We start from the raw sequence: 114,501 nt of genomic DNA, 5'->3' as shown, positions 1-114,501 counted from the left end.
CCAGAACCACATCGACCGCGACAACCTGGTCAACGACACCCGCAGCGACCGCAGCCTGGGCGGTGGCAACTGGCGCGCCGGCCTGGTGTTTGCCGTTACGGACGAACTGTCGCTGTACGGTCAGTACTCCACCAGTGAGGACGGCGTCAGCGACCTGATTACCTTGAGCCCGACCCAGCAGAACTTCGACCTGACTGAAGCCAAGCAGACCGAGTTCGGCCTCAAGCAACTGTTCTGGGACGGCCGTGGCGAATGGACCCTCGCGGCCTACCATATCGTCAAGAAAAAGCTGCTGGTCGATAACCCAGTCACCCACCTCAAGGAACAGGCCGGACAGCAGACCTCGGAGGGTCTGGAAGCCACCCTGGAACTGGCCCTGGCCAACCAGTGGCAGGTCTCGGCCAATGCCTCGGTGGTACGCGCCAAGTATGACGACTTCGACCAGACCGTGGGCGGCCAGACGGTTTCACGCGCCGGCAACCGCCCGAGCAACGTACCACGGCGCACTGCCAACCTGTGGGTGAACAAAGGGTTGGGCCATGGCGTGGATGCCGGCATGGGCCTGCGTTATGTCGATGAGCGTTATGCCGACACCGCCAACTCCCAGACCGTACCAGGCTTTACCGTGGTCGATGCCAACCTGGGGTGGCAGGTGCTGCCGGATGTGCGCCTTGGGTTGCAGCTGAACAACCTGCTCGACCGGCGTTATGCGGCCGTCGCGCACAGCAGCGAGCAGTGGATCATGGGTGAGCCTCGGTCGTACTTTGCGACCCTGGACTACAGCTTCTGAGTTGATCGGGACTGCTGCGCAGCCCATCGCCACCTCGTTCCTCGGCAGCGGCCACAGATTGCCGACCAGGCTCCTGTGGCCGCGCAGCGCTCGTACAAACACCGCACTACAGTGACGGCAGGCTGTACCGCTCGGCGAAGTACTGGCGAAAAAACTCCACCGCTACCCGCACCTTGGCCGAACTGGCCAAGGGCGAGGTGTACACCGCCCAGATATCCGCTGGCTGGTGATACTCCCCCAGCACCTGCACCAGCCGCCCATCGGCCAGGCTGTCATGCACATCCCACCATGAGCGCAGCAAGATTCCCCGCCCGTCCAGGCACCATTGGTGCGCCACTTCGCCATGGTTGCTCGACAGGCTGCCAGTCACCCGTACGCTTTCCTCGCCATTGGGCCCTTCCAGCTGCCAGATGCCGAAGGGATGATCGCGCTCCTTGATCACCAGGCAATCGTGGCTGGCAAGCTCGGCCAGCACCTTTGGCGTGCCCCGCCGCGCCAGGTAGGCGGGGGAAGCACACAGCACGCGTCGATTCTTCGCCAGTGGCTTGGCGATCAGGTTCGGCGCAATCACGTTGCCGACACGAATATCCAGGTCAACGCCCTCCTCGATCAGGTCCACCAGGCGATCATGCACATCCAGGCGGATATCCAGGCGCGGGTAGCGCTCGGCCAGCTCCGACAGGGCCGGCGCCACGAAGCGACGACCCAGGCCCAGGCTGCTGGCGATACGCAACTGGCCCGCCGGCTCGCGGTGCTGGGCGCTGATGTCGTCGCCCATGCGTTGCACCGCGTCGAAGATCTGCTGCGCCCATTGGTACACCCGCTCGCCCTCCTCGCTCACCGTCACCCGTCGGGTGGTGCGGTGCAGCAGGCGCACGTCAAGGTCCTGTTCGAGTACGCGGATGCGCTTGCTGATGAATGCCGGCGACATGCCCAGCGCTTCGGCCACTGCCGCGAAGCTGGCGCGCTTGGCCACCTGGATAAAGATATTGAGGTCGTCGAGGCTAGGAAGATTATTCACGTTTCGTACACTAAGAATCCATGAAAGGCGAGATTATCTCTGATTAAAGCCCTTATAGCATGGCTCGCATCTGTTCCCTAGACAACGAGTGCGCCCCCATGAGCAAGACGTTCAGAATCGCAGCCATCCCAGGCGACGGTATCGGCAACGAAGTTCTTCCCGAAGGTATCCGCGTGGTCGAGGCCGCTGCCCGCAAGCACGGCCTGGACATCAGCTTCGAATTCTTCGAGTGGGCCAGCTGCGACTACTACCTGGCCCACGGCAAGATGATGCCAGACGACTGGTTTGAACAATTGAAGGACTTCGACGCCCTGTACTTCGGCGCCGTCGGCTGGCCCGACAAGGTTCCGGACCACATCTCGCTGTGGGGCTCGCTGCTCAAGTTCCGTCGCGACTTCGACCAGTACGTGAACATCCGCCCGGTGCGCCTGTTCCCGGGTGTACCGTGCCCACTGGCCGGCCGTGAGCCAGGCGACATCGATTTCGTGGTGATCCGCGAAAACACCGAAGGCGAATACTCGTCCCTGGGCGGGCGGATGTTCGAGAACACCGAGAACGAGTTCGTGCTGCAAGAGTCGGTGTTCACCCGCCGCGGCGTGGACCGCATCCTCAAGTACGCTTTCGACGTGGCCCAGACCCGCGAGCGCAAGCACGTCACCTCGGCAACCAAGTCCAACGGCATGGCCGTGAGCATGCCCTACTGGGACGAGCGCACCGCCGCCATGGCTGCCAATTATCCGGATATCAGCTGGGACAAACAGCACATTGATATCCTCTGCGCCCGCTTCGTGCTGCAGCCGGACCGCTTCGACGTGGTGGTAGCCTCCAACCTGTTCGGCGACATCCTCTCCGACCTTGGCCCGGCCTGCGCCGGCACCATCGGTATCGCGCCATCGGCCAACCTCAACCCCGAGCGCAAGTTCCCGTCGCTGTTCGAGCCGGTCCACGGTTCGGCCCCGGACATCTACGGCAAGAACATCGCCAACCCGATCGCGATGATCTGGTCCGGTGCGCTGATGCTCGACTTCCTCGGCAACGACGGCAGCGACCCGCGCTACCGCGCCGCCCACGACGACATCCTCAAGGCCATCGAGCAGGTCATCGCCGCCGGTGACACCACCCGCGACATGGGCGGCCAGAAATCCACCCAGCAGGTGGGTCAGGCGATCACCGATCTGGTCCAGGCGTGATGTCCGCCGGGGCCGATTATCAGAATTGTCTGACAAAACGCCCCGGCCCCTCTTGCGAGCGGCGTGGATTGAATGCAAAATCTGTTAACCAAAAGATTCACGTTAACTTTTAGTTAACGGCCAAGGAAGGAGCGAGACCGCAACACCCCGGTTGCCTGCCGGGTATATAAGTACGCCAACGTCCAGGAGACGATGATGTCGCACAAGAATAAAAAGATTGATGTGTTCCTGATCACCGTGAGCCTGATAGCCGTGCTGCTCACCGTGATTGGCCTTGCAGCCTTCCCGGGCCAGGCCGAAAGCGCGGCAAACCAGTTGTTCGAGCTGTCTACCCGCACCTTCGGTACCAGCGTCCAGGTACTGGTGTTCGGTAGCTCCCTGGCCGTGCTGTACCTGGCCTTCAGCAAATACGGCAACATCCGCCTGGGCAGTGGCAAGCCCGAATACGCCACCGCCACCTGGATGTTCATGTTCATCTGCGCCGGCATGGGGTCCTCGACCCTCTACTGGGGTGTGATGGAGTGGGCCTACTACTACCAGACCCCAGGCCTGAACATCGCCGCAGCCACCCCCAAGGCGCTCGAGTACAGCATCAGCTACTCGTTCTTCCATTGGGGCATCAGTGCGTGGTCGATCTATGCCCTCGCCTCGCTGGCCATGGCCTACCACTTCCACGTGCGCAAGAAGAGCGGCCTGAACCTGGCTTCGATCGTCGAAGCAGTGACCGGCTTCAAGGCCACCGGCCCTGTGGGTCGCAGCGTCGACCTGATCTTCCTGCTGACCATGATGGGCGCCTTGACCGTATCCCTGGCCCTCACCGCCTCGACCCTGACCCGCGGCCTGCATGACCTGGCCGGCACCCCGGACACCTTCACCGTGCAGTTGATGGTGATCGGCGGCGTGGCGGTGATGTTCTCGCTCAGTTCCTACATCGGTATCGACGGTGGCCTGCAGCGCCTGAGCAAGATGGTCTGCATCGGTGCGCTGGTGTTTGCGCTGGTGGTACTGCTGGTCGGTCCGACCCAGTTCACCATCAACAACACCGCCAACTCCATTGGCCTGATGATCCAGAACTACGTTCACATGAGCCTGTTCACCGACCCTGCCGGTGACGGCGCCTTCACCCGCAACTGGACGGTGTTCTACTGGCTGTGGTGGGTGTCCTACGCACCCGGCGTGGCCATGTTCGTGACCCGCGTGTCGCGTGGCCGGCAGATCAAGGAAGTGGTCCTGGCCCTGCTGATGGGCGGCAGCTTCGGTTGCTGGTTCTTCTTCGGCGCGTTGGAAAGCTACAGCATGCACCAGTTCATCACCGGTGCCGTGGATGTGCCGAAAATGCTCAGCGAGCAAGGCGGCGAATCGGCGGTGACCCACCTGCTGCTGGCATTGCCGTGGGGCCAGGTGTTCCTGGGCGTGTACCTGTTCATCATGGCGATCTTCTGCGCCTCGCACATGGACGCCGCGGCCTATGCGGTGGCGGCCACCAGCACCCGCAACCTGCGTGAAGGCGACGACCCGACGCCCACCCATCGCCTGTTCTGGTGCGTGGTGCTGACCCTGGTGCCGCTGGCCATGCTGTTTGCCAAGGCTTCGCTGTCGACCATGAAAACTGCCGTGGTACTGACCGCGATCCCGTTCATGGTGATCCTGCTGGTGAAGATCTACGGCTTCTTCAAATGGATGTTCGAAGACTACGGCCAGATGCCGGCCTTCCGCATCGAAGAAGAAGCGGCGCGCATGGCTGGTGAGGAACCTGCCGAGAAAGCGCCACGCAGTGCCGCTGCCGTTCACTAGAAAACTGGGAGAGGGCTTGCCCCGCGATGCGATGGGTCAGTGATGACCCGATCGCGGGGCACGTCGAGACGTCGCACCGCCGCTCCTAACAGGTAGAAAGGCAGGCAAATTTTTTTGCCTTGCTTGTTAACTGATAGATACGCGTTAACTGATAACTAAAAAACCGAGCTTGTGAGACCCCAACCATGAATGACTTCAAACGCCTGCCCGCCGATTTCTGCGCCAACGCCGAAGAGGCGTTCACCATCCCGGCCAACTTCTACACCCAGGCCTCGGTATTCGAGCACGAGAAAGAAGCCATCTTCGCCCGTAGCTGGATCTGTGTCGGCCATCGCAGCGAAGTCGCCGAGAACAATGCCTACATCACCCGTGAAGTGATCGGCGAAAGCATCATCGTGGTCCGTGGCCGCGACAGCGTGCTGCGCGCCTTCTACAACGTCTGCCCGCACCGTGGCCACCAGTTGCTCAGCGGCAGCGGCAAGGCCAAGAACGTCATCACCTGCCCGTACCACGCCTGGACCTTCAAGCTCGACGGCGAGCTGGCCCACGCGCGCAACTGCGACAACGTGGTGAACTTCGACAAAGAGAATTCGACCCTGGTGCAACTGCGCGTCGAAGAATACGCAGGCTTCATCTTCATCAATATGGACATGGACGCCGGCACCGTCGAAGACCAGTTGCCAGGCCTGCAAGCGCGCATGCGTGAAGCCTGCGGCGTGATCGACGACCTGCACCTGGCCGCGCGCTTCGTCAGCGACACCCCGGCCAACTGGAAGTCGATCGTCGACAACTACCTGGAGTGCTACCACTGCGCCCCGGCCCACCCAGGCTTCTCCGACTCGGTGGACGTCGGCCAGTACAGCCACAGCATGCACGGCAACTGGACCCTGCAGTACGGCCTGGCCAAACCGTCGGAGCAATCGTTCAAGTTCGACGAGTCGGTGAAGGACCCCTCGTTCGCCGGCTTCTGGGCCTGGCCGTGCACCATGTTCAACGTGCCGCCAGGAGCGAACTTCATGACCGTGATCTACGAGTTCCCGGTCGATGCCGAAACCACGCTGCAGCACTACGACGTCTACTTCCTCAACAAGGACATCACCGAAGAACAGCAGAAGCTGATCGACTGGTACCGCGAAGTGTTCCGCCCTGAAGACCTGCGCCTGGTAGAGAGCGTGCAAAAAGGCCTGAAGTCCCGCGGGTATCGCGGCCAGGGCCGGATCATGGCCGACCGCGAACGCAGCGGCATGAGCGAGCACGGCATCGCCCACTTCCACAACCTGATCGCCGTTGCCCACCTCGACGACTGACAACCGGCGCGGCAGGCCTCGGAGCCTGCCGCGCGCTTCGGAGTACCTTGCGTGAATCTCAACGACAACAAGCTGTTCCGCCAGCAGGCCTACATTGCCGGGCACTGGTGCGACGCCGATGACGGTCGCAGCCTGGCGGTGACCGACCCTGCCAACGGCAACCTGCTGGGCAACGTGCCGCTGATGAGCGGCGCCGAAGCGGTGCGCGCCATCGAGGCCGCCGAAGCCGCCCTGGCCGACTGGCGCGGGCGCACTGCCAAGGACCGCGCGCAGATCCTGCGCCGCTGGTTCGAACTGCTGCTCGAACACGAGCAGGACCTGGCCCGCCTGATGACCTTCGAACAAGGCAAGCCGCTGCACGAGGCCCTGGGCGAAATCCGCTACGCCGCCTCTTTCGTCGAGTGGTTCGCCGAAGAAGGCAAACGCGTGTATGGCGACGTGATCCCTAGCCCTTCCAGCGACAAGCGACTGCTGGTAATCAAGCAAGGCATCGGCGTATGCACCGCCATCACCCCGTGGAACTTCCCGGCGGCGATGATCACCCGCAAGGTCGCCCCGGCCCTGGCCGCGGGCTGCACCATGGTGGTCAAGCCGGCCAACGAAACCCCGTTCTGCGCCCTGGCCCTGGCCGAGCTGGCTGAACGTGCTGGCGTACCTGCGGGCGTGTTCAGCGTGGTCACCGGCGATGCTCCGGCCATTGGCGCGCAGTTCACCGGCCACCCTTCGGTGCGCAAACTGAGCTTTACCGGCTCCACCCCGGTGGGTCGCCTGCTGATGGGCCAGTGTGCCGAAACCATCAAGAAGGTCAGCCTGGAGTTGGGCGGTAATGCGCCGTTCATTGTGTTCGGTGATGCCGACATCGACGCCGCCGTCGAAGGCGCGCTGATCGCCAAATATCGCAATGCCGGGCAAACCTGCGTGTGCGTCAACCGCTTCTATATCCATGACAGCGTCTATGCACAGTTCAGCGAACGCTTCATCGAGCGCGTACGCCAGCTGGGCGTCGGCCACGGCAGCGTCGAAGGCACGCAGATCGGCCCGCTGATCAGCGACAAGGCGGTGGCAAAAGTACGCAGCCTGATCGACGACGCAGTCGGCAAAGGTGCCGAGCTGGTGCTCGGCGGCCAGGCCCACGCCCTGGGCGGCAACTTCTTCGAGCCCACCGTGCTGGCCAATGTCGGCCCCGGCATGGAGCTGCTGGAGGAAGAGATCTTCGGCCCGGTGGCAGCCCTGGTGCGTTTCAGCACCGACGAGGAAGTCGTTACCCTGGCCAATGCTACCCAGTACGGCCTGGCAGCCTACTTCTACAGCCGCGACATCGCCCGGGTATTCAAGGTGGCCGAACAGCTGGAGTACGGCATGGTCGGCGTCAACACCGGCCTGATCTCCAACGAGGTCGCGCCGTTCGGTGGCATCAAGCAATCGGGCCTGGGCCGTGAAGGCTCCAAGTACGGCATCGAAGATTATCTGGAAATCAAATACCTGTGCCTCGCCATCTGAGCGCACCGGTTCCGGGACGCGGCAGGGCCTGCCGCGTGCCCCTGCAGTCGAGGTGAATCATGGCCAACAAATATGAAATGTTCAGCGTGCGGGTCACCGACGTACAGCAGGCAACCCCGCTGATCAAGCGCTTCACCCTGGCCCGCGAAGACGGCGCAGCGATGCCCGCCTTTACCGGTGGCAGCCACGTCATTGTGCAGATGCAGGGTGCCGACGGCAGCCAGTACAGCAACGCCTACTCGCTGATGAGCGACCCGCGCGACACCCGCAGCTACCAGATCGGCGTGCGCCTGGAAGAGCAGTCCAAGGGCGGCTCGGCGTTCATGCACCAGCACGTGGAAGTCGGCACGCAATTGACCATCTCGACGCCCAACAACCTGTTCGCCCTGGACGCCAGCGCCGGTCGCCACGTCATGATCGCCGGTGGCATTGGCATCACCCCGTTCATGGCCCAGCTGCACGAGCTCGAAGGCGGCAGCACCGACTACGAGTTGCACTACGCCTTCCGCGCCCCCGAGCACGGTGCGTTCCAGGACCAGCTGGAAAGCGGCCCCCATGCAGGCAATACCCGTTTCTACATCGACAGCCTCGAGCGCAAGCTGGACCTCACTGCCCTGTGCGCCGGCCTGGCCGACGATGCTCACTTGTATGTATGCGGCCCCAAGCCGCTGATCGATGCGGTGATCGCCACGGCCGCCAAGGCCGGCATCGCCGAGCAACGCGTACACTGGGAACAGTTCGCCGCCGCCCCGGTCACCGGCGGCGCCTTCACCCTGGTGCTGGCCCGTTCCGGCACCGAACTGCAGGTTGAAGAAGGCATGAGCATTCTCCAGGCCATCGAAAAGTCCAAGGCTGCCAAGGTCGAGTGCCTGTGCCGTGAAGGCGTGTGCGGCACCTGCGAGACGGCGATCCTGGAAGGTGAAGCCGAGCACTATGACCAGTACCTGAGCGATGAAGAAAAAGCGGCGCAGCAGAGCATGATGCTCTGTGTTTCCCGTGCTCGTTCGGCGCGTTTGGTGCTGGATCTTTGATCGTTATCGCGGGGCAAGTCGAGACGTCGCACCGCCGCTCCTACAACAGGATCGGGCTTGCCCCGCGATAGCTTGACCGTCAACCCAAAGTTTACAGCTTAGGTATACTGGCAGGCTCTTGGCCCCGATCAGGACACCCTGCCCCATGATGGAAAACAGTTTCGCCTTCCGCCTCAAGGAACTGCTCGAGTATCACAAGCTGACCCTGCAAGCCGTGGGAACAGCCTTGGGAATCTCCCGCACGGCAGTACACAAATGGACCCGTGGCGGCGAAATCGACTACGACAACCTGCGCAAGCTGGCCGAGTTCCTCAAGGTCAACTGGATCTGGTTGCGCTACGGCGAAGAAGCGCTGCAGAACGTCCAGCAGCATCAGGTGGTCGAGCTGCCAATGACCGACCTGCGCCGGCGCTACACCGCCGAGATCATGGAGAGCGAAACCCGCATGAAGCTGGCCCAGGAAGGCGCGCGGATCGTCACCTGGGAGTGGAACCTGATCAGCGACGAGGTCACCTACTCGCCCAACGTCGAACAGGTGTACGGCTGGCCGGTCACCCGCAACGAAGACTTCTGGGCGCACCTGCCCGAAGAAGACATCACCCACATGCAACAGCTGTACGCCCAGGCCGTGGCCGAAGGTACCGGCTGCGAATGTGATTTTCGCATTACCCGTCCCGACGGCGAGCAGCGCTGGATTTCTTCCCGCGCGACCGTGGTGCGTGACAGCGCCGGCCGCTCGGTGAAGATGGTCGGCATCAGCATGGACAACACCGAGCGCATGGTCGCCGAAGCCAAGCTGCGCAACAGCGAAGAGCGATTTCGGGCCATCTTCGAGCTGGCCTGGGGCGCCCTGGCCTACATCGACCCCGATGGCACCTGGCTGCGGGTCAACAACAGCCTGTGCGAGTTGCTCGGCTACCGAGCCGAAGAACTGTACGGCCTGACCTTCCAGTTACTGACCCACCCCGACGACCTGGACGCCAACCTGCAACTGCTGCAGCGTCTGCTGGCCGGTGAGATCAACCGCTATGAGGTACAAAAACGCGTTCGCCACAAGGATGGCCGCTACATCTGGGTCCGCGCCCGCACGTCGTTGCAGCGCCGCCCCGATGGCGAACCGGATCACCTGATCAGCGTGTTTGAAGACATCAGTGCCGAACGCCGCGAACACGAGCGCCTCGAAGCACACATCGCCAGCCTCGAAGCACGCCTGGCCCAACAGAACGCTTGACCCGCACGGAGGACAGCGGATGCTTCCGGGAACCTCGTACACCTCAGCCCGGGCGTTGCACACGGCCAGGCTGCGCGGCAAGGTCGGGCTGTACTTCGTCGCCGCGCTGTCGGTGCTGGCGGGCATGACCGACGCCATCGGCTTCATGGCCACCGGCGATTTTGTCTCGTTCATGAGCGGCAACACCACGCGCCTGGCGGTCTCGCTGGGTGAAGGTGAGTGGGGCATGGTGCTGCGCATTGGCGCGCTGTTGCTGGCCTTCGTGCTGGGCAACGCCCTGGGCGTGGTGATTGCCCGCTTGAGTGGCCGCCGGCCCTGGCCGCTGCTGTCGATGATCGCCATCCTGCTGGCGGTGGCCGGGCTGCTGCCGCTGGCCTGGCCATTGCCGGCGCTGGTCACGGCAGTGACGGCCATGGGCATGATCAATGCGGTGGTCGAGGAAGTGAACGGCCTGCCGATCGGCCTGACCTACGTTACCGGCGCGCTGTCGCGTTTCGGCCGTGGCCTGGGCCGGGCGTTGTTGGGCGAGCGCCGGCAAGGCTGGCGGGTGCAACTGATTCCCTGGACCGGAATGTTCGTTGGCGCCATCGCCGGTGTATTGCTGGAGCAGGCCTTCGACCTTGCCGCCCTGCTGTTCAGCGCAGGGCTTGCTGCCGCGCTGGGATTGGTCTCGTTGAAGATTCCCCGGCGCTGGCAACTGCGCTACATGCCGCGTTGAGCCTTACAGGCAAGTTGCCAGGGCCGCCATCCGGCGCAGGGCGACGCTGTCGTTTTTCTGGGCGTAGTAGCTGACAGCACTGGTTGCACCCTGGGACTGAATATCGGCGAACGATTCGGCCTCACGGGTGTAGACGGTGAAACCGCCCTGCTTGTTGGGCTCCAGGTAGCCGCTGGCGTCGACGCCGAACACCGCCTCGTCCTGCCAGCCGAACTGGATGCACTGGGCCACGCGGTCGGCGGGCTTGGCTGAGCTGAAGCTCTTGGTCGGCGCCTTGGCCCGCGCCGCCTCCATGGTCGAAGACGCACACCCGGCCAACAACGCTGCAGCAACCACCGCGATAACTACCCGCATGAAACACCCCTGTCGTAAAAAAACGCCGACTGTACCACTGTGGGAGCAGGCTTGCCCCGCGATGCGATGTGTCTGTGAGATAGCTATCGCGGGGCAAGTCGAGACGTTGGACTGCCGTTCCCACAGGCGCCTGCAACAAATCAACAAACCGAAACGCAGTTTCTGCCAGACTTTGCAGCTTCACGTATCAGGAAGATTGCATGAACGACGAACTGCTCTGGGTGCTGGGGTTGCTGTTTACCTGCGTGGCCCTGTTCATCGCCAACCGCCCGCGCATGGACGTGGTTGCCCTGCTGGTGATCGTGGCGCTGCCCCTGACCGGCATTCTCAGCGTTCAAGAAGCCCTGGCAGGCTTCAGCGACCCCAACGTGGTGTTGATCGCGGCGTTGTTTGTCATTGGCGAAGGCCTGGTGCGCACCGGCATTGCCTACCGCATTGGCGAGTGGATGGCCGACCGGGCCGGCAACAGCGAGGTGCGCCTGCTGGTGCTGTTGATGGTCTGTGTGGCCGGCCTGGGGTCGGTGATGAGTTCCACCGGGGTGGTGGCGATTTTCATTCCGGTGGTGTTGAGTATTGCCGCGCGCATGAAGGTCTCGCCCAGCCGCCTGATGATGCCGCTCAGTTTCGCCGGTTTGATCAGCGGCATGCTCAGCCTGGTGGCCACACCGCCCAACGTGGTGGTACACAGCGAACTGGTGCGCCACGGTGAGCCGGGCTTCAGCTTTTTCAGCTTCACCCCGTTCGGCCTGGTGATACTCGTGCTGGGCGTGGGCTATATGCTCCTGACCCGCCACTGGCTCAGCGGCGAAGTACGCAAGGACGGCAGCCCGCAAACGCGCCGTACCCTGCTTGACCTGGTCATCGACTACAAGTTGGCCGGCCGTGAACGGCGCCTGCGCGTGCGCCCCGGCTCACCGCTGATCGGCCACAGCCTGAGCGAACTGAAGCTGCGCACCGTGCATGGCGCCAACGTGGTCGGTATCGAGCGCCAGCACAAGTTCACCACCCGAGTGATCAGCCCCGACTCCAGCACCACCGTGCATGAAGGTGATGTGCTGCTGCTCGACCTGTTCGCCCCGCGCGACGACCTGCGCAGCCTGTGCCAGACCATGAAGCTCGAACCCCTGCACTTCAAGGCTGCCTACTTCATCGACCAGTCCCATGCCGTGGGTATGGCCGAGGTGGCAGTGGTGCCCGGCTCGCAGTTGATCGGTCAAAGTGTGCTGGATCTTAACTTCCGCAGCCGCTGGGACCTGAACGTGGTTGGTTTGCGCCGCGGCCAGACGGCCATCGAAGAACAACTGGTGGAAGAAAAACTCAAACTTGGCGACACCCTGCTGGTGATTGGCCCGTGGAAGGCGGTGCGCCAACTGCAAGCCCAGCCCAAGGACTTCCTGGTATTGAGCCTGCCCGCAGAAGTCGACAACGTGGCCCCGGCCCTGAACCAGGCACCCTATGCCTTGATCAGCCTGGGGGTGATGGTCGGCCTGATGATCAGCGGCGTGGTGCCCAATGTCATCGCCGCGCTGATCGGTTGCCTGCTGATGGGCGCCGGGCGTTGCATCGACATGAACAGCGCCTACAAAGCCATTCACTGGCAGAGCCTGGTGCTGATTGTCGGCATGCTGCCCTTTGCCCTGGCCCTGCAGAAAACCGGCGGTATCACCCTGGCGGTGAACGGACTGGTGCAGGTACTTGGCGAGGCCGGGCCCTACATGATCCTGGCCTGCCTGTTCGCCATCACCGCAATCATCGGTCTGTTCATCTCCAACACTGCCACCGCGGTGCTGATGGCGCCGGTGGCGATCAGTACCGCCGAGCAATTGGGCGCCTCGCCCTACCCCTTTGCGATGATCGTTGCCCTGGCGGCCTCGGCGGCGTTCATGACACCCGTCTCATCACCGGTGAATACCCTGGTACTGGGCCCCGGCCAGTACCGCTTTGCCGACTTCGTCAAGGTCGGGGTGCCCTTTACCGTGCTGGTGATGGTAGTCAGCGTATTCATGGTGCCATGGGTGTTTCCGCTGTGAGGGCAGCGATTTTCTGCTGTTTGAGCATTTCGGCAGCCTGGCGCCAGTCCTGCGCCCAGCCATCGAGCACCACCTTGAGGTTATCGGCGGTCATCACCTGATCGTCGTTCTCAAGCGGCAGGCCGGTGCCCTTGCGGACCACTTCGGCTACCACCGCGCGGGTCCCGCCATCAAGAAACGCGGCTTCGGTGGCGATCTCGCTGTCCAGGTCGCGGATGCCCACGGCGCTGCTCACCCCGGCGGCCACCAATGTCACCGGCAGGTATTCATAGAAATGCAGCGATTGGGTGTGGGCGCCAACCGAGGTAATCGCCGGGCGAATGATCAAGGTGTTGGGGCCCGGTTGCTCGACCAGCGTCAACACCTTGCCCAGCTCTCGCTTGAGTGCTGCATCGTAGTAGGTCGTTACTGCCGCCAGGGTCGAGGCCGGAATCCGCTCGCTGGGCTTGGGGGGCGGGTAGAACCGGCTGGGGGCGATGTAGACCTGGTTGTAGCGCTCGATATGCAAGTTGGGGCTGACCCAGCGCAACACCGAATCCCCGGAGGCCGTCTTGAGCTCGCGCAACTGATCATAGTTGCGCAAGAAGCCGGAATACTCCTTGGGCGATACCTTGTTCTGGCTGCAACCCACCATCAACAGCGACAGGCACAGTGCTGGCGCGATCATTTGTTTACGCATGGCGTGGACTCCCACTGTGTTTTTTTCCAGGCCGCGACGCGGTGCCCGAGCGCTCGACGTTCAATTGCCCGCTGGCCATGATCCAGTGCACCAGCTCCGCCAGCGGGACCTTGTAGCTGTACTCCATCCACTGACTGCTGGCGGGGCTGAAACGCTCGAAGTAATGGCTGAGGATCACGTGGGTCCCTTCACTGCACAGTTCCAGGCGCGAATCCTGGTAATTGAGCAGCGCATTGCGCCACAAATCCTGGGTGCGCAGGTCAAGGGTCAGAGACTGGCTGCAGTCGAGGCCGTCGATCGGGTGTTGTGCCGACATGAAAAATTCCCTTGTTATGGACGGCGCAAAGGATCTCTCAGGGCTTTTGCTGGCAAATGTCCGCTTTGTATCGCCATTGCAGCTTTGTTGCGCGATTGAAATAAATGACCGGCAGCGCAGAATGGTTTTAGATACGCACTTTTCAGGCCCCTCTGGACCCAAACGTGAGCAGACTGCTGATCGTCGATGACGATGTGGAAATTTGTGCCCTGCTGAAGAAGTTCTTTGTGATGCACGGCTACGAAGTCGACCTTGCCGCCAATGGCACGGCGATGTGGACGGCCATCGAACAGCAGCGCCCGGATACCATCATCCTCGACCTGATGCTGCCGGGTGAAAGCGGCCTGAACCTGTGCCAGAAACTACGCGCCAACACCGGCATCCCGATCATCATGCTCACCGCCATGGACGAGTTGAGTGACCGTATCGTCGGCCTTGAACTGGGTGCCGACGATTACGTGGGCAAACCCTTCGATGCCCGCGAACTGCTGGCGCGCCTGCGCGCGGTTCAGCGCCGCACCGGTGAGCAGTTACGCGCACAGAGCGAAGAAACCCGGCCACTGATCCGCTTCGACGACTGGCAACTGGATGTGACCCGCCGCGAGTTGCGTACGCCGCAAGGGGTGATGGTGCCGCTCTCGGCAGGCGAGTTCGACCTGCTGTTGGTATTTCTCGAACACCCGCAGCGCATCCTCAGCCGCGAGCAGTTGATCGATCTGGCACGGGGCCAGGGCCATGAAGCGTACGACCGCAGCATCGACGTGCAGGTGAGCCGCCTGCGCCGCAAGATCGAACCCGACAGCAAGCGTCCGGCACTGATCCGAACGGTGCGCAATGGCGGCTACTTGTTCGACGCCAAGGTCAGCCGCTCGTGATCCGCCTGGACCTGCGCCGCGACAGCATCAGCCGGCGCATTGCCCTGACCATCATTGCCGCCATGCTGACCTCGGTGGCATTGAATATCCTCTTTGTGCAACTGGCTGGCGTATGGGCGCGCCCGCCCTTGAGCCAGATCGGCCTGATCGAGCAAATGGCGGTGGTTACCCGGGTACTCGAGGCAGCCCCGCCGGGTCAGCGTGAGCACTTGGCCCAAGCCGCCAGCAATCCGATGCTGCATGTGCGCTGGAGCCCCCAACGTGAATCCCTGAACCTGCCCGACAGCGGTGAAACGCTGGCCCTTGAAGACTCACCGGAGCTGCAGCAACTGCTGGCCACCCGGCCGCGCCAACTGGCGGTCTACAAGCCCGACGACTGGCCCGAAGGCGACCCGGATGCACACTACAAACTGGTCCTGCAACTGGGTGACAACAGTTGGCTGGCCTTCACCCCGCCCTACCGTAGCTGGGGCCTGAGCCTGGGGATGCGCTTCACCATCATTGGCATCCTGGCGCTGATAGCCGCCTTGCTGGTGGCCTGGATCGGCACCCGCCAGCTGGCCGGCCCGCTGCAGCGCTTTGCCCGCGCCGCGCGGCGCTTTGGCAGCGACCTGCGGGCGCCGCCGATCCGCCTGGAAGGCCCCCATGAGCTGCGCCAGACAATCACCGCATTCAACACCATGCAGGCGCAGATCCAGCACTTTATTGCCGAACGCACGCAGATGTTGGCAGCAATCTCCCATGACCTGCGCGCACCGCTGACGCGCATGCGCCTGCGCGGCGAGTTCATTGAAGATGCCGAGCAACAGCGCAAGCTGTTTCGCGATGTCGATGAGATGCAGAGCATGATCAACGCCGCGTTGAACTTCTTTCGCGACGAGACCCGCCTGGAAACCGCCACCCCGTTTGATCTGGCCGAATTGCTGCAAACCCTGGTGGACGATTACGGCGACCAGCACATTGATATCCCTTTCGAGGGCCCGAAAAACCTCGTTTACCTCGGGCGCCCGCTGGCCCTGAAACGCGCAGTAACAAACTTGATAGAAAACGCCGTCAAATATGCCACCCCGCCCACCATCCGTTTGAGCAGCACCGCCCACAGCCTGTTCATCGACGTCAGCGACCAGGGCCCGGGCATCCCTGGCGCGGCGCTGGAAGAGGTGTTCGTGCCCTTCTTTCGCCTGGAAAGCTCACGCAACCGCGACACCGGTGGCGTCGGCCTGGGGCTGCCGGCGGCACGCACGGTAATCCGCGAACAAGGCGGCGAGCTGACCCTGGGCAACCAGCCGGGTGGCGGCTTGCGGGCGCGTATCGAGCTGCCACGCGACCAGTGATCAACCGCCGTCGGTGTCGATGTCGGCGTCACGGTTGGGCTTTTTCTCCGGCTCTGACTTGAAGTCCGGGCTGTAGTCGTTGTCCCGTGCGGTGCGGTCATGCCGGGGGTTGTTCGGCGCCTTGACCGGCTCGGTGGAGTCGCCCTGGGCGTCGGAAGTCTTTTGCTTGCTCATGAAAGCCTCCTTCATGGCGCTTGCCGTTGTGCAAGTCCTAAAGCTGTGAGGCCAGCGAGCACTGAGGGTTCCTGCTGGACAAGCAATGCGCGGCTTAACGCTGACTTAACGGTGGCGCGTTACGGTACAGGCTCTTCCCTTCAGAACGTTGTTTGGCTCACTTTGCGTGAGCCTTTTTTTTTGCCTGTGGGCGGTCTGAAACAAAAGTTTGAAATTCAGGTCTGATCCATTAACTTCCCTCCGCTGTGCGGATAAAGGATCCACAGTGCTGAAACACTTCGCCCGCTTTGCCGTAATCGCCACCGTGCTGTCCACGGCCGGTTGCTACTACCACGATTACGACCGCGACGATCACCGTTATGACCGCGACCACCGCTACTCCCGCGACTGGGACGATGACCGTGACCGTGACCACCGCAAGTACGACAAACGCTACCGCGACGACGACCGCTCCCGCTACTACGACAATGACCGCCGCCGCGGCCGTGACGATGATGACGACGACGATGACGATTGATCGCCAGCTGCCTGTTCACCTGACTGACAACCGTATTGCCTGAGGATTACATCATGCGTGTTTCACTTTCTGTTCTGACGTTGGGCCTTGTGCTCTCCCAAGGTGTCCTGGCTGCCGGTGACGGCACCGCTGCCATGGGTGGCGGCTTGGGTGGCGCGCTGGGTAACGTGGTTGGCCAACAGATCGGTGGCAGCACCGGCGCGGCCATTGGTGCCGGTGTTGGCGGCGCGGCCGGCAGTGCGGTGGGAGCCCGCAAGGGCAACCGCACAGAAGCGGCCATTGGCGGTGGCCTGGGATCGGCCGGTGGCTCGGTGATCGGCAACCAGGTGGGCGGCAAGACCGGCTCGACCATCGGTGCCGGCCTGGGTGGCGCCGCAGGTGGCGCCCTGGGCAACAACATCGCCGACGATGACCGCCATGACTCCGGCGGCGGTCACAAGCACAAGCATAAACACAAGCATAAGCATCGCTGATTCACATCGATCACAGCCTCGTTCCTTGGCAGCGGCTACAGATCACCCCATGTAGCCGCTGGCGACAGCCTGCGATCGGCCGTTGGCTTGTCAGCCCAACAGCGCCCGCGGCCAGCCCAGAATCTGCTTGGGGCGCGGTGGCGCATAGGTACGCACCTTCGAGGTACTGAGCTTCAAACGCACCAGCGACTCGGCCAACGCCACCGCCGCCGTCACCCCGTCAACTACCGGCACCCCGGTACGCGCCTGGATACGCTCATCCAGCCCGACCATTCCACCGCAGCCCAGGCAAATCACTTCGGCCTTGTCGACCCGCACCGCCTCCTCCGCCTCCCGCACCACCGACTCGATGGCCCGCTCCGGGTCTTCCTCCAGCTCCAGCACCGCAAGACCACTGGCCCGCACCGACGCACAGCGGCTGTCCAGTCCGGCAAGCTTGAGGCGGTCCTCGATCAGCGGCACGGTGCGATCCAGGGTGGTGACCACCGAGTAGCGATGGCCCAGCAGCATCGCCACACTGGCGGCTGCCTCGGTGATATCCACCACCGGCACGTTGAGCAGCTCCTGCAAGCCTTCGCGACCGTGCTCGCCGTACCCGGCCTGGATCACGGCGTCGTAGGGCTGGTCGTAGCTGAGCACCCGTTCCATGACGGCAATGGCCGCCAGGTAGCTTTCAAAGTTGCCTTCCACCGACTCTGCACCAAAGCGGGGCGTCAGCCCGACGATCTCGGTGCCCGGCGACGCCACGCTGCGTGCCTGCCGAGCAATGGCGTCGGTAATGGACGCGGTGGTGTTGACGTTGACTACCAGTATTCTCATGACTCGTTTCCTTGTGCGTGACGCTCAGTGGTGGGCGCTGTCGACGGCAAAATGCTCACCAGAACAGTCCACGTAATGTTTATTGCGATCGGAGATCAGGTAGTACACGCCACCGGCGATGGCCGCGCCGAACAGCCAGGAGAACGGCGTCAGGTCGCTGAAGGCCGGTACCAGGGCCAGCATCACCGCGGCGATGGCCGAGGGCACCAGGGCAGCGATGGCCTTGTAGTTGACCCCGCGGGTGTAGTGGTAGGTGCCGCTGGCGCATTCGCTGTACAGGTCCGGGACATGGACCTGGGCTTTGCGGATCAGCCAGTAGTCGACCATGATGATCCCGTACAGTGGGCCCAGCAGCGCGCCCAGCCCCGAGAGGAAGTAGACGATCACCAGCGGGCTGTTGTAGAGGTTCCAGGGCAGGATCAGTACCGCCAGGGTGGCGCTGATCATGCCGGCACGGCGAAAGTTCAGGCGGCTCGGTGCAAGGCTTGAGAGCACGAAGGCCGGGGCGACGAAGTTGGCCATGATGTTCACCGCCACGGTGACGATCAGGAACGCCAGGCAGCCCAGGACCAGGAAGGTTTTGTCGGGAATCGCGGCAATGATCTGGGTCGGGCTGTCGATCACTGTGCCATCGATGCTGAACTGCGCCCCGGACAGCACGAAGCTGATCACCGCGAACACCAGGATGTTCACCGGCAGGCCCCAGAAGTTGCCGACGCGGATGGTCTTGCGGCACGGCGAGGAACGGGCGAAGTCGCAGAAGTTGAGGATCAGCGTGCCGTAGATGGCCAGCCACAGCGCGCCGCCGGCAAACACCTGGGTCCACATCTTGACGCCGGTCAGCGGTTCACCCACCGACCAGGCCAGGTTGCCGTCGACCCGCAGGTACATCCACACCGCCAGCACCAGCACCGTAGAGAGAATCACAGGGCCGGCAAAGGACTCGTACTTGCGCACCATCTCCATGCCGAAGGTCAGGATCACCAGTTGCACGAACCAGATGGCGACGAAGCTGGCCCAGCCCAGGCTGGACAGCCCGAGAATGGCGTTATGGTCGTAACTGGCCAAGGCTGGCCAGATGGCCACCAGCAGCACCCGCAACACCACCGAGGCGAGGTACGTCTGGATACCGAACCAGGCAATGGCAATCACCGCACGGACGATAGCCGGCAACTGTGCGCCGTAAATGCCAAAGCTCATGCGGCTGATCACCGGGAACGGCACCCCGGTTTTCTGGCCCATGTAGCCGGACAGGTTCATGAAGAAGTACACCAGCGCCGCCCCCACTGCCAGGGCCGCCAGCATCTGCCAGCCCGACAGGCCGAGGGCGAACAGGCCCATGGCAAATGAATAGTTGGCGATGTTGTGCACATCGTTGGTCCACAGGGCGAAGATGCTATACCCGCCCCAGCGCCGGCCTGCGGCTTTGGTGGGAGCAAGGTCAGCGTTGTGCAGCTTCGGACTCAGGGCACTGTGCCCGGAGGCAGGTGCAGAGGCGGCAGCGTCGGACGGCAGGTACGCACTGTCCAGATGTTTGGAAGTATCCAATTGCATGTTCCCCGGGCTCCTGCTGCAGCACAGGAGTGCTACAGCACATTATTGTTGGATTTGCAGAGTTGGGACCGCTGTCGGGCGCCTTGGCGCCATGCATACAAATATTGCATACAATTTTTGTATTACGATTTTTGCGGAACAATATGTATGCCAAAAGGGGTTGAAATGGAATTCGCCGCCTACCGCTCTGAGCACATAAACAATTGATTTTTATTATTTAAAAACTTTCATAAGAGGCTGCCGAGAAGCCATTTACCTGATCGAACGGTCAAATGACCAGGTGACAAAAATGTGAATTGTCGTAACGACAACCCGTAACATGTATCCACAAGACTGCTACGCCGATACACAATCTTGAGATCGCGGGCAAGCCCACTCCTACACCCGGTGGGAGGGGCGGTGCGACGCCTCGACTTGCCCCGCGATGGCGCACAATTTCACGCTGCAACTTTTTGTCTAGGCACATTTACGGCATGCTGGGGCGGTCAAGGAATATCGGAGCTGGTAATGACGGAAAAACACCCCGCATCGACCGTAGAGCGTGTCTACCTGGGGGTCCACGAGGCGATCCGCAAGCGCACCCTGCGCCCCGGCATGAAACTGGGCGAGTCGTCGCTTGCGGAGCTTTTCAAGGTCAGCCGCACTTCGGTGCGCGCGGCGCTCAAGCAACTCGAAGGCGACGGCCTGGTCTCCACCGAACTGAACAAGGGCGCATGGGTGTCACTGCCCAGCGACGATGACATTCGTTCGGTGTTCGAAACCCGGCGCCTGATTGAGATCGGCATCGTCACCGAGCTGTGCCGGCGCGCCGACAAGAGCGTGCTGCACCCCCTGCGCCTGCATGTAGCCGCAGAGGAAGCCGCCGCCGATGCAGGCGACCATGCCCGCTACGTCAACCTGTTGGGTGAGTTCCACCTGCGCCTGGCCGAGGTGCTGGACAACCCGGTGTTGCTGGACTGGTTCCGCAAGCTGATCGAACGCGGCTCGCTGTACGCCTCGACACTGGACGACGAACGCCACGAAGCCTGCCGTGGCAACGAGCACCTGCGCCTGATCGAGTTCCTCGAAGCGGGCGACCAGTCGGCGGCCATCGAGCTGGTGTGTACGCACCTGCGGGGCATCGAAGAAGCCATACTCAAGGCCACCCAAACCTTGAAGGCCGACTACCACCCGCTCAAGCACCTGCTGGGTGGCTGAAACCCGCCATTCACGACCCAACTGATATCGATCCCGATATTTAATTGGTAAATGCATCAGGGCTTTTTATAGGGTGGGAGGGCCCCCATAGAGGTCCTGAAATGTTTGATCGTGTTTTCATCAATGCCGTCGCCGCCGACGGCAGCCCCCTCTCCCTGGCCGTCACCGATGGCCGTATCGCTCGCCTCGACGCAAACCCTGGCCCCCTTGAAGGTGTAGAGCGCATCGACCTTGGCGGACACCTGGTGCTGCCCGGCTTTGTCGACGGCCATATCCACCTGGATAAAAGCTTTGTCGGCGACCGCTGGCACCCGCACCAACCCGTTGGCAGCCTGCGTGAACGTCTGGCCGTGGAAAAGCGCGAACTGGCCCTGGCGCCGCCGATTGTCGAACGCGCCGATGCCCTGATCCGCCAGGCGGTGTCGTTCGGCACCGTGGCGATGCGCTGCCATGTGGATGTCGATGCCTCCACAGGCCTGAGCAATCTGCATGCGGTGATGCACGCTCGGGAACAGTGGCGCGGCATCGTCGACATCGAGCTGGTGGCCTTCCCCCAGGCCGGGGTGATGTCGTGCCCGGGTACCGCCGACGTGCTTGAAGCGGCCATCACCGACGGCGCCGAAGTCATTGGCGGTATCGACCCCACCACGCTGGACGGTGACGCCGAGGGTCAATTGGACGTGGTGTTCGGGATTGCCGAACGCCGTGGCGTGAAGGTCGATATCCACCTGCATGAGCCTGGCCTGCAGGGCATCGAGCAATTGCAGCGCATCGCCGCACGCACCTGCGCAGTCGGCTTGCAGGGGCGCGTGAGCGTCAGCCATGCCTACGCCCTGGGTCAGGTGGAGCTGGACGTCGTGCAGCGCACGGCGGCAACGCTGGCCCAGGCCGGCATCTCGATCATGACCAACGCCCCGGGCGACCACCCCTTCCCGCCTGTACTGCAACTGCGTAATGCCGGGGTGAACGTGTTCACCGGCAACGACAACATCCAGGACGCCTGGTGGCCCTACGGCAACGCCGACATGCTCCAGCGCGCGATGCTCATCGGCTATCGCTCCGGCTTCTACAGCGACGAAGACCTGAATGTGGCACTGGCGATGGCCACTACCGCCAGCGCCACGGTCATGGACAAGCGCGACTACGGGCTGAAGGTCGGCAACGAGGCGACCTTCGTCATTATCAAGGCACCGAATGCAGCTGCAGCGGTTGCCGCCGCCCCCTCCGAGCGACGCCTGGTGCGCCGTGGTCAACTGTGCCCGGCGCCGGTCGGACTGCAGTTCGAGGTGCAACCGGCGCAGGCAATGGGTTCAGGTACCTGACTTCAGCCGACTGAATGCTCGGGTCAGCGCCCGGTTGAACGCCTTGCTGTTGTCGTTCTTGCTGTACAGCCGCGCCCGTACTTCGGCAGGCGGATAAGTGGCGGGCGCACTGCGGATCGCCGGGTCCACCAAGGCATCGGCGGCCGTAATGGCATTGGCGTACTGGATGTTGTCGGTGATCGGGGCGATCACCTCCGGGCGCATCAAGTAGTCCATCAAGGCCAGGGCCGCTTCAGGGTGCGGCGCGTCCTTGGGGATCACCAGCGCATCGAGCCAGATCAGTGTGCCTTCACGGGGAATGCTGAAGTTCAAGGTGACGGCCTTGCTGGCCTGTTGCGCCTGCTGCTGGGCAATGGCGACGTTGCCGTTCCAGGACATCGCCAAGCAGGTTTCGCCGTTGGCCAGGTCATTGATGTTGCGGTCGTTGTCAAAGTAGCGGATGTACGGGCGCACCTTCTGCAACAGGGCCTCGGCCTGCTGCAGGTCTTCAATGCGCTGCCGGTTGATGTCCAGGCCCAGGTAGCGCATGGCGGCAGCGAACACCTCGTTGGGGTCGTTGAGCAGACTTACCCCGCAACTGGCAAACTTCGACACCACCTCGGGCTCGAACAGCATCGCCCAGCTGTCGGTGGGTGCCGATGGCAGCCTGGCCTCCACGGCCTGCTGCTGGTAGCCCACGCCCGTGGTGCCCCAGGCGTAGGTGCCGGCATAACGGTTGCCGGGGTCGAACACCGCCATGTGCTGGCGGAACTCCTCGCCGACTCCGGCCAGGTGCGGCAACCGGGTCTTGTCCAGCGGCTGCAAAGCGCCGCTGCTGATCGCCCGCGACAAGTGCTGGCCGGCCGTCAGCACCAGGTCGTAGCCACTGCGGCCGGTGAGCAACTTGGTCTCTACGGTTTCCAGCGAATCGAAGTGATCGGCCACCACGCGGATGCCGGTGCTTTTTTCAAAGTTGGCCAGGGTGTCCGGGGCCAGGTACTCGCCCCAGATATACAGGTTGACCGTCGCTTGCCGGTTGTCGGCGGCCTGCGCCTGCGCACTGCATGCCAGCGCGAGGGCCAGACCACAGGCGCGCAGGTTCATGAGGCTTTTGCTCCTGAATATTGAGGCATGGTGATGCAGGCGACATTGCCACCGCCCAGGAGAATCTCGCGGGAATTTTCAATGCCGATGATGCGGTGGCCGGGGAACAGTTCAGCCAGTGTGGCCTGGGCGATGGTGTCGTTGCGATCGCCAAACAACGGCAGGACGATGGCCGAATTGCCGGCATAGTAGTTGATGTACGAGGCGCAGATTTTCGTACCGGCCTGGCGCAGGTGAGTGCCGTCGACCTGATCAAGCCCGGCCGCTTCCTCGGCCGTCCACTCCAGCACATCGGGCTGTGGCAGCTTGTGTACCTTGAGGGTGCGACCGCGGCTGTCGCGGGTGCTGCGCAGGATGTCGTAGGCCTCCTGGTAGATTTCCCACTGCGGGTCGTCGCGGTTGTCGGTCCATTGCAGCACCACTTCGCCGGGGCGCACGAAGCAGGCCAGGTCGTCGATGTGGCCATCGGTCTCGTCGAACTTGCAACCGCGTGGTAGCCAGATCACCTGCTCGGCGCCCAGGTAGTCCTGCAGGCGGCGGGTCACTTCCTCCTTGCCCAGGTGCGCGTTGCGGTTGCGGTTGAGCAGGCATTGTTCGGTGGTCAGCACGCTGCCCTGGCCGTCGCTCTGGATACCGCCCATCTCGGCGATCAGGGGCGCGCGGTAGCGGTCGAGGTGTTCGATTTCGAGGATCTTCTGGGCGATCTGGTCATCCTTGTCCCAGGGGTAGTACAAGCCGCCGTCGAGCCCGCCGTAGGCGTTGAACTCAAAATCGACACCGCGCACTTCGCCACTGGCATCGTTGACCACGAAGCAGGCGCCGCTGTCACGGAACCAGGTGTCGTTGCAAGTCATCTCCACCACCCGCACCTGAGGCGGCAGCAATCGCCGGGCGTTGGCGTACTGGGCCGCCGAGGCACACACGGTGACCGGCTCGCTGGAGGCAATGGCCGTGACGATCTCGACCCAGACCTTTTGCGCAGGCTTGGCGCCGTTGCGCCATACATCCGGACGTTCCGGCCAGCCGAGCCAGCAGCCGGCCTTGTGCTCGAATTCGCCGGGCAAGCGGAAACCATCGGCCTTGGGGGTAGTGGTGAGGGAACGAGCCATGAGCGACCTCTGTGTCGGGTGGGAGTAGCTGCACGCTACGCCGGCGCCGCCCGGGCTTCCAACGATGAAAACTTGCGGATTGATGAATTGAATTCAGGGGTCGGCTATTTGAGTGGTGAACCATTCGATGAAGTCGGCCACCGCCCCGCGCTCCAGGCGCAGGCGTTCGCACACCAGCGCATATTGGCCCTGGGCCGTGACACTGGCAGTGAACGGGCGCACCAGGCGGCCGCTGACCAGTTCGGCCTGGCAAGTCAGGTTATCGCCCATGGCCATGCCCTGCCCCAGCGCCGCGGCCTCCTGTGCCAGTGCTGCGTGGGGGAAATACAGCTGGCGTCCGGGTTGGGCGTCTTCGGCATGGGTGGCGAGCCAGGTAGTCCAGGTCTTGCCGTCCTGATCGTCATGCAGCAGGCAGTGACGCACCAGGTCGCGCGGACGCTTCAGCCCGCCGAGGTTGAAAAGCCCCGGGCTGCACACCGGGAAAAACTGCAGCAACGGCAAGGGTCGGACGAAGTGAGTGCTGGCATCCAGCGCACTGGTGCCATACGTAATGGCGATATCGATATTGGCAGCGGGAGCGCCGGCATCAATGGGCTGCTCGTGCAGGTGCAGGGTGATGTGCGGGTAGCGGTTGCTGAAATCGGCCAGCCGCGCCACCAGCCACTTTTGCGCAAGCTCGGTGGTGACCGCCAGGCGCAGCACGGCCTGGGACGCTGGGTCACGTAGTTCGTCGCACGCCTTGCCGATCAACTCGAACGCCTGCTGCACCTGCTGCAACAGTCGCCCCGCCTCGGCACTCAAGCGCACCTGACGGCCCTGGCGCACGAACAGCTCGACGCCCAGTTGTTCTTCAAGCTGGCGAATCTGATGGCTCACGGCACTGTCGGTGACACACAGCTCGGCGGCGGCACGCCCGAAATGACCGTGGCGGGCAGCACACTCGAACGTTCGCAGGGCAGTCAGTGATGGCAATCGACGCATGGGCAGGCTCCGGGATCGGCAGGCAGCATAGCGCAAGCCAATGGTCTAAAGCAGGCGCCCCAATGCTGGCAAAGTACTACCTGCTCCGCTAGCATGCCGCTGAATTGCCCGCCGGGGCCGCATGGAGAGCGTTACACGTGCTGTTGAGCATCCCGACCCTGATGCTGGTTGCCACTTTCATCTTTGCCTTGATGGGTGTACTGACCTTGCATGCCTGGCGCCACGGTGCACGCGAATGCACCCTGGGCTACCTGGGCCTGATGCTGTTGCTCGCAGCCCTTGGCGCGATCCTGCTGAGCCTGCGCGGCATGGGGCTGGATTTCATCGCCCTGGTGCTGGGCAACATCGTCCTGTTGCTGAGCGCCGCCTTCAACTGGACGGCCATGCGCGTGTTTGGCGGGCGCCCCGCGCATGTACCCGGAATCGTGGCCGGAGCGTTGCTCTGGATAGCCTGGAGCACTACCCCAGGCTTCTTTGACGAACTGACCCAACGGGTAATGCTGTATTCGCTGATGGTGGGCGGCTACAGCGCTCTGACGGTGTTCGAGTTGTGGCGCAACCGCAAGCGTATGGAAGTCTCCTACCTGCCCGCCTTGCTGCTGACGTTGATGCACACCAGTTTCTATGGCGTGCGAGCATTCTATGACCCGGGCATTTCCCTGGAGCATGCCATTTCTGGTGCTGGCACCACGGCAACTTTTTTCGCCTTCATGCTGTTCGAGTCCATGCTGTATGCCATCGGCATTGCCTATGTGACGCTGGCGATGGTGCGTGAGCGCACCGAGCTCAAGCTCAAGGCGGCGGCCTTCTCCGACCCGCTGACCGGTATCGGCAACCGTCGTGCGTTTCTGGCCCACGGCGCGCAATTGTTGGCCGATTGCACTCGCCGAGGTGAGCCGGTGGCGCTGCTTTTGTGCGATCTGGATCATTTCAAGCGGCTCAACGACAACTATGGGCACCAGACGGGCGACCAGGCGTTGATTGCCTTCAGCCGGGTGACCAGCCAGTGCATTCGTCGAGGTGATGTGTTCGGCCGTATTGGTGGCGAGGAGTTTGCCTGTTTGCTGGCCAACACCGATGAATCGGAAGCGTTGCGGGTGGCGCAGCGTATCTGCAGCCACTTTCATGCATTGCCGTTGCTGGAGCCAGGGTTGTTGAGTGTGAGTATCGGTATTGTCGGCAGTAGCGGCGGCCATGACCTGGCGCGGTTGCTGTCGATGGCCGACAGTGCGTTGTACCGGGCCAAGGATGAGGGGCGTAATCGGGTGGAGTTGTATGGTGAGGGTGGGCTTATGCCGCAGTGAGCTTGCCAAATGGGTGTCGTCAGAACTACTGCTCGCAGGGCAAGCCCGCGACTACCGGTTCGGCGCAGGCCCAAGAGCGGGCTTGCCCGGCGGTCGAAGGTTCAGCGGTACCGGCCTCATCGCGGGGCATCCCCACCCCTGCCGTTGGTATCCCGCGTCAGCCAGTCCAGCAACCACAAGCCGGCAGGCCCCGGCGGGGTCAATCGCGACCACGCCGCGTCCACGGCAATAGGTCGCGGCCAACCAGCCAGGGGCAATTCCACCAACTGCCCATGTCCATACTGCTGCACCAGCCCATGAGGCAGTTCGGCCCAGCCAAAACCCTCCTCGGTCATCTCCAGCAGCAACAGGTAATCCGGCGCCGACCACACCCGCCCCTGGGGCTTGTTCTCGCTGTCGGCCCAGGTGTTGAGGTACAGCTGGCGGTGGCTGGCAAGGTTGGCCTGGGTCAGGTTCTCAAGCCTCGCCAGCGGATGCTCGCGCGCAACGAAAATTCCCATCTGGGCATGCCCCGGCAAACGCCGCACGGCAATGTCCGGCGGATACTTCGATTGCGCCGCCAGCAACCCCACATGTGCCCGGCCGCTTTGCAGCAAGCTCAACACATCCCCCGCCTCGGCGATCATGCATTCGAGTTCGATGTCTTGATAACGCTGCTCGAACTGGCGCATCACGTGGTTGTCCGGGCTCAGTTGATACATGTCGGACAGCACGAGCGTCAGCCGCGGCTCGACGTTGTCGGCCAGGCGGATGCTCAGCTCGTCCAGCCGCTCGCTGGCGGCGAGGATTTCCTGCACATGCCCCAACACCTTGCGCCCTGCCTCGGTCAGCACCGGGTGGCGGGCCTGGCGATCAAACAGGCTGACGCCAAGATCGGCCTCAAGGTTGGCAATGGCGGCGCTGACGGTGGATTGGCTCTTGCGCAATTTGCGCGCTGCCGCCGAAAAGGACCCCAGGGCAACCGCTTCGACGAAGGCCTGCAACGCTTCAGGTGAGTAACGCATGGCTGTATCGCTTTTATCGATGGAATCCATTTTTAACATACGCAAAAAAGCGATGACAATCACCCCATCGAAATCAACCGTTCAGGTGCTGTCATGATTGCCTCCCATAAATCCTTTGCCGAGCGAATTGTTCATGCCGTGGGCTTCGAGGCCATTGCCGTGCTGATCTGTGCGCCTATCGGCAGCTGGTTGCTGAACCGCTCGATGCTGGAGGTCGGTACGCTGGCGGTAGTGCTCTCGACCGTGGCGATGCTCTGGAACATGCTTTACAACGCAGTGTTCGACCGTTTCTGGCCTGCTGACCGGGTGACCCGTACCGTCAAGGTCCGGGCCCTGCATGCCAGCGGTTTCGAGGTCGGCTTCGTGGTGATCGGCGTGCCGATTGCGGCGCTGATGCTCAATCTGTCGCTGTTGCAGGCGTTCACGCTGGAGATCGGCTTTTTCGTCTTCATGCTGCCCTACACCATGGCCTACAACTGGGCCTACGACCTGCTGCGCCAACGCCTGGTCAAAACCCGGACCGGAGTCCTGCAGGCGCAGTGAGCGGTTTGGCCGGTGGGCGCCTTTTGGTTTAGCCTGTTTAGCACACAGCTAAATGATGGCAGCCGGCGCCCATGAATATTCACGACATCCGCAAGACCAACCTGCTCCGGCTGATCGGCGTCCAGCGCAAGGCGACCTGCGCCGGACGTTGGGGCATCAGCCCGGCGCACTTGAGCCAGATTCTCTCGCAAAAAACCGAAAAGAACCTCGGTGACGAGGTGGCACGACGCATCGAGGCCGCCGAGGGCCTGGCGCCTGGCTGGATGGATGTGCTGCAGGACCAGGTGCCCACGCAGCCAGCCATCCCGATGCCACCTTCGCCAGGCTTTATCACCATCTCCCACCTCGACATTTGCGGCTCCATGGGCAGCGGTAATACACCACCCAGCCACATCGAGGTGATCCGCGACCTCACCGTGCACCAGGACTGGCTGCGCAGCCAGGGCATCAGCTATTCAAGCCTGGCCAACCTGGCAATCATCAGCGGCGAAGGCGACAGCATGGCTGGCACCTTCAACGACGGTGATGCACTGCTGGTGGACCGTGGCATCGATGAGGTGCGCACCGATGCCGTTTACGTCTTCAGCCTCGAAGGCGACTTGTTCGTCAAGCGCCTGCAGCGCCTGACGGGCGGCGGTTTGCGGATGATTTCCGATAACCCCCTGTACCCACCGCTGATGATCGAAGGCGCCGCCCTGGAGAAGCTGCATATCCAGGCACGGGTGCTGCTGGTGTGGAACGCGCGTCGCTTGTAAAACCCGATAGGGGTTGGATACGTGAAATTTATCTGGTAGTTTTTCATGAAAATATACCAATAAAAATTCACGAGACCCGCCATGTTCAAGCAATCCGCCCAGCATGTCGCCAGCTACTACGCCCGCACCTTCCCCACTGCCATCCCGCTGCGCGCCACCCTGCACGAGTCCCTCGACACCGAGGTGCTGGTGATCGGCGCCGGTTTCAGCGGCCTGCACACGGCGCTGCGCCTGGCCCTGGCCGGCAAGCGGGTGACGGTACTGGAAGCCAGCCGGGTAGCCTGGGCGGCATCGGGGCGTAATGGCGGGCAGGCATTGCTGGGCTGGTCGTGCGACATGCCGCCACTGGAAAAAGCCCTGGGCCATGAGCGTGCCCGCCGCCTGTGGGACAGCATGTGCTGGGCCGCCGGTGAAATGCGCGCCCTGCCCCAGCGCCACGGCTTTGATATCGACTACCGTCCCGGCAGCCTGTGGACCGCCGTACTGCCACGCCGGGTCGGGATGCTGCGTGAAGCCCAGCGCGAGGCCGTAGACAAGTGGGGTTACGACAAGCTACGCCTGATCGAGCGCGGCGAGTTACCCGACTGGATCGACAGCCCCCGCTACCAGGCCGCGCTGTATGACCCTGAGGGCGCCCATCTCAACCCGCTGAAACTGGCCCAGGGCCTGGCTGCTGCCATCGAGGCCGCCGGCGGGCGCCTGTACGAACAGACCCGGGTACTGGACTACCGCGAAACCGCAAAAGGCTATGTGGCCCGCACCGAACACGGCGAGGTGCGCAGCGACGTGCTGGTGCTGGCTTGCAACGCCTACATCGACGGCCTGGACCGGCAACTGTCGCGCCGCCTGCTACCGGTGGGCTCATACCAGGTGGCCACTGCACCCCTTGATCCGCAACTGGCCCACTCGTTGCTGCCGCGCAACAGCTGTGTGATCGACAACCAGTTCGTACCCGACTACTTTCGCCTGACCCCCGACCACCGACTGCTGTTTGGCGGCGGCTGCACCTACCTGGGCGGCATTCCACGAGATGTGGCCGCCGCTACCCGCCCGGTGCTGGAGCGCGCCTTCCCGCAACTGCGTGGCGTGGCCATCGAACACGCCTGGGGCGGGCACATCGACTGCAGCCTGCGGCGTACCCCGGATATCGGCCACAGTGGCCAACGCTACTGGTTGCAGGGCTTTTCCGGGCATGGCGTACTGCCGACCCTGGCCGGCGCCCGCGCCGTCAGCGATGCCATTCTCGGCGACACCGACTTGCTGGCGTTGTACCAGGCCATCGACAACGGCCGCTTCCCCGGCGGCGACGTGCTCGCCGCCCCGCTGGAAGCGGCAGCCAAGGCCTGGTACCGCCTGCGCGACAACCTTTGAGAGGACAGCACCATGGACATGCAGGATGAAATCGAAGGCCTGGCGATCCTGATCCGTGACCTGCGCAAGCACCGCAACCTGACCCTGGGCGAGCTGGCCCAGCGTATCGACCGCTCGGTGGGCTTTCTGTCCCAGGTCGAACGCGGCCTGTCGCGCCCCACCGTGGCCGACCTGACTGCCATCAGCGAAACCCTGGATGTGCCCACCACCTACTTCTACAACCTGAGCAAACCTCGGGAGCTGGACTGGGTCACCCGCCCCGGTGAGCGCCGCACCTTGTACTACGCCGGCGGCATTACCGACGTGCTGGTCTCGCCCAAGCTCACTGGCGGCTTCTCCATGCTCGAAAGCCACCTGGCGCCGGGTGCCAGCAGCGGTGAGGGCCACCTGGACGACAGCTCCGAGCAAGGCGGCTTCGTCCTCGAAGGGCAATTGAGCCTGTGGCTCGACGACAGCGAGGCACCCGTGACCCTGAACCCCAACGACAGCTTCCAGCTACCGCCACACAGCCAGTTCCGCTACGCCAACCTGACCGACCAACCGACCCGGGTACTCTGGGTATTTCGTTGAACAACGCTGCAGGATCGCAATCGATGACAACAACAAAAAGCTTTCCCGATCTGCTCACTGAAGTCCGTGAATTTCGCGCCCGATTCCCCGAGGTGCGCTATGTCGACCTGATCAGCCTGGACATTCCCGGGCATTTTTATGGCAAGCGCTACCCCATCGACATGCTCGAGAAAGTCGCCGCCGGCAGCCCCCTGAAACTGCCACAGAACTGCGTGCTGCTGGGCGTTCAGGGCGGGCTGTTCCCGATTGGCGACTACTGTTTCAACGACGGCGACCCCGATGCGCCGCGCCGCCTGATCCCTGGCACCCTCAAGCCGGTGCGCTGGGAAAACCAGCCCCTGGGGCAGATGCTGATCAGTTCCGATGGCACCCCCGCGCCCATCGAGTTCGAGCCCCGGGAAGTACTCGCCCGGGTGCTGCAGCGCCTTGAGCAGCGCGGCATTCGCCCAGTGGTAGCGTTCGAGCTCGAGTTCTACCTGTTCGACCGCAGCCTCAAGGACGGCCTGCCGCAGTTCCCTCGCGACCCGTTCAGCGATGACGCCGACGATCAACCGAACATGCATATCGAGCGCCTGTCGCGCTATTCCGACGTACTGCGCGAGATGGTCGAGGCAGCCAATGAGCAAGGCGTGGACGCCAACGTGATTACCGCAGAGCTTGGCCCTGGCCAGTTCGAGATCAACTTCGGTCATTGCGACGACGGTCTTCGTGCCGCCGACTGGGCGGCCCTGTTCTGCCGCAGCACCCGTGGCGTGGCGCTCAAGCACGGCATGCGTGCAAGCTTCATGAGCAAACCTTACCTGCAGGCTCCGGGCAGCGGCATGCACGTGCATGTCAGCCTGTACGACCGGGATGGCAACAACCTGCTGGCCGCCAATGACCAACAACCCTTGCGCCATGCCGTGGCGGGCTGCCTGGAACTGCTGCCGCACTGCATGCCGATCTTCGCCGCCAACCACAACGCCATGCGCCGCTACGGTGCCATGGTCAACGCTGCCAGCCGCGCCAGCTGGGGTTACGAAGACCGTGATGCGTGCATCCGCATTCCCGAGTCCGACCCGCGCAACCTGCGTATCGAGCATCGCCTGGCCGGCGCCGACGCCAATCCGTACCTGGTCCTGGCAGCCATCCTGTGTGGCATGGAGCACGGGCTGGACGCCGGCCGTGAGCCGATTGCCCCGCTCAATGAAGACCGCGCCAGTGGCATCGACTTCCCCAAGGACATGCTCACCGCCGTCAGCGCCATGCGCCAGCATCCGGCGGTCAATGAAGGCTTGGGCAGCGAGTTCGTGATGGTGTATTGCGAGAACAAGCGCCAGGACCACCTGGCCTTTTTGCATGACATCAGTGCGCGGGAGTATCGGTGGTTTCTTTGAAGACCCTGCCGCTTTCGTAGCCGCTGCCGCCAGGCCGCGATCGACCGCAAAGCGGTCCTAGACGGTAGATGGCGACTGCTACGCAGTCGATCGCAGCCTGGCGGCAGCGGCTACGTGGTGGTACGGATACCTATCACGGCTAAATTAATTTAGCTTTATGCATTGACGCATATTTAGCTTGAAGCTAGTTTTATGCCTGAGCGCGACGCATTCTGTCGCGCATTCAGGAGTAAAAACCATGTCCGTAAACATCAACACCCTCACCATCACCCTCCCCGTTCCCAAATCCGTCACCGATCCCGTCGCCCTGGAGCTCACCGGCGTCCAGGCCCTGGAACGCTACCCGGCAGTACTCGCCACCCTCGCCGACGGTTCGGTACGCTTCACTGCGCCCACCAAAGGCGCCTCCAGCAAAAGCACTCACCGTACCCGCTGCGAATGGAAAGAACCGCTCTACTGGCCCCTCGACAGTGCCGACCTGCACCGCAACCATCAGGTCATGACCCTGACCCGGGTCAACCACGCACAAAAGGTGGTGATCTCGCAGTTGCACGTCAAAAACGACGACAGCCCCGCGCTCAAGGTGTTCTGGAACAAGGGCAATATCAGCTACGGCTTTCGCCAAAGCTTCAACCAGGCGGCGCCCGCCAGCATCACGCTATTGAACAACGTGCCTTTGGGGGCAGCTTTTACGGTGACGCTGGAACTGACCGGAAAAGGTGCCCTGACCCTCACGGCCCGGTGCAATGGGCTGAGCGCCAGCACCGGCGTGCTGCAAATGGACAGCAGCTGGAATGCGCGCACCTTCAACTTCCATGGCGGGGTCTACAACCAGGTCGACTACACCAGCTCGACCGCCTCCGACGACGCCTCGGTGTGCATCCTCAGCACCCTGCAACTACGCCACGTCTAAGGCCCGCCGCGTTCACGCGCTGACGTTGAAGCACAGGCACACGCGGGTGCCTTCCTGTTCGCGGCTGTCGAGCTGAACCTCTCCGCCGAACCGCTCCATGATCTGCCGGACCATGATCAGGCCGATGCCCAGCCCGCCTTGCTTGGTGGTATAGAACGACTTGAAGGCCGCCATTTCCTGCTGTCGTGTCATGCCTTTGCCGGTGTCGTTGATGAACAGATAAACCGTGTGCCCGTCGGCAGACAGGGAGGTCGCCATGTGCAAGCGGCCGCCTTCGGGCATCGCCTCGATGGCATTGGCGATAATGCTGTTCAGCACCTGCGCCAGCAGCAACGGGTGGCTGACTACCAGGGGCACGGGCACAAGATCAAAGCTCGGCTGGATTCTCGACCGCTCGATTTGCTGTTCAAAACCCTTCAATGTGCCTCGCACCGCATCGATCAGCTCGACCTGCTCTGATTCGCCGCGCAGCGGTCGCAGACACAGCAACAGGTCCCGTACCCAGATCGACATGCGGTCGACCTGGCTGACGATGTCGTCGATGTACTTGCCCGCCGGCTGCCCTGGCAGACCCTGGGCAAGTTCGGCACTGGTGCGGATGCTCGCCAGTGGGTTGCGCATACTGTGTGCCACGGCGGTCGACATCTCGACCAGCCCGCCGTAGGTCTTGTTGGCCACCAGTTGGTCTTGCTGCGAGGCCAACAGTTTGGAAGCGCGCCAGACAATCCAGAACAACCCTACGTAAATGGCCAGGCCGCCAAGCGCGGTGGCCATCCAGATCAGACGAAAGCCGCGGTTGACCCGCTCGATCAGGTCCACCGGCTCTTTATAGATCTCGACCATGGCCAACACATTGCCTTGCTCATCGTGGAGCGGAATGTAGTTTTCGATGAAGAACGCCCGGGGTGGTTGCATGAACTGCTGGTCAAGCCGTTGCTGCTGGACCTCGTTGTATTTGGCCGACACCTGGCCCCGGGTCGTGAATGCCGCCTCAAGGGCCGGATCATCAATGATCTTGCGCCCTATCAACGCAGGATTGGTCGACCACACCACCACCCGCCGGGGCGAGTAAATGGTGGCCAGCAGCGAATCGGGAAGGTGGGCAAGGTGATCGAGGAACTCCGAGCGCGCCCGTGCCCGGTTACTCAGGGTTTGCTCGTTCAACATGGCATACATCGGCGACACCAGGATGGCGCCCATCTGCATGCCGGTCAGATCGTGATGGCGAATTTCGCCGACGGCCACCGCCTGGATAAACTGGGCCGACAGCAACGCATCGCGCTCCAGGCTTTCGTTCATCAAGAAGCGCGTCGACAGTGAGCCCAGGCCAATAGCCACGGCGCCAATGATGATAAAACTGATCACCGAGAACCAGCGCAGCAGGTTGAACTGCCCCAGGGCTGTAGTGGGCGTGAATGCTCGAAACGGCAGGTGCTTGAACCAGGATGACGCTGCATTCATGGAATCGGCTCGCCAACTGTAACGGCAATGATCGTGCGTTGTGGCTGACGTTGGCCAAGCCCGTACCCACCTTTTTCCTACACTCTAGCTGGACATCATTTGGCCTGCATCGAACCCGGAAAAGAAACCGCGCGCGCTCTATTTTGCCCCTGTCGCCATTGCCGAAGGTATGCTGTCGAGCGCACACTTTTGCCCTTCGCATTGCCCACCAGGAGGTTCGTCACATGAGCAAGGCACCCTATGCTCCCCCCAAGGTCTGGCGACACGAGGCGCCCAATGGCGGCGAATTCGCCAACATCAACCGCCCCGTCGCAGGCCCCACCCACGACAAGGCCCTGCCGATGGGCAAGCATCCGTTGCAGCTGTATTCGATGGCGACCCCCAATGGCGTGAAGGTCACCATCCTGCTCGAAGAGCTGCTGGCACTGGGGCACACCGCGGCCGACTACGATGCCTGGCTGATTCGTATCGGCGAGGGCGACCAGTTTTCCAGCGGCTTTGTTGCCGTCAACCCGAACTCGAAGATCCCCGCCCTGCTGGACCGCAGTGAAAACCCGCCCATCCGCGTATTTGAGTCCGGCTCGATCCTGCTTTACCTGGCAGAGAAGTTCGGCAGCTTCCTGCCCAAGGACCTGGCCGGGCGCACCGAAACCCTGAACTGGCTGTTCTGGCAAATGGGCGCCGCTCCTTATCTGGGCGGTGGTTTCGGGCATTTCTATGCCTACGCCCCGGAAAAATTCGAATACCCGATCAACCGCTTCACCATGGAAGCCAAGCGCCAGTTGGACGTGCTCGACCGCCGCCTGGCCGAAAGCCCCTACCTTGCCGGCGACAGCTACACCATTGCCGATATTGCCGTGTGGGCCTGGTATGGCCAACTGGCGCTGGGCAACGTGTACTCGGCAGCCGAGTTCTTGAGCGTGCATGAATACACCCATGTCCAACGCTGGGCACAGGAGATCGCCAAACGACCTGCGGTTGTCCGTGGCTTGCGCGTCAACCGAACCTGGGGAGACGAAGCCAGCCAGGTGCCAGAGCGGCATCACGCAGCAGACCTGGACTAGCCCCTTGGCATCGGAGAACACCACTCGGCAGCAGGTCGTCAGGCTCATTCGCCATGGCGAAAGCGCGGCCAACATCGGAGCGGCCACTGACGACCCTGCGCTCATTCCCTTGACCGAACAGGGCGTGGAGCAAGCCCGGCGCGTTGCCCAGACATTCCTGAAGGCCCCCGGGCTGATCGTGACGTCGCCCTTCATCAGGGCGCATTGCACGGCGCAAGCCACCGCGGGCCTGTTTCCCGAGACGGCAGTCCAGGTGTGGCCGATTCACGAGTTCACCTACCTGGAGCCCAGCCGCTGCGCAAACACCACGGCCCAGGAGCGCCGTGCCTGGGTGCAAGCGTATTGGCGCACAGCCGACCCCGTCTACCGCGATGGCCCCGGCGCAGAAACGTTCAGGGAGTTCACCCAGCGTGCCCGGGATTTTCTTGATGCACTGGGAAGCTGCCCCCGCGACGTCGCCGTGTTTTCCCATGGACAGTTCATCAATGCCGTTGCCTGGTTGCTTGAGGGCAAGGCTGAATCTGTTGCGCAGGGGTGCATGCTCGACTATCGGGCGTATGAATTGTCGAACCCTGTGGCCAATTGCTCGGGTTACCAGATCCACAGGACAACAAACGGCAGCGACTGGCAGCTTGGAAGGCAACGCGAGCGTTTGGCTGCCTGCTAGGCTATCCCTTACTTCAGGAGGACCAGGCCATGTCTACCAACAACCTCATCCCTTCGATTATCTTCAAGCTCAACGAGAATCAGCTCGCCATCGCCGAAGCGGTCGAGGAACTCTCCAACCGGATCGAACAGCTACACGGCCCTGCCGATGGCTCGATCAAAATACGCAACGCCTTGGCCAAGCTGGACGACAACCTGGAGTTCATCACCCGTGGCGTTGCAAAATTGATGAATGATTGAGGCCTGGAAAGCCTGGAGGACTGCCCATGGTTTCAGACAAACGCACCCTATCGCTGCTCTCCCGACTTGCAGATGCCCAACTGGCCCTGGCCACCAGCATGAGGGGCGTATCCCCGAGCACTGAAGGCTATCCGGGGCCTGCACTGCTGCATATCGCCGAAGCCATGGAGAACATCGAAGCCGCGCTGGTCGAGATCAAAGCGTCGACCGACGCGATGCATTCGCCTGCGGTGAAAAGCAACCTACACTGAACGTGCTGGGCTTTTCCCCTTTTTCCGCCCGGCATCAGCCCGCTTCGGCGGGCTTTTTGTTGTGCTGCTTGTTGGCATGCAGTGAACCGCCACACCCGCCCGCCGCATCAGTTTATTCAGTTCCGATCTAAACATCAGAAAATGTAGAATTTTTCTACCTTTCGTTCCATGCCACTTTACACGGCAAGAAAATGGACCATAGGAAACCTCTATTGTTCGTTGCCGGGTGGTACACGCACTCCATTCGGCGCCGGACGTACCGAGACCCGGATGTCTCTCGCCTGGGAAGGCCGCGTTAGCCCCGGTGTCTTGAGTGATGTGTCATCACCCTTGAACAGTAGGAGATAACAATAATGATCAACACTCTGAAATTCGCAGCGCTGGCAACGGGGATCATGGCTGCCAGTCATGGCCTGGCGGCCGACCTCACCATTGTCTCCTTCGGGGGCGCCAACAAAGAGGCTCAGGTCAAGGCCTTCTACAAACCCTGGCAGCAGGCCAGCGGCAGCACGATCATTTCTGGGGAATACAACGGTGAAATGGCCAAGGTCAAAGCCATGGTCGATACGCGCAGCGTCTCGTGGGACGCAGTGGAGGTTGAATCCGCCGAGCTTGCCCGTGGCTGTGACGAAGGCATGTTCGAGACACTCGACCCCGCCCAGATCGGCCTCGACACCGAACACTTCGTCCCCGGCGCTATCCAGCCCTGCGGCATCGGCTTCCTGGTGTACTCGACCGTACTGGCCTACAACGCCAGCAAATTGAAAGAAACACCTACCGGCTGGAAAGACTTTTGGGACGTCGAACGATTCCCGGGCAAGCGCGGCTTGCGCAAGCTGGCCAAGTCGACCCTGGAATTCGCCCTGATCGCCGATGGTGTTGCACCGGCAGAGGTCTACACATTGCTGGCGACCGAGGCCGGGCAAGACCGCGCCTTCGCCAAACTGGACCAGATCAAGCCGCACATCCAGTGGTGGGAGGCGGGTGCGCAGCCTCCGCAGTACCTTGCTGCCGGCGACGTGGTCATGAGTTCGGTCTACAACGGTCGCCTCTCGGCCGAGCAGCGCAAAACCTATGACCTGAAGATCGTCTGGTCGGGCGGGCTCTACGAGTTCGACTCATGGGCGATACCGCGCGGCGCCTCCAGCCAGGAAAAAACCCGCGAGTTCATCGCCTTCTCGCTGGAACCGACGCAACAGAAAAGCTTCGCCGAGGCCATCGACTACGGCGCTGCCAACCTGCAGGCCATGGAGCTGCTCGACAAGGCGCGTATCGCCGAACTGCCCACCGCACCCGAGAACCTTGCCCAGCAGATTCCAGTCGATGCGCTGTTCTGGGCGGACCACGGTGAGCACCTGGAGCAACGCTTCAATGCCTGGGCTTCACGCTGATGCGCTGAACGGTGATTCATGATCGAAATCCAGCCCGCCTCTGCGCGGGCTCTTTTATGCCCATCAGCATTCGAACTTGTAATACTCGCCGCCTCTGATCCCCACCATTCTTGGAACCCGGATCTCCACCCTGAACAGGTTGCGGACCAGCTCGTTCAAGTCGCCTTCCGACCGGAAGCCCAGCAGGATCATCCTGTCTTTTTCTGCAAGTAGCCTGGCGACAGAAATCACCGACAGTGCCAGCGCGGGCAATGACTTGCGCCCATAAAAACAGATCGATCGCCGGGTATAGGCCCGCCCCTTTATCAATGTCTTCGCCTCTTCACTAATCCCCGGCAGCCTGCACGGCGGAACATTCATTATAAGTTGATCAAACAGCACCATGGAGGCCGATGAAAAAACGGGGTGTTGAAACGCAACCTTATAGACAGTGCTACCGAATCGGCTGCCCTTGCCATTGACGACACTTTTCTTGGGCGATACACCGCATTCCAAAGAGAAAAAGACATTATCATCATTGGCCAGACCCACAATATCGCTGTGGCACGTATGCTCTACCGCCAGGGCCACATTACCCTCAATCAACTTACGCCTTGAATACAAGACCAAGTCGCCTTGAGCATTGACGACTGCTGGACTGTTGGTGGAGTGACACGCATAGAAACTTGACCGCATGAAGGCATCAAAAAAAAGCGATTCTTCGCAGTCCAGCGGGCCAAGGGCCTTTAAAAGCGAGCCGTAGTTATTATTTGCCAAATCACTGAAGTCGCTTAGCCCATTTCCAAACCTGACCCCTGGAATCAATACGGCGAGAAAATCCAGCGCCGAGTGATTAGTGATGAAATTCTGATACCACAGGGCACCTTCCTTAATCATTGCATTGTTGATTTTTTTTGCCCTGTTACGCCTGAATTTCTCCTTGAGCCACTCACCCGCCCAGCGTTCTTTATCAGATAACACCTTCATCCATCCCTGTGCGCATGAAGGCCAAATCTTTATATCTCCATCCTCGGCTGTCTATCCGCACCTTGTAACAATGCAGAATATAGGACGATTCCTAATACATGTTGCAACGTCCGTCCCAGGCAGCGTTGCCGGAGTTCAAGGCAGGGGAAAGCCTACTCACTCCCAGACCGCTCATGAATTTCCCGGATCGTTTTCACATTGCTTGGTACCATTGAGCATACTTATGTGAAGCTTTGATGATTGGAAGGATTTTTGTGAACGTCATCCGCCACCTGCTACGGCATCCTTATGCGCGCCTTGTGGCCCTGACCGGGCTGGTGCTGGTCATCCCCGTGTGCCTGCGCGTGGCACTGGGTTGGTCCAGCTCGCTCGGATTTGTCTCAGACCTGGGGATTGCCAGCCTGCTCATCGTGCTCCTGCAGGGTCGTCCCTGGTGGCAATCGCTGCCGGTGTTGCTGGCATGGGGGTTGATGACGCTGGGTACGGTCGAACTGGTCAGCGCCGTGGGCCGGCTTCCAACGGTTTCGGACCTCCACTACCTCATCGACCCTCAGTTCCTCGAAAACTCCAGCGGCGGTGGTTTCGCTCAACCCTGGTTCGCTGCGACCCTCCTGCTCGGGCTGGTGATCTGGCTGACGACACATTGGCTTGGGCGCTCCACCCCCTCGCCGCGCTTGCCGCGCCGCGCGTGGGCAGCGCCACTACTCCTGCTGCTTGGCCATTGGGGCGCCCAGCATCTGCACCCCACTGATGCAGACCAGTGGTATGTGTACAACCTGCCTCATCAGTTGCTGGCCGCCAGCGTTGGCGACGTGCAAATACGCGCGGCAGAATGGCTGGAGGGCGACGTTGTCGACGTCGTGCCGAACATGGCGGGCCTCACCCAGCTGGATCTGGATGGCCACAAACTGCTCGCGGCACCGGGAACCGCTCGCAACGTGCTGATCATCGCGCTGGAAGGCATTCCCGGCGCCTACATCGGGGTCAATCGCCAGGCCTTGCACAGCAGTTACGAAGAAAACCTCATGCCCAATCTCAGTCGCTGGGCAGAACGCGGCATGAACACCCCTGACTATGTGCTGCACAGCCACCAGACCATTCGCGGCTTGTATGCAATGCTCTGCGGCGATTACGACAAGCTCGACAATGGCACCCCCAAAGGGGTCGAGATGCTGACCCAGAATGAGCGCAACCAGGCGTGCCTGCCCGCCCAGCTGCGCCAGAACGGCTTTGCCACACACTATCTGCAGGGCGCCGGCCTGCGCTTCATGGCCAAAGACAAGATCATGCCGCACATCGGCTTCGACACGACCCTGGGGCTTGAATGGTTCACCAACAGCAACTACCTGGAGTTCCCGTGGGGCAAGGATGACAAGGCGTTCTTCGAAGGTGCCCTGGACTACGTCGGCCAGCTGAAAAAGCAAAAGCAGCCCTGGATGCTGACCCTGCTGACCGTCGGCACCCACCAGCCCTATTCGGCGCCTGATGACTACCTGCAACGCTACGACACCCCCAAGCAGGCCGCCGTTGCCTATCTGGACGATGCCCTGGGCGCGTTTCTCTCCGGCCTGGAAAACCAGGGCGTGCTGCAAGACACCCTGGTGGTCATTACCTCGGACGAATCCCACGGCATCGAGGGTGTTCGGTTGGCTTCTTCATGGGGTTTCAACCTGATGCTCGCACCCGAGCAGCATCAACTGCCCCATGTGAAAACCGGGGTGTACGGCCATGTCGACCTGAGCACGTCGATTCTCGACTATTTCGCCCTGCCGGTCCCCACCGCCTTGAGCGGTCGCTCCCTGTTCCGCGACTATGTGACAGGCCGCGAGATCATGTCGTATACCAATGGCAAGCTGCGCTACCACGATGGCCAGGGCACCTTTGCCGAATGCGACTTCCAGCAGCGCTGCCAGCAGTACGCAAGCGACGGGTTTGTCGCCGAACGCAAGACCCTGATTGGCCAGTACGGTGGCTCGCGCGCCCGGCAAGTCACGGCGCGAGCCACCGCCCTGGATCGTTCGCTTCTGCGCACGCCGCTGAACCAGCACTACCAGTTCGGCAGCCCCGCCATCATCCCGCTCCAGGCGCAAATCAAGGATGACTGGGCCGACAACCTGATCGGCGCCCAGTACCTGGAAATGCCCAAGGGTTCACAGACGCGAGTACGCCTGACCGTGCGCTCGGTAGACCCGCAACAGAACGCCTACATCCTGCTCAAGGCCAAGGAGCTGGAACAGGATGTGCCGCTGGGCCTGCCCGCAGAAATGCTGGTAACCGCCGACAAACCGCTGGAGATGGATTTCAGTTTCGACAACCCGCAATCGCGCAAGGCGTTCTCTTTCCATCTGCTCGGCTATGGGCTGGGCGCCGTCGAGGTCAGTGATTTCAGCGTGATCACCGAATCGACCGGACAACCCGAGAACGTGGACGAGCTCTCCGAGGAACGCAGTGTCCACTCCAGTTGATTGGCCTCACATGAGGCAATAGAAATCGCTGAGCTCTGAGACAATCTCGCGCTTGGCGTTGTACAAGCGGGCCTCGGGGGTGAAGGCAATCGAGCGCCCCTCGAGGACATAGCGTTGGCCTGCCTGGAAATGCTGGTAATTGAGGGTCAGGTAACAAACGCGCACCGAGGGCCCGCCCATCATGCCCATGCCCCCGCCCCCGGCCACCTCGAAGTCGAACCGAACGATCAACTCATGACTGCCAGGGCTGACTTGGAAAAAGCGCCCGTCACGCAGGCGCTGCTTGTCCAGGCGCTCGGCCAGCAGCAACCTGTCGTTGGGAAAAGGTGTAGAGAAGTCGACCCAGGCCATCTGTGGGTCAGCCACTGGCATCGGGGCCTGGCAGCCGGCAACGACACTGACGGCGAGTAACAGCATCATCCTGCTCATGACAAATACCCCAAGGGGTTATTGATTCAGGATAGCGCCGACCGGGTCTGTTGGCGGCGCCAGCTATCGAGGTCGGGCATAGAAACCCGGCGCAGTGAGCACAACGGAAAACTCGTAGGTCAAGCCTTTGCGTCTCATCGTTGACGTGTAGACATTACACAGAAGCCTGCCGTTGCCCTCCGGCGGGATCAACGAAATGGGCCGGGTCTTGTAGGGGCTCAGGTCAAGCGGGGCACCCGCCAGTTCACCTGTCTTTATCGCTGTAATGACAGCGTTCTTGGTAACGGCACTCACTCTCTCTTTGACGAGCACCTGCGATACCTGGAACTTCAACGACGAAAGCGACTTCGAAATGAGCAAGACACACTGATCGTCAATCTCGGCATTCAGGTTTTTTCCTGCATCCTCGGCGCTCCACAAAAAAAACGCATTGCGACGACTCGACATCGGGTTGGCTCGATAGGTGTAGGGCGCTGCCAGCGAGACAGGGGCATCGGCGGCGTAGGCATAGGCGATCGACTTATGGAAAGCATCGGTGAGGGTAGGATGATTTCTAGCCATGTAGTCCCGCACATAGGCCTCTGTGTACCAGCGATGGGCAGCCAACACCCTCAGTTTGTCAGTGCTTGCAGTGGCGGGCTGGAGCATGGCCGAACAAACACCGACGACTGCCAGCGCCCTGAACATCACCTGAGTTCCTTTCAACCTGTTCCCCTTCCGGGCTAATAGCACAATGCCCCCATCCTACTGCAAACGACCTGCGGCTGCTGGATCAATACGCAGCGCCTAAGCCCAGCCTTCAAGGCGCATGGTTGCGCGCACGAGGCGCTGCTCCTCCAGTTCGATTTCCTTGAGGTTGTCGCGAATGCCGTTGATGTGTTCGCGCGCGGCGCGCTGGGCTTGCTCTGGGAGACGCTCGATGACCGCGTGGTACAGACGGGCATGCTGGCGGTCGATCTGGCGTTTTTGTACCGGCCGGTGGTAGAGGTTGTTGACCGAGGCAAACACAGTGCTGAGCATCAGGTCGGTCAATGACTGCAGGGTGTGCAGCAACACCGGGTTGTGCGAGGCCTCGCAGATCGCCAGGTGGAAGGCGTGATCGAGACGGGCATGTTCGTGCGGTTCGACTGCTTCTGCCTGGCTGTGGGCGGCGAGCATTTCTTCATAGCGCCGGGTCAGCAGGACGAAATCCGCGTCTGTGCCGCGCAAGGCAGCCAGGCGTGCCGATTCGGCTTCCAGCAGTACGCGCACTTCCAACAGGTCAAAGAGGGTGCGCGGCTGTGAGTTGAACAGGTGCATCAGCGGACTGGAATCACGCGGCCCGTTCAGCGTGGCCACCCGCGAATCGCGGCCCTGGGCCGTCTCGATGATGCCGCGCCCGCGCAGCACCTTCAGCCCCTCGCGCAGGGCCGAGCGGGAGATCCCCAGTTTTTCGCACAGGCGACGCTCCGAAGGCAGCGCCTGGCCGACCTTGAGTACGCCATCGACGATCAATCGCTCGATCCGCTCGGCCACTACATCACTGACCTGGCGACGATTACCAACTGTTTCTTCATGCATGCGGGGCGCCTCGGTCAACTGGTAGTACCAGTTTCAATAGGTCGTTCTTGTGCCTCGCACTATAGCTGCAGCACCCGCTATTTATAAGCCTCCAGGCAGAAACTGCCCGCGCCCCCGCTGGAACAAACTGGTCATACCAGTAGATGAGGCGATAGACGGCACGCGTGCAAGGCTCTACACATAGCCCCATAACAAGCGGATCGGCTCGCTACCGGTACTGCACACAAGAACGACTTCAAGCGAGAACCTGCCATGAGTATTTTGTACGACGAGCGCGTCGATGGGGCGCTGCCCAAGGTCGACAAGCCTGCCCTTCTGGCTGAACTGCGTGCTCAGCTTCCGGACATGGAAGTGCTGCACACCCAGGAAGATCTCAAACCCTACGAATGCGACGGGCTCTCTGCCTACACCACCACACCGATGCTGGTGGTGTTGCCTGAGCGCATCGAGCAGGTCGAGCGCCTGCTCCAACTCTGTTATCAGCGCAATGTACCCGTGGTGGCGCGCGGGGCCGGGACGGGCTTGTCAGGTGGCGCGCTGCCGGTGGTCCAGGGCGTTCTCCTGGTGATGGCTCGATTCAAGCACATCCTTGAGGTCAACCCTGAGGGGCGTTTTGCCCGCGTCCAACCGGGCGTTCGCAACGTGGCGATCTCTCAGGCAGCTGCGCCTTACGACCTGTATTACGCACCGGACCCCTCCTCGCAAATCGCCTGTTCGATCGGCGGCAACGTCGCCGAGAACGCCGGCGGCGTGCACTGCCTGAAATACGGCCTGACCGTACACAACCTGCTCAAGGTGGACATTCTCACCGTTGAAGGTGAACGCATGACCCTGGGCAGCGATGCCCTGGATTCGCCCGGCTTCGACCTGCTCGCCTTGTTCACCGGCTCCGAAGGCATGCTGGGGATCATCACCGAAGTCACGGTCAAGCTCCTGCCCAAGCCGCAGGTGGCCAAGGTGTTGCTGGCCAGCTTCGACTCCGTGGAAAAAGCCGGGCGTGCGGTCGGAGAAATCATTGCCGCCGGCATCATTCCTGGTGGCCTGGAAATGATGGACAACCTGGCAATTCGCGCCGCCGAAGACTTTATCCACGCCGGTTACCCGGTGGATGCCGAAGCCATCCTGTTGTGCGAGCTCGACGGTGTGGAAGCCGATGTGCACGACGAGTGCGAGCGTGTCAGTGCGGTGTTGGCCCAGGCCGGAGCCACCGAGGTGCGCATGGCCCGCGATGAGGTCGAGCGCGTCAAGTTCTGGGCCGGACGCAAAAACGCCTTCCCGGCTGTCGGGCGTATTTCGCCAGACTACTACTGCATGGACGGCACCATCCCGCGTCGCGAGCTGCCCGGCGTCCTCAGGGGCATCAGTGAACTGTCCGAGGCCTTCGGCTTGCGGGTGGCCAACGTATTCCACGCCGGTGACGGCAACATGCACCCGCTGATTCTGTTCGATGCCAACCAGCCCGGTGAACTGGAGCGTGCCGAGGCCCTGGGCGGCAAGATCCTCGAACTCTGCGTCAAGGTCGGCGGCAGCATCACCGGCGAGCACGGCGTGGGTCGCGAGAAGATCAACCAAATGTGTGCCCAGTTCAACAGCGACGAGCTGAGCCTGTTCCACGCAGTGAAAGCGGCTTTCGATCCCAAGGGCCTGCTCAACCCCGGCAAGAACATCCCCACCCTGCACCGCTGCGCCGAATTCGGTGCCATGCATGTCCATCACGGCAAGTTGCCTTTTCCCGAGCTGGAGCGTTTCTAATGGTTATGCAGCATGACGGCGACGCCAGCGCGGCGCTGCTGGAACACGTCAATCACGCCCTCAACAGCTCGACTGCCTTGCGCATCCAGGGTGGCAACAGCAAGGCGTTTCTCGGCCGTAACGTTGAAGGCGAAGTGCTCGATACCCGTGCCCACCGTGGCATCGTCAGCTACGACCCGACCGAACTGGTGATCACAGCCCGAGCGGGCACGCCGCTGGCGGAGCTGGAAGCTGCGCTGGACGCAGCCGGGCAGATGCTCACGTGCGAGCCTGCGCGCCATGGCGACGCCGCGACCGTCGGCGGAATGCTCGCTACAGGCCTGTCAGGCCCGCGGCGGCCGTGGTCCGGCGCGGTTCGCGACCTGGTCCTGGGTACCCGCTTGATCACCGGCACCGGCAAGCACCTGCGTTTTGGTGGCGAGGTAATGAAAAATGTTGCCGGCTATGACCTGTCGCGTTTGCTGGCCGGCAGCTTTGGCTGCCTGGGGGTGATTACCGAAGTGTCGCTCAAAGTGTTGCCCAAGCCGCGCCAGTGCCTCAGCCTTCGCCTGGAAATGGACGCTGCCCTGGCGCTGCGCAAGCTCGCCGAGTGGGGCCAGCAGCCCATTCCGCTGAGCGCCGCCAGTCATGATGGTGGTGCGTTGCACCTGCGCCTGGAAGGTGGCGAAGGCTCGGTAATGGCTGCCCGCGAACGTCTTGGCGGCGAACTGATCAAGCCCGCGTACTGGGACGACCTGCGTGAGCAGCGCCTGGTTTTTTTCGCGACCCCGGGACCGCTGTGGCGCCTGTCGGTACCGACCAGCACCGACGTGCTGGCACTGCCCGGCGACCAACTGATCGACTGGGGCGGCGCGCAGCGCTGGCTGAAGTCCGATGCCGATGCCGCGCTGATCCGCCAGCTCGCCACCGAGGTCGGCGGTCATGCCACCTGCTTCACCGCCGGGCACTGCGACAGCCCGTTCCATCCGCTCTCCCCGCCATTGCTGCGCTACCACCAGCAGCTGAAGGCCCAGCTCGACCCCCAGGGCATCTTCAACCCTGGCCGCCTGTATTCCGAGGTGTAACGTGCAGACCCATTTGAGTGAACAGGCCAAGCAACTGCCGCGTGCCGAAGAAGCCGAACGAATCCTGCGCAGCTGTGTGCATTGCGGTTTCTGCAACGCCACCTGCCCGACCTACCAATTGATTGGCGACGAACTCGACGGTCCACGCGGGCGCATCTACCTGATCAAGCAAGTGCTGGAAGGCAACGAGGTCACCGCCAAGACCCAACTGCACCTGGACCGTTGCCTGAGCTGCCGCAACTGTGAGTCCACCTGCCCGTCGGGCGTGCAATACCACAATTTGCTGGATATCGGCCGCGCCGTCGTCGACGCCGCCGTGCCCCGCCCGCTGGCGCAACGGGCACTGCGTGAAAGCCTGCGTGCCGTGGTACCGCATGCTGGCCTGTTCAAAGGGCTGACCCAGGTCGGCCAGGTGTTCCGGCCACTGCTCCCCGCCAGCCTCAAAGCCAAATTGCCGCGCACGGCGGGTGTCGCCAAGCCTCGCCCCGCCCCCCGGCATGCACGCCGTGTGCTGATGCTAGAGGGCTGTGTGCAGCCTGGCCTGGCACCCAATACCAACGCTGCCACGGCGCGGGTGCTCGATCGCCTGGGTATCAGCGTCACGCCGATCCATGAGGCCGGTTGCTGCGGTGCCGTGGACTACCACCTCAATGCCCAGGAGCAAGGCTTGCAGCGCGCCAGGCAGAACATCGATGCCTGGTGGCCCGCCATCGAACTGGGCGCCGAAGCCATTGTGCAAACCGCCAGCGGTTGCGGCGCCTTCGTCAAAGATTATGGCCACCTGCTGGCGCATGACCCGGCCTATGCCGAGAAGGCCAAGCGCGTCAGCACCCTGGCCAAGGACCTGGTCGAGGTGCTCAGCGTCGAACCCCTGGAGCAGCTCGGCGTACGCACCGACAAGCGCCTGGCGTTCCATTGCCCCTGCACCCTGCAGCACGCGCAGAAGCTCGGCGGCGCGGTAGAAAGTGTGCTCGTTCGCCTGGGTTTTGCGCTGACGACGGTACCCGACAGCCACCTGTGTTGTGGCTCGGCCGGTACCTATTCGCTGACCCAGCCGGCGCTGTCCAGGCAACTGCGCGACAACAAGCTCAATGCCCTGGAAAGCGGCAAGCCACAGGTGATCGTCACCGCCAACATCGGCTGCCAGACCCACCTCGACGGCGCCGGCCGTACCCCCGTGCGGCACTGGATCGAACTCGTCGAAGAAGCCCTGCATTAATCGGAGAACACCATGCTTAGCAAAGCCGTACTGAGCCAGACCGAAGTGAGCAAGATTCTCGCCGCCGCCCGCAGCGAGGCCGAGAAAAACCAGTGGGCGGTGACCATCAGCGTGGTCGACGACGGCGGCCATCCGCTGGCCCTGGAACGCCTTGACGGTTGCGCGCCTATCTCTGCCTACATTGCCAGCGAGAAGGCACGCAGCGCCGCCATCGGGCGTCGCGAAACCAAAGGTTATGAAGACATGGTCAATGGCGGGCGCAGCGCGTTTCTGTCTGCCCCGCTGCTGACCTCCCTGGAAGGCGGTGTGCCGGTGATTGTCGATGGCCAGGCCATCGGCGCGGTGGGCGTTTCCGGGGTCAAGGCCGATCAAGACGCACAAGTGGCCAAGGCTGGCGTCGCCGCCCTTAACTGTTTTCTGGAGAGTGGAAAATGACTGACCGCGTGAACTGCCACCGCCTGCAAGTGGCGTCCAATCTGCAACGTTTCGTCGACGAGGAAGTGCTGCCGGGCAGCGGCATCCAGCGCGAGGCGTTCTGGGCCGGCTTCGACACCCTGGTGCATGACCTGGCACCGCGCAATCGCGCCCTGCTGGCCGAACGTGACGCGCTGCAGGCAAAGCTGGACACCTGGCACCGCGAGCACCCAGGCCCGGTGAGCGATATAGCGGCCTACCGCACCTTCCTCGAATCCATCGGCTACCTGCTGCCGCAGCCAGACAGCGTGCAGGCCAGCACCGCCAATGTCGACAGCGAGATTACCCACCAGGCCGGCCCGCAGCTGGTAGTGCCGGTGATGAACGCCCGCTACGCGCTGAACGCCGCCAATGCACGCTGGGGTTCTTTGTACGATGCACTGTATGGCACCGATGCCATTGCGCAGGACGGGGGTGCGCAGAAGGGGCCGAGCTACAACCCGGTGCGTGGCGACAAGGTCGTCGCCTTCGCCCGCGCCTTCCTCGACCAGGCCGCGCCGCTGGCCAGCGGCTCGCATGTCGACGCAGTCAATTACCGGGTGAGCGACGGGCAGCTCCAGGTGACCCTGGCCAACGGCACCCAGGCCGGCCTGGCCCAGGCCGACAAATTCGTCGGCTACCAAGGCCAGGCCAATGCGCCAACAGCGGTGCTGCTGAAGAACAACGGCCTGCATGTAGAGATCCAGATCGATGCCAGCAGCCAGATCGGCGCCACCGATGCCGCTGGGATCAAGGACCTGCTGATCGAGTCTGCACTGTCGACCATTCTCGACTGTGAAGACTCCGTTGCGGCGGTCGATGCCGACGACAAGGTGGTGATCTACCGCAACTGGCTCGGCCTGATGAAAGGCGATCTCAGCGAAGCACTGGAAAAGGGCGGCAAGCAAATCGTCCGCCGTCTCAACCCGGATCGCGAGTACACCGCTGCCAGCGGCGGCGCGTTGAAACTGCACGGCCGCTCACTGCTGTTTGTGCGCAACGTCGGCCACCTGATGAGCAACCCGGCAATTCTCGACGGCGAAGGCCGCGAGATTCCCGAAGGCATCCTCGACGGGGTGATGACCAGCTTGATCGCCCTGCATGACCTCAAGCGCCAGGGCAATTCGCGTACCGGCAGCGTCTACATCGTCAAGCCGAAGATGCACGGCCCGGCCGAAGTAGCCTTTGCCGACCAGCTGTTCGCGCGTATCGAGGACGTGCTGCAACTGCCGCGTCACACCCTGAAAATGGGCATCATGGACGAGGAGCGCCGCACCAGTATCAACCTCAAGGCGTGCATCGCCAGCGCCAGTGCCCGCGTAGCCTTCATCAACACCGGTTTTCTCGACCGCACCGGCGACGAGATGCACACCGCCATGCAAGCCGGCGCCATGCTGCGCAAGGGCGACATGAAAAGCAGCGCCTGGATCCAGGCCTACGAGCGCAACAACGTACTGGTTGGCCTGAACTGCGGCCTGCGTGGCCGGGCGCAGATCGGCAAGGGCATGTGGGCCATGCCCGACCTGATGGCCGCCATGCTCGAACAAAAGATCGCCCACCCCAGGGCCGGCGCCAATACCGCCTGGATCCCCTCGCCCACCGCTGCCACTTTGCATGCCCTGCACTACCACCAGGTGGATGTGCAGGCGGTGCAGCGCGAGCTGGAGGCCGTCGACCTGAACAGCCAGCGCAACGATCTGCTCGATGGCCTGCTCAGCGTACCGGTGGCCGCCCAGCCGAACTGGAGCGCCAGCCAGATCCAGGAAGAACTGGACAACAACTGCCAGGGCATCCTCGGTTATGTGGTGCGCTGGGTCGAGCAAGGCGTCGGCTGCTCCAAGGTGCCGGACATCCACAACGTCGGCCTGATGGAAGATCGCGCGACCTTGCGCATCTCCAGCCAGCACATCGCCAACTGGTTGCACCACAAGGTCATCGACGAGGCGCAGGTACGCGCCAGCCTGGAACGTATGGCCAAGGTGGTCGACCAGCAGAACGCGGGCGATCCGTTGTACCGGCCGATGGCTGGCGACTACGCGGGGTCCATGGCGTTCCAGGCGGCCTGCGACCTGGTGTTCAAGGGCCGCGAGCAACCCAGCGGCTATACCGAGCCGTTGTTGCACGCCTGGCGCCTGCGCTTCAAGCAACAGGGCTGAACGAAGCATGACGCGCCGACTGGTGATCCCGGTCGGCGCGGGTCGCAGGGCACAGGTGCTCTCGATACGTGGTACGGGATACCCCCGGAAAACTGTGGTTCACAACAATAAAAAGGAACCAAACCATGAGTCAGACGTTGCTTTCGATCCTGGCATTCGTGCCGCTGGTACTGGCAGGCATATTGCTGGTCGGCTTTCGCTGGCCAGCCAAATACGCCATGCCGGTTGTCTTCCTGCTCACGGCACTGATCGGCCTGCTGGCCTGGGACATGTCGTTCAATCGGGTCCTGGCTTCCACTTTGCAGGGCCTTATCCTCACCGCGGCGATCCTGTGGATCGTCTTCGGTGCCATTCTGCTGCTCAACACCCTCAAGCACTCTGGCGGCATCAGCGCCATTCGCCGCGGCTTTGCCAACATCAGCCCTGACCGCCGGGTTCAGGCGCTGATCGTGGCCTGGCTGTTCGGCTGCTTCATCGAGGGCGCGTCCGGCTTCGGCACCCCTGCCGCGGTGGTCGCGCCGTTGATGGTTGCCCTGGGCTTTCCGGCCATGGCCGCCGTGGTACTCGGCATGCTGGTGCAGTCGACGCCGGTCTCGTTTGGAGCGGTCGGCGCACCCATGGTGGTCGGCGTGGCCGGGGGCCTTGACCAGACCGGCATCGGCACCCAACTGGCTGCCGTTGGCAGCAACTGGGAGGTGTTCTTCCACCTGATCTTCTCGCGGGTGGCGATCATCCATGCCCTGTGTGGCATCCTCATGCCGCTGATCATGGTCAGCATCATGACCCGCTTCTTCGGCAAGAACCAATCCTGGCGCGAAGGCCTGGAAATGGCGCCGTTTGCGATCTTCACCGGCCTCGCCTTCGTTATTCCCTACGCCGCCGCCGGCGTATTCCTCGGCCCGGAATTCCCCTCGATGATTGGTGCCCTGGTAGGCCTGAGCATCGTGATCCCGGCGGCCAAGGCCGGCTTCCTGCTGCCCAAGGGCACCTGGGACTTTGCCCCGGCCAGCGAGTGGCCCGCAGAGTGGATGGGCAAGATCGAGATGAAACTCGATGACATGGCCGGCAAGAAGTCGATTTCCGTGCCACTGGCCTGGGCGCCCTATGTGCTGCTCGCCGTGCTGCTGGTGTTGTCGCGCAACATCCCGCAACTGAAGGCCTGGATGTTGTCGCTGAGCTTTGGCGCGAAGGACATCCTCGGTGAGACAGGCGTATCGGCCAGCCTGGAGTTGCTCTACCTGCCAGGCGGCCTGCTCTGCGTGGTTTCGTTGATGACCTTTTTCCTGCACCGCATGCGCGCACGCGAGTTGATGGCGGCCGTGAACGAATCGAGCAAGACCCTGCTCGGCGCAGGCTTCGTGTTGATCTTCACCATTCCGATGGTGCGCATCCTGATCAACTCCGGGGTCAACGCCTCGGACCTGGTATCGATGCCAGTGGCCATGGCGCGCCTGGTCGCCGACAGCGTCGGTGGCGTGTACCCGATCTTCGCCCCTTCGGTGGGCGCACTGGGGGCCTTTATTGCCGGCTCCAATACCGTGTCCAACCTGATGCTGGCGCAGTTCCAGTTCAATACTGCGGAGTTGCTGGGGATCTCAGGCGCACTGATGGTGGCGTTGCAATCCGTGGGTGCTGCCGCCGGGAACATGATTGCGATTCACAACGTGGTGGCTGCGTCGGCCACCGTCGGCCTGCTCGGGCGTGAAGGGATCACGCTGCGCAAGACCATGCTGCCGACCCTGTATTACATCGTGCTGGCGGGGAGCATTGGCATGATTGGTTTCTACCTGCTGGGTATCAGTGATCCGTTGCACATGGGGTCTTGAGGCCTGCCCGCTGCCCGCCGATTGGCGGGCAGTTTCACCTTGCTACGTTACGGAATGGCGCAACGCCAGTATTACGCCGACGCTTATAGGCTTCTGATTTGCAAAGAGATGTATTAATTGCTTATTTGTAACCCTCACCCAAAGTGGGTACGTTGCCGACGTGTTAGGTAGCTGCAGCCGTATTCTTTACACGAATGCCAAGCCCTCTAAATATCAAGATTTCAACTATCGGCTCACACTGCTGACAACGGACGTCTGGCGTGAATTTCCTGACCCCATACATCCGATCATAATGGTGCTGCCATGCGTTTCATTGAAATAAACCCACAGCGCGATAATCCCTTGACACTGATAGTGGACGAGGACATAACACTTCCCTCTGAAGATGAACAACACGCAGTGAACCTTTCACTGATTACGCCCAGGCACGAGGAATTGGCGTATGGTCGCTGCTCTATTTACAGGGAGCCGGAGGGTCGTGATTACCTGATGATCTCCGCCATTTACGTCGAGGGCAATGAAAATAATCCGACTATAAAGAAGCCAAATCCCCATGTTGGGCTAGGCCAGCTTTTAGTTTATGCAGCCATGAAATTCGGCCATGAGCAAAATGTACAGACTACGTTGCTTTCGCCTCTTCCCGGGAGTGAAGGCTTCTATATAAAAATGGGATTTTATCCAAAAGTCACAGGCAATCCGAACAGGATGGTCAATGCAGGTGATCTACCCAGGTCGCACAAGGGGAAGTTGAATCCAAAATGGCTGACCCAATTTGCTAAATCCTCATTTCTTCACCAAGACTTCCGCGGCCCCATCTGGGCTGGGAGTACTTCACTTGTTTATCTGCAGCTTAAAGAAAATATTCTGAAGTCATGGACAGTTGCATGATCATGATTATGCGCCTGCGGCTCGGCAAATCAGCGCCTCGAACCTGATGACCGCTCAACAGCAAAGACCCCGGCTCAGGCCGGGGTCTTGTTTTGCCCATGTGGAACCCTCTCGGTGGCGACTCGCGCGCTCAGCCACTGACTTCCAATCACCCCATCACATGGCTCGAAGGCAGCAATAACCGCCCCGGGATCACTACCCGCGAACATCTGCCGGGAAGTAATCCGGCAGCTTGCAATCCGGTTCGCCGGCAATGCAGATTGCGCTGCCCGGATCCATGAAATCCTGATAGCTTCCCGACCCGATAAACGCCGAACTGTCTCCGCGGCAATTGACACCGTCTTCCCCCTCGTCGGCACAGTACGCTGGCTGCCCTTCAAACTGGAAAATAATGATCTTGCCAGTGCCTGGGTTGCCTGCTCGGGTGCGGCTGCCAGCCTCTGCCGCGGGCGACGCTTGAGTCGTGGCTGGTGATCCCGCTCCAGTGTTGCTCAGGGGGTCCTCGAAGTACTCGACCGCAGACTGCGATTGAGCCGGCTGTGACATAACTGCTGGTGGGTTTAGGTCACGCGCTCGCGCCTGTTCATGCTCGAGGGTCCGACCGACGAGAACATCAAACTGACGGCTCATGCGCTTGATCGACTCAGGCGCATGCTTACCGGATTTATCGAACAGCGCCCAAAGGTACAGTTCGTCATCAACGCCATCGATCATGTCGAAGGAATGTTTGCCGTCAGTGATCTTGATGCCCAGAAACCCGTTCACCATCGCATTACTCTTCAGAAACCGCTTCGGCATGACCGTGAACATGATCTGCATCTGCCGGTCATTGCCGATGTCCGCCGTGGCCTCGACGATTTTGAACCCGCTGGCCATCTCCGCCTGCTGAACCTCGGCACCTTTCGCGTACTGGATACTCACGTTGGACAAACTTTTGTTGTCCTCCAAGGCATCCTCAAGCGTCATGGACGTGTCTATTCCCGTGGCGACCAACAGGTTGTGCTTACGCTCCGGGTCCTCCAGACGAGTGCCCGTGAGAGGAATGAGATCATCGGGCGTGACTTCTTCAACGGCATCCAGAGCATTGTTGGAGAACACGTAGAATGGGAGATAAAAGACCATCGATATGAGGGTGAGACCGAGCCAGACTTGAAACAGCTTGCGCATGCAATGTCCTTAATTGTTGCGATGAACGTTAAGGAAGGAGAATACCCCGCCGGATGGCCAGATGCCATCAACGCAGAGCGATACATTTTCCCCCAGTGGCGAACTGATCAATACGTGCTTGCAACGTCAGCTTTTGCGCACAGCCCATTAGCAATGCTACCTGGAGGAAAGGTACGCAACCTGTTCGGCATCACTCACGTTTTGTCTTACTATGGCCGGTTGCCGAAAGAACCGTCATGGCCATAGCCATGAAGGGCTTTCATCCTTTACAAATGACTGTGGTGAAGATGAACAAGCCTTTCATTTCGCTGTGCCCTGAGATTACTCGGGCACACGCACTGACGCTGATGGATTGGTTGGAAGATGAGCGCGTCACCTGCTATCTGAGCGATTCGCGTCATGTCTCCCGCTCCATCGAGCAAGTCATCGATCGGACTCAATTGCCGATCCTGACTCATCTATTCAACCGGGGCGGCCGATTCTTCATGGCCTATGACCGGCATGACGCCCCGGTGGGCTTTGTCCGCCTCATCAAGACCGGCTCCAATTGCGAGATAGTCCTGGTCATCGGAGACAGCGACAAATGGGGCCGAAACCTTGGCGCCCGCACGATCCGCGAAGGCATGAAACTGGCTTTCCTCGACATGCGGGCCGAGAAGCTCATCGCCAAGATTCACCCGGACAACGCGCGCTCGCTGAAAGCCTTTCTGCGCAGCGGCTTTCTGCTTGAGAGCGAAACCCCGACATTGAAGTCATTTTCCATGACGGCGGGGCGCTATCTCCATTTCTTGCGCGAAGGTGCCATTGGCGACTCCACTGAGATTTACATCACTGAAATCGACAAGGCCAGGCTCGAGAGCCTGATCGCGCTCGAGCAAGGCCAGGCCGTTGTTGAACTCGAACATGAGCTTGAGCGAGCCATTGTCGTCAAGCCGCAACAGGTGGCGCGCAATGTCGTCACGATGAACTCCAGGGCATTGCTGCAGCTGGACGACGAAGAGATCGAAGTGGCCCTGGTCTACCCTGAAGACGCGGACAACAGTGCCGGGAAGTATTCCGTATGTTCCGACATCGGCGCCGCTATCCTGGGATATCAGGAGGGGGACGCCATCGATTGGCGAATTTCCGACCGGACACGCCGGATTGGGATCAGGAAAGTGCTTTACCAGCCGGAGGCCGCGGGCGATTTCCACCTGTAATTGCGCCTTTAACTCAGTGTTCGTCCATCAGGCGCGAAGATCCCCCAACCAAGGACGGGGCCGGGTTTTTCGTGCCTGATGCAGACCATCTACCACTGGCCGCGCCGTTCACCGTTCACCGTTCATGACCGGGCATAAGCGAACGGCTGGCCGCCCTGACAAAACAAGCCGCCTAACTCCTCCCCACCTCTGCCGCCACGCGCGGCGTGGAGACCACCCCATGGAAACGGAGATCCTTTCGGACGAAGAACTGGCCGACCTGACCGGTTACAAGGCCAGGGGCTGGCAGCGCCGCTGGCTCAACGATCGTGGCTGGCACTTCGTTGAAAGCCGCGGCGGCCGCCCCCTGGTAGGACGCCAGTACGCCCGCATGAAACTGGGCGTCACCATTGAGGTGGTGCCCCTGGCACCGCTACCCCCGCCACCCGTACCGGCGTGGACGCCGGATTTTTCGAAGGTGAGGTGATATGCGCCCTCGGAGCAAAGAAAACAGGGATCTGCCGCCGGGCGTGTACCGGCGCAAGCGCACCAGCAAAAGCAAGAAGAACCCGAACAAGGCATGGATCAGCTACTACTACCGCGACAAGGACGGTAAAGAAATCCCTCTGGGCGCGGACCTCAACCTGGCCAGAATGAAATGGGCTGAGCTGGAGGCCAGGGAAAAGCCGCGTGATTTGCTCCTGATGAAGGCGATCTTTGATCGCTACGAGCGAGACATAATCCCCAAGAAAGGTGCCCGCACGCAAAAGGACAACTTGGCGGAGCTCCGTCATCTGCGCCCAGTCTTCGACAAGGCCCCCATAGAGGCCATCACGCCATCGCTTGTCGCTCAGTACCGGGACGCTCGTTCGGCTCCAGTACGTGCGAATAGGGAGATAGCGCTCCTGTCCCACGTCTACAACATGGCGCGGGAATGGGGTCTGACGACTAAAGAGAACCCCTGCCAGGGCGTGCGCAAGAACAAGGAGGTGCCTCGGGACTTCTATGCGAACGATACGATCTGGAATGCGGTTTACGCGAAAGCAGTGGGTGAATTGAAGGACGCCATGGATGTGGCGTATTTGACGGGCCAGCGGCCGGCAGACGTGCTGGTGATGAGAAAGGACGACATCGAGGACAAGGCCCTCGGTGTTAAGCAGAAGAAGACGCACAAGAAGCTGAGGATTCTGCTTGAGGTAGAGGGGTGGAAAGTGGCTTGGGGGTGGTGATCAGGAAGATTCTTGAGCGCAACGCGCCGCACGGGTCGCCTTACCTGCTGCTGACCGACACCGGCAAGCGGGTCACAACGGCCATGCTTCGCCATCGTTGGGACGATGTACGGGAGGATGCGGTGAAGGAGGCTGTTTCCGCCGGCGACCAGGTCTTGGCAGGGCGCATCAGCCAATTCCAATTCCGCGACATCCGCCCGAAAGCAGCCTCGGAAATCACGGATGTCGATCACGCCAGCCTGCTGCTGGGTCATACCAAGGGCGACATAACGGAGCGGGTTTACCGCCGAGTTGGAGCGCTGGCGAAACCCACCAAATAGCGAAGGTATCGGAAGCGCTTCCGAAATAAACCACTCCCAAGGGTGTTCCCACGGGTAGTTTTTCTATGCCTCAGAAACGCAAAAAGCCCTGACTAATCAGGGCTTTAGAAGTGGCGGAAGCGTAGAGATTCGAACTCTAGGATAGTTGCCCATCGACGGTTTTCAAGACCGTTGCCTTAAACCACTCGGCCACGCTTCCTCGTATTGCGGGCGCCATAATACCGAAATGAAACAAGCTGTCAAACTCTCGATGGGGCTGTTTTGCAAGGCTCTGTTATGATCTTTGCATCTGAACGTTTCAAACCCACAGGAGTGTCGCCATGCGCGAACAGGATTATGCCGTCAATCACGGCCAGCAGGTCGAGCAGCAGGAGGTCAGCAAGGTCCTGCGCAATACATACGGGCTGCTGGCTATCACCCTCGCCTTCAGTGGCGTCATGGCCTTCATCGCGCAGCAGATGCGCGTTGGCTACCCGAACATTTTCGTGGTACTGATCGGCTTCTATGGCCTGTTTTTCCTCACCAACAAGCTGCGTGACTCGGCCTGGGGCCTAGTGTCTACCTTTGCCCTCACCGGCTTCATGGGCTTTATCCTCGGCCCTATCCTCAACCGTTACCTGGGTATGGCCGGTGGCGCTGAAGTGGTCAGCTCGGCCTTTGCCATGACCGCGCTGGTATTCGGTGGCCTGTCGGCCTATGTTCTGATCACCCGCAAGGACATGAGCTTCCTCGGTGGTTTCATCACCGCCGGTTTCTTCGTGCTGATGGGTGCGGTGCTGGCCAGTCTGTTCTTCCAGATCAGCGGCCTGCAGCTAGCGATCAGCGCCGGTTTCGTGTTGTTCTCGTCGGTCTGCATCCTGTTCCAGACCAGCGCGATCATTCACGGTGGCGAGCGTAACTACATCATGGCAACTGTCAGCCTGTATGTTTCGATCTACAACCTGTTCGTCAGCCTGCTGCAGCTGTTCGGCCTGATGGGTCGTGATGACTGATTGGCTGTGAATGCGTGAGAAAGCCCGCTTCGGCGGGCTTTTTTGTGGGTGATGGGTTTGGATCACGGGGCAGGCCCGCTCCTACTGGGCGTGGAGGGGATTAAGCCGTAGAATGCGCTCCTTTTTTCTTCCGGGGCAGCACTCCCATGAGTTCAATCGAGCAAGGGCTCGGCGCACCTGCGCAGGTCAATGAACTGGTTCTTGGCCTTGAGGATCGACCGCGGCCGCTGATCGCGATGCTGGCTGCACTGCAGCATCTGCTGGCGATCATCGTGCCGATCGTGACGCCGGGGCTGTTGATCTGCCAGGCACTGGGGGTTTCGGCGCGCGATACCAACCTGATCGTGTCGATGTCGCTGGTGATTTCCGGGATTGCAACCTTCGTTCAGTGCCGTCGCTTCGGACCGTTCGGTGCCGGGTTGTTGATTGTTCAGGGCACCAGTTTCAACTTTGTCGGGCCGCTGATCGCCGGTGGCGCATTGATGGTCAAGCAAGGCACGCCGGTTGAGGCGGTGATGGCGGCTATCTTTGGTGTGGTGATTGCCGGCTCCTTCGTGGAGATGGGCATTTCGCGCATTTTGCCGTTCGTTAAGCGCCTGATCACACCCCTGGTAACCGGTATCGTAGTGCTGATGATCGGCCTGACGCTGATCAAGGTGGGCCTGATCAGCATGGGCGGCGGCTTTACCGCCATGGGCAACGGTACCTTCGCCAACGGCGAGAACCTGCTGCTGTCGGGCGTGGTGCTGGCGATTATCGTGGTGCTCAACCGTATCCCGCTGGTGTGGATGCGCAGCTGCGCCATTGTCATTGCCCTGGCAGTGGGCTATGCCCTGGCGGGCTATCTGGGTCGCCTGGATTTCACCGGCATGCATGAAGCCGAGCTGTTCCAGGTGCCAATGCCGCTGCATTTCGGCCTCGGCTTCTCCTGGGCGCTGTTCATTCCGATGCTGGTGATTTACCTGGTGACCTCGCTGGAAGCCATCGGTGACGTGACCGCCACCAGCAAGGTATCGCGCCAACCGGTGGAAGGTCCGCTGTGGATGCAGCGAATCAAGGGGGGGGTGCTGGTCAACGGTGCCAACTCGCTACTGGCCGGGGTATTCAATACCTTCCCCAGCTCGATCTTCGCCCAGAACAACGGCGTGATTCAGCTGACCGGTATTGCCAGCCGTCATATCGGTGTGTGGATCGCGGCGATGCTGGTGATTCTCGGCCTGTTCCCGAGTGTTGCCGGGGTGATCCAGGCGGTGCCGGAGCCGGTGCTGGGCGGCGCGGCAATGGTAATGTTCGGGGCGGTGGCCGCGTCGGGGATCAATATCCTCGCCAGCATCAACCTGGACCGTCGTGCGCTGCTGATTATCGCCGTGTCGCTGGCGCTGGGCCTGGGTGTGGCACAAGTGCCGGAGTTCCTCGCACATATGCCGTCGGCACTGCGCAACGTGCTGGAGTCGGGGGTGGCTACCGGCGGGATTTGTGCGCTGGTGTTGAACTGGTTCCTGCCTGAGCATAAAGAAAAGGCCTGAGGACATTCGCGGGCAAGCCCGCGCCCACACAGAAGCCCGCAGCTGTTGCGGGCTTTTTGCTTTATGATTGGCGCAGTTTTGCTGAATGAGCCTTCCATGAAGTTCGCCATCGCGGTTTTTTCTCCGGCCCATGCGCCCTCTTCCCGTCGCGCCTTGTTGTTCGCCCAGACGGCGCTTGCCGGCGGGCACGAGATTGTCCGGCTGTTTTTCTATCAGGACGGTGTACACAGCGCATCTGCCAATGTGGTCACCCCGCAGGATGAGCTGGATGTCGCCGCCCAGTGGCGCGCGTTTATCAGTGAGCACAGCCTCGATGCCGTGGTGTGTATCGCTGCGGCCCTGCGCCGTGGCGTGCTCAACGCCGAGGAAGCCCGGCGCTACCAACGCCCGGCGGTGAACCTGCCAGCGCCCTGGGAGCTGTCCGGCCTTGGTCAACTGCATGAAGGTGCGCAAAGCGCCGACCGGCTGATGTGCTTCGGAGGTGATTGAGATGGCCAAGTCCTTGCTGATTATCAGCCGCCAGGCGCCCTGGGCCGGCCCGTCCGCCCGCGAAGCCCTGGACATTGCCCTGGCCGGTGGCGCCTTCGACCTGCCCCTGGGCATGTTGTTTCTCGACGATGGCGTGTTCCAGCTCGCGCCCAGCCAAGCGCCTGCGCAGTTGCAGCAAAAGAACCTCGCCGCCAACCTGCAGGCCCTGCCGATGTTCGGCGTCGAAGAGCTGTTTGCCGCCGACAGCAGCCTCAAGGAACGCGGCCTTGCTGCCGACAGCCTGAGCCTGCCGGTAGCGGTGCTGGATGACGCCGCCCTGGCTGCGTTGATCGACCGTTTCGACCAGGTGGTAACCCTCTGATGAGCACCTTGCATGTAATTTCCCACTCGCCGTTTGGCGACAATCGCCTCACCAGCTGCCTGCGCCTGCTCGGCGATCAGGACGGCGTGTTGCTGTGTGGCGATGCGGTGTATGCCCTGCAACCCGGCAGCGCGCCACTGGCAACCCTGCAAGCGAGAAACCTGCAAGGACGCCTGTTCGCCCTTGAAGAAGACCTGCAAGCGCGTGGCATCAGTGCAGATGAAGGTACCCGCGCCATCGACTATCCGGCGTTCGTGGCGCTGTCGCTGGACTTCGACAAGGTCAACAGCTGGCTATGAGTACCCTGACTGTTGGCGACCGCAGCATCGCCCTGGACAAGGACGGCTACCTGGTCGAACTGAGTGACTGGTCTGATGAAGTCGCCCAGGCCCTGGCCGAACACGAGCAATTGGAACTGACTCCCGAACACTGGGAGGTGCTGACGCTGCTGCGTGCGTTCTACCAGGAGTTCGAGCTGTCGCCGGCCACTCGCCCGCTGATCAAGTACGCCGCACTCAAGCTGGGCCCGGAAAAAGGCAACAGCCTGCACCTCAACCGCCTGTTCAAAGGCACCCCCGCCAAACTCGCCGCAAAGCTTGCGGGCCTGCCGAAGCCGACCAACTGCATATGACCGACCCTCGCCCACTGATCACCGACACCCCGGCCGAACACCCTTTCGCCCAGTTCGTGCGCATTCTTGGCAAGGGCAAACGCGGCGCCCGCGGCCTGAACCGCGAAGAAGCCCGCGAGGCGATGGGCATGCTGCTCGATGGCAAGGTTGAAGAAACCCAGTTGGGTGCCTTCCTGATGCTGCTTCGGCACAAGGAAGAGAGCCCTGAGGAGTTGGCGGGGTTCACCGAAGCCTTGCGCGAACGTTTGCACGCCCCGCAGATCGCGGTGGATATCGACTGGCCCAGCTACGCCGGCAAAAAGCGCCACCTGCCCTGGTACCTGCTGGCCGCCAAGTGCCTGGCCGCCAACGGTGTGCGCATCCTGCTGCATGGCGGCGGCGCGCATACGGCCGGACGTCTGTACACCGAGCAGGTGCTGGAATTGCTGCAGATCCCCCTGTGCCGAGACTGGACTACCGTTGCCCAGGCCCTGGACAACCAGCATCTGGCGTTCATCCCCCTGCAGGACTGGGCACCACGCCTGCAGCGCATGATCGACCTGCGCAACACCCTGGGCTTGCGCTCGCCGATCCACTCCCTGGCCCGGGTGCTCAACCCACTGGGCGCTCGCTGCGGCCTGCAAAGTATCTTCCACCCCGGCTACCAGGCGGTACACCGCGAAGCCAGCCGCCTGCTCGGCGACACGGCCATTGTGATCAAGGGCGATGGCGGCGAAATCGAGATCAATCCCGATACCAGCAGCCACCTGTACGGAACCGCCAATGGTGAGGACTGGGACGAGCAATGGCCGGCCCTGGCCGCCCTGCGCCATGTCAAACCGGCCAGCCTCGAGCCCGAGCAACTGCTGTCTGTATGGCGCGGCGAATCGCACGACAGCTACGGTGAACTGGCGGTGGTGGCAACCATGGCCCTGGCACTGCGCGGCCTTGGCCAACCTCGCGAAGCAGCCTTTGCCCAGGCCCGGCGCTACTGGGATCAACGCCTGGCCTGAGGGATTCATCTACTCAATCGATCAAACAGGCGAAGACTTTGCGCTATTCGTTCGAACCCAGGCCCGTACACTGGGTTCTATATTCGAACGAATCACCGAGGAGCTCCCCATGGGCCTGTTGATCGATGGACGCTGGCATGACCAGTGGTATGAAAGCAGCAAGGACGGCGCGTTCCAGCGCGAGAGTACGCAGCGCCACAATCAGCTCCCCGCCGCCGAAGCCGGGCGCTACCACCTGTATGTATCACTTGCCTGTCCCTGGGCCCATCGCACGCTGATCTTTCGCAAGCTCAAGGGCCTGGAAAACCTCATCGATGTGTCGGTGGTCAGCTGGCTGATGAGCGAGAACGGCTGGACCTTCGACCAGGGCCAGGGCTCTACCGGCGACAAGCTCGACCACCTGGACTTTCTCCATCAGCGCTATACCCGTGACGACCCACACTACAGCGGCCGGGTCACGGTACCGGTGCTGTGGGACAAACAGGAACAACGCATCGTCAACAACGAATCGGCCGAGATCATTCGGATCTTCAACCGCGCCTTCAACGACCTGACCGGCAATGTCCTGGACCTCTACCCTGCACCACTTCAAGCCGAGATAGATACGCTTAACGAGCGGATCTATCCGGCGGTGAACAACGGCGTGTACCGCGCAGGCTTTGCAACCTCGCAACAGGCGTACGAACAGGCGTTTGATGAAGTGTTTGCCGAGCTCGACTACCTGGAAGCGCGGCTGGGCGAGCGGCGTTACCTGACCGGGGAATACCTGACCGAGGCCGACTGGCGATTGTTCACCACCCTGATCCGTTTCGATGCGGTGTACCACGGGCACTTCAAGTGCAACCTGCGGCGCCTGGCCGATTACCCGAACCTGTCGAACTGGCTACGAGAGCTGTATCAGTGGCCAGGGGTGGCCGAGACAGTCAATTTCGAACATATCCAGAAGCACTATTACATGAGCCACAAGACCATCAACCCGAACGGGATCGTACCCAAGGGGCCGCTGCAGGACTTTGCGGTGGAGCATGATCGGGAGCGCTTGCCCGGGAAAGGAATCTGGGGGAAATAGAGGCGGGAATGATCGCGGGGCAGGCTCGCTCCTACGGTAGGAGCGGGCTTGCCCCGCGATGCTTTCAGGACTGCGCGCCTTCGAACCAGGCCAGCTTCTCACGTAGCCGGACTACTTCGCCGACGATCACCAGTGTTGGTGCATGCACTTCGTGCTCTGCCACCAACGTCGGCAAGTCCGCCAAAGTGCCGGTGAACACCCGCTGATTCGGCGTAGTGCCTTGCTGCACCAGCGCGGCCGGCGTATCAGCGGCACGCCCATGACGGATCAGTTCAGCGCAAATGGTCGGCAACCCCACCAGCCCCATGTAGAACACCAGGGTCTGGGCAGGCGCCACCAGGTCGTTCCAGGGCAGATTGCTGGTGCCGTCCTTGAGGTGGCCCGTTACAAAGCGTACCGACTGGGCGTAGTCACGGTGCGTCAGCGGAATCCCGGCATAGGCCGAGCACCCGCTAGCTGCAGTGATACCCGGCACCACCTGGAACGGAATACCGTGCTCGGCCAGTTCCTCGATCTCTTCGCCACCACGGCCGAAGATGAACGGATCACCACCCTTGAGGCGCAACACCCGCTTGCCCTGGCGCGCCAGGGTAACCAGCAGCTGGTTGATCTGCTCCTGCGGCACGGCATGGTCGGCGCGGCGCTTGCCGACGTAGATACGCTCGGCATCACGACGGCACAACTCGATGATCGCCGGGGCCACCAGACGGTCGTAGAGCACCACATCGGCCTGTTGCATCAGGCGCAGGGCACGGAAGGTGAGCAGGTCCGGATCACCTGGGCCGGCACCGACCAGGTAGACCTCGCCCGGTGCCAGGTAGCTGGCACCGTCGATCTTGGCTTGCAGCAAGCGCTCGGCCTCAGCGCCCTGCCCGGCCAGTTGTCGCTCGGCGATCGGGCCCTGGAACACATCTTCCCAGAAGCCGCGACGCTGATTGACGTCCGGGTAGAGTGCCTTGACCTTGTCGCGAAAGCGCGCGCCCAGCCCGGCCAATTCACCGTAGGCCGCCGGAATCCAGGTTTCCAGCTTGGCCCGGATCAGCCGCGCCAGCACCGGCGCATCGCCGCCGCTGGACACCGCCACCACCAGGGGCGAACGGTCGACAATCGCCGGGAATATTACCGAACACAGCGCCGGTGCATCGACCACATTGACCGGCACGCAGCGCTGGTGGGCATCAGCCGAGACCTGGGCATTGAGCGCCGGATCGTCGGTCGCAGCGATGATCAGCTGGCAGCCATCCAGGTCGGTTTGCTGGTAGCCACGACCGAGGATTTCACCACCGCTGTGCCGGGCAAGTTCGGCCAGTTGCGCTTCGATTTCAGGCGCGACCACGCGCAGCACAGCGCCGGCATCGGCCAGCAGGCGGGATTTGCGCAAGGCAATCTCGCCCCCACCGACAACCAGTACACGGCTACCGCGCAGCTTGTGGAACAGCGGCAGAAACTCCATTTAACCGATGACCTCGACGCCACCCATGTAAGGCTTGAGCACTTCCGGCACACGGATCGAGCCGTCGGCCTGCTGGTAGTTCTCCAGCACGGCAACCAGGGTACGACCGACCGCCAGGCCCGAGCCATTCAGGGTGTGTACCAGCTCAGGCTTGCCGGTTTCCGGGTTGCGCCAGCGTGCTTGCATGCGGCGGGCCTGGAAGTCGCCACAGTTGGAGCACGAGGAAATCTCGCGGTATTTGTCCTGGCTCGGCACCCAGACTTCCAGGTCGTAGGTCTTGACCGCGCTGAAGCCCATGTCGCCGGTGCACAGCGCCAATACACGGTAAGGTAGTTCCAGGGCCTGCAGTACGCGTTCGGCGTTGGCAGTCAGGCCTTCCAGGGCTTCCATGGATTTGCTCGGCTCAACGATCTGGACCATCTCGACCTTGTCGAACTGGTGCTGGCGGATCATGCCGCGGGTGTCACGACCCGAGGCACCGGCTTCGCTGCGGAAGCACGGGGTGTGGGCAACGAACTTGACCGGCAGTTGCTTGGCGTCGAGGATCTCGCCAGCGACGATGTTGGTCAGCGACACTTCGGCGGTCGGGATCAGGTAGAAATCGGCCTCACCGTCACGGCTGATCTTGAACAAGTCTTCCTCGAACTTCGGCAACTGGCCGGTGCCTTGCAGCGCCGGGGCTTGTACCAGGTACGGGGTGTAGGCTTCTTCGTAGCCGTGCTCGCTGGTGTGCAGGTTGATCATGAACTGCGCCAGGGCACGGTGCAGGCGGGCAATCGGGCCGCGCAGCAGGGCGAAACGGGCACCCGACAGCTTGGCGGCGGTTTCGAAGTCCAGGCCACCGCTCAGTTCGCCCAGGGCCACGTGGTCTTTGATCTCGAAATCGAAGCTGCGCGGGGTGCCCCAGCGACGCACTTCAACGTTGTGATCTTCATCGGCGCCAACCGGCACGCTCTCGTCCGGCAGGTTGGGGATACCCAGCACGATGGCGTCAAGTTCAGCCTGAATGCCATCCAGCTCGACCTTGCCGCTGGCCAGTTCGCCAGCCATGCGCTCGACGTCGGCCATCAATGGCGCGATGTCTTCACCACGGGCCTTGGCCTGGCCAATGGACTTGGAACGGGCGTTACGCTCGGCCTGCAGTTGTTCGGTGCGGGTCTGCACTACCTTGCGGCGTTCTTCCAGTGCTTCGATGCGCGCGACATCCAGGCTGAAGCCACGGGAGGCCAGGCGGTCCGCCACTTCCTGAAGTTGGCCGCGTAACAGTTTGGAATCGAGCATATCGTTCTCTCGTTGGTTCAGAATTTGGTCAAAGACAGGCCGGCCCAGGTTGCGAGCAGCCCGCCCATTACGCTGAGCCCAGCATAGCCGAAGGCCAGCGGCGCCTGCCCGCTTTCGAGCAGGCGCACGGTATCCAGTGAAAAGGATGAAAAGGTTGTCAGGCCGCCAAGAAAGCCGACGATCAGGCCGGCACGCAGCTCGACCGGCACTAGCGGACGGTGCAGAAACAGACCGTACAACACGCCGATCAACAGGCAGCCCAAAAGATTGACCGCCAGCGTACCGAGATAGAAGTGGCGTGGCCAGTGGGCGTTGACCCAATTGGACGCGGCAAAGCGCAGCAGGGTGCCAGCAATGCCTCCAGCACTGACGGCGGCGATCACAGCAATCATGGCTTTCTCCGCTGCCGGGGGCTTTTGCGGTCCAGCTCGGCCAGGTGCTTGAGCTTCTCGCCGATCTTCAGCTCCAGGCCGCGCGGCACAGGCTGGTAGTACTGGCGCGGCTCAAGGTTGTCGGGGAAGTAGTCTTCGCCGGCGGCATAGGCATCTGGTTCGTCGTGGGCATAGCGGTATTCGTCGCCGTAGCCCAGTTGCTTCATCAATTTGGTCGGTGCGTTGCGAAGATGCAGCGGGACTTCCAGCGAGCCGTGCTCGCCCGCCTCGCGCAGGGCCGTCTTGAAGCCCATGTACACGGCGTTGCTCTTCGGTGCGCAAGCGAGGTAGGTAATGGCCTGGGCCACTGCCAGCTCACCTTCGGGGCTACCCAGGCGTTCTTGCACGTCCCAGGCTGCCAGGCACAGGCTCAAGGCCCGGGGGTCGGCGTTGCCGATGTCTTCGCTGGCCATGCGCACCACGCGCCGGGCAATGTACAGCGGGTCGCAACCGCCATCGAGCATGCGTGCGAACCAGTACAGCGCACCGTCGGGGTTGGAGCCGCGCACCGACTTGTGCAACGCCGAGATCTGGTCGTAGAAGGCCTCGCCGCCCTTGTCGAAACGTCGACGGCTGTCACCCAGCAGGCTTTGCAGCAGCTCCATGCCGATCTCGCTGCCGTCTTCAGCCAGGTCCGAGGCGTTTTCCAGCAGGTTGAGCATGCGCCGGCCATCGCCGTCGGCGGCCGCCATGAGCATCTTGAAGGCTTCTTCACCCAGGCGCAGCTGGCGCTTGCCCAGGCCGCGCTCTTCGCTCAGCGCTCGCCCTACCAGCTTGTGCAGCGCGGCCTCGTCGAGGCTTTTGAGCACGTAGACCCGCGCCCGCGAGAGCAAGGCATTGTTCAACTCGAAGGAGGGGTTTTCGGTGGTGGCGCCGATGAAGATCAGCGTGCCGTCTTCGACATAGGGCAGGAAGGCATCCTGCTGGGACTTGTTGAAACGGTGTACTTCATCGACGAACAGGATGGTGCGTCGCCCGTACTGCCCGGCCTGCTGCTTGGCGATGTCCACCGCGTGGCGGATTTCCTTGACCCCGGCCAGCACCGCCGAGACGGTCTCGAAGTGCGCATCGCAGAACTGCGCCAGCAGGCGCGCCAGGGTGGTCTTGCCGACACCCGGCGGGCCCCAGAAGATCATCGAGTGCAACGCCCCCTGTTCCAGTGCCTCGCGCAGCGGCTTGCCGCGGGCCAGCAGGTGCTCCTGGCCGACGTACTCATCCAGGTTGGCCGGGCGCAGGCGCGCCGCCAGGGGCTGGGCTACGGGATCGCTACGAAACAGGTCCATGGGCGCTGCTACTACCTCTTATTCCGAAATGACATCGGCGCCTTTCGGGATCTCGAACTTGAACGTGCTCGCCGGAATCGCCCCGTTGGCCTTGACCCCGGTGAACAGGATATTAGTGCGCTGACCGACGCTGTCGATCAGTTGCATATCGTTGACCAGCCCTTTGCGGAACGACAGGCGCAGGGAGTCGAACAGAGTGTCCTTGGTTTTCGGCTTGAGCGTGAAGTCCATCACGTCGCCCTGCTCCTTGGAGGTGATGTCGAAGCTCTGGCTGATCTTCGACACGTCACCGGACAGCAGCAACGCCGGCGTTTCGGTCAGGCGCTGGTCGAGCTTCTTGATGGTCGCCTGCTCCAGGTCAGGGTCCCACAGGGTGACGGTCTTGCCGTCCGACACCACCACTTGCTCCTGCGGTGCATCGGTGTGCCAGTAGAACAGGCCTGGACGCTGTACCGACATCTGCCCTGCGGCTTCCTGCAGGCTGGTGCCGCTGGCGTCCAGGGTCAACTGGGAGAAACGGGCTTCGATCGTCCTGGATTTTTCCAGCAGCTGGGTCAAGCGCGCCACATCCTGTTCTCCGGCAAACACAGAAGCGCTGGACAGGGCGATAGCGGAAACCAACATCATGCGAATCAGGCGCATGGAAATCCTCGTTGCAGTATGAATGGGCCCGCGGCCGCTACGGGCCGCAGGCTGGGTGGTTCATCAGTCGCGAGATGGCCCTGGGGCAATCACTTCACGTGAGCCGTTGGTGTTCATGGCGGTCACCACACCGGCCATTTCCATGGCCTCGATCATTCGCGCGGCGCGGTTATAGCCAATCTTCAGCTTGCGCTGGACCGCAGAGATGGAGGCACGACGGCTTTCGAGCACAAACTGCACGGCTTCATCGTACAAGGCATCGGTTTCGGCATCATCGCCGTCGCCGCCACCGCCGCCTTCAAAGCCGCTACCCGCCTCTTCGACGCCATTGAGGATATCGTCGTTGTAGTCCGGCGCACCCCGTTGTTTCCATGCCTCGACCACGCGATGGACTTCATCGTCGGAAACGAAGGCGCCATGCACACGGATCGGCAAGCTGGTGCCTGGCGGCATGTAGAGCATGTCACCGTGACCAAGCAACTGCTCCGCGCCACCCTGGTCGATAATGGTCCGCGAGTCGATCTTGCTCGATACCTGGAACGCCATACGGGTCGGGATGTTGGCCTTGATCAGACCGGTGATCACGTCCACCGACGGACGCTGGGTCGCGAGGATCAGGTGGATACCCGCGGCCCGGGCCTTCTGGGCGATACGGGCGATGAGCTCTTCGACCTTTTTGCCGACGATCATCATCATGTCGGCGAACTCATCCACCACCACCACGATGGTCGGCAGGGTCTTGAGCAGCGGCGGCACGTCATCCATGCTTTCGCGCTTGAACATCGGGTCGTAGATCGGCTCGCCAGCTTCTTCGGCATCCTTGACCTTGCGGTTGAAGCCCGCCAGGTTGCGCACGCCCATGGCCGCCATCAGCTTGTAGCGGCGCTCCATCTCGGCAACGCTCCAGCGCAGGGCGTTGGCGGCGTCCTTCATATCGGTTACTACTGGGCAAAGCAAGTGCGGAATGCCTTCGTAGATCGACAGTTCGAGCATTTTCGGGTCGATCATGATCAGCTTGGCGTCTTCAGGGCCCGACTTGAACAGGATCGACAGGATCATGGCGTTCACGCCCACCGACTTACCGGAGCCGGTGGTACCGGCAACCAGCAGGTGGGGCATCTTGGCAAGGTCGGTAATCACCGGCTTGCCACCGATATCGTGGCCCAGGGCCATGGTGACCGGCGACTTGGCCTCATCGTATTGCGGCGACGACAGCACTTCGGAGAAACGCACGATCTGACGGTCTTCGTTGGGAATCTCGATACCAACGGTGGTCTTGCCCGGAATCACTTCGACCACACGCACGCTGGTCACGGCCAGGGAACGCGCCAGGTCTTTTGCCAGGTTGGCGATACGGCTGACCTTGACGCCTGCGGCCGGCTGGATTTCGTAGCGGGTAATCACCGGGCCCGGGTGAATGGAGTCCACCGAGACTTCGACGCCGAATTCCTTGAGTTTGATTTCCAGCAGATGACCGACACCTGCCAACGACTCAGGCGAGTAATTGACCTGCTTTTTCTCGGCAGGGTCGAGGATGGAGATGGGTGGCAAGGTGCCTTCGACGGCGCTGTCGACGAACAGTGGGGCCTGCTTTTCCTTTTGCACGCGTTTGCTGGGCTCTGGCGCCTTGACCGGGGCCGGCATGATCACCGGGGCCGGCTGTTGCTCGCGCTGGGCCACATGCTTGCTCAGGGCCTGGTCGCGCTCGATGATGCGCTCCTTGGCCTTGGCCTGCTCGCGTCGATCGGACACCACCGGGGCTACCACGTCATGAACCTGGTCATCGACCTCGCGCAGCTTGGCCACCAGGCGTTTGCGCTCGTTGCGGGCGGCCCACCAGCGGTTGGCGGCACCCTGGAACAGCTCGAACAGATCGAGGGTGATCTTGCCGGTAACGTCCATGACCTTGAACCAGGACAGGTCGGTGAACACCGTCAGGCCGAACAGGAACAAGGCGATGAACATCAGGGTGCTGCCCTGCACGTTCAGGGCGTTCTTGGCCAGGTCGCCCAGGCTTTCACCCAGCGCGCCCCCGGCCGAGGCCGGCAGGCTTGCTGCGGAATGGAAGTGGATATGGGCCAGAGCCGCACCCGAGAGCACCAGGAACACCAGGCCGATCAGGCGCCAGGAGAACAACCAGCCGCTCCACTGCCAGGGTTGGTGGCGTTCACGAAAAATCTGCCAGGTCTTGATGGCCAGCAGCAGCGGGAAGATGTAGGCGAAGTAGCCGAGCACCATGAACAGGATGTCGGCGAAATAGGCACCGGCGCGGCCGGCGGCGTTCTGCACCTGCTCGACATTGCTGGTGTGGCTGAAACCTGGGTCGGCCTGGTCGTAGGTCAGCAGCGCCATCCACAGGTACAGGCACAGCGCCCCCATGGCGATCAGCGCACCTTCCTTGAGGCGATAATGCAGCTGCTGGCGCCAGAGCGGCACAGGCAAGGGATTCGATGTTGCGGTGGATTTCTTCAAAACGCTTCTATTCCTGCGCTCGATGCGCGTCCAACAGTGATTGACCCAATTGAACAGTCAACAAACCACTACTTTTAACATTACTGCCCGCCTACCGCCATGACGGCACGCCAGAAGGAAGCGTAAACGGGGGCCAATTTCCTATATCGCAATTTGAGCACGCATTTTCTTTTGTGACAAAGGCTTATGCGGGGTTTTTACGCAGGTGTGACAACAAAGGGTGGCGCAAGTTGCTTTAGTGCATCGCGGGGCAAGCCCGCTCCAACCCAACCGGTAGGAGCGGGCTTGTCCCGCGATAGCCTTTCAGGCGATCCTGACCACCCTCCCCTCCTCCATCACAGAACGACGATGCTGACCTGGTTGAGCCGCGACACCCTGAACTTCCCTCCACTGGACAAAGCCCTGCGCGACCCCAATGGCCTGCTCGCCGCTGGCGGCGACCTGAGCGCCGAGCGCCTGGTGCAGGCCTATCGTCATGGCTGCTTCCCCTGGTATCAGGATGGCCAGCCGATCCTCTGGTGGTCACCCGATCCGCGCACTGTACTGTTCCCCGATGAACTGCATGTATCACGCTCCCTGCGCAAGATCATGCGCCAGGGCCGCTACCAGGTCAGCTTCGACCAGGATTTTGCTGCCGTCATCCGCGCCTGCGCCGCACCCCGTGACTACGCCGATGGCACCTGGATCACCGACAGCATGCAGGCGGCCTACCTCACGCTATACCAGCAGGGTTTCGCCCATTCGGTGGAAGTGCGCCAGGACGGTGAGCTGGTAGGTGGCCTGTACGGCCTGGCCATGGGCCGACTGTTTTTCGGCGAATCGATGTTCAGCCGCGCCGACAACGCCTCGAAAGTCGGCTTTGCGAGCCTGGTCGAACACCTGCGGCATGCGGGGTTCGTGCTGATCGACTGCCAGATGCCCACTGACCACCTGCACAGCCTGGGCGCGCGCGCCATTGCCCGCGCGACCTTTGCCGATTATTTGCAGCGCTACCTGGATGAACCCAACAACGCCAGTTGGGTTTGCTAGGCGAGTTTTTCCAGCTGGCTTACACTTAATTCAAACGCACCTCCCGAGGGGTTGATCATGACAGAGCTGGCGCGGTTGAAGTTTTATGCCACTCAACCCCATTCCTGCAGCTACCTGCCAGACGAACAAGCCACAACGCTGTTTCTCGATCCGAGCCAGCCAATGGACGTGAATGTCTACGCAGACCTGTCGGAAATGGGCTTCCGGCGCAGTGGCGACCACCTGTATCGCCCGCATTGCCAGAATTGCAACGCCTGTGTACCGGCGCGGATTCCGTCTGCACGCTTTTTGCCAAACCGCCAGCAAAAACGCATTCTCAAGCGCAACGCCGACCTGACCGTCACGCCCGCCCGCCCAGCCTTCAAGGAAGAGTACTTCGAACTGTACCGGCGCTACATCGAGCAACGCCATGCCGACGGTGACATGTACCCACCCAGCCGCGACCAGTTCTCCACGTTCCTGGTTCGTGACCTGCCGTTTTCACGCTTCTACGAGTTCCGCCTGCAAGGCCGCCTGGTCGCCGTGGCCGTCACCGACCTGCTACCCAACGGCCTCTCGGCGGTCTACACCTTCTACGAACCCGACGAGGAGCGCAGGAGCCTGGGCCGCTATGCCATCCTCTGGCAGATCACCGAAGCCCTGCGCCTGGGGCTGGACGCCGTCTACCTCGGGTACTGGATCAAAAACTGCAAAAAAATGAACTACAAGACCCAGTACCGCCCCATCGAGCTGTTGATCAATCAGCGCTGGGTGACCCTGAACTGAAATCATTGGCTTGAAGTCCATTTTTCGGGCACAATGCACGCCACTTTTTTTGCCTGGCGCAGTCGTGCACCGGGCCATTAACTGGACACCGAGGGCTTTACTGCATGTCGAAAGAAGACAGCTTCGAAATGGAAGGCACTGTCGTCGACACCCTGCCCAACACCATGTTCCGTGTGGAGTTGGAAAATGGGCACGTCGTTACCGCGCATATCTCAGGAAAAATGCGCAAGAACTACATTCGTATTCTGACCGGTGACAAGGTCCGCGTCGAACTGACGCCTTATGACCTGAGCAAAGGGCGCATCACCTACCGCGCTCGATAAGCAACACCAACAAAAATGCCCGGCTACATGCCGGGCATTTTTGTTTGCCTTGAAACGCATCGCGGGGCAAACCCGCTCCTACAGAACTTGCAGGAGCGGGCGTGCCCCGCGACCAGCAACTACTACGCCATCTCGGCCGTGGTCTCGAAGTCGAACACCAACTCGCCATCGCGAATGTCGACGTGTACCACTCCGCCGTGCTCAGCCAGCTCGCCGAACAGGATCTCCTCGGCCAACGGCCGCTTGATCTTGTCCTGGATCAGCCGCGCCATCGGCCGTGCGCCCATCTGCGCGTCGTAACCACCAGCAGCCAGCCAGCTGCGCGCCGCATCGCTGACCTCCAGCAGAACGCGCTTGTCTTCCAGTTGCGCCTGCAGCTCGATGAGGAACTTGTCCACCACACTCTTGATCGTCTCGTGACTGAGACGGCCAAACTGGATGATGGTGTCCAGGCGGTTGCGGAACTCTGGCGTGAAGCTCTTCTTGATCACCTCCATCGCATCCGAGGAGTGATCCTGCTGCGTGAAGCCAATGGAGGCTCGCGCTGCGGTTTCAGCACCGGCGTTAGTGGTCATGATCACGATCACGTTGCGGAAGTCCGCCTTGCGTCCGTTGTTGTCGGTCAGGGTACCGTGGTCCATCACCTGCAGCAGCAGGTTGAAGACTTCGGGGTGCGCCTTCTCGATTTCATCGAGCAGCAATACGCAGTGCGGCTGCTTGGTAATGGCTTCGGTGAGCAAGCCACCCTGGTCGAACCCGACGTAGCCCGGAGGGGCACCAATCAGGCGCGAAACAGTATGACGCTCCATGTACTCGGACATGTCGAAACGCACCAGCTCAACCCCAAGCGCCTTGGCCAACTGACGCGCCGCCTCGGTCTTGCCGACACCCGTAGGACCTGCGAACAGGAACGACCCGACTGGCTTGTCTGGCGACTTGAGGCCAGCACGAGACAACTTGATGGCAGTCGCCAGCGAATCGATCGCCGCATCCTGACCAAAGACGGTCAGCTTCAGGTCTCGCTCCAGGTTACGCAGCAGCTCCTTGTCGGAACTGGTGACGTGCTTTGGCGGGATCCGCGCGATTTTCGCGACGATATCTTCAACTTGCGGCACATCGATACGCTTGACGCGCATCTCGACCGGCTGCAGGCGCTGATACGCCCCTGCCTCGTCAATCACATCGATGGCTTTGTCCGGCATGTGCCGGTCATTGATGTAGCGTGCTGCAAGCTCTGCGGCTGCGCGCAGGGCCTCATCGCTGTACTCGATGTTGTGGTGAGTCTCGAAGCGCCCCTTGAGGCCGCGCAGGATGCCGACGGTGTCTTCCACCGATGGCTCACTGACATCGACTTTCTGGAACCGCCGCGCCAGGGCACGGTCCTTCTCGAAGATGCCACGGAACTCCTGGAAGGTGGTCGAACCGATGCAACGGATATCACCCGAGGACAGCAGCGGCTTGAGCAGGTTCGAGGCATCCATCACACCACCGGATGCCGCACCGGCGCCAATGATGGTGTGGATCTCGTCGATGAACAGGATTGCCTGAGGCCGCTTGCGCAGCTCGCCGAGCAACGCCTTGAAGCGCTTCTCGAAGTCGCCGCGGTACTTGGTGCCGGCCAGCAGCGCACCCAGGTCAAGGGAGTAGACAACGCTCTGCGCCAGCAGGTCTGGCACCTGGCCATCGACAATGCGCTTGGCCAGGCCTTCGGCGATGGCAGTCTTGCCCACACCGGCCTCACCGACCAGCAGCGGGTTGTTCTTGCGCCGGCGCGCCAAAATCTGCGCTACGCGCTCGACTTCCAGCTCGCGACCGACCAGCGGGTCGATACGGCCTTGACGGGCCTGTTCGTTGAGGTTGCTGGCATAGGCATCCAGAGGATTGCCCGACGACGAGGTTTCGCCACCGTCTTCATCCTGCATATCCTGCTCGCCTTCGGAGTGCTCACCCTGCCCCGGCACCTTGGAGATGCCATGGGCGATGTAGTTGACCACATCGATACGGGCGACGCTCTGCTGCTTGAGCAGGAACACCGCCTGACTTTCCTGTTCGCTGAAAATCGCCACCAGCACATTTGCGCCAGTGACTTCACGCTTGCCCGAGCTCTGGACGTGGAAGACTGCGCGCTGCAATACACGCTGGAAGCCCAGGGTTGGCTGGGTCTCGCGATCCTCGTCATGCACGGGGATCAACGGCGTGGTGGAGTCGATGAACTCCTGCAGGTCGTGTTTGAGTTTGTCGAGGTTCGCGCCGCAGGCACGCAAAACGGTGGCTGCGGCCTCATTATCCAGCAATGCCAGCAGCAGGTGTTCGACGGTCATGAACTCATGACGCTTCGAACGTGCCTCCTTGAAGGCCAGATTGAGGGTGACTTCGAGCTCGCGGTTTAACATAGCTTCACCTCATACCCAAGTGGTCGGCGATTAACCGTCCTTCTCGATTTCACAGAGTAGCGGATGCTGGCTTTCCCTGGCGTATTGGTTGACCTGCATGGCCTTGGTCTCGGCGATGTCGCGGGTAAACAATCCGCACACTGCCCGTCCTTCTGTATGGACGGCCAGCATGACCTTGGTCGCCAGCTCGCGATTCAGGTTAAAAAACACCTCGAGCACTTCGACGACGAAATCCATCGGTGTGTAGTCATCGTTGAACAAAACCACCTTGTACATGGGTGGCGCCTGCAGCGCTGGCTTGGCTTCCTGAACCGCCAGGCCGGAACCATCGTCCTCATGCGATTGCGGGCGATCCTGATTGAATGTTAGTCGAATCTGGCTATGTACATGCATGGAAAGAAATTCATCATTTCGACAGGTTAAGGTTGTGGGTTGACCGCAAAGCCGACGTTTGAACGACTGTCGCCCGACCTTGACTATCGGCAAAACGGTGTTACAACCAATAAGAACCCACCGTGGTCGATAAAGATCCGCGCAGTCAACCAGAATTTTCGCAGGTTCATATGCGGATGGAGTGGATGATACTCCAGTGATGGAGTCCTTTGCAGAGGGATATGAGGATGGCAAGCGGTAAAGTCAAGTGGTTCAACAATGCCAAGGGCTACGGATTCATCAACGAAGAAGGGAAAAGCGACGACCTTTTCGCTCATTATTCCGCCATCAAGATGGATGGATATAAAACGTTGAAAGCCGGCCAGGCCGTCACATTCGAGATTATCCAGGGACCCAAGGGATTGCACGCCATCGAAATCCAGGATGCCAACAGAAAAGTCGATACCGCGCCAGCCACCACGTCCACAGCAGATAGCGCCATTGGCGCCTGATTGCTGAACGCAATAAAAAGCCGACCCGTTCCTGCGAGCGGGTCGGCTTTTGTTTGCCTGCTTTTTGTTACATGTGCTTGATCAGCGCCTCACCAAAACCGGAACTGCTGACCAGCGTGGCGCCATCCATCAGGCGCTCGAAGTCATAGGTCACGGTCTTGGCCTTGATTGCACCATTGGTACCTTTGATGATCAGGTCAGCGGCTTCGGTCCAGCCCAGGTGACGCAGCATCATCTCGGCCGAGAGAATCACCGACCCCGGGTTCACCTGGTCTTTGCCGGCGTATTTCGGCGCCGTGCCGTGGGTAGCCTCGAACATGGCCACCGTATCCGACAGGTTGGCACCTGGAGCAATACCGATACCCCCTACTTCGGCCGCCAGGGCGTCGGAGAGGTAGTCGCCATTTAGGTTGAGAGTCGCGATCACATCGTACTCGGCCGGACGCAGCAGGATCTGCTGGAGCATGGCGTCGGCGATGGCATCCTTGACGATGACCTCGCGACCGGTTTTCGGGTTCTTGAACTTCATCCACGGGCCGCCATCGAGCAGCTCGGCACCGAATTCGTTCTTGGCCACTTCGTAGCCCCAATCCTTGAAGGCCCCTTCTGTGAACTTCATGATGTTACCCTTGTGGACGATGGTCAGCGACTTGCGGTCGTTGTCCACTACGTACTGCAGGGCCTTGCGCACCAGACGCTGGGTACCTTCCTTGGACACCGGCTTGATGCCGATACCGCAGTCCTGGTCGAAACGGATCTTGGTAACGCCCATTTCCTCTTTGAGGAACTTGATGACCTTCTGCGCCTCAGGCGAGCCAGCCTTCCACTCGATACCGGCATAGATGTCTTCGGAGTTCTCACGGAAGATCACCATGTCGACATCGCCAGGTTTTTTCACCGGGCTCGGCACACCGTCGAACCACACCACCGGCCGCAGGCACACATACAGGTCCAGCTGCTGGCGCAGGGCAACGTTCAGGGAGCGGATACCGCCACCAACCGGGGTGGTCAGCGGCCCCTTGATGGAGACGACGTAATCTTTGACGGCATCCAGGGTCTCCTGGGGCAGCCAGGTGTCCTGGTCGTATACCTGCGTGGCTTTTTCACCCGCATAGACTTCCATCCAGGAAATCTTGCGCTTGCCCCCATAGGCTTTTTCTACAGCAGCATCAACCACTTTGATCATGACGGGACTGACGTCTACGCCAATGCCATCGCCTTCGATGAACGGGATGATCGGATTATCAGGAACATTTAGAGAATGGTCTGCGTTGACGGTGATTTTGTCGCCGACTGCCGGAACCTTGATTTTCTGGTATCCCATGCTGCACTCCGTTTTTTTTGGTGTGGTACGTCATCTGGATCCCCAGAGCGTAACCCAGTTGCACGGCAACGGGAACCATGCGGGCGAATGCCCCGAAATGGGGCGTCCCGGCCTACATCTTTGGTCTAAAAAAGCCGCTCGGGCGCGTTGATCTTGATGATTAAGACCAAGGGTTTGGTATACTCCGCCGGTGACCAAAGGGTCACTGGGGGCGAACCGTCTGGAACGAGACTCGCAGGCCCCGACAAGACTGGGCTGTTACCGCAGTTCAGCCGTTTGACACTCGACTGATGCAATCCACCATCACCGCACAGAACCCTCGACCTTCTGCTCATAGATGTGTCTGAGTGAAGCGCCTACCCTGCGCACCTCGAGATTCTGCGCACGCTCAGCAAAACAGAGAGTTAACCCGAATATGCCCACCCGATCCAAGATCATCTACACCTTCACCGACGAAGCCCCCGCCCTCGCCACCTATTCACTGCTCCCCATCGTCGAAGCCTTCACCGCTTGCGCCGACATCGCCGTAGAAACCCGGGACATCTCTCTGGCCGGCCGCATCCTTTCTGCCTTCCCTGAACAGCTCGGCGCCGACAAGCAAGTGGCCGACCACCTGGCAGAACTGGGCCAACTGGCAACCACGCCAGAAGCCAACATCATCAAGCTGCCGAACATCAGCGCCTCGGTACCGCAGCTCAAGGCCGCGATCAAGGAACTGCAAGCCAAGGGCTTCAACATTCCTGACTACCCTGAAGCCGCCAGCACCGATGCCGAGAAAGAAGCCAAGGCTCGCTACGACCGCATCAAGGGCAGCGCCGTGAACCCGGTTCTGCGTGAAGGCAACTCCGACCGCCGCGCGCCGCTGTCGGTCAAGAACTACGCTCGCAAGCACCCGCACAAGATGGGTGCCTGGGCTGCCGACTCCAAGTCCCACGTGGCCCACATGAGCCAGGGCGACTTCTACGGCAGCGAGAAAGCCGCGCTGATCGAAGCCGATGACAGCCTGCGCATCGAATTGCTGGACAAGAACGGCAACACCACCGTTCTGAAAGAAAAAACCGCCGTCAAGGCCGGTGAAATCATCGACTGCGCCGTGATGAGCACCAAGGCGCTGCGTAAATTCATCGCCGCCGAAATCGAAGACGCCAAGGCCAAGGGCGTACTGCTGTCGGTACACCTCAAAGCCACCATGATGAAGGTCTCCGACCCGATCATGTTCGGCCAGATCGTTGCCGAGTACTATCAGGATGCGCTGAACAAGCACGCCGATGTACTGGCCGAGATCGGCTTCAACCTGAACAACGGTATCGGTGACCTGTACGCCCGCATCAAGGCCCTGCCAGCTGAACAGCAAGCGCAGATCGAAGCCGACATCAAGGCCGTCTACGACGTGCGTCCAGCGCTGGCCATGGTCAACTCCGACAAAGGCATTACCAACCTGCACGTGCCGAGCGACGTCATCGTCGACGCCTCGATGCCGGCGATGATCCGTGACTCGGGCAAGATGTGGAACACCGAAGGCCAACTGCAAGATACCAAGGCCGTGATCCCGGATCGTTGCTACGCCACTATCTACCAGGCTGTCATCGAAGACTGCAAGCAACACGGCGCCTTCGACCCGACCACCATGGGCAGCGTACCGAACGTTGGCCTGATGGCACAGAAAGCCGAAGAGTACGGCTCCCACGACAAGACCTTCCAGGCCAAGACCGACGGCGTCATTCGCGTGGTTGACGGCAAGGGCAACCTGCTGCTGGCCCAGGACGTCGAAGCGGGCGACATCTTCCGTATGTGCCAGACCAAAGACGCGCCGATCCAGGACTGGGTCAAGCTGGCCGTCAACCGCGCACGCGCCAGCAACACCCCGGCGCTGTTCTGGCTCGACCCGCAGCGCGCCCATGACGGCGTGCTGATCGAGAAGGTCCAGCAGTACCTCAAGGACCACGACACCACCGGCCTGGACATCCGCGTCCTGTCGCCTGTCGAGGCCATGAAGGTATCCCTGCAGCGTATCCGCGCCGGCCAGGACACCATCTCCGTCACCGGTAACGTACTGCGCGACTATCTGACCGACCTGTTCCCGATCATGGAGCTGGGCACCAGCGCCAAGATGCTGTCGATCGTGCCGCTGATGAACAACGGCGGCCTGTTCGAGACCGGCGCCGGCGGCTCCGCACCCAAGCACGTACAGCAACTGGTCGAAGAAAACTTCCTGCGCTGGGATTCGCTGGGCGAGTTCCTGGCCCTCGCCGCTTCCCTGGAGCACCTGGGCAGCGCCTACGACAACCCGAAAGCCAAGGTACTGGCGGCGACCCTGGACCAGGCCACCGGCCAGTTCCTGGACACCAACAAGTCCCCTGCGCGCAAGGTTGGCGGCATCGACAACCGCGGCAGCCATTTCTACCTGACCCTGTACTGGGCCCAGGCACTGGCTGCACAGAGCGACGACGCAGCCCTGCAAGCGCGCTTCGCCCCACTGGCAAAAGCCCTGGCCGAGAACGAGGCGACCATCGTCGCCGAGCTCAACGCCGTTCAGGGCAAGCCGGCAGAAATCGGTGGTTACTACTACCCGGATGCCGAGCTGACCAGCAAGGTGATGCGCCCAAGCCAGACCCTGAACAGCGCGATTGCCGCACTGTAAGGCTAGCTTGACGTAACATCGGAAGCCCCGGCCACGCACCGGGGCTTCTGCTTTTTCGGGTTTGATCGCGGGGCAACTCCGCTCCTGCTGATCCCGGTAAAAAAATGACACAGGACCATCCCATGACCTGGCAACCCCACATCACCGTCGCCACCATCGTCGAAGACCAGGGCCGCTTCCTCATGGTCGAGGAGTTCAAGGCCGGCAAGCATGTCTTCAACCAACCGGCCGGCCATCTGGAGGCCAACGAAAGTCTGCTTGAGGCTGCCATCCGCGAAACGCTGGAAGAGACCGCCTGGGATGTCGAGCTGACCGGCATCGTCGGCATCTACCTCTACACGGCCCCCAGCAACGGCGTGACGTACCAACGCGTGTGCTTCGCCGCCCGGCCACTCAAGCACCACCCCCAGCGCGCCCTGGACAGCGACATCGTCCGCGCCGTATGGCTGACGCGCGAGGAACTGCTGGCCGCCCCCGAACGCTGGCGCAGCGAGCTGGTACCCCGCTGCATCGGTGACTACCTGGCTGGCCCCCTGCACAGCCTGACACTGATTCGCGACTGACGGTGACGATGCCTTGTAGGCCGCAGTTTGATAGAATCGTCGTCTTTTTCCAGATACACAGCCGGTACCTATGACCAGTCCAGCACTTTACGAACCTGAAAAGACACGCGTTATCGTCGGCATGTCCGGCGGCGTGGACTCTTCCGTCTCCGCCCTCCTGCTCATGGAGCAGGGCTATCAGGTGGAAGGCCTGTTCATGAAGAACTGGGAAGAGGACGACGGCACCGAATACTGCACCGCCCGCGAAGACCTGGCCGACGCCCAGGCCGTGTGCGACCGCATCGGCATCAAGCTGCACACCGCCAATTTTGCCGCCGAGTACTGGGACAACGTGTTCGAGCACTTCCTGGCCGAATACAAGGCTGGGCGCACGCCGAATCCGGACATCCTGTGCAACCGTGAAATTAAGTTCAAGGCCTTCCTCGACTACGCCCTGATGCTGGGCGCCGACCTGATCGCCACTGGCCACTACGTGCGCCGCCGCGACACTGACGGGCGTACCGAGCTGCTCAAGGGGCTGGACCCGAACAAAGACCAGAGCTACTTCCTGCACGCTGTGGGCGGCGAGCAGATTGCCCGCACCCTGTTCCCGGTGGGCGAGCTGGAAAAGCCCGAAGTTCGTGCCATTGCCGAAAAACACGGTCTGGCCACGGCCAAGAAAAAAGACTCCACCGGCATCTGCTTTATCGGTGAGCGTCGCTTCAGCGACTTCCTCAAGCAGTACCTGCCGGCACAACCGGGCGAGATCCAGACCACCGACGGCGAGGTGATCGGCCGCCATCACGGCCTGATGTACCACACCATCGGCCAGCGCCAGGGCCTGGGCATCGGCGGCCTGAAAGACGCCGGCGACGAGCCGTGGTACGTGCTTGAGAAAGACCTCAGCCGCAATGTGCTGGTGGTCGGCCAGGGCAACGAACACCCGTGGCTGTTTTCTCGCGCCCTGCTCGCCTCGGAAATTTTCTGGGTCAACCCGATCGACCTGTCCAACCCGCGCCGCCTGAACGCCAAGGTCCGCTACCGCCAGAGTGATCAGGACTGCACCCTGGAACTCACAGAAAGCGGCTACCGCGCCGTCTTCGACGAACCCCAGCGCGCGGTTACTCCTGGCCAGTCGGTGGTCTTCTACCACGGCGAGATCTGCCTGGGCGGCGGCGTGATCGAAACGGCAGAGCCGTGGAGCGCCCACTGATGAGCTCGATCCAAGAGCAACTGATCGCCCTGGGCGGCGTGTTCCAGGCCGCTGTACTGGTCGACCGCATCGCCCGCACCGGCCAGGCCAGCGAGGCCAACCTGGGCTGCATGCTCGGCAGCCTGCTGGTACGCGATCCACAGAACACCCTGGAAGTGTTCGGCGGCGACGACCTGAACCTGCGCGACGGCTACCGCGCCCTGGCCAGCGCCCTCGAGCGCGACCCGGGCAGCCTGCAGCGCGAGCCACTGCGCTACGCATTGTCGATGTTGGGCCTTGAACGCCAGCTGGCCAAACGCGCCGACATGCTCGACGTGATCGGCAACCGCCTGCCACAGATCCAGTCCCAGGCCGAGCATTTCGGCCTGGTGCACGAGAACGTCATTGCCTCCAGCGGCGCCCTCTACCAGGACACCCTGAGCACCCTGCGCCAACGCATTCAAGTGCATGGTGACATGCGCCACCTGCAACAACCGAGCAACGCCTCGAAGATTCGCGCCCTGCTCCTGGCCGGCATTCGCGCCGCACGCCTGTGGCGCCAGCTGGGCGGGCACCGCTGGCAGTTGGTGATCAGCCGGCGCAAACTGCTCAAAGAGCTGTATCCGATGCTGCGCGGCTGACCTCGCTCGTTGGCAAGCCACCCCCGCAGAGCAGGCATGCCCAGCACCTGCGGGAGCTTGCTTGCCAGCGATGAGGCCATGACTGACGCCACAGATTTACCGGCAGACCATTTGTCAGCCACCCGACCCGGGCGCGTTTTTCATGTATGATATGCGCCCTTTTCAAAGCCTGACTGTCCGAGAACACCCCATGCAGCTTTCCTCGCTCACTGCGGTTTCCCCTGTTGACGGCCGCTACGCCGGCAAAACCCAGGCCCTGCGCCCTATTTTCAGCGAATACGGCCTGATCCGTTTCCGCGCCCTGGTCGAGGTGCGCTGGTTGCAGCGCCTGGCCGCTCACCCGCAAATCGCTGAAGTTCCAGCGTTTTCTGCCGAAGCCAATGCCCTGCTCAACGGCCTGGCCGATGAGTTCGCCCTCGAGCATGCCGAGCGCGTCAAGGAAATCGAGCGCACCACCAACCACGACGTCAAGGCCATCGAGTACCTGCTCAAGGAGCAGGCTGCCAAGCTGCCGGAACTGGCCAAGGTAAGTGAATTCATCCACTTCGCCTGCACCAGCGAAGATATCAACAACCTGTCCCACGCCCTGATGCTTCGCGCAGGCCGGGACGACGTACTGCTGCCGCTGATGCGCCAGATCGCCCAGTCGATCCGTGAGCTGGCCCATCGCTTCGCCGACGTGCCGATGCTGTCGCGCACCCACGGCCAACCGGCTTCGCCCACCACCCTGGGCAAAGAACTGGCCAACGTCGTCTATCGTCTCGAGCGCCAGATCGCACAAGTGGCCGCTGTACCGCTGTTGGGCAAGATCAACGGCGCCGTGGGTAACTACAATGCCCACCTGTCGGCCTACCCGCAGATCGACTGGGAAGCCAACGCCCGCGCCTTCATCGAAGACGAACTGGGCCTGGTGTTCAATCCCTACACCACCCAGATCGAACCGCACGACTACATTGCCGAGCTGTTCGACGCGATCGCCCGCTTCAACACCATCCTGATCGACTTCGACCGCGATATCTGGGGCTACATCTCCCTGGGCTACTTCAAGCAGCGCACCATCGCCGGCGAAATCGGTTCTTCGACCATGCCGCACAAGGTCAACCCGATCGACTTCGAGAACTCCGAAGGCAACCTGGGTATCGCCAACGCGCTGTTCCAGCACCTTGCCAGCAAGCTGCCGATCTCGCGCTGGCAGCGTGACCTGACCGACTCCACCGTGCTGCGCAACCTGGGTGTCGGTTTCGCCCACAGCGTGATCGCCTACGAGGCCAGCCTCAAAGGCATCAGCAAGCTGGAAATCAACACCCAGCGCATCGCTGAAGACCTGGACGCCTGCTGGGAAGTCCTGGCCGAACCGATCCAGACCGTCATGCGCCGCTATGACATCGAGAACCCCTACGAGAAGCTCAAGGAGCTGACCCGTGGCAAAGGCATCAGCCCTGAAGCGCTGTTGACCTTCATCGATGGCCTGGACATGCCTGTCGAAGCCCGTGAAGAGCTCAAGAAGCTGACCCCAGCCTCCTACATCGGTAACGCTGCGGCTCAAGCCAAACGCATCTGATCTACGCCCTGCGCGTAAACGCCCGGCTCAGCCGGGCGTTTTTATTACCGAAAGACAATTACTTTTTTTCAATAGGTTACACATGAATCCTGATACTCCACTGCAGCTGCTGGGCGGCCTCACAGCCCGTGAATTCATGCGCGACTACTGGCAGAAGAAACCTCTGCTGGTGCGCCAGGCCTTTCCAGATTTCGAAAGCCCGATCGACCCCGACGAACTGGCCGGCCTGGCCCTGGAAGAAGAAGTCGAGTCGCGCCTGGTCATCGAGCACGGCGAGCGGCCTTGGGAGCTGCGCCGCGGCCCGTTCGAGGAAGACACCTTCAGCACCCTGCCTGAGCGCGATTGGACCCTGCTGGTCCAGGCTGTCGACCAGTTCGTCCCTGAGGTCCAGGAACTGCTGGAGCACTTCCGCTTCCTGCCCAGCTGGCGTATCGACGACGTGATGATCAGCTTCGCAGCCCCAGGCGGCAGCGTGGGTCCGCACTTCGACAACTACGACGTATTCCTGCTGCAAGGCCAGGGCAAACGCAACTGGAAGATCGGCCAGATGTGCGACAGCGACAGCCCGCTGCTGGAGCACGCCGACCTGCGCATCCTGGCTGAATTCGAGCAGAGCGACGAGTGGACCCTCGAACCCGGCGACATGCTTTACCTGCCGCCACGCCTGGCCCACTTCGGCGTTGCCGAAGACGACTGCCTGACCTACTCGGTAGGTTTCCGCGCCCCGGGCGCAGCCGAAGTGCTGACCCACTTCACCGACTTCCTCAGCCAGTTCCTGCCGGACGAAGAGCGTTACACCGACGCTGACGCCCAGCCGGTCAGCGACCCGCACCAGATCCAGCACGATGCACTGGATCGCCTGAAGAAGCTGCTGGCCGAGCACATGAGTGACGAGCGCCTGCTGCTGACCTGGTTCGGCCAGTTCATGACCGAGCCGCGCTACCCTGAACTGGTCAGCGGCGAAGCACTGGATGAAGCAGAGCTGATCGAAAGCCTGGCCGACGGCGCACTCCTGATCCGCAACCCGAGCGCACGCCTGGCCTGGTCGGAAGTTGATGACAATCTGCTACTGTTCGCAAGCGGCCAGAGCCGCCTGCTGCCGGGCGACCTGCGCGAACTGCTCAAGCTGATCTGCGCCGCCGATGCGCTGCACATCGAGAACCTTGAACAGTGGCTTGAAAACGATCAAGGCATGACCTTGATCTGTGAACTGGTCAAACAAGGAAGCCTGGGATTTGCCAATGAATAAGATTCGGGTTCGCCTCGCCGATTGGCACAAAGACAACGCTGATATCCGCCGTATTCGTGAAGCCGTGTTCATTGCCGAACAGTGCGTACCGCCCGAGCTGGAATGGGATGCCGACGACAATACCGCCGTTCACTTCCTGGCCCTTGAAGGCGACTACCCCATCGGTACCGCGCGCCTGCTGGCCGACGGCCAGATCGGCCGGGTGTCGGTACTCAAGGACTGGCGCGGCCTGAAGGTTGGCGACGCACTGATGCAAGCGGTGATCGTCGAAGCTCAGAATCGCGACCTCAAGCAGCAGATGCTCAGCGCCCAGGTACATGCCACGCCGTTCTACGAGCGCCTCGGGTTCAAGGTGGTCAGCGAAGAGTTTCTCGAAGCCGGCATTCCGCATGTGGACATGGTTCGTGAGTCGCGCGAGCTGGTTTAAGTAAGTAATCGCGAGCAGGCCCGCTCCCACAATACGAGTGGGAGCGGGCCTGCCCCACGATCAAACCAGCAAAACCACTGCAAATTTGCCATCATGTCCACTCCACCTGCGGAGAAAATGGACATGCCGCTACGCCCCCTTCTCGCCTCTCTGCTTCTGTCGTTCAGCCTCACTGCGCTGGCCGCCACCGAAGTCCTGCCGCTGAACCATCGCACCAGCGCCGAACTGCTCCCCGCCGCGCAATCCTTCCTCGGCAAGAACGGCACGGTCAGCGCCTTTGAAAACAAACTGATCGTCAACGCCAACCCCGAACAGATCGACAGCCTGCGCAGCCTGCTCGCTCAACTGGACACTGCCCCGCGACGCCTGCTGATCAGCGTCGACAACAACGACAGCAACTTCCAGGACAACCGCGGCAGCGCCCGCATCATTCACTACGGCACCGCCAACCGCGAAGGCGGCATGCAGCAGGTACAGGCCAGCGAAGGCAGCCCTGCCCTGATTCAGGTGGGCCAGAGCATTCCCGTCACCAGTACCAGCACCGATGGCTACGGACGCATTCAAAGCGATACCCAGTACCGCAACGTCACCCAGGGCTTCTATGTCACCGCCAGCGTCACTGGCGATACCGTCCACCTGAACATCAGCACCAACAATGACCGGATGAGCCAGGAACGTCCCGATGTAGTGAGCGTTCAAAGCACCGACACAAAAGTCTCCGGCAAGCTGGGTGAGTGGATCACTCTGGCGGGGGTCAACCAGCAAAGCCAGTCCGAACGCAGCGCTTCAGCCCTCAGTTACAGCACCCAGCGCGGTGAAAACATGACTTTACGGGTAAAAGTCGATGAAATGGACTGACCCCAGGTAAATCAAGGCCTCGACCAAAGACCTCGAAACTGACTGATGAGTCGCATTAGACGAAAGATGTAGTGGTGATAAAAAAGCACTACAAAACATTTGACGACCACAATCGGTAGAGGCATGATGGCCCCGCTCCCGCTAATCAGAGGCCCTGGAAAGGGCCTTCGAGCCGCACTCTAACCTACCCACCTGAGTCGGCCCGTGTCTGTACAGCCCACAAGGCAGTTTGACGAGATTGCGACTGGAACGAAGTTGTCCCGAGGGACGGAAGCGCATCAAGAGGCACCCGGCAGCACTGTTCACTGCAGTTCGGCAACCACGAGCCACCCTGCAGCGAAAACCTCGCCAACGCCTGCTCACTTCCCCCTTCGAGCCCCATCGTTCGACCGTCGCATATTTCGCTGAACATGTCTTGCGCCAGGCTTCTGATCTGCGCTGTGTGAGCGAGAATTTTTTACCCAAGACCGATGCGACGAGGTTTATTTCCATGGCACTGACACGCGAACAGCAAATTGCAGCCCTCGAAAAAGACTGGGCCGAAAACCCGCGCTGGAAAGGCGTGACCCGTACCTATACCGCCGCTGATGTCGTACGTCTGCGTGGCTCGGTCCAGCCAGAGCACACTCTGGCCCGCATGGGTGCCGAGAAGCTGTGGAAGCTGGTCACCCAGGGCGCACACCCGTCCTTCCGCCCAGACAAAGATTTCGTCAACTGCATGGGCGCCCTGACCGGCGGCCAGGCAGTACAACAGGTCAAGGCCGGCATCCAGGCTATCTACCTGTCCGGCTGGCAAGTGGCCGCCGACAACAACTCGGCCGAGTCCATGTACCCCGACCAGTCGCTGTACCCGGTGGATTCGGTTCCAACCGTGGTCAAGCGCATCAACAACTCGTTCCGTCGTGCCGACCAGATCCAGTGGAAAGCCGGCAAGAACCCAGGTGATGATGGCTACATCGACTACTTCGCCCCTATCGTGGCTGACGCTGAAGCCGGTTTCGGCGGCGTGCTGAATGCCTACGAACTGATGAAGAACATGATCGAAGCAGGCGCTGCCGGCGTTCACTTCGAAGACCAACTGGCTTCGGTCAAAAAATGCGGTCACATGGGCGGCAAGGTACTGGTACCAACCCAGGAAGCCGTTCAAAAGCTCAGCGCCGCTCGTCTGGCCGCTGACGTTGCCGGCGTACCGACCATCATCCTGGCCCGTACCGATGCCAACGCCGCTGACCTGCTGACCAGCGACTGCGACCCGTACGACCAACCGTTCGTCATCGGCGAGCGCACCCAGGAAGGCTTCTACAAAGTACGTGCAGGCCTGGATCAAGCCATCGCCCGCGGCCTGGCCTACGCGCCATACGCCGACCTGATCTGGTGCGAAACCGCCAAGCCGGACCTGGAAGAAGCCCGTCGCTTCGCCGAAGCGATCAAGAAGGAATACCCGGACCAGATCCTGTCCTACAACTGCTCGCCTTCCTTCAACTGGAAGAAAAACCTGGACGACGCGACCATCGCCAAGTTCCAGCGCGAACTGTCGGCCATGGGTTACAAGCACCAGTTCATTACCCTCGCCGGTATCCACAACATGTGGCACGGCATGTTCAACCTGGCGCACGATTACGCCCGCAACGACATGACCGCCTACGTGAAACTGCAAGAGCAAGAGTTCGCTGACGCGTCGAAAGGCTACACCTTCGTGGCGCACCAGCAGGAAGTCGGCACTGGCTACTTCGACGACATGACCACCGTGATCCAGGGTGGCAAGTCTTCGGTAACCGCACTGACCGGCTCGACTGAAGAAGAGCAGTTCCACTGATCACTGATCAGCGCTGACCGATTCGGGTGAAACGCAAGACCCGGGGCCTGTGATGGGGCTCCGGGTTTTGTTTTTTCAGGTCGCGGGGCAACCCCGCCCCTACAGTGCCCGGCGATGTGGCCGATTCGGCACTTTCTTATAAATCCCCATTGGCTATCCTAGGCGCACACGATTTCCAAGGATCGGCCATGCCTCGTCCCATTACCCTCCTCGGCCTGGCGCTGCTCGGCGCTGCCCTCTATATATATGCACTGGCCACCCAGTCGCCACTGCTGGGCCTTGTCGTCAAACCCATTCCAGTGATTGCGTTGCTGGTGTGGTTGGGGTCTGCCGAGCCTGGTCGCTACCGGCAGTGGATCATGATTGGCCTGGGCTTCTCGCTGCTGGGCGACATTCTTCTCGCCGCTCCCGGTGACCTGTTCGTATTTGGCCTTGCGGCGTTTCTCTGCGCCCACTTGGCTTACCTGCGCGCCTACCTGGGCACAACTCGCCGCCTGGCGCCCCTCGCCTTCGTGGGCTCGGCTATCGTCGGCACGGCGCTGCTGACCTTGTTGATCAGTCATGGGCTGGGCGAGCTGCTGGTCCCGGTGACGGTCTACGCCCTGGCCATCACCGCAATGCTGTGGCGCGCCCTGGCCTGTGGCGGGCTGGCAGCACTGGGGGCAGTCGCCTTTGTATTTTCTGACAGCTTGATCGGCATTGACCGCTTTGTCGGCCAGTTCGCTGCAGCGCCCTACCTGATCATCGTTGCCTACTGGCTGGGGCAATGGGCGATCGCCGCCTCGGCGATCGCCCGCACATCGTCAAAAGCCTTGATCCAGAGCGCAGCAGTGCGCGAAAAAATCAGTTAGAACAGCAAGCCCGGAAACTTGCAGGTGATGGCAATGTTGCACAACTTTGTAGTTGACCCCGACAGTAGGACTAATCTTATAGCCACAAATGATATTAATTATCATTACGAAGTTTCGGATTCATTACGCTTTGCAAGAAACATAATTAACAAAAGCCGGGGCAATGCCCGCGCCATGCGGCCTGCAGGCTGTTACGAAAGATTTTTGTTCTTAATGCTACGAATAAATTTGCTGCAGAAATTTTACTTGCATCGGGTTTACCCATAAAATCAGCGCGATAGATTCCGCTGCGACATATCGTCACTGCTCTACTTCTTTTCAAACCGCAGAGACTGGTCTCTGTATAAGGATTTTCAGCATGCCCGATTCGACAGGACTCATCGCCCACAACTGGGGCTTTGCCATTTTCCTTTTGGGTGTCGTTGGCCTCTGCGCCTTCATGCTCGGCCTGTCCGCGCTGCTCGGCAGCAAGGCGTGGGGCCGCAGCAAGAACGAACCCTTCGAGTCCGGCATGCTGCCTACTGGCGGCGCCCGCTTGCGCCTGTCAGCCAAATTCTATCTGGTCGCGATGCTGTTCGTGATCTTCGATATTGAAGCCCTCTTTCTCTTTGCATGGTCTGTGTCCGTCCGCGAAAGCGGCTGGACCGGATTCGTCGAAGCTCTCGTTTTCATAGCAATTCTGTTGGCAGGCCTTGTCTACCTATTCCGAGTGGGCGCCCTTGACTGGGCTCCGGAAGCTCGTCGTAAGCGGCAAGCGAAGCTGAAACAATGAGGCTTTGGCAATGCAATACAATCTCACCAGAATCGACCCGGATGCGCCTAACGAGCAGTATCCAATCGGTGAACGGGAAACCGTCTCCGACTCGCTGCTAGAGGACCAGGTCCACAAGAACATCTTCATGGGCAAGCTTGAAGATGTTCTCAGTGGCGCGGTCAACTGGGGGCGTAAAAACTCCCTGTGGCCGTACAACTTCGGCCTCTCCTGCTGCTACGTGGAAATGACCACGGCCTTCACGGCGCCCCACGACATCGCCCGCTTCGGCGCCGAAGTCATCCGGGCCTCGCCGCGCCAGGCCGACTTCATGGTCATCGCCGGCACCTGCTTCATCAAGATGGCGCCGATCATCCAGCGCCTGTACGAGCAGATGCTCGAGCCTAAATGGGTCATTTCCATGGGTTCGTGCGCCAACTCCGGCGGCATGTACGACATTTACTCGGTCGTTCAGGGGGTCGACAAGTTCCTCCCCGTGGATGTCTATGTGCCTGGCTGCCCGCCTCGCCCTGAAGCCTTCCTGCAAGGCCTGATGCTGTTGCAGGAGTCGATTGGCCAGGAGCGTCGTCCTCTTTCCTGGGTTGTCGGTGATCAAGGCATTTACCGTGCCGAGATGCCGTCACAGAAAGAGCAACGCCGTGAACAGCGCATCCAGGTCACCAACCTGCGCAGCCCCGACGAAGTCTGATCCAGCTATCAGTTGCCTGCGCGCGTGCGACAGGCAGCCTGGCTTCATTCTCTACGTTGACCGAAAGCGACCGAGACCATGACAGCGGACACCGCTATTTATATCCCGCCTTACAAGGCTGACGACCAGGATGTGGTCGTCGAACTGAACAACAAATTCGGCCCCGAGGCGTTCGTCGCCCAGGAAACCCGCACCGGCATGCCGGTGCTTTGGGTTACCCGCGCCAAACTCAAGGAAGTCCTGAGTTTCCTGCGCAATGTCGCCAAACCGTACAGCATGCTCTACGACCTGCACGGTGTGGACGAACGTCTGCGCACCCAGCGCCGTGGCCTGCCAGGCGCCGACTTCAGCGTGTTCTACCACCTGCTCTCGGTGGAACGGAACAGCGACGTGATGATCAAGGTGGCCTTGAGCGAAGGTGACCTGAACCTTCCTACCGTGACCGGTATCTGGCCAAACGCCAACTGGTACGAGCGTGAGGTCTGGGACATGTTCGGCATCGACTTTGCCGGCCACCCGCACCTGACCCGCATCATGATGCCGCCGACGTGGGAAGGTCACCCGCTGCGCAAGGACTACCCTGCCCGCGCCACCGAATTCGATCCGTACAGCCTGACCCTGGCCAAGCAACAGCTCGAGGAAGAAGCCGCACGCTTCAACCCGGAAGCCTGGGGCATGAAGCGCAGCGGCGCCAACGAGGACTATATGTTCCTCAACCTTGGCCCGAACCACCCATCGGCTCACGGTGCCTTCCGTATCGTGCTGCAACTGGACGGTGAAGAGATCGTCGACTGCGTCCCGGACATCGGCTACCACCACCGTGGTGCCGAGAAGATGGCCGAGCGCCAGTCCTGGCACAGCTTCATTCCCTACACCGACCGCATCGACTACCTCGGCGGGGTTATGAACAACCTGCCGTACGTGCTCGCGGTCGAGAAGCTGGCCGGCATCCAGGTACCGCAGAAGGTCGACGTGATTCGCATCATGCTCGCCGAGTTCTTCCGGATCACCAGCCACCTGCTGTTCCTGGGTACCTATATCCAGGACGTCGGCGCCATGACCCCGGTGTTCTTCACCTTCACCGACCGCCAGCGCGCCTACACTGTGATCGAAGCCATCACCGGTTTCCGTCTGCACCCGGCCTGGTATCGCATCGGTGGCGTTGCCCACGACCTGCCGCGTGGCTGGGACAAGCTGGTCAAGGACTTCGTCGAATGGCTGCCAAAGCGCCTGGACGAGTACACCAAGGCTGCCCTGCAGAACAGCATCCTCAAGGGGCGTACCATCGGCGTTGCCCAGTACAACACCAAAGAGGCCTTGGAATGGGGCGTCACCGGTGCCGGCCTGCGCTCAACCGGCCTGGACTTCGACCTGCGCAAAGCCCGCCCCTACTCCGGCTACGAGAACTTCGAGTTCGAAGTACCGCTGGCCCACAACGGCGATGCCTACGATCGCTGCATGGTCCGTGTCGAGGAGATGCGCCAGAGTATCCGCATCATCGACCAGTGCCTGCGCAACATGCCGGAAGGCCCGTACAAGGCGGATCACCCGCTGACCACGCCGCCACCGAAAGAGCGCACCCTGCAGCACATCGAAACCCTGATCACCCACTTCCTGCAGGTTTCGTGGGGCCCGGTCATGCCGGCCAACGAATCCTTCCAGATGATCGAGGCGACCAAGGGCATCAACAGTTACTACCTGACGAGCGACGGCGGCACCATGAGCTACCGCACCCGGATCCGTACTCCGAGCTACCCGCACTTGCAGCAGATCCCTTCGGTGATCCGCGGCAGCATGGTCGCGGACCTCATTGCGTACCTGGGCAGTATCGACTTCGTTATGGCTGACGTGGACCGCTAAGCATGAACAGCACGCTTATCCAAACCGACCGTTTCGCCCTGAGCGAAACCGAGCGCTCGGCCATCGAGCACGAGATGCATCACTACGAGGACCCGCGCGCCGCGTCCATCGAAGCCCTGAAGATCGTTCAGAAGGAACGCGGCTGGGTGCCTGACGGCGCCATCTACGCCATTGGCGAAGTGCTCGGCATTCCTGCCAGCGACGTCGAAGGCGTGGCCACCTTCTATAGTCAGATCTTCCGTCAGCCGGTTGGCCGGCACATCATCCGCGTCTGCGACAGCATGGTCTGCTACATCGGCGGCCATGAGTCCGTAGTCAGCCAGATCCAGAGCGAACTGGGTATCGGCCTGGGCCAGACCACCGCCGACGGCCGCTTCACCCTGCTGCCTGTGTGCTGCCTGGGTAACTGCGACAAGGCACCGGCACTGATGATCGACGACGACACCTTTGGCGACGTCCAGCCTGCTGGCGTTTCCAAACTGCTGGAGGGTTACGTATGACCATCACTTCCTTCGGCCCGGCCAACCGTATCGCCCGTGCGGCTGAAACCCATCCGCTGACCTGGCGCCTGCGTGACGACGGCGAGCCGATCTGGCTCGACGAGTACCAGGCCAAGGACGGCTATGCCGCTGCCCGCAAGGCACTGGCACAGATGTCCCAGGACGATATCGTCCAGACCGTGAAAGATTCCGGCCTCAAGGGTCGTGGCGGTGCGGGCTTCCCCACCGGCGTCAAATGGGGCCTGATGCCCAAAGACGAATCCATGAACATCCGCTACCTGCTGTGCAACGCGGATGAAATGGAGCCCAACACCTGGAAAGACCGCATGCTGATGGAGCAGCAGCCCCATCTGCTGATCGAAGGCATGCTGATCAGCGCCCGTGCGCTCAAGGCCTACCGCGGCTACATCTTCCTGCGTGGCGAATACACCACCGCAGCGCGCAACCTCAACCGCGCGGTCGAAGAAGCCAAGGCGGCCGGCCTGCTGGGCAAGAACATCCTGGGCAGCGGCTTCGATTTCGAGCTGTTCGTCCACACCGGTGCCGGTCGTTACATCTGCGGTGAAGAAACCGCACTGATCAACTCCCTCGAAGGCCGCCGTGCCAACCCCCGCTCCAAGCCGCCCTTCCCTGCCGCCGTTGGCGTCTGGGGCAAGCCGACCTGCGTGAACAACGTCGAGACCCTGTGCAACGTGCCGGCCATCGTCGGCAACGGCATCGACTGGTACAAGTCGCTGGCCCGCGAAGGCTCCGAAGACCACGGCACCAAGCTGATGGGCTTCTCTGGCAAGGTCAAGAACCCGGGCCTGTGGGAACTGCCGTTCGGCGTGACTGCCCGCGAGCTGTTCGAAGACTACGCCGGCGGCATGCGCGATGGCTTCAAGCTCAAGTGCTGGCAGCCTGGCGGCGCCGGTACCGGTTTCCTCCTGCCTGAACACCTGGATGCGCAAATGTACGCCGGTGGCATCGCCAAGGTCGGCACCCGCATGGGTACCGGCCTGGCCATGGCCGTGGACGACAGCGTCAACATGGTGTCGCTGCTGCGCAACATGGAAGAGTTCTTTGCCCGCGAATCGTGCGGCTTCTGCACCCCGTGCCGCGATGGCCTGCCGTGGAGCGTCAAGCTCCTGCGCGCCCTCGAAAACGGCCAGGGCCAGCAGGGCGATATCGAGACGCTGCTGGGCCTGGTCGGTTTCCTCGGCCCAGGCAAGACCTTCTGTGCACACGCACCAGGTGCAGTGGAGCCGCTGGGTAGCGCGATCAAGTACTTCCGCCCCGAGTTCGAGGCCGGCATTGCGACTGCTGCTCCTGCAGCCGCTGCCCTGCGCCCGGACCTGGCGAAGCCGATCGTCGTCGGCGCATAACGAATAGAAATGCGGGCGGTCCGTGCCGCCCGTTGCTTGCTCAGCTCGCTCGGGGATACCTGTCGCGGGCTGCAGGCACACAGTTTTCCATTAGCCACGCCCGCACACGCGGGCCAACGAAGAACTTTGAACCATGGCCACTATCCACGTAGACGGCAAAGAGCTCGAAGTCAACGGCGCAGACAACCTGTTACAGGCGTGTCTGTCGCTCGGCCTCGACATCCCCTATTTCTGCTGGCACCCGGCGCTCGGTAGCGTCGGCGCCTGCCGCCAGTGTGCGGTCAAGCAGTACACCGACGAGAACGACACCCGTGGTCGTATCGTCATGTCCTGCATGACCCCTGCCTCCGACGGCAGCTGGATTTCCATCGAAGACGAAGAAGCCAAGGTATTCCGTGCCAGCGTCGTCGAATGGCTGATGACCAACCACCCGCACGACTGCCCGGTCTGCGAGGAAGGCGGCCACTGCCACCTGCAAGACATGACGGTAATGACCGGCCACAACGAGCGCCGCTACCGTTTCACCAAGCGTACCCACCAGAACCAGGAACTCGGCCCGTTCATCGCCCACGAGATGAACCGCTGCATCGCCTGCTACCGCTGCGTGCGCTACTACAAGGACTACGCCGGCGGTACTGACCTCGGCGTATTCGGTGCCCACGACAACGTCTACTTCGGTCGCGTTGAAGACGGCGCGCTGGAAAGCGAGTTCTCGGGCAACCTCACCGAGGTCTGCCCGACCGGTGTGTTCACCGACAAGACCCACTCCGAGCGCTATAACCGCAAGTGGGACATGCAGTTTGCCCCAAGCATCTGCCACGGTTGCTCCAGCGGCTGCAACATCAGCCCGGGTGAGCGTTACGGCGAACTGCGTCGCATCGAGAACCGCTACAACGGTTCGGTCAACCAGTACTTCCTGTGCGACCGTGGCCGTTTCGGCTATGGCTACGTCAACCGCACGGACCGTCCACGTCAGCCGCTGCTGGCCGACGGCACCAAGCTGAGCCTGGATGCGGCGCTGGACAAAGCCGCCGACATGCTGCGCGGTCGCAACATCGTCGGTATCGGTTCGCCACGCGCCAGTCTCGAAAGCAACTACGGCCTGCGCGAGCTGGTCGGAGCCGAGCATTTCTACTCGGGTATGGAAGCCGGTGAGCTGGAGCGTGTGCGCCTGGCCCTGCAGGTATTGAACGACAGCCCGCTGCCGGTTCCTACCCTGCGCGAGATGGAAGACCACGACGCCGTGTTCGTCCTCGGCGAAGACCTGACCCAGACCGCCGCCCGCGTCGCCCTGGCCCTGCGCCAATCGGTCAAGGGCAAGGCCGAGGCCATGGCCGATGCCATGCGCGTTCAGCCTTGGCTCGATGCGGCAGTGAAGAACATCGGCCAGCACGCCATGTACCCGCTGTTCATCGCCAGCCTGGCCGAGACCAAGCTTGATGACGTTGCCGAAGAGTGCGTACACGCCGCTCCCGACGACCTGGCGCGTATCGGCTTTGCCGTTGCCCATGCCATCGACCCAAGCGCTCCGGCCGTCGAAGGCCTGGACGCCGAAGCCCTGGCCCTGGCCAAGCGCATTGCCGATGCCCTGGTTGCTGCCAACCGTCCGCTGGTGGTTGCTGGTACTTCGCTGGGCTCCAAGGCCCTGATCGAAGCGGCTGCCAACATCGCCAAGGCGCTGAAACTGCGCGAGAAGAACGGCTCCCTGAGCCTGGTGGTCCCAGAGGCCAACAGCCTGGGCATGGCCATGCTTGCTGGCGAGTCCGTCGACGCCGCCCTGGATGCCGTGATTGCCGGCAAGGCCGACGCCATCGTCGTGCTGGAAAACGACCTCTTCAGCCGCGTCCCGGCCGCCAAGGTCGACGCTGCCCTGGCCGCCGCCAAGGTAGTCATCGTTGCCGACCACCAGAAGACCGCCACCACCGACCGCGCCCACCTGGTGCTGCCGGCGGCGACCTTCGCCGAAGGCGACGGCACCCTGGTCAGCCAGGAAGGCCGCGCCCAGCGCTTCTTCCAGGTGTTCGACCCTACTTACCTGGACAGCAGCATCCTGGTTCACGAAGGCTGGCGCTGGATGCATGCCCTGCGTGCCACCCTGCTCAACAAGCCGGTCGACTGGACTCAACTGGACCACGTCACCAGCGCCTGCGCCTCGGCCGCCCCGCAACTGACCGGCATCGTCAATGCCGCGCCATCGGCCGCGTTCCGCATCAAGGGCATGAAGCTCGCCCGTGAGCCGCTGCGCTACTCCGGTCGTACCGCCATGCGCGCCAACATCAGCGTGCACGAACCACGTACCCCACAAGACAAAGACACCGCCTTTGCCTTCTCCATGGAAGGTTACTCGGGCTCGGCCGAACCACGCTCGCAAGTGCCGTTCGCCTGGTCCCCGGGCTGGAACTCGCCACAGGCCTGGAACAAGTTCCAGGACGAGGTCGGCGGTCACCTGCGTGCAGGCGACCCAGGCACCCGCCTGATCGAATCCCAGGGCGACAAGCTCAACTGGTTCACTGCCATTCCGGGTGCTTTCTCGCCCGCCCGTGGTACCTGGCAGGCCGTGCCGTTCTACCACCTGTTCGGCAGCGAAGAGAACTCCTCGCGCGCCGCTCCAGTGCAAGAGCGCATCCCGCAAGCCTACGTCGCGCTGGCCAAATCCGAAGCCGACCGCCTGGGTGTCAACGATGGTGCGATGCTCAGCCTGAACGTGGCGGGCCAGACCCTGCGTCTGCCGCTGCGTATCAATGAAGAACTGGGCGCAGGCCTGGTTGCCCTGCCGAAAGGCCTGGCCGGCATCCCGCCAGCCATCTTCGGTGCATCCGTCGAAGGCCTGCAGGAGGCAGCACAATGACCTGGTTCACCCCCGAAGTGATCGATGTGATCATCACCGTCGTCAAGGCCATCGTGGTCTTGCTGGCCGTGGTGGTCTGCGGCGCGCTGCTCAGCTTCGTCGAGCGGCGCCTGCTGGGCTGGTGGCAGGACCGCTACGGTCCGAACCGCGTGGGCCCGTTCGGTATGTTCCAGATCGCGGCCGACATGCTGAAGATGTTCTTCAAGGAAGACTGGAACCCGCCCTTCGTCGACAAGATGATCTTCACCCTGGCACCGGTCGTGGCCATGAGTGCCTTGCTGATCGCCTTCGCCATCGTGCCGATCACCCCGACCTGGGGTGTCGCGGACCTGAACATCGGCCTGTTGTTCTTCTTCGCCATGGCCGGTCTGTCGGTGTATGCCGTACTGTTCGCCGGCTGGGCCTCGAACAACAAGTACGCCCTGCTCGGCAGCCTGCGGGCCTCGGCCCAGACCGTGTCGTACGAAGTGTTCATGGGCCTGGCGCTGATGGGTATCGTGGCGCAGGTTGGCTCGTTCAACATGCGTGACATCGTCGACTACCAGGCACAGAACCTGTGGTTCATCATTCCGCAGTTCTTTGGCTTCTGCACCTTCTTCATCGCTGGCGTGGCCGTGACTCACCGTCACCCCTTCGACCAGCCGGAAGCAGAACAGGAACTGGCCGACGGTTACCACATTGAATATGCCGGCATGAAATGGGGCATGTTCTTCGTCGGTGAATACATCGGCATCATCCTGATCTCGGCGCTGCTGGTAACCCTGTTCTTCGGTGGCTGGCACGGTCCGTTCGGCATCCTGCCGCAAGTACCGTTCCTGTGGTTCGCCCTGAAGACCGCGTTCTTCATCATGCTGTTCATCCTGCTGCGCGCCTCGATTCCGCGCCCGCGCTATGACCAGGTGATGGACTTCAGCTGGAAGTTCTGCCTGCCGCTGACCCTGATCAATTTGCTGGTGACCGCTGCGCTCGTGTTGCTCAACACGCCAGCTGTTGCGGCCCAGTGAGGATTTGACCCATGTTCAAATATATTGGCGACATCGTTAAGGGCACCGGCACTCAGCTGCGCAGCCTGGTGATGGTGTTCTCTCACGGTTTTCGCAAACGTGACACCCTGCAGTACCCCGAAGAGCCGGTCTACCTGCCGCCACGCTACCGTGGCCGCATCGTCCTGACCCGCGACCCGGATGGCGAAGAGCGCTGCGTAGCGTGCAACCTGTGTGCCGTGGCTTGCCCGGTCGGTTGCATCTCGCTGCAGAAAGCCGAGACAGAAGACGGTCGTTGGTACCCGGAGTTCTTCCGCATCAACTTCTCCCGTTGCATTTTCTGCGGCCTCTGCGAGGAAGCCTGCCCGACCACCGCGATCCAGCTCACGCCGGATTTCGAAATGGCCGAGTTCAAACGTCAGGACCTGGTGTACGAGAAAGAAGATCTGCTGATCTCCGGCCCCGGCAAGAACCCTGACTACAACTTCTACCGTGTTGCAGGTATGGCTGTTGCCGGCAAGCCGAAAGGCGCCGCGCAGAACGAAGCCGAGCCGATCAACGTGAAGAGCTTGCTCCCTTAAGGAAGAAAGATGGAATTCGCTTTCTATTTCGCATCCGGTGTCGCTGTGGTGTCCACCCTTCGGGTGATCACCAACACCAACCCCGTGCACGCCCTGCTCTACCTGATCATTTCGCTGATCTCCGTGGCGATGACTTTCTTCGCCCTTGGCGCCCCGTTCGCCGGTGTCCTGGAAGTGATTGCCTACGCTGGCGCCATCATGGTGCTGTTCGTCTTCGTGGTGATGATGCTCAACCTGGGCCCGGCCTCGGTCGCCCAGGAACGTGGCTGGCTCAAGCCAGGTATCTGGCTGGGCCCTGTGGTCCTGGCCTCGCTGCTGCTGCTTGAACTGCTGTACGTGCTGTTCAGCAACGAAAGCGGTGCCAGCATCGGCCACACCACGGTCGACGCCAAGGCCGTTGGCATCAGCCTGTACGGTCCTTACCTGCTGGTGGTGGAACTGGCCTCGATGCTGCTGCTCGCCGCAGCGGTGACGGCTTTCCACCTCGGCCGCAACGAGGCGAAGGAGTAATCACATGCCAGCTATCCCTCTCGAACACGGCCTGGCAGTCGCCGGCATCCTGTTCTGCCTCGGCCTCGTCGGCCTGATGGTGCGCCGCAACATTCTTTTCGTGTTGATGAGCCTGGAAATCATGATGAACGCCTCTGCTCTGGCCTTCATCGTCGCCGGCAGCCGCTGGGCGCAGCCAGATGGACAGATCATGTTCATCCTGGTGATCAGCCTGGCAGCCGCCGAGGCCAGTATCGGCCTGGCGATCCTGTTGCAACTGTATCGCCGCTTCCACACTCTCGACATCGATGCAGCCAGTGAGATGCGCGGATGAACCTTATCTTCCTGACTTTTGTATTTCCCCTGATCGGCTTCCTGCTGCTGTCGTTCTCGCGCGGACGGTTCTCGGAGAACCTGTCGGCACTGATCGGCGTCGGTTCGGTAGGCCTCTCGGCCGCCGTCGCGGCCTACGTGATCTGGCAATTCAACGTCGCACCGCCGGAAGGCGGCGCATACAGCCAACTGCTGTGGCAGTGGATGTCGGTGGACGGCTTTGCACCGAACTTCACCCTCTACGTTGATGGCCTGTCGGTCACCATGCTCGGCGTGGTCACCGGCGTGGGCTTCCTGATCCACCTGTTCGCGTCCTGGTACATGCGCGGTGAAGCCGGCTACTCGCGCTTCTTCGCCTACACCAACCTGTTCATTGCCAGCATGTTGTTCCTCGTCCTGGGCGACAACCTGCTGTTCATCTACTTCGGTTGGGAAGGCGTGGGCCTGTGCTCGTACCTGTTGATCGGTTTCTACTACAGCAACCGCAACAACGGTAACGCGGCACTCAAAGCCTTCATCGTCACCCGTATCGGCGACGTGTTCATGGCCATCGGCCTGTTCATCCTGTTCCAGCAACTGGGCACCCTTAATGTCCAGGAACTGCTGGTACTGGCGCCACAGAAGTTCCAGGCAGGTGATTTCTGGATGGTCCTGGCCACCCTGATGCTGCTCGGCGGTGCGGTCGGTAAATCCGCCCAGCTGCCGCTGCAGACCTGGCTGGCAGACGCAATGGCTGGTCCTACCCCGGTTTCGGCACTGATCCACGCCGCAACCATGGTGACCGCGGGCGTCTACCTGATCGCCCGTACCCACGGCCTGTTCGCCCTGGCACCTGACGTACTGCACCTGGTCGGTGTGGTCGGCGGCGTGACCCTGGTGCTGGCCGGCTTTGCAGCCCTGGTACAGACCGACATCAAGCGTATCCTCGCCTACTCGACCATGAGCCAGATCGGCTACATGTTCCTGGCCCTGGGCGTTGGCGCCTGGGATGGCGCGATCTTCCACCTGATGACCCACGCCTTCTTCAAGGCCCTGCTGTTCCTTGCCTCCGGTGCGGTGATCGTTGCCTGCCACCACGAACAGAACATCTTCAAGATGGGTGGCCTGTGGAAGAAGCTGCCTCTGGCCTACGCCAGCTTCATCGTCGGTGGTGCCGCTCTGGCTGCCCTGCCGATCCTGACTGCGGGCTTCTACTCCAAGGACGAAATCCTCTGGGAAGCCTTCGCCAGTGGCAACAATGGTCTGCTGTACGCCGGTCTGGTCGGTGCATTCATGACCTCGCTGTACACCTTCCGCCTGATCTTCATCGCCTTCCACGGCGAAGCCAAGACCGAAGCGCATGCGGGCCACGGCATCTCCCACTGGCTGCCGCTGGGCGTGCTGATCGTGCTGTCGACCTTCGTCGGTGCCTGGATTCATCCACCACTGGCGGGCGTGCTGCCACAGAGCGTCGGCCATGCCGGCGGCGAAGCCAAGCACAGCCTGGAAATCGCCTCGGGCGCCATCGCCATCGCCGGTATCCTGCTGGCCGCGGTGCTGTTCCTGGGCAAGCGTCGCCTGGTCACGGCCATCGCCAACAGCGGCATCGGCCGCGTCCTCTCGGCCTGGTGGTTCGCCGCCTGGGGCTTCGACTGGATCTACGACAAGCTGTTCGTCAAACCTTACCTGCTGATCAGCCACATCCTGCGCAAGGATCCGGTTGACCGCAGCATTGGCCTGATTCCGCGTATGGCGAAGGGCGGTCATGCCGCCATGAGCAAAACCGAAACTGGTCAGCTGCGCTGGTACACCGCTTCGATCGCCGTAGGTGCCGTGCTAGTGCTCGGTGCCGTTGTTATGGCTGCGGTCTGATATGAACCTTGCGACTTTGCGAAAGGAATTGAGCCCGTCATGATTTTGCCTTGGCTGATCCTGATCCCCTTCATCGGCGGCCTGCTGTGCTGGCTGGGTGAGCGCTTCGGCGCCACCCTGCCACGCTGGATTGCGCTGCTGACCATGTCCCTGCTGCTTGGTATCGGCCTCTGGCTGTGGGCCAACGGGGACTACACCCTGGCCCCTGCACCCGGCGCTGCGCCTGAGTGGGCGGTCGAATTCAAAGTACTGTGGATCGAGCGCTTCGGCATCAGTCTGCACCTGGCCCTCGACGGCCTGTCGCTGCTGATGATCCTGCTCACCGGCCTGCTCGGTGTGCTCTCGGTACTGTGCTCCTGGAAAGAGATCCAGCGTCACGTCGGCTTCTTCCACCTCAACCTGATGTGGATTCTGGGCGGCGTGGTCGGTGTGTTCCTGGCTCTGGACCTGTTCCTGTTCTTCTTCTTCTGGGAAATGATGCTGGTGCCGATGTATTTCCTCATCGCGCTCTGGGGTCACAGCTCCTCCGACGGCAAGAAGACCCGGATCTACGCGGCAACCAAGTTCTTCATCTTCACCCAGGCCAGCGGCCTGATCATGTTGGTGGCGATCCTGGGTCTGGTACTGGTCAACTACAGCAACACCGGTGTGATCACCTTCGACTACACCCAGTTGCTCAAGGCCGACCTGCCGGCGGGCACCGAATACCTGCTGATGCTCGGCTTCTTCATCGCCTTCGCGGTCAAGCTACCGGTTGTACCGTTCCACTCCTGGCTGCCTGACGCTCACGCCCAGGCACCTACCGCAGGTTCCGTCGACCTGGCCGGTATCTTGCTGAAAACCGCTGCCTACGGCCTGCTGCGTTTCGCCCTGCCGCTGTTCCCGAACGCCTCGGCCGAGTTTGCGCCGATCGCCATGACCCTGGGTCTGATCGGGATCTTCTACGGTGCATTCCTGGCCTTTGCCCAGACCGACATCAAGCGCCTGATCGCCTTCTCCAGCGTTTCGCACATGGGCTTCGTACTGATCGGTATCTACTCCGGCAGCCAGCAAGCCCTGCAAGGCGCGGTGATCCAGATGCTGGCCCACGGCCTGTCGGCTGCGGCGCTGTTTATCCTCAGCGGCCAGCTGTACGAGCGCCTGCATACCCGTGACATGCGTCAGATGGGTGGCCTGTGGCACCGCATCGCCTACCTGCCGGCCATCAGCCTGTTCTTCGCCGCCGCCTCGCTCGGCTTGCCGGGCACCGGTAACTTCGTCGGTGAGTTCCTGATCCTGATCGGTGCCTTCGTCAGTTCCCCATGGGTCACTGTGATCGCCACCTCCGGCCTGGTATTCGGTTCGGTCTACTCGCTGATCATGATCCACCGTGCCTACTTCGGCCCTGCGAAATCCGATGAAGTCCTGGCTGGCATGGATACCCGCGAAATGATCATGGTACTGGGCCTGGCTGGCCTGCTGATCTTGCTGGGCATCTACCCGCAGCCGTTCCTGGACACTTCTGCCGCCACCATGAGCGGTGTGCAGCAGTGGATCGGTACCGCTTTCACTCAACTCGCTTCGGCCCGGTAAGAGCGCTATGGACCTGACGATTCAACACTTTATCGCGCTTGCGCCGCTGCTGATCACCACCATCACCGTTGTCGTGGTGATGCTGGCGATCGCCTGGCGCCGCAACCACTCGCAAACCTTCCTGCTGTCGACCGTGGGCCTCAACCTGGCCCTGCTGTCGATCATCCCGGTATTGAAAGTGGTTCCACTGGCGGTCACCCCGCTGCTGACCATCGACAAGTTCGCCTGCCTGTACATGGCGATCATACTGATCGCCACCCTGGCCTGCGTGACCCTCGCCCATGCCTACCTGGGTGACGGCGGCAAAGGCTACCCGGGCAACCGCGAAGAGCTGTACCTGCTGATCCTGATGGCTGCCCTCGGTGGCCTGGTTCTGGTCAGCGCGCAGCATCTGGCTGGCCTGTTCATCGGCCTGGAACTGCTGTCGGTACCGGTCTATGGCCTGGTGGCCTATGCCTTCTTCAACAAGCGCTCGCTGGAAGCAGGCATCAAGTACATGGTGCTGTCGGCCGCCGGCTCCGCCTTCCTGCTGTTCGGCATGGCCCTGCTGTACGCCGACGCTGGCAGCCTGAGCTTCGACGGCATCGGCAAGGCCCTGGCCGCTACCAATATGCCAAGCCTGCTGGCTCAGCTGGGCCTGGGCATGATGCTGGTCGGCCTGGCATTCAAGCTGTCGCTGGTACCGTTCCACCTGTGGACCCCAGACGTGTACGAAGGTGCTCCGGCGCCGGTTGCCGCCTTCCTGGCCACCGCCAGCAAGGTTGCGGTGTTCGCCGTCGTCGTGCGCCTGTTCATGCTCTCCCCTGCAGCCAGCAGCGGTGTGCTGACCACCGTACTGTCGGTGATCGCGGTGGCCTCGATCCTGATCGGCAACCTGCTGGCGCTGACCCAGAGCAACCTCAAGCGTCTGCTCGGTTACTCGTCCATCGCCCACTTCGGTTACCTGCTGATCGCCCTGGTGGCGAGCAAGGGCCTGGCCGTGGAAGCCATCGGCGTGTACCTGGTCACCTACGTGATCACCAGCCTGGGCGCTTTCGGTGTGATCACCCTGATGTCCTCGCCGTACAACGGCCGTGACGCTGACGCACTGTACGAGTACCGCGGCCTGTTCTGGCGCCGTCCGTACCTGACCGCGGTACTGACCGTGATGATGCTGTCGCTGGCCGGTATCCCGCTCACCGCAGGCTTCATCGGCAAGTTCTACATCATCGCCACCGGCGTCGAGTCGCAGCTGTGGTGGCTGGTCGGTGCCCTGGTGATCGGTAGTGCCATCGGCGTGTTCTACTACCTGCGCGTGATGGTCACCCTGTACCTGATCGAGCCGAACCTGCGTCGTCACGATGCCCCGCTGAACTGGGAGCAGCGCACCGGCGGCGTCATGCTGCTGGCAATCGCACTGCTTGCCTTCGTGCTGGGTGTGTACCCGCAGCCGTTGCTGGACATGGTCCAACACGCAGGCCTTCAACTGATCGGTTGATCACTGCTGCAACGACAGACACCCCGCTTAGGCGGGGTGTTTTGTTTTCAGCTGCTGTGCCTGTACAGATCGGCGACTGTGCTTCGTCTGATGATTGCGACGTCAGATACCCGCTAACAGTCCCGGAACCCCATCGATGCGTCCCACCCTACCCCGCTCCTCCCTCGCCTTGCTGATCTCCTGCACCGCCTCGGTCCAGGCCAGCGAAGGCATCGAACTCGGCCAGGTACTGATCCAGGAACAGGAGCAAAGCGAGCTGCAGGACGCTCGTGAACGCCTGCGACAAGTACCTGGCGCCACCAACCTGGTGGACATGCAACGAGTCGAACAAGGCCGGGTCGCCAGCAATCAGGATGTACTGGCCTACCAGCCGGGCGTGTTTGCCCAGTCGGCAGGTAACGACGGCATCAAGCTATCGATCCGCGGGTCAGGCATCAACCGCGCACCGGGCAGCCACGGTTCCGGCGTCTACACGATGTTCGACGGTTTGCCGCTGACCGGCCCGGGTGGTACGCCGTACGAACTGTTCGAGCCGCTGTGGCTGAGCCGCGCCGAAGTACTGCGTGGTGCAAACGGCTTTGATCGCGGAGCGCTGGCCCTGGGCGGCGCCATCGACTACGTCACCCACACGGGCCACGACGCCGCGCCGTTGCAGGTGCGCTATGAGCTGGGCAGCCGGGGATACGCCAAGCGCCAGATCAGCTCGGGGCAGGTGCTGGGAGACCTGGACTATTACGTGGCCCTGACCGATGCCGAGTACGACGGCTACCAGGAACACAGCAGCGGCAGCAGCAAGGGCATCGCTGCCAACGTTGGCTACCGCTTCAACCCGAACCTGGAAACCCGCTTCTACCTGCGTTACCGGGAAACCGAGAACGACCTGGCCGGACGCCTGACCAAAGACCAGATCAAGCATGATCCGCGCGCGGCCAACTCGCTGTACTTGAGCCGCGACGACAGCCGTCCGCAGCCGGGCAGTACCTGGCTGGGCAACAAGACCACCTTCTACCTCGATGAGGATTCGCAGCTCAAAGCAGGCCTTGTCTATCACGACTATCCAATGGACCTGCGCGAAGGCCCGATGCGCCTGAAGGTTGCCTACACCGACGTCAGCGGCACCCTGAATTATCAGCGCCGCCACACGGTGTTCGGACACGAGAGCAAAACCACCATTGGCTGGCGCACCACCAAGCACTTGCCCAACAGCGGTGCTTCGCAATACGCGCGGGTCAATGGGGTATTGGGCGCGAAAACCCGAGACTTTACCTATCAGGGCTCAGACACTGTCCTGCATCTGGGCAACGAACTGGAGCTGATCCCGGACCTGTGGCTGAGCATGGGCCTGGCGATGATCTACACCCGCCGCGAAAGCGCCGTCACCTACCCTGAAAGCGGCGGCAAGGTCAGCCAGCATGACTGGGACTACGCGCCTCGCCTGGGGCTGCGCTACGACCTGACCCCCGACCTGCAGCTGTACGGCAACCTCAGCCGCTCGGTGGAGCCACCACACCCCTGGGCGCTGATCTGGAGCTCGCCAGCGGTCAATGGCCTGCAGACCCAACCCATCGAGATGCAAAACCAGACCGCCACCACCCTTGAGCTCGGTGCCCGGGGTGAGGCGGCCATCGGGCGCTGGGACCTGGCCTGGTATTACTCGGACGTGCGCCATGAATTGCTGGCGGTCGAGATCGTACCAGGTGCTCCGGCCGCTGAATTCAACGCCAGCCCCACCGTACACCAGGGCGTGGAAGCCGGCCTGGACAGCCTGCTGTGGGAGCGTGGCGGCGTGGGCAAACTGTCGCTGCGCCAGGCCTACACCTTCAGCGACTTCCACTACCGCGACGACGATACATTCGGCGACAACCGCCTGCCGGGCATCCCGATGCACTACTATCAGGCCGAGCTGCGCTTCGACCTGCCCAGCGGCCTGTACGCCGGCTTGAACACCCAGATGGCCTCCAAGGTCCAGGTCGACTATGCCAACAGCTACCCCAGCGATGCGTATGCGGTGTTTGGCGCTACCCTGGGCTACAACTCGCCCAAGCAGGACTGGCAAACCTGGCTCGACCTGCGCAACCTGACCAACAAGCGCTACGCCGCCACCGTCACGCCGGGCTACAACGACCGGGGCCAGGACATCGCCCGCTCAACCCCGGGCGAAGGTTTCGGGGTCTATGCCGGCGTGTCCTACAGCTTCCGCTAACTGGGCAACTGCACCTGCGGCTTGGTTGAAACGAAGATCGCCCAGCTGGAGATGAACAGCGCGGCGATCAGCGGCCCGATCACAAAGCCATTGAGGCCGAACACCGCCAGGCCCCCGAGCGTGGAGATCAGAATCAGGTAGTCCGGCATTTTCGTGTCCTTGCCCACCAGCATCGGCCTCAACAGGTTGTCCACCAGACCGATCACGAAGACGCCGAAGGCGGCCAGCACCACCCCTTGCCACACTGCCCCGGTAGCCAGGAAGTAGATCGCCACGGGCGCCCAGACGATGCCCGCCCCCACTGCCGGTAGCAAAGACAGAAATGCCATCAGCACGCCCCACACCAGCGGGCTCGGGATACCCAGTATCCAGAAAATGATTCCCCCCAGGGCCCCTTGCGTGACGGCCACCAGCAGGTTGCCCTTGACCGTGGCGCGCACCACACGGTTGAACTTCAGTTGCAGGCGACGCTTTTGCTGTTCGGCCAACGGCACTGCGGTGCGCACTTTACGCGCAAGTTCGGCGCCATCACGCAGGCAGAAGAACAGCAGGTACAACATCACGCCGAAGCTGATCAAGAAGTCGAAGGTGCCCTGCCCGAAGCTGAAGGCCTGGCTTGCAAAGAACTGGCTGCCTTGCATCGCCCCCTTGGCGATTTTGTCGCGCATGCCTTCGAAGTTACCCAGCCCCATGCGGTCCAGACCATTCTGGACAAAGGCCGGGAGCATCTGCTGGAAACGTTCGAGGTAGCCGGCAATGTCCAACTGACCGCTTTCGATCCTCTGGTACAACGCCGCGCCTTCCTGCACCAGCAAGGTACTGATGACGATCACCGGCAAAATGGCGATCATCAGGCATACCAGCAGTGTCACGCCTGCCGCCAGGTTACGGCGCCAGCCCAGGCGTAAAAGCAGCCGCCGCTGCATCGGTGCGAACAGAATTCCGAGGATCACTGCCCAGAACACCGCGCCATAGAACGGCAGCAGTATCCAGATGAAAGCAATGGTGACCAGGGCCAGGAAGAGAAGCAGGGCCTTGTGCTGCTGGGAGGTTTGGTTCATGTGCGCTCCGTTGCTGTTCACAACGTTAGTGCGCAGCGCCCTGGTAAAAGTGCCCTTGATACAGATCAATAGTCGTTTGCTGCAAGAGCGATAGCATCCGCGCCTTTTACCCCGACCCGATCATGACCCTTCTTGCCAAACCCGAACTGCTCGCCCCTGCCGGCACCCTGAAGAACATGCGCTACGCCTTTGCCTACGGCGCCGACGCGGTGTATGCCGGCCAACCGCGCTACAGCTTGCGCGTGCGCAACAACGAATTCGACCACGCCAACCTCGCCCTCGGCATCCAGGAAGCCCAGGCCCAGGGCAAGCGTTTTTATGTGGTGGTCAACATCGCCCCGCACAACGCCAAGCTCAAGACCTTCCTCAAGGACCTGGCGCCGGTGATCGAGATGGCCCCCGACGCCTTGATCATGTCCGACCCGGGGCTGATCATGCTGGTGCGCCAGCACTTCCCACAGATGCCGGTCCACTTGTCGGTCCAGGCCAACACGGTTAACTGGGCCAGCGTCGAGTTCTGGCGCAGCCAGGGACTGACCCGGGTGATCCTGTCCCGTGAATTGTCGCTGGAAGAGATCGAGGAGATCCGCCAGCACGTGCCGGGCATGGAACTGGAGGTGTTTGTCCATGGCGCCCTGTGCATGGCCTACTCCGGTCGTTGCCTGCTGTCGGGCTACCTCAACCGCCGCGACGCCAACCAGGGCAGTTGCACCAATGCCTGCCGCTGGAAATACAGCGCCACCGCGGCCACCGAAGACGCCAGCGGCGATATCGTCCGTGAAGTGCAACCGACACTGGGCGTGGGGGCACCGACCGACCAGGTGTTCCTGCTCCAGGAGAGCAACCGCCCGGATGAAGACATGCCGGCGTTTGAAGATGAGCACGGCACCTACATCATGAATGCCAAGGACCTACGGGCCGTGCAGCATGTGGAGCGGCTGACTCGCATGGGCGTGCATTCGCTGAAAATCGAGGGCCGGACCAAATCGCACTTCTACTGTGCTCGCACCACCCAGGCCTATCGCCAGGCGATCGACGACGCGGTGGCCGGTCGTGCGTTCGACCGCAGCCTGATGCTCAACCTCGAATCCCTGGCCCAACGCGGTTATACCGAAGGCTTCCTGCGGCGCCACGTGCATGATGAATACCAGAACTACCAGCGTGGTAATTCGGTGTCGGAGCGCCAGCAGTTTGTCGGTGAGCTGACCGGTGAACGTGTCGAGGGCCTGGCCGAAGTGCGGGTGAAGAACCGCTTTGCCCTGGGCGATCACCTGGAGCTGATGACGCCGCGTGGCAACTATCACTTCGACCTGCATCAGTTGCGTGATCGCCAGGGAGCTGCAATTGAAGTGGCACCGGGAGATGGACACACCGTCTATCTGCCGATCCCGGAGCAGGTGGACCTGGCGTTTGGCTTGCTGCTCAAAGAACTGATTCAGTAAGCAAGCCCTGGTAGCCGCTGGCGACAGCCTGAGATCGGCCGCGCAGCGCGCCGAACCTCAGGACTCACGGACACTCCTGCACCAACGTACAGCCAATAAATTTACGGGATCGACCGCTCAGATTCGTCTTTACCTGAGTGGCCCGATAATTTTTTTTGCCAGGCACTGCAGTTTTTCCACGCTCGTTCGTCTTATAGGGTGTAGGGAACAATTTTCAAAGACCTGGACTGGCCACGAAAAGGAGTATTCACATGTACAACCAGCAGCAGTCGCTGATCGCCGAAAGACCCAAGCTCAAGGCTCGGCAAGCCTTGGCAAACACCACGAGCGGCGGCGACACCGAGCGTCACGGCAACGAACACATTCGCGAGCTGCTGCGCTCATATGGGCTGCGCACCAGCCTGATCCGCCTCAAAGTCATCGATGCCTTGCACATGGCTGACAGGAACGGTCGCAGCATCGGTGTGCGCGGTGTACATAGCCAGCTCGAACAGCTGGATATCCCGCTGTCCTTCCTCAGTGTGCGCGAAGTGCTCAAGCGCTTGTGCACCGAAGGCGTGATCAGCATGGGCAGCGACAAGTGCTACAGCCTCAACGCCGAGGCTCGCAACATACTCGAGCACACCCGCTCACGTTGAGTGAATGGCCGGCGAACGCCGGCCATGCAAATTACCTCAAGGCTTGACCTTGCGGCGCATGATGCCGTTGACCACCACCACGGCAATGGCTACACCAATGGCAATGTACTGGAACACTTGCTCACTGATCGTTCCCTGCTTCTGCAGGTAGGAAAGGCCGAGCATGATCCCCAGCACCAACAGGGAGATCAGGATGGAGTATTTCAGGCGTTGACCTTGAGTCATTGATTAATCCTTGCGACATCGGGGTGAAGGCCCTGGTCGGGCCGTGCGCATCATACAACGCAGCCGGACAATTTCCTTCTTTTGCAGGCACCTTGCAGCTGAAACCATGGCGTCCCGAGCTTTTCCCCAGATAAACGGACGAACGCCATGCTCACGTGCCGCCTACTCAGCAGCTTCGCCCTGCTGGCCTGTCTCAACGCCCACGCAGTGCCCACTGCTGCGCTCTCACCTGAACAACGTCACGCCCTGGGCAGGCAATTGGCCAATGCGGCCGGTGCCAGCCAATGGCAACAGCTGTGGCACCGCTCGCGCCTGGCAGGGCACTTCGACAGCCAGCCGACGACAGCCTATTTCACCCTGCCCCAGACCTTGCTCCCCAACGCAGCGAGCCTGACGTTGAGCGATCCGAGCGAGACCAGCGCCATAAACCGGACCCAAGTGCTGTATCGCCGCGAGTTCCGCTCACAATCGATAGGCAACCAGGCCGAACGCACGCTAAACGCCCTCTGCGTCCTGGTCGACTGGCGCACCCTGCCTGAACATGCGCTGGCTCGACCTGCGCCGTACCTGGGACAGGTCAGCTTGCTGCTGGCGCGCCCGTGCTGATGTTCATGGGTTGTCCAACCTGGCCACCGCTGCCAGCGCGCAACAACGGCAGAACAAGGGCTCGTGGGGAATGGTGTGTCGTTTTCCCATTTGAACGGCTCATGAGACCTACAAACCCCATACACAAACCCTACCCATCGTGCCCTGCTTGCAGCCTGTTGCGACCCGCCCGGATGGTCAACCATGGTGGCGCCCACTCACTCCCCAGAAGGAACTCATCATGGAGCTACAGGACCTGGAACGCATCGACATCCACCAACTGCCCCACTCACTGCAAATGCTCGTCCAATGCCTGGGCATCGAGCATGCCTACAACCTGACCTGCGCCTACGGGGGGCGGCCCAAATACATCCCCAAGCACCGCGAGCGCACCACGTTGGCCGAGGTAATGCCTCCGGCGGCCCTGGACGCCTTGATCAAGCACTATGCCGGCATGGCCCTGGAAATCCCCAAGGTCGACCACTTTCTTCGACAACTGCGCAATCAACAGATCCAGCGCGAAAGCGCCGATGGCCTGTCACGCAGCATGTTGGCCAACAAATACGGCTTGAGCCTGCGCCAGATCGGCAACATCCGACGGCTGGAAGCGTGTGCGCCGCACGGCCTTTCGACCTGATCTGCCTGAACAGAAGCACTCGCTTACCCGCACACTGACGTGCATCGACGACAAGGAAAAGCTCCATGGCCAACCTCGATAACAGCTTGATCGGCTCGGTACTGAACGCACTGCCGCTGGACCGAATGATCTCCGGCCCCTTGCAGGCAATGATTCAAGCCCAGACCTCAGCCAGCAAATCATACGCAGACTTCCTCATGGGTGTGTGCATCCAGGACGGCAAGGCTGTTTCCATCCAGTTCGACTACGACGAGACCATGACCGACGAACAAGGGGTCTATCAGGGTACGGTCTCGAAAAAGATGCAGATCCCTCTGATCGCAGCGGTGACCCACCCCAACATCGTCATTGAAGAAGGCAGCATCGAGTTTGAACTGACGATCAGCCAGCAAGCCGAGAGCGCCAGCGAAACAGGCGGCACGGCACGCTTTGGCGCGTCACTGGGGTGGGGGCCGTTCAAGCTCGATGTAAAAGGCCAGATCAGCCACAAATCCAGCCAGACGCGCAAGACCGATACCCGGGCCCGCTATGCGTTCAACACCAAGGTCCGCCGCCAGGACCCACCGGAAGCTTTGCAGCGGGTAATCGACTTGCTCACTGACGCTGCGACCAAGCCGATCATGTTGCCGAACACAGCGGTCGAGAACATCGGGAGGTTGCCCACCGACAATGCCTTGCCAATGCCCGATCAAGCCAACAATCCAAGCTCGAACGCCTGAGTCGCGCATCGGCAGCCTGGCTGGAATTGCTGTCAACCCAGCCCCTTGGCCACAAGGGGCTTACTCTCAATGCCTATGGAGAGCGAAATCGTGGACGATCGCCCATCGAACAATGTACCGATCATTGCCAGCGACCTGTGCGACATCACCCGTGGCCTTCAGGAGGCCGCTGCGGCCACCAACACCCTGATTGCCCAGCAGTACATCAAGCTGTTCGACCAGTTCTTCGATTACGACGCCGAAGCACTGGGTTCGCCAATGAAAGCCAAAATGGTCGAAGTGGCCATGGATGAACAGCACCGGATGCAAATCCCCCTGATTGCCCTGGTTTCACCCCGGGGGCTGGCACTGGAGCGAATGCAGGTCGATCTGTCGGTCAAGATCCTAAACACCGACAACGCCGAAGCGGCGCAAGGCCTGAATCGTGAACGCTTCTTCGTGACCCTGGGCGGGCAGAGCAAGCGCAGTGGCGAAGGGCGCGATCCCGACGAAGTCCAGATCCGCATGCAGTTCCAGGCCTGCGAGCCCCCCGAGGCCCTCAACCGGCTCATCGAAGAATATACCCACCTGATCTCGCCCCGACGCCACTGCGAGCCTGCGCAAGGTCCCGCCGACAGCAACGAGTTCATCGAAGCGGCGACCGTGCGCTAGCCCCCCACGTCAGAAGTCGCGCTTGTAGAAAATATCCAGCGAGCTTGCCAGGCCGCTGGCCGCCTCCAGGTAAACCTTCTTGCTCAACTTGTAACGCAAGGCAACCGTGTTGACCGGCTCGAACACCCCGACCCCGTAGCGCAAGCTCAATCGCTCGGTCAGGTTGCCACTCGCCACAACGCTGGTGCTGGTACCACTGCCTTGGGTGTCGAGCTGGAAATCGTCGATGCCCAGGCTCGAGGCCAGGCTGCCAGTGATCCCCGCGCTGCCGGCCAGGCCGAGCCCCAGCGCTGCTTCGGCCAGCATGTTGTTGTCTTCACCGGTGGTGCCCAGGGGGCGCCCCAGTACCAGGTAGGACAACGCCTGCTCCTGGCTCATGGCCGGCTCGGAAAACACCTGGGTGGTCGGCTGTTCGGCACTGCCGCTCAGGCGAATACCAGCGATCACGTCATCGGTCTGGCGGATGGCTTCGATATCCAGATAAGGCATGTCGATCGGCCCGGCAAACAGCAGGCGCGCGCGGCGAATGGTCAAGCGTTGGCCATAGGCGCGATAGCGACCATCGGCCAGGCTCAGTTCGCCGCGCGTGTCGAGGTTGTCGCCAATATGCACATGCCCCAGCAGGTTGGCCGTCAGGCCAAAGCCCGAGAACGACAGCTTGTCCTGGCCGACTTCTACGTCGATGTCCATGGCGACTGCCATGGGTGCCTTGCCCTCTTCGGTCTGGCGGCCAACGATCACCGTATCGTCGGAGACCTTGACCGTCGAAGGCGGCAGCTCGCGCACGGTGATCTTGCCCTTGGGCACCAGCACTTTACCCGTCACTGCCAACTTGTCGCCCTGCACGCTGATCTTCAGGTCGGGCGCAATCTCCAGCGCGGCATAGGGTTCGACGTTGACAGGCAGGCGCTGCCCCTGCAACTGCAGGTCGACCGCCAGGGCCTGACCCCAGCCAACCTGTCCGCGCAAGCTACCCTCACCCGCTTCCCCGCTTTTCCAGGCGCCATTGAGCTGTACCTGTTCACCGGCGATCAAGGCCTGAATATTCAAGTTCTCCAGGCTGATCGGCAGTTCCGCGCCACTGACCTCCCCCCCGCTCAGGGTCAAGCTGCCGTTGACCTGCGGCACCAGCAAGGTGCCTGATAACTGTCCATTACCGTTCAACTGCCCGGCCAGGCGCTCGACCATGGGTGCGAACGGCCGGGCAATGGCCAGGTCCAGGCCGGTCAGGCGGAAATTGCCGGTCAGCGGTTTATTCCGGGCGACCGGGTCAAGCCGCGTCACCAGGGCAAGTTCGCCCAGGCGCTCGCCGCGAAAATCCAGGCGGGTGTCGACGCGGCGTGGTGCCAAGGTGCTTTCCAGACGCAAGGTCTGGTAGGGGAAGTCGAGCCACTGGCCTTTCTCCCGCAGTCGCAACGTACCGCCACTGGCATCGACCACCAGGGTGCCCTTGGGACCGCTGGCTGGCAGGTCCAGATTGACGTCGGCGTTGAGCAGGCCCTGCCAGGCAAAATCCTTGGGCAACCATTGAGCCAGGCTTTGCAACGGGAACTGCTTGAGGTGATAGCGCAGGCGCGGCTCCGGCGCCAGCCGCTGGTCTTCGCCGCAGAGGCTGGCCTGCCCCGAGCGCCAGCAGTGGGCACCGAAGTCCAGTTGACCACTGGCCAGGCGCTGCAGTTTCGCCGGAGCTTCCAGGCGCCAGTCCTGTCCGCCTGCCTGAATCTGGCCGCTGGCCAGGCGGCCCCGCCAGTTGCCCTTGTCCAGCGTGCCATCAAGGCCCAGGTCGAGCTTGAGCCGCGGCCCGTTCAAGGCAAGTTCCAACTGTTGCTGGCGAATGTTGCCCTGGCCTTTGGCGGTGAGCATGCCCAGGTTGGTGTCGCCCAGGCGAATGCTGCCGGCCTGCAGGTCGATCACCGCCCGCTGG

108 protein-coding genes, 1 tRNA gene and 1 pseudogene (2 of these 110 running past the window's edge) are annotated in these 114,501 nt (G+C 61.6%); 80 read left to right on the top strand and 30 right to left on the bottom strand.

Annotation, left to right across the window (positions count from 1 at the left end):
- Positions 1-790: the 3' end of a TonB-dependent receptor gene (locus H621_RS0115670; protein ID WP_028944320.1), read on the top strand. The gene continues 1,352 nt to the left of window position 1, outside the view; 790 of the gene's 2,142 nt are visible here — the last part of the coding sequence; its start codon lies off the left edge, out of view; it ends in the stop codon at positions 788-790.
- 106 nt (positions 791-896) lie between these two features.
- Here the strand turns inward: H621_RS0115670 and H621_RS0115665 are convergent, their stop codons facing one another.
- Positions 897-1,811: a LysR substrate-binding domain-containing protein gene (locus H621_RS0115665; protein WP_028944319.1), complete on the bottom strand. Its 915-nt coding sequence runs from the start codon at positions 1,809-1,811 to the stop codon at positions 897-899.
- 98 nt (positions 1,812-1,909) lie between these two features.
- Here H621_RS0115665 and H621_RS0115660 point away from each other — a divergent pair, with 98 nt between their 5' ends.
- The 7 genes from H621_RS0115660 (at position 1,910) to H621_RS0115630 (ending at position 10,582) form a co-directional block, all read left to right on the top strand.
- The gene (locus tag H621_RS0115660; RefSeq protein ID WP_028944318.1) at positions 1,910-3,001 is read left to right on the top strand and encodes a tartrate dehydrogenase; all 1,092 of its coding nucleotides are present in this window, start codon (positions 1,910-1,912) and stop codon (positions 2,999-3,001) included.
- 195 nt (positions 3,002-3,196) lie between these two features.
- The gene (locus H621_RS0115655; RefSeq protein WP_028944317.1) at positions 3,197-4,795 is read left to right on the top strand and encodes a BCCT family transporter; all 1,599 of its coding nucleotides are present in this window, start codon (positions 3,197-3,199) and stop codon (positions 4,793-4,795) included.
- A gap of 185 nt (positions 4,796-4,980) precedes the next feature.
- A complete protein-coding gene (locus H621_RS0115650; RefSeq protein WP_028944316.1) occupies positions 4,981-6,102 on the top strand; it encodes an aromatic ring-hydroxylating oxygenase subunit alpha in 1,122 nt (373 codons plus the stop codon).
- A 51-nt stretch (positions 6,103-6,153) separates the two neighbouring features.
- Positions 6,154-7,602, top strand: coding sequence for an NAD-dependent succinate-semialdehyde dehydrogenase (locus tag H621_RS0115645; protein ID WP_028944315.1), 1,449 nt, complete (start codon positions 6,154-6,156; stop codon positions 7,600-7,602).
- Between the two features lie 59 nt (positions 7,603-7,661).
- Complete coding sequence (locus H621_RS0115640) at positions 7,662-8,633, top strand: PDR/VanB family oxidoreductase (RefSeq protein WP_028944314.1); 972 nt, start codon at positions 7,662-7,664, stop codon at positions 8,631-8,633.
- 145 nt (positions 8,634-8,778) lie between these two features.
- Complete coding sequence (locus tag H621_RS0115635; RefSeq protein WP_028944313.1) at positions 8,779-9,864, top strand: helix-turn-helix domain-containing protein; 1,086 nt, start codon at positions 8,779-8,781, stop codon at positions 9,862-9,864.
- A gap of 19 nt (positions 9,865-9,883) precedes the next feature.
- Positions 9,884-10,582, top strand: a complete 699-nt coding sequence (locus tag H621_RS0115630) for a YoaK family protein (protein ID WP_028944312.1) — start codon at positions 9,884-9,886, stop codon at positions 10,580-10,582.
- A 3-nt stretch (positions 10,583-10,585) separates the two neighbouring features.
- On the opposite strand, the gene H621_RS0115625 is transcribed toward H621_RS0115630, so the two are convergent.
- Positions 10,586-10,936: a hypothetical protein gene (locus H621_RS0115625; RefSeq protein WP_028944311.1), complete on the bottom strand. Its 351-nt coding sequence runs from the start codon at positions 10,934-10,936 to the stop codon at positions 10,586-10,588.
- Between the two features lie 200 nt (positions 10,937-11,136).
- On the opposite strand from H621_RS0115625, the gene H621_RS0115620 reads away from it, so the two are divergent.
- Positions 11,137-12,966: an SLC13 family permease gene (locus tag H621_RS0115620; protein WP_028944310.1), complete on the top strand. Its 1,830-nt coding sequence runs from the start codon at positions 11,137-11,139 to the stop codon at positions 12,964-12,966.
- On the opposite strand, the gene H621_RS0115615 is transcribed toward H621_RS0115620, so the two are convergent.
- Both H621_RS0115615 and H621_RS0115610 read right to left on the bottom strand, forming a co-directional pair.
- The gene (locus H621_RS0115615; RefSeq protein WP_028944309.1) at positions 12,938-13,645 is read right to left on the bottom strand and encodes a DUF3313 domain-containing protein; all 708 of its coding nucleotides are present in this window, start codon (positions 13,643-13,645) and stop codon (positions 12,938-12,940) included. The genes H621_RS0115620 and H621_RS0115615 overlap by 29 nt on opposite strands.
- Positions 13,638-13,961 (bottom strand): hypothetical protein, encoded by a 324-nt coding sequence (locus H621_RS0115610; protein WP_051270552.1) that lies wholly within the window; start codon positions 13,959-13,961, stop codon positions 13,638-13,640. Before H621_RS0115610 ends, H621_RS0115615 begins: the two co-directional genes overlap by 8 nt.
- Positions 13,962-14,125: 164 nt before the next feature.
- On the opposite strand from H621_RS0115610, the gene H621_RS0115605 reads away from it, so the two are divergent.
- Positions 14,126-14,836, top strand: a complete 711-nt coding sequence (locus tag H621_RS0115605; RefSeq protein ID WP_028944307.1) for a response regulator — start codon at positions 14,126-14,128, stop codon at positions 14,834-14,836.
- Positions 14,833-16,170, top strand: coding sequence for an ATP-binding protein (locus H621_RS0115600; RefSeq protein ID WP_028944306.1), 1,338 nt, complete (start codon positions 14,833-14,835; stop codon positions 16,168-16,170). Before H621_RS0115605 ends, H621_RS0115600 begins: the two co-directional genes overlap by 4 nt.
- On the opposite strand, the gene H621_RS28470 is transcribed toward H621_RS0115600, so the two are convergent.
- On the bottom strand, positions 16,171-16,344 hold the full coding sequence (locus tag H621_RS28470) for a hypothetical protein (RefSeq protein WP_156905616.1): 174 nt from the start codon (positions 16,342-16,344) through the stop codon (positions 16,171-16,173).
- A gap of 265 nt (positions 16,345-16,609) precedes the next feature.
- Here H621_RS28470 and H621_RS0115590 point away from each other — a divergent pair, with 265 nt between their 5' ends.
- Positions 16,610-16,861 (top strand): hypothetical protein, encoded by a 252-nt coding sequence (locus tag H621_RS0115590; protein ID WP_105642082.1) that lies wholly within the window; start codon positions 16,610-16,612, stop codon positions 16,859-16,861.
- 53 nt (positions 16,862-16,914) lie between these two features.
- Positions 16,915-17,334 (top strand): glycine zipper domain-containing protein, encoded by a 420-nt coding sequence (locus H621_RS0115585; RefSeq protein ID WP_028944304.1) that lies wholly within the window; start codon positions 16,915-16,917, stop codon positions 17,332-17,334.
- 90 nt (positions 17,335-17,424) lie between these two features.
- Here H621_RS0115585 and H621_RS0115580 read toward each other — a convergent pair whose 3' ends face one another.
- The gene (locus H621_RS0115580; RefSeq protein WP_028944303.1) at positions 17,425-18,153 is read right to left on the bottom strand and encodes an aspartate/glutamate racemase family protein; all 729 of its coding nucleotides are present in this window, start codon (positions 18,151-18,153) and stop codon (positions 17,425-17,427) included.
- A gap of 24 nt (positions 18,154-18,177) precedes the next feature.
- Complete coding sequence (locus H621_RS0115575; protein ID WP_036989906.1) at positions 18,178-19,707, bottom strand: NCS1 family nucleobase:cation symporter-1; 1,530 nt, start codon at positions 19,705-19,707, stop codon at positions 18,178-18,180.
- A gap of 507 nt (positions 19,708-20,214) precedes the next feature.
- Here H621_RS0115575 and H621_RS0115570 point away from each other — a divergent pair.
- Positions 20,215-20,904 (top strand): GntR family transcriptional regulator, encoded by a 690-nt coding sequence (locus H621_RS0115570; RefSeq protein ID WP_028944301.1) that lies wholly within the window; start codon positions 20,215-20,217, stop codon positions 20,902-20,904.
- Positions 20,905-21,005: 101 nt separating this feature from the next.
- The gene (locus tag H621_RS27140) at positions 21,006-22,226 is read left to right on the top strand and encodes an amidohydrolase family protein (protein WP_084167966.1); all 1,221 of its coding nucleotides are present in this window, start codon (positions 21,006-21,008) and stop codon (positions 22,224-22,226) included.
- Here the strand turns inward: H621_RS27140 and H621_RS0115560 are convergent.
- The 3 genes from H621_RS0115560 to H621_RS0115550 form a co-directional block, all read right to left on the bottom strand.
- Entirely contained in the window at positions 22,215-23,309 is a 1,095-nt protein-coding gene (locus H621_RS0115560; RefSeq protein WP_028944300.1) for an extracellular solute-binding protein, read from the bottom strand. The genes H621_RS27140 and H621_RS0115560 overlap by 12 nt on opposite strands.
- Positions 23,306-24,418, bottom strand: coding sequence for an agmatine deiminase (aguA, locus tag H621_RS0115555; protein WP_028944299.1), 1,113 nt, complete (start codon positions 24,416-24,418; stop codon positions 23,306-23,308). The genes H621_RS0115560 and aguA overlap by 4 nt, the downstream gene beginning before the upstream one ends.
- Positions 24,419-24,511: 93 nt before the next feature.
- Positions 24,512-25,399 carry a LysR substrate-binding domain-containing protein gene (locus H621_RS0115550; protein WP_028944298.1) on the bottom strand — a complete coding sequence of 296 codons (888 nt, stop codon included), beginning with the start codon at positions 25,397-25,399 and terminating at the stop codon, positions 24,512-24,514.
- A 137-nt stretch (positions 25,400-25,536) separates the two neighbouring features.
- On the opposite strand from H621_RS0115550, the gene H621_RS0115545 reads away from it, so the two are divergent.
- Complete coding sequence (locus H621_RS0115545) at positions 25,537-26,703, top strand: GGDEF domain-containing protein (RefSeq protein ID WP_028944297.1); 1,167 nt, start codon at positions 25,537-25,539, stop codon at positions 26,701-26,703.
- Positions 26,704-26,819: 116 nt separating this feature from the next.
- On the opposite strand, the gene H621_RS0115540 is transcribed toward H621_RS0115545, so the two are convergent.
- Positions 26,820-27,707 (bottom strand): LysR family transcriptional regulator, encoded by an 888-nt coding sequence (locus H621_RS0115540; protein ID WP_028944296.1) that lies wholly within the window; start codon positions 27,705-27,707, stop codon positions 26,820-26,822.
- A 93-nt stretch (positions 27,708-27,800) separates the two neighbouring features.
- Here H621_RS0115540 and H621_RS0115535 point away from each other — a divergent pair, with 93 nt between their 5' ends.
- From H621_RS0115535 to H621_RS0115510, 6 genes are all read left to right on the top strand, one after another.
- Entirely contained in the window at positions 27,801-28,250 is a 450-nt protein-coding gene (locus tag H621_RS0115535; protein WP_028944295.1) for a multidrug/biocide efflux PACE transporter, read from the top strand.
- Positions 28,251-28,321: 71 nt separating this feature from the next.
- Positions 28,322-29,005, top strand: a complete 684-nt coding sequence (locus tag H621_RS0115530; RefSeq protein ID WP_028944294.1) for a S24 family peptidase — start codon at positions 28,322-28,324, stop codon at positions 29,003-29,005.
- 81 nt (positions 29,006-29,086) lie between these two features.
- Positions 29,087-30,376: an NAD(P)/FAD-dependent oxidoreductase gene (locus tag H621_RS0115525; protein ID WP_028944293.1), complete on the top strand. Its 1,290-nt coding sequence runs from the start codon at positions 29,087-29,089 to the stop codon at positions 30,374-30,376.
- 12 nt (positions 30,377-30,388) lie between these two features.
- Complete coding sequence (locus H621_RS0115520) at positions 30,389-30,946, top strand: helix-turn-helix domain-containing protein (protein ID WP_028944292.1); 558 nt, start codon at positions 30,389-30,391, stop codon at positions 30,944-30,946.
- Positions 30,947-30,969: 23 nt separating this feature from the next.
- Positions 30,970-32,322, top strand: coding sequence for a glutamine synthetase family protein (locus tag H621_RS0115515; RefSeq protein WP_028944291.1), 1,353 nt, complete (start codon positions 30,970-30,972; stop codon positions 32,320-32,322).
- Positions 32,323-32,560: 238 nt separating this feature from the next.
- Positions 32,561-33,235, top strand: coding sequence for a polysaccharide lyase family 7 protein (locus H621_RS0115510; RefSeq protein WP_028944290.1), 675 nt, complete (start codon positions 32,561-32,563; stop codon positions 33,233-33,235).
- Between the two features lie 12 nt (positions 33,236-33,247).
- On the opposite strand, the gene H621_RS0115505 is transcribed toward H621_RS0115510, so the two are convergent.
- Positions 33,248-34,696 carry a sensor histidine kinase gene (locus H621_RS0115505; protein ID WP_028944289.1) on the bottom strand — a complete coding sequence of 483 codons (1,449 nt, stop codon included), beginning with the start codon at positions 34,694-34,696 and terminating at the stop codon, positions 33,248-33,250.
- 224 nt (positions 34,697-34,920) lie between these two features.
- Here H621_RS0115505 and yghU point away from each other — a divergent pair, with 224 nt between their 5' ends.
- The 5 genes from yghU (at position 34,921) to H621_RS0115480 (ending at position 38,308) form a co-directional block, all read left to right on the top strand.
- Positions 34,921-35,760, top strand: coding sequence for a glutathione-dependent disulfide-bond oxidoreductase (gene yghU / locus H621_RS0115500; RefSeq protein WP_028944288.1), 840 nt, complete (start codon positions 34,921-34,923; stop codon positions 35,758-35,760).
- Positions 35,761-35,764: 4 nt separating this feature from the next.
- Positions 35,765-36,427, top strand: a complete 663-nt coding sequence (locus H621_RS0115495) for a phosphoglycerate mutase family protein (protein WP_245219077.1) — start codon at positions 35,765-35,767, stop codon at positions 36,425-36,427.
- A 29-nt stretch (positions 36,428-36,456) separates the two neighbouring features.
- A complete protein-coding gene (locus H621_RS0115490) occupies positions 36,457-36,666 on the top strand; it encodes a hypothetical protein (protein WP_028944286.1) in 210 nt (69 codons plus the stop codon).
- Positions 36,667-36,692: 26 nt separating this feature from the next.
- Positions 36,693-36,917: a hypothetical protein gene (locus H621_RS0115485; RefSeq protein WP_028944285.1), complete on the top strand. Its 225-nt coding sequence runs from the start codon at positions 36,693-36,695 to the stop codon at positions 36,915-36,917.
- Between the two features lie 353 nt (positions 36,918-37,270).
- On the top strand, positions 37,271-38,308 hold the full coding sequence (locus tag H621_RS0115480; RefSeq protein ID WP_028944284.1) for an ABC transporter substrate-binding protein: 1,038 nt from the start codon (positions 37,271-37,273) through the stop codon (positions 38,306-38,308).
- Positions 38,309-38,371: 63 nt separating this feature from the next.
- On the opposite strand, the gene H621_RS0115475 is transcribed toward H621_RS0115480, so the two are convergent.
- Entirely contained in the window at positions 38,372-39,268 is an 897-nt protein-coding gene (locus H621_RS0115475) for a hypothetical protein (RefSeq protein ID WP_156905615.1), read from the bottom strand.
- 242 nt (positions 39,269-39,510) lie between these two features.
- On the opposite strand from H621_RS0115475, the gene H621_RS0115470 reads away from it, so the two are divergent.
- Positions 39,511-41,739, top strand: a complete 2,229-nt coding sequence (locus H621_RS0115470) for an LTA synthase family protein (RefSeq protein ID WP_425337424.1) — start codon at positions 39,511-39,513, stop codon at positions 41,737-41,739.
- Positions 41,740-41,745: 6 nt separating this feature from the next.
- Here the strand turns inward: H621_RS0115470 and H621_RS0115465 are convergent, their stop codons facing one another.
- From H621_RS0115465 to glcC, 3 genes are all read right to left on the bottom strand, one after another.
- Positions 41,746-42,168 carry a PA0061/PA0062 family lipoprotein gene (locus tag H621_RS0115465; RefSeq protein ID WP_028944281.1) on the bottom strand — a complete coding sequence of 141 codons (423 nt, stop codon included), beginning with the start codon at positions 42,166-42,168 and terminating at the stop codon, positions 41,746-41,748.
- A 63-nt stretch (positions 42,169-42,231) separates the two neighbouring features.
- On the bottom strand, positions 42,232-42,855 hold the full coding sequence (locus tag H621_RS0115460) for a hypothetical protein (protein WP_028944280.1): 624 nt from the start codon (positions 42,853-42,855) through the stop codon (positions 42,232-42,234).
- A gap of 99 nt (positions 42,856-42,954) precedes the next feature.
- On the bottom strand, positions 42,955-43,728 hold the full coding sequence (gene glcC, locus H621_RS0115455) for a transcriptional regulator GlcC (protein ID WP_028944279.1): 774 nt from the start codon (positions 43,726-43,728) through the stop codon (positions 42,955-42,957).
- Between the two features lie 252 nt (positions 43,729-43,980).
- Between glcC and glcD the strand changes: the two genes are divergently transcribed.
- The 7 genes from glcD to H621_RS0115420 all read left to right on the top strand — a co-directional run bounded on the left by glcD (position 43,981) and on the right by H621_RS0115420 (position 53,086).
- Positions 43,981-45,480: a glycolate oxidase subunit GlcD gene (glcD, locus tag H621_RS0115450; protein ID WP_028944278.1), complete on the top strand. Its 1,500-nt coding sequence runs from the start codon at positions 43,981-43,983 to the stop codon at positions 45,478-45,480.
- A 5-nt stretch (positions 45,481-45,485) separates the two neighbouring features.
- Entirely contained in the window at positions 45,486-46,544 is a 1,059-nt protein-coding gene (glcE, locus tag H621_RS0115445; RefSeq protein ID WP_028944277.1) for a glycolate oxidase subunit GlcE, read from the top strand.
- A 1-nt stretch (position 46,545) separates the two neighbouring features.
- Positions 46,546-47,763, top strand: a complete 1,218-nt coding sequence (glcF, locus tag H621_RS0115440; protein WP_028944276.1) for a glycolate oxidase subunit GlcF — start codon at positions 46,546-46,548, stop codon at positions 47,761-47,763.
- Positions 47,764-47,775: 12 nt separating this feature from the next.
- Positions 47,776-48,198 carry a heme-binding protein gene (locus H621_RS0115435; RefSeq protein ID WP_028944275.1) on the top strand — a complete coding sequence of 141 codons (423 nt, stop codon included), beginning with the start codon at positions 47,776-47,778 and terminating at the stop codon, positions 48,196-48,198.
- A complete protein-coding gene (locus H621_RS0115430) occupies positions 48,195-50,372 on the top strand; it encodes a malate synthase G (protein ID WP_028944274.1) in 2,178 nt (725 codons plus the stop codon). The genes H621_RS0115435 and H621_RS0115430 overlap by 4 nt, the downstream gene beginning before the upstream one ends.
- 125 nt (positions 50,373-50,497) lie before the next feature.
- Positions 50,498-52,198 carry an L-lactate permease gene (locus H621_RS0115425; RefSeq protein WP_028944273.1) on the top strand — a complete coding sequence of 567 codons (1,701 nt, stop codon included), beginning with the start codon at positions 50,498-50,500 and terminating at the stop codon, positions 52,196-52,198.
- A gap of 303 nt (positions 52,199-52,501) precedes the next feature.
- Positions 52,502-53,086 carry a hypothetical protein gene (locus H621_RS0115420; protein WP_028944272.1) on the top strand — a complete coding sequence of 195 codons (585 nt, stop codon included), beginning with the start codon at positions 52,502-52,504 and terminating at the stop codon, positions 53,084-53,086.
- A 195-nt stretch (positions 53,087-53,281) separates the two neighbouring features.
- On the opposite strand, the gene H621_RS0115415 is transcribed toward H621_RS0115420, so the two are convergent.
- On the bottom strand, positions 53,282-54,253 hold the full coding sequence (locus H621_RS0115415; RefSeq protein WP_028944271.1) for a hypothetical protein: 972 nt from the start codon (positions 54,251-54,253) through the stop codon (positions 53,282-53,284).
- 236 nt (positions 54,254-54,489) lie between these two features.
- On the opposite strand from H621_RS0115415, the gene H621_RS0115410 reads away from it, so the two are divergent.
- The 3 genes and pseudogenes from H621_RS0115410 to H621_RS27135 all read left to right on the top strand — a co-directional run bounded on the left by H621_RS0115410 (position 54,490) and on the right by H621_RS27135 (position 56,980).
- Complete coding sequence (locus tag H621_RS0115410) at positions 54,490-55,452, top strand: bifunctional GNAT family N-acetyltransferase/nucleoside diphosphate kinase regulator (RefSeq protein ID WP_028944270.1); 963 nt, start codon at positions 54,490-54,492, stop codon at positions 55,450-55,452.
- Positions 55,453-55,672: 220 nt separating this feature from the next.
- The gene (locus H621_RS0115405; RefSeq protein ID WP_028944269.1) at positions 55,673-55,918 is read left to right on the top strand and encodes a DUF4224 domain-containing protein; all 246 of its coding nucleotides are present in this window, start codon (positions 55,673-55,675) and stop codon (positions 55,916-55,918) included.
- Position 55,919: 1 nt separating this feature from the next.
- Positions 55,920-56,980 (top strand): annotated as a pseudogene (locus H621_RS27135) (tyrosine-type recombinase/integrase).
- Positions 56,981-57,091: 111 nt separating this feature from the next.
- Here H621_RS27135 and H621_RS0115395 read toward each other — a convergent pair.
- Positions 57,092-57,179 (bottom strand) — tRNA-Ser (locus tag H621_RS0115395).
- Positions 57,180-57,300: 121 nt separating this feature from the next.
- Between H621_RS0115395 and H621_RS0115390 the strand changes: the two genes are divergently transcribed.
- From H621_RS0115390 to H621_RS0115355, 8 genes are all read left to right on the top strand, one after another.
- On the top strand, positions 57,301-57,972 hold the full coding sequence (locus H621_RS0115390) for a Bax inhibitor-1/YccA family protein (RefSeq protein ID WP_028944268.1): 672 nt from the start codon (positions 57,301-57,303) through the stop codon (positions 57,970-57,972).
- 146 nt (positions 57,973-58,118) lie between these two features.
- Positions 58,119-59,498 (top strand): nucleobase:cation symporter-2 family protein, encoded by a 1,380-nt coding sequence (locus tag H621_RS0115385; RefSeq protein ID WP_028944267.1) that lies wholly within the window; start codon positions 58,119-58,121, stop codon positions 59,496-59,498.
- A gap of 96 nt (positions 59,499-59,594) precedes the next feature.
- Positions 59,595-59,987: a sulfurtransferase complex subunit TusD gene (tusD, locus tag H621_RS0115380; protein WP_028944266.1), complete on the top strand. Its 393-nt coding sequence runs from the start codon at positions 59,595-59,597 to the stop codon at positions 59,985-59,987.
- A gap of 1 nt (position 59,988) precedes the next feature.
- Entirely contained in the window at positions 59,989-60,348 is a 360-nt protein-coding gene (gene tusC, locus H621_RS0115375; protein WP_028944265.1) for a sulfurtransferase complex subunit TusC, read from the top strand.
- Complete coding sequence (gene tusB / locus H621_RS0115370) at positions 60,348-60,647, top strand: sulfurtransferase complex subunit TusB (protein ID WP_028944264.1); 300 nt, start codon at positions 60,348-60,350, stop codon at positions 60,645-60,647. Before tusC ends, tusB begins: the two co-directional genes overlap by 1 nt.
- The gene (locus H621_RS0115365) at positions 60,644-60,979 is read left to right on the top strand and encodes a TusE/DsrC/DsvC family sulfur relay protein (protein WP_028944263.1); all 336 of its coding nucleotides are present in this window, start codon (positions 60,644-60,646) and stop codon (positions 60,977-60,979) included. The genes tusB and H621_RS0115365 overlap by 4 nt, the downstream gene beginning before the upstream one ends.
- The gene (locus tag H621_RS0115360; RefSeq protein WP_028944262.1) at positions 60,976-61,971 is read left to right on the top strand and encodes a glycosyl transferase family protein; all 996 of its coding nucleotides are present in this window, start codon (positions 60,976-60,978) and stop codon (positions 61,969-61,971) included. The genes H621_RS0115365 and H621_RS0115360 overlap by 4 nt, the downstream gene beginning before the upstream one ends.
- 109 nt (positions 61,972-62,080) lie before the next feature.
- Positions 62,081-63,040, top strand: coding sequence for a glutathione S-transferase family protein (locus H621_RS0115355; protein ID WP_028944261.1), 960 nt, complete (start codon positions 62,081-62,083; stop codon positions 63,038-63,040).
- Between the two features lie 64 nt (positions 63,041-63,104).
- Here the strand turns inward: H621_RS0115355 and cysG are convergent, their stop codons facing one another.
- From cysG to ftsK, 6 genes are all read right to left on the bottom strand, one after another.
- On the bottom strand, positions 63,105-64,493 hold the full coding sequence (cysG, locus tag H621_RS0115350) for a siroheme synthase CysG (RefSeq protein WP_028944260.1): 1,389 nt from the start codon (positions 64,491-64,493) through the stop codon (positions 63,105-63,107).
- A complete protein-coding gene (gene serS / locus H621_RS0115345; protein WP_028944259.1) occupies positions 64,494-65,774 on the bottom strand; it encodes a serine--tRNA ligase in 1,281 nt (426 codons plus the stop codon).
- A gap of 17 nt (positions 65,775-65,791) precedes the next feature.
- Positions 65,792-66,166: a fluoride efflux transporter CrcB gene (gene crcB, locus H621_RS0115340; RefSeq protein WP_028944258.1), complete on the bottom strand. Its 375-nt coding sequence runs from the start codon at positions 66,164-66,166 to the stop codon at positions 65,792-65,794.
- The gene (locus tag H621_RS0115335; RefSeq protein WP_028944257.1) at positions 66,163-67,488 is read right to left on the bottom strand and encodes a replication-associated recombination protein A; all 1,326 of its coding nucleotides are present in this window, start codon (positions 67,486-67,488) and stop codon (positions 66,163-66,165) included. Before H621_RS0115335 ends, crcB begins: the two co-directional genes overlap by 4 nt.
- Before the next feature lie 18 nt (positions 67,489-67,506).
- Positions 67,507-68,130 (bottom strand): outer membrane lipoprotein periplasmic chaperone LolA, encoded by a 624-nt coding sequence (gene lolA / locus H621_RS0115330; RefSeq protein ID WP_028944256.1) that lies wholly within the window; start codon positions 68,128-68,130, stop codon positions 67,507-67,509.
- Between the two features lie 63 nt (positions 68,131-68,193).
- Positions 68,194-70,626 (bottom strand): DNA translocase FtsK, encoded by a 2,433-nt coding sequence (ftsK, locus tag H621_RS0115325; RefSeq protein ID WP_209420944.1) that lies wholly within the window; start codon positions 70,624-70,626, stop codon positions 68,194-68,196.
- A 324-nt stretch (positions 70,627-70,950) separates the two neighbouring features.
- Between ftsK and aat the strand changes: the two genes are divergently transcribed.
- The 3 genes from aat to infA all read left to right on the top strand — a co-directional run bounded on the left by aat (position 70,951) and on the right by infA (position 72,719).
- Positions 70,951-71,631 carry a leucyl/phenylalanyl-tRNA--protein transferase gene (gene aat / locus H621_RS0115320; protein ID WP_028944254.1) on the top strand — a complete coding sequence of 227 codons (681 nt, stop codon included), beginning with the start codon at positions 70,951-70,953 and terminating at the stop codon, positions 71,629-71,631.
- Positions 71,632-71,688: 57 nt separating this feature from the next.
- On the top strand, positions 71,689-72,396 hold the full coding sequence (locus H621_RS0115315) for an arginyltransferase (protein WP_028944253.1): 708 nt from the start codon (positions 71,689-71,691) through the stop codon (positions 72,394-72,396).
- A 104-nt stretch (positions 72,397-72,500) separates the two neighbouring features.
- Positions 72,501-72,719 carry a translation initiation factor IF-1 gene (gene infA, locus H621_RS0115310; protein ID WP_002553999.1) on the top strand — a complete coding sequence of 73 codons (219 nt, stop codon included), beginning with the start codon at positions 72,501-72,503 and terminating at the stop codon, positions 72,717-72,719.
- Between the two features lie 122 nt (positions 72,720-72,841).
- Here the strand turns inward: infA and clpA are convergent, their stop codons facing one another.
- Both clpA and clpS read right to left on the bottom strand, forming a co-directional pair.
- Positions 72,842-75,112: an ATP-dependent Clp protease ATP-binding subunit ClpA gene (gene clpA, locus H621_RS0115305; protein WP_028944252.1), complete on the bottom strand. Its 2,271-nt coding sequence runs from the start codon at positions 75,110-75,112 to the stop codon at positions 72,842-72,844.
- 30 nt (positions 75,113-75,142) lie between these two features.
- The gene (gene clpS / locus H621_RS0115300; RefSeq protein ID WP_028944251.1) at positions 75,143-75,505 is read right to left on the bottom strand and encodes an ATP-dependent Clp protease adapter ClpS; all 363 of its coding nucleotides are present in this window, start codon (positions 75,503-75,505) and stop codon (positions 75,143-75,145) included.
- Positions 75,506-75,732: 227 nt separating this feature from the next.
- On the opposite strand from clpS, the gene cspD reads away from it, so the two are divergent.
- A complete protein-coding gene (gene cspD / locus H621_RS0115295; RefSeq protein WP_028944250.1) occupies positions 75,733-75,996 on the top strand; it encodes a cold shock domain-containing protein CspD in 264 nt (87 codons plus the stop codon).
- Between the two features lie 67 nt (positions 75,997-76,063).
- Here the strand turns inward: cspD and icd are convergent, their stop codons facing one another.
- A complete protein-coding gene (icd, locus tag H621_RS0115290; RefSeq protein WP_028944249.1) occupies positions 76,064-77,320 on the bottom strand; it encodes an NADP-dependent isocitrate dehydrogenase in 1,257 nt (418 codons plus the stop codon).
- A 415-nt stretch (positions 77,321-77,735) separates the two neighbouring features.
- Here icd and H621_RS0115285 point away from each other — a divergent pair, with 415 nt between their 5' ends.
- The 24 genes from H621_RS0115285 (at position 77,736) to H621_RS0115170 (ending at position 106,619) form a co-directional block, all read left to right on the top strand.
- Positions 77,736-79,961: an NADP-dependent isocitrate dehydrogenase gene (locus H621_RS0115285; RefSeq protein ID WP_028944248.1), complete on the top strand. Its 2,226-nt coding sequence runs from the start codon at positions 77,736-77,738 to the stop codon at positions 79,959-79,961.
- Positions 79,962-80,083: 122 nt separating this feature from the next.
- Positions 80,084-80,524 (top strand): NUDIX hydrolase, encoded by a 441-nt coding sequence (locus tag H621_RS0115280; protein ID WP_028944247.1) that lies wholly within the window; start codon positions 80,084-80,086, stop codon positions 80,522-80,524.
- Between the two features lie 70 nt (positions 80,525-80,594).
- Positions 80,595-81,716, top strand: a complete 1,122-nt coding sequence (gene mnmA, locus H621_RS0115275) for a tRNA 2-thiouridine(34) synthase MnmA (RefSeq protein ID WP_028944246.1) — start codon at positions 80,595-80,597, stop codon at positions 81,714-81,716.
- Positions 81,716-82,336, top strand: a complete 621-nt coding sequence (hflD, locus tag H621_RS0115270; protein ID WP_028944245.1) for a high frequency lysogenization protein HflD — start codon at positions 81,716-81,718, stop codon at positions 82,334-82,336. Before mnmA ends, hflD begins: the two co-directional genes overlap by 1 nt.
- Before the next feature lie 190 nt (positions 82,337-82,526).
- On the top strand, positions 82,527-83,897 hold the full coding sequence (purB, locus tag H621_RS0115265; RefSeq protein ID WP_028944244.1) for an adenylosuccinate lyase: 1,371 nt from the start codon (positions 82,527-82,529) through the stop codon (positions 83,895-83,897).
- A gap of 82 nt (positions 83,898-83,979) precedes the next feature.
- Positions 83,980-85,146 carry a ribosomal protein uL16 3-hydroxylase gene (locus H621_RS0115260; RefSeq protein WP_028944243.1) on the top strand — a complete coding sequence of 389 codons (1,167 nt, stop codon included), beginning with the start codon at positions 83,980-83,982 and terminating at the stop codon, positions 85,144-85,146.
- Positions 85,139-85,573, top strand: coding sequence for a GNAT family N-acetyltransferase (locus tag H621_RS0115255; protein ID WP_028944242.1), 435 nt, complete (start codon positions 85,139-85,141; stop codon positions 85,571-85,573). Before H621_RS0115260 ends, H621_RS0115255 begins: the two co-directional genes overlap by 8 nt.
- Before the next feature lie 123 nt (positions 85,574-85,696).
- On the top strand, positions 85,697-86,431 hold the full coding sequence (locus H621_RS0115250) for a secretin N-terminal domain-containing protein (protein ID WP_028944241.1): 735 nt from the start codon (positions 85,697-85,699) through the stop codon (positions 86,429-86,431).
- Positions 86,432-86,921: 490 nt separating this feature from the next.
- Complete coding sequence (gene aceA, locus H621_RS0115245) at positions 86,922-88,247, top strand: isocitrate lyase (RefSeq protein WP_028944240.1); 1,326 nt, start codon at positions 86,922-86,924, stop codon at positions 88,245-88,247.
- Between the two features lie 188 nt (positions 88,248-88,435).
- The gene (locus tag H621_RS0115240; RefSeq protein ID WP_028944239.1) at positions 88,436-89,098 is read left to right on the top strand and encodes a lysoplasmalogenase; all 663 of its coding nucleotides are present in this window, start codon (positions 88,436-88,438) and stop codon (positions 89,096-89,098) included.
- Positions 89,099-89,456: 358 nt separating this feature from the next.
- Entirely contained in the window at positions 89,457-89,870 is a 414-nt protein-coding gene (locus H621_RS0115235; protein ID WP_028944238.1) for an NADH-quinone oxidoreductase subunit A, read from the top strand.
- A gap of 10 nt (positions 89,871-89,880) precedes the next feature.
- Positions 89,881-90,558 (top strand): NADH-quinone oxidoreductase subunit B, encoded by a 678-nt coding sequence (locus tag H621_RS0115230; protein WP_010220398.1) that lies wholly within the window; start codon positions 89,881-89,883, stop codon positions 90,556-90,558.
- A 78-nt stretch (positions 90,559-90,636) separates the two neighbouring features.
- The gene (gene nuoC / locus H621_RS0115225; RefSeq protein WP_028944237.1) at positions 90,637-92,418 is read left to right on the top strand and encodes an NADH-quinone oxidoreductase subunit C/D; all 1,782 of its coding nucleotides are present in this window, start codon (positions 90,637-90,639) and stop codon (positions 92,416-92,418) included.
- A gap of 2 nt (positions 92,419-92,420) precedes the next feature.
- Entirely contained in the window at positions 92,421-92,918 is a 498-nt protein-coding gene (nuoE, locus tag H621_RS0115220; protein ID WP_012313767.1) for an NADH-quinone oxidoreductase subunit NuoE, read from the top strand.
- Positions 92,915-94,282 carry an NADH-quinone oxidoreductase subunit NuoF gene (gene nuoF, locus H621_RS0115215; protein ID WP_028944236.1) on the top strand — a complete coding sequence of 456 codons (1,368 nt, stop codon included), beginning with the start codon at positions 92,915-92,917 and terminating at the stop codon, positions 94,280-94,282. The genes nuoE and nuoF overlap by 4 nt, the downstream gene beginning before the upstream one ends.
- A gap of 133 nt (positions 94,283-94,415) precedes the next feature.
- The gene (gene nuoG / locus H621_RS0115210) at positions 94,416-97,130 is read left to right on the top strand and encodes an NADH-quinone oxidoreductase subunit NuoG (protein WP_028944235.1); all 2,715 of its coding nucleotides are present in this window, start codon (positions 94,416-94,418) and stop codon (positions 97,128-97,130) included.
- Positions 97,127-98,134, top strand: a complete 1,008-nt coding sequence (gene nuoH, locus H621_RS0115205; RefSeq protein ID WP_028944234.1) for an NADH-quinone oxidoreductase subunit NuoH — start codon at positions 97,127-97,129, stop codon at positions 98,132-98,134. The genes nuoG and nuoH overlap by 4 nt, the downstream gene beginning before the upstream one ends.
- An 11-nt stretch (positions 98,135-98,145) precedes the next feature.
- Complete coding sequence (gene nuoI, locus H621_RS0115200) at positions 98,146-98,694, top strand: NADH-quinone oxidoreductase subunit NuoI (RefSeq protein WP_009400993.1); 549 nt, start codon at positions 98,146-98,148, stop codon at positions 98,692-98,694.
- A gap of 9 nt (positions 98,695-98,703) precedes the next feature.
- The gene (gene nuoJ / locus H621_RS0115195) at positions 98,704-99,204 is read left to right on the top strand and encodes an NADH-quinone oxidoreductase subunit J (protein ID WP_028944233.1); all 501 of its coding nucleotides are present in this window, start codon (positions 98,704-98,706) and stop codon (positions 99,202-99,204) included.
- 4 nt (positions 99,205-99,208) lie between these two features.
- Positions 99,209-99,517, top strand: coding sequence for an NADH-quinone oxidoreductase subunit NuoK (nuoK, locus tag H621_RS0115190; protein ID WP_028944232.1), 309 nt, complete (start codon positions 99,209-99,211; stop codon positions 99,515-99,517).
- A complete protein-coding gene (nuoL, locus tag H621_RS0115185; RefSeq protein ID WP_028944231.1) occupies positions 99,514-101,367 on the top strand; it encodes an NADH-quinone oxidoreductase subunit L in 1,854 nt (617 codons plus the stop codon). Before nuoK ends, nuoL begins: the two co-directional genes overlap by 4 nt.
- A gap of 39 nt (positions 101,368-101,406) precedes the next feature.
- Positions 101,407-102,939, top strand: a complete 1,533-nt coding sequence (gene nuoM, locus H621_RS0115180; RefSeq protein ID WP_028944230.1) for an NADH-quinone oxidoreductase subunit M — start codon at positions 101,407-101,409, stop codon at positions 102,937-102,939.
- A 7-nt stretch (positions 102,940-102,946) separates the two neighbouring features.
- On the top strand, positions 102,947-104,416 hold the full coding sequence (gene nuoN / locus H621_RS0115175; RefSeq protein WP_028944229.1) for an NADH-quinone oxidoreductase subunit NuoN: 1,470 nt from the start codon (positions 102,947-102,949) through the stop codon (positions 104,414-104,416).
- Positions 104,417-104,552: 136 nt separating this feature from the next.
- On the top strand, positions 104,553-106,619 hold the full coding sequence (locus H621_RS0115170) for a TonB-dependent receptor family protein (RefSeq protein WP_028944228.1): 2,067 nt from the start codon (positions 104,553-104,555) through the stop codon (positions 106,617-106,619).
- Here H621_RS0115170 and H621_RS0115165 read toward each other — a convergent pair.
- Positions 106,616-107,680 carry an AI-2E family transporter gene (locus H621_RS0115165; RefSeq protein WP_028944227.1) on the bottom strand — a complete coding sequence of 355 codons (1,065 nt, stop codon included), beginning with the start codon at positions 107,678-107,680 and terminating at the stop codon, positions 106,616-106,618. The two genes, H621_RS0115170 and H621_RS0115165, sit on opposite strands and share 4 nt — an antisense overlap.
- 119 nt (positions 107,681-107,799) lie before the next feature.
- Here H621_RS0115165 and trhP point away from each other — a divergent pair, with 119 nt between their 5' ends.
- Together trhP and H621_RS0115155 are read left to right on the top strand one after the other, a co-directional pair.
- Positions 107,800-109,122, top strand: a complete 1,323-nt coding sequence (gene trhP / locus H621_RS0115160; RefSeq protein ID WP_371919745.1) for a prephenate-dependent tRNA uridine(34) hydroxylase TrhP — start codon at positions 107,800-107,802, stop codon at positions 109,120-109,122.
- 251 nt (positions 109,123-109,373) lie between these two features.
- Complete coding sequence (locus H621_RS0115155) at positions 109,374-109,760, top strand: fe2+ zn2+ uptake regulation protein (RefSeq protein WP_028944225.1); 387 nt, start codon at positions 109,374-109,376, stop codon at positions 109,758-109,760.
- 36 nt (positions 109,761-109,796) lie between these two features.
- Here H621_RS0115155 and H621_RS0115150 read toward each other — a convergent pair whose 3' ends face one another.
- Entirely contained in the window at positions 109,797-109,985 is a 189-nt protein-coding gene (locus H621_RS0115150) for a hypothetical protein (RefSeq protein ID WP_028944224.1), read from the bottom strand.
- A 147-nt stretch (positions 109,986-110,132) separates the two neighbouring features.
- Between H621_RS0115150 and H621_RS0115145 the strand changes: the two genes are divergently transcribed.
- From H621_RS0115145 to H621_RS0115130, 4 genes are all read left to right on the top strand, one after another.
- Positions 110,133-110,591 carry a hypothetical protein gene (locus tag H621_RS0115145; RefSeq protein WP_028944223.1) on the top strand — a complete coding sequence of 153 codons (459 nt, stop codon included), beginning with the start codon at positions 110,133-110,135 and terminating at the stop codon, positions 110,589-110,591.
- A 220-nt stretch (positions 110,592-110,811) separates the two neighbouring features.
- Complete coding sequence (locus H621_RS0115140; RefSeq protein ID WP_028944222.1) at positions 110,812-111,207, top strand: Mor transcription activator family protein; 396 nt, start codon at positions 110,812-110,814, stop codon at positions 111,205-111,207.
- Between the two features lie 65 nt (positions 111,208-111,272).
- A complete protein-coding gene (locus H621_RS0115135; RefSeq protein ID WP_028944221.1) occupies positions 111,273-111,926 on the top strand; it encodes a DUF2589 domain-containing protein in 654 nt (217 codons plus the stop codon).
- A 75-nt stretch (positions 111,927-112,001) separates the two neighbouring features.
- Positions 112,002-112,577: a DUF2589 domain-containing protein gene (locus H621_RS0115130; RefSeq protein ID WP_051270550.1), complete on the top strand. Its 576-nt coding sequence runs from the start codon at positions 112,002-112,004 to the stop codon at positions 112,575-112,577.
- 9 nt (positions 112,578-112,586) lie between these two features.
- Here the strand turns inward: H621_RS0115130 and H621_RS0115125 are convergent, their stop codons facing one another.
- Positions 112,587-114,501: the 3' portion of a translocation/assembly module TamB domain-containing protein gene (locus H621_RS0115125; RefSeq protein ID WP_028944219.1), read on the bottom strand. The gene runs 1,760 nt beyond the window's last position; only the last 1,915 of its 3,675 coding nucleotides appear in the window; the start codon falls outside the window, past its right edge; its stop codon occupies positions 112,587-112,589.

Source organism: Pseudomonas vranovensis DSM 16006 (assembly GCF_000425805.1).
Classification (GTDB): Bacteria; Pseudomonadota; Gammaproteobacteria; order Pseudomonadales; family Pseudomonadaceae; genus Aquipseudomonas; species Aquipseudomonas vranovensis.
This window is presented reverse-complemented; position numbering and strand designations above follow the sequence as displayed.

Excerpts from the sequence above, each read along its gene's own strand:
- H621_RS0115635 (WP_028944313.1), top strand. The coding sequence starts at position 8,779 with ATGATGGAAAACAGTTTCGCCTTCCGCCTCAAGGAACTGCTCGAGTAT.
- H621_RS0115550 (WP_028944298.1), bottom strand. The coding sequence starts at position 25,399 with ATGCGTCGATTGCCATCACTGACTGCCCTGCGAACGTTCGAGTGTGCT.
- H621_RS0115470 (WP_425337424.1), top strand. The coding sequence starts at position 39,511 with ATGATTGGAAGGATTTTTGTGAACGTCATCCGCCACCTGCTACGGCAT.
- H621_RS0115385 (WP_028944267.1), top strand. The coding sequence starts at position 58,119 with ATGAGTTCAATCGAGCAAGGGCTCGGCGCACCTGCGCAGGTCAATGAA.
- H621_RS0115560 (WP_028944300.1), bottom strand. The coding sequence starts at position 23,309 with ATGAACCTGCGCGCCTGTGGTCTGGCCCTCGCGCTGGCATGCAGTGCG.
- H621_RS0115520 (WP_028944292.1), top strand. The coding sequence starts at position 30,389 with ATGGACATGCAGGATGAAATCGAAGGCCTGGCGATCCTGATCCGTGAC.
- lolA (WP_028944256.1), bottom strand. The coding sequence starts at position 68,130 with ATGCGCCTGATTCGCATGATGTTGGTTTCCGCTATCGCCCTGTCCAGC.
- H621_RS0115390 (WP_028944268.1), top strand. The coding sequence starts at position 57,301 with ATGCGCGAACAGGATTATGCCGTCAATCACGGCCAGCAGGTCGAGCAG.
- mnmA (WP_028944246.1), top strand. The coding sequence starts at position 80,595 with ATGACCAGTCCAGCACTTTACGAACCTGAAAAGACACGCGTTATCGTC.
- H621_RS0115660 (WP_028944318.1), top strand. The coding sequence starts at position 1,910 with ATGAGCAAGACGTTCAGAATCGCAGCCATCCCAGGCGACGGTATCGGC.
- H621_RS0115640 (WP_028944314.1), top strand. The coding sequence starts at position 7,662 with ATGGCCAACAAATATGAAATGTTCAGCGTGCGGGTCACCGACGTACAG.
- H621_RS0115280 (WP_028944247.1), top strand. The coding sequence starts at position 80,084 with ATGACCTGGCAACCCCACATCACCGTCGCCACCATCGTCGAAGACCAG.
- nuoF (WP_028944236.1), top strand. The coding sequence starts at position 92,915 with ATGACCATCACTTCCTTCGGCCCGGCCAACCGTATCGCCCGTGCGGCT.
- H621_RS0115355 (WP_028944261.1), top strand. The coding sequence starts at position 62,081 with ATGGGCCTGTTGATCGATGGACGCTGGCATGACCAGTGGTATGAAAGC.
- H621_RS0115140 (WP_028944222.1), top strand. The coding sequence starts at position 110,812 with ATGGAGCTACAGGACCTGGAACGCATCGACATCCACCAACTGCCCCAC.
- H621_RS0115145 (WP_028944223.1), top strand. The coding sequence starts at position 110,133 with ATGCTCACGTGCCGCCTACTCAGCAGCTTCGCCCTGCTGGCCTGTCTC.
- H621_RS0115610 (WP_051270552.1), bottom strand. The coding sequence starts at position 13,961 with ATGTCGGCACAACACCCGATCGACGGCCTCGACTGCAGCCAGTCTCTG.
- H621_RS0115235 (WP_028944238.1), top strand. The coding sequence starts at position 89,457 with ATGCCCGATTCGACAGGACTCATCGCCCACAACTGGGGCTTTGCCATT.
- cysG (WP_028944260.1), bottom strand. The coding sequence starts at position 64,493 with ATGGAGTTTCTGCCGCTGTTCCACAAGCTGCGCGGTAGCCGTGTACTG.
- H621_RS0115240 (WP_028944239.1), top strand. The coding sequence starts at position 88,436 with ATGCCTCGTCCCATTACCCTCCTCGGCCTGGCGCTGCTCGGCGCTGCC.
- nuoC (WP_028944237.1), top strand. The coding sequence starts at position 90,637 with ATGACAGCGGACACCGCTATTTATATCCCGCCTTACAAGGCTGACGAC.
- tusD (WP_028944266.1), top strand. The coding sequence starts at position 59,595 with ATGAAGTTCGCCATCGCGGTTTTTTCTCCGGCCCATGCGCCCTCTTCC.
- glcD (WP_028944278.1), top strand. The coding sequence starts at position 43,981 with ATGAGTATTTTGTACGACGAGCGCGTCGATGGGGCGCTGCCCAAGGTC.
- H621_RS0115485 (WP_028944285.1), top strand. The coding sequence starts at position 36,693 with ATGGTTTCAGACAAACGCACCCTATCGCTGCTCTCCCGACTTGCAGAT.
- nuoL (WP_028944231.1), top strand. The coding sequence starts at position 99,514 with ATGAACCTTATCTTCCTGACTTTTGTATTTCCCCTGATCGGCTTCCTG.
- nuoJ (WP_028944233.1), top strand. The coding sequence starts at position 98,704 with ATGGAATTCGCTTTCTATTTCGCATCCGGTGTCGCTGTGGTGTCCACC.
- nuoK (WP_028944232.1), top strand. The coding sequence starts at position 99,209 with ATGCCAGCTATCCCTCTCGAACACGGCCTGGCAGTCGCCGGCATCCTG.
- H621_RS0115150 (WP_028944224.1), bottom strand. The coding sequence starts at position 109,985 with ATGACTCAAGGTCAACGCCTGAAATACTCCATCCTGATCTCCCTGTTG.
- glcC (WP_028944279.1), bottom strand. The coding sequence starts at position 43,728 with ATGCATGAAGAAACAGTTGGTAATCGTCGCCAGGTCAGTGATGTAGTG.
- infA (WP_002553999.1), top strand. The coding sequence starts at position 72,501 with ATGTCGAAAGAAGACAGCTTCGAAATGGAAGGCACTGTCGTCGACACC.
- cspD (WP_028944250.1), top strand. The coding sequence starts at position 75,733 with ATGGCAAGCGGTAAAGTCAAGTGGTTCAACAATGCCAAGGGCTACGGA.
- H621_RS28470 (WP_156905616.1), bottom strand. The coding sequence starts at position 16,344 with ATGAGCAAGCAAAAGACTTCCGACGCCCAGGGCGACTCCACCGAGCCG.
- H621_RS27140 (WP_084167966.1), top strand. The coding sequence starts at position 21,006 with ATGTTTGATCGTGTTTTCATCAATGCCGTCGCCGCCGACGGCAGCCCC.
- H621_RS0115620 (WP_028944310.1), top strand. The coding sequence starts at position 11,137 with ATGAACGACGAACTGCTCTGGGTGCTGGGGTTGCTGTTTACCTGCGTG.
- H621_RS0115505 (WP_028944289.1), bottom strand. The coding sequence starts at position 34,696 with ATGAATGCAGCGTCATCCTGGTTCAAGCACCTGCCGTTTCGAGCATTC.
- H621_RS0115625 (WP_028944311.1), bottom strand. The coding sequence starts at position 10,936 with ATGCGGGTAGTTATCGCGGTGGTTGCTGCAGCGTTGTTGGCCGGGTGT.
- clpS (WP_028944251.1), bottom strand. The coding sequence starts at position 75,505 with ATGCATGTACATAGCCAGATTCGACTAACATTCAATCAGGATCGCCCG.
- H621_RS0115525 (WP_028944293.1), top strand. The coding sequence starts at position 29,087 with ATGTTCAAGCAATCCGCCCAGCATGTCGCCAGCTACTACGCCCGCACC.
- tusB (WP_028944264.1), top strand. The coding sequence starts at position 60,348 with ATGAGCACCTTGCATGTAATTTCCCACTCGCCGTTTGGCGACAATCGC.
- nuoM (WP_028944230.1), top strand. The coding sequence starts at position 101,407 with ATGATTTTGCCTTGGCTGATCCTGATCCCCTTCATCGGCGGCCTGCTG.
- H621_RS0115540 (WP_028944296.1), bottom strand. The coding sequence starts at position 27,707 with ATGCGTTACTCACCTGAAGCGTTGCAGGCCTTCGTCGAAGCGGTTGCC.
- aceA (WP_028944240.1), top strand. The coding sequence starts at position 86,922 with ATGGCACTGACACGCGAACAGCAAATTGCAGCCCTCGAAAAAGACTGG.
- crcB (WP_028944258.1), bottom strand. The coding sequence starts at position 66,166 with ATGATTGCTGTGATCGCCGCCGTCAGTGCTGGAGGCATTGCTGGCACC.
- H621_RS0115480 (WP_028944284.1), top strand. The coding sequence starts at position 37,271 with ATGATCAACACTCTGAAATTCGCAGCGCTGGCAACGGGGATCATGGCT.
- hflD (WP_028944245.1), top strand. The coding sequence starts at position 81,716 with ATGAGCTCGATCCAAGAGCAACTGATCGCCCTGGGCGGCGTGTTCCAG.
- tusC (WP_028944265.1), top strand. The coding sequence starts at position 59,989 with ATGGCCAAGTCCTTGCTGATTATCAGCCGCCAGGCGCCCTGGGCCGGC.
- H621_RS0115425 (WP_028944273.1), top strand. The coding sequence starts at position 50,498 with ATGAGTCAGACGTTGCTTTCGATCCTGGCATTCGTGCCGCTGGTACTG.
- H621_RS0115315 (WP_028944253.1), top strand. The coding sequence starts at position 71,689 with ATGACAGAGCTGGCGCGGTTGAAGTTTTATGCCACTCAACCCCATTCC.
- H621_RS0115335 (WP_028944257.1), bottom strand. The coding sequence starts at position 67,488 with ATGGACCTGTTTCGTAGCGATCCCGTAGCCCAGCCCCTGGCGGCGCGC.
- icd (WP_028944249.1), bottom strand. The coding sequence starts at position 77,320 with ATGGGATACCAGAAAATCAAGGTTCCGGCAGTCGGCGACAAAATCACC.
- H621_RS0115490 (WP_028944286.1), top strand. The coding sequence starts at position 36,457 with ATGTCTACCAACAACCTCATCCCTTCGATTATCTTCAAGCTCAACGAG.
- H621_RS0115615 (WP_028944309.1), bottom strand. The coding sequence starts at position 13,645 with ATGCGTAAACAAATGATCGCGCCAGCACTGTGCCTGTCGCTGTTGATG.
- H621_RS0115650 (WP_028944316.1), top strand. The coding sequence starts at position 4,981 with ATGAATGACTTCAAACGCCTGCCCGCCGATTTCTGCGCCAACGCCGAA.
- H621_RS0115410 (WP_028944270.1), top strand. The coding sequence starts at position 54,490 with ATGGCCATAGCCATGAAGGGCTTTCATCCTTTACAAATGACTGTGGTG.
- nuoG (WP_028944235.1), top strand. The coding sequence starts at position 94,416 with ATGGCCACTATCCACGTAGACGGCAAAGAGCTCGAAGTCAACGGCGCA.
- nuoH (WP_028944234.1), top strand. The coding sequence starts at position 97,127 with ATGACCTGGTTCACCCCCGAAGTGATCGATGTGATCATCACCGTCGTC.
- H621_RS0115170 (WP_028944228.1), top strand. The coding sequence starts at position 104,553 with ATGCGTCCCACCCTACCCCGCTCCTCCCTCGCCTTGCTGATCTCCTGC.
- H621_RS0115585 (WP_028944304.1), top strand. The coding sequence starts at position 16,915 with ATGCGTGTTTCACTTTCTGTTCTGACGTTGGGCCTTGTGCTCTCCCAA.
- aguA (WP_028944299.1), bottom strand. The coding sequence starts at position 24,418 with ATGGCTCGTTCCCTCACCACTACCCCCAAGGCCGATGGTTTCCGCTTG.
- H621_RS0115465 (WP_028944281.1), bottom strand. The coding sequence starts at position 42,168 with ATGAGCAGGATGATGCTGTTACTCGCCGTCAGTGTCGTTGCCGGCTGC.
- H621_RS0115155 (WP_028944225.1), top strand. The coding sequence starts at position 109,374 with ATGTACAACCAGCAGCAGTCGCTGATCGCCGAAAGACCCAAGCTCAAG.
- H621_RS0115515 (WP_028944291.1), top strand. The coding sequence starts at position 30,970 with ATGACAACAACAAAAAGCTTTCCCGATCTGCTCACTGAAGTCCGTGAA.
- H621_RS0115510 (WP_028944290.1), top strand. The coding sequence starts at position 32,561 with ATGTCCGTAAACATCAACACCCTCACCATCACCCTCCCCGTTCCCAAA.
- nuoI (WP_009400993.1), top strand. The coding sequence starts at position 98,146 with ATGTTCAAATATATTGGCGACATCGTTAAGGGCACCGGCACTCAGCTG.
- H621_RS0115360 (WP_028944262.1), top strand. The coding sequence starts at position 60,976 with ATGACCGACCCTCGCCCACTGATCACCGACACCCCGGCCGAACACCCT.
- H621_RS0115460 (WP_028944280.1), bottom strand. The coding sequence starts at position 42,855 with ATGTTCAGGGCGCTGGCAGTCGTCGGTGTTTGTTCGGCCATGCTCCAG.
- H621_RS0115575 (WP_036989906.1), bottom strand. The coding sequence starts at position 19,707 with ATGCAATTGGATACTTCCAAACATCTGGACAGTGCGTACCTGCCGTCC.
- H621_RS0115130 (WP_051270550.1), top strand. The coding sequence starts at position 112,002 with ATGGAGAGCGAAATCGTGGACGATCGCCCATCGAACAATGTACCGATC.
- H621_RS0115580 (WP_028944303.1), bottom strand. The coding sequence starts at position 18,153 with ATGAGAATACTGGTAGTCAACGTCAACACCACCGCGTCCATTACCGAC.
- H621_RS0115430 (WP_028944274.1), top strand. The coding sequence starts at position 48,195 with ATGACTGACCGCGTGAACTGCCACCGCCTGCAAGTGGCGTCCAATCTG.
- H621_RS0115250 (WP_028944241.1), top strand. The coding sequence starts at position 85,697 with ATGCCGCTACGCCCCCTTCTCGCCTCTCTGCTTCTGTCGTTCAGCCTC.
- yghU (WP_028944288.1), top strand. The coding sequence starts at position 34,921 with ATGAGCAAGGCACCCTATGCTCCCCCCAAGGTCTGGCGACACGAGGCG.
- H621_RS0115255 (WP_028944242.1), top strand. The coding sequence starts at position 85,139 with ATGAATAAGATTCGGGTTCGCCTCGCCGATTGGCACAAAGACAACGCT.
- purB (WP_028944244.1), top strand. The coding sequence starts at position 82,527 with ATGCAGCTTTCCTCGCTCACTGCGGTTTCCCCTGTTGACGGCCGCTAC.
- nuoE (WP_012313767.1), top strand. The coding sequence starts at position 92,421 with ATGAACAGCACGCTTATCCAAACCGACCGTTTCGCCCTGAGCGAAACC.
- H621_RS0115365 (WP_028944263.1), top strand. The coding sequence starts at position 60,644 with ATGAGTACCCTGACTGTTGGCGACCGCAGCATCGCCCTGGACAAGGAC.
- H621_RS0115230 (WP_010220398.1), top strand. The coding sequence starts at position 89,881 with ATGCAATACAATCTCACCAGAATCGACCCGGATGCGCCTAACGAGCAG.
- H621_RS0115630 (WP_028944312.1), top strand. The coding sequence starts at position 9,884 with ATGCTTCCGGGAACCTCGTACACCTCAGCCCGGGCGTTGCACACGGCC.
- H621_RS0115285 (WP_028944248.1), top strand. The coding sequence starts at position 77,736 with ATGCCCACCCGATCCAAGATCATCTACACCTTCACCGACGAAGCCCCC.
- glcE (WP_028944277.1), top strand. The coding sequence starts at position 45,486 with ATGCAGCATGACGGCGACGCCAGCGCGGCGCTGCTGGAACACGTCAAT.
- H621_RS0115435 (WP_028944275.1), top strand. The coding sequence starts at position 47,776 with ATGCTTAGCAAAGCCGTACTGAGCCAGACCGAAGTGAGCAAGATTCTC.
- H621_RS0115420 (WP_028944272.1), top strand. The coding sequence starts at position 52,502 with ATGCGTTTCATTGAAATAAACCCACAGCGCGATAATCCCTTGACACTG.
- H621_RS0115570 (WP_028944301.1), top strand. The coding sequence starts at position 20,215 with ATGACGGAAAAACACCCCGCATCGACCGTAGAGCGTGTCTACCTGGGG.
- H621_RS0115655 (WP_028944317.1), top strand. The coding sequence starts at position 3,197 with ATGTCGCACAAGAATAAAAAGATTGATGTGTTCCTGATCACCGTGAGC.
- H621_RS0115135 (WP_028944221.1), top strand. The coding sequence starts at position 111,273 with ATGGCCAACCTCGATAACAGCTTGATCGGCTCGGTACTGAACGCACTG.
- H621_RS0115165 (WP_028944227.1), bottom strand. The coding sequence starts at position 107,680 with ATGAACCAAACCTCCCAGCAGCACAAGGCCCTGCTTCTCTTCCTGGCC.
- H621_RS0115535 (WP_028944295.1), top strand. The coding sequence starts at position 27,801 with ATGATTGCCTCCCATAAATCCTTTGCCGAGCGAATTGTTCATGCCGTG.
- clpA (WP_028944252.1), bottom strand. The coding sequence starts at position 75,112 with ATGTTAAACCGCGAGCTCGAAGTCACCCTCAATCTGGCCTTCAAGGAG.
- serS (WP_028944259.1), bottom strand. The coding sequence starts at position 65,774 with ATGCTCGATTCCAAACTGTTACGCGGCCAACTTCAGGAAGTGGCGGAC.
- H621_RS0115415 (WP_028944271.1), bottom strand. The coding sequence starts at position 54,253 with ATGCGCAAGCTGTTTCAAGTCTGGCTCGGTCTCACCCTCATATCGATG.
- H621_RS0115260 (WP_028944243.1), top strand. The coding sequence starts at position 83,980 with ATGAATCCTGATACTCCACTGCAGCTGCTGGGCGGCCTCACAGCCCGT.
- H621_RS0115405 (WP_028944269.1), top strand. The coding sequence starts at position 55,673 with ATGGAAACGGAGATCCTTTCGGACGAAGAACTGGCCGACCTGACCGGT.
- H621_RS0115530 (WP_028944294.1), top strand. The coding sequence starts at position 28,322 with ATGAATATTCACGACATCCGCAAGACCAACCTGCTCCGGCTGATCGGC.
- aat (WP_028944254.1), top strand. The coding sequence starts at position 70,951 with ATGCTGACCTGGTTGAGCCGCGACACCCTGAACTTCCCTCCACTGGAC.
- nuoN (WP_028944229.1), top strand. The coding sequence starts at position 102,947 with ATGGACCTGACGATTCAACACTTTATCGCGCTTGCGCCGCTGCTGATC.